Annotated in this window: 86 protein-coding genes, 2 tRNA genes and 3 pseudogenes (2 of these 91 running past the window's edge); 37 read left to right on the plus strand and 54 right to left on the minus strand. The window is 36.6% G+C overall.

Annotated features, from left to right (window positions below):
* The 5 genes from STA7437_RS01460 to trmD form a co-directional block, all read right to left on the minus strand.
* Window positions 1–1,028: the 5' portion of a glycoside hydrolase family 10 protein gene (locus STA7437_RS01460; protein ID WP_015191594.1), read on the minus strand. 454 nt of this gene lie to the left of the window's left edge; 1,028 of the gene's 1,482 nt are visible here — the first part of the coding sequence; the start codon lies at window positions 1,026–1,028; the stop codon falls past the left edge of the window.
* A gap of 348 nt (window positions 1,029–1,376) precedes the next feature.
* The gene (locus STA7437_RS01465; protein ID WP_015191595.1) at window positions 1,377–2,540 is read right to left on the minus strand and encodes a GuaB3 family IMP dehydrogenase-related protein; all 1,164 of its coding nucleotides are present in this window, start codon (window positions 2,538–2,540) and stop codon (window positions 1,377–1,379) included.
* Window positions 2,541–2,645: 105 nt separating this feature from the next.
* Window positions 2,646–4,400, minus strand: coding sequence for a R3H domain-containing nucleic acid-binding protein (locus tag STA7437_RS01470; RefSeq protein ID WP_015191596.1), 1,755 nt, complete (start codon window positions 4,398–4,400; stop codon window positions 2,646–2,648).
* A 78-nt stretch (window positions 4,401–4,478) separates the two neighbouring features.
* Window positions 4,479–5,654 (minus strand): circadian clock protein LdpA, encoded by a 1,176-nt coding sequence (gene ldpA / locus STA7437_RS01475; protein ID WP_015191597.1) that lies wholly within the window; start codon window positions 5,652–5,654, stop codon window positions 4,479–4,481.
* Window positions 5,655–5,865: 211 nt separating this feature from the next.
* Window positions 5,866–6,561, minus strand: a complete 696-nt coding sequence (gene trmD / locus STA7437_RS01480; protein ID WP_015191598.1) for a tRNA (guanosine(37)-N1)-methyltransferase TrmD — start codon at window positions 6,559–6,561, stop codon at window positions 5,866–5,868.
* A gap of 261 nt (window positions 6,562–6,822) precedes the next feature.
* Here trmD and STA7437_RS01485 point away from each other — a divergent pair, with 261 nt between their 5' ends.
* Entirely contained in the window at window positions 6,823–7,671 is an 849-nt protein-coding gene (locus tag STA7437_RS01485; RefSeq protein ID WP_041619667.1) for a cyanophycinase, read from the plus strand.
* 72 nt (window positions 7,672–7,743) lie between these two features.
* The gene (gene ccsB, locus STA7437_RS01490; protein ID WP_015191600.1) at window positions 7,744–8,745 is read left to right on the plus strand and encodes a c-type cytochrome biogenesis protein CcsB; all 1,002 of its coding nucleotides are present in this window, start codon (window positions 7,744–7,746) and stop codon (window positions 8,743–8,745) included.
* Window positions 8,746–8,754: 9 nt separating this feature from the next.
* On the opposite strand, the gene STA7437_RS01495 is transcribed toward ccsB, so the two are convergent.
* On the minus strand, window positions 8,755–10,230 hold the full coding sequence (locus STA7437_RS01495) for a sodium/glutamate symporter (protein ID WP_015191601.1): 1,476 nt from the start codon (window positions 10,228–10,230) through the stop codon (window positions 8,755–8,757).
* 136 nt (window positions 10,231–10,366) lie between these two features.
* Between STA7437_RS01495 and tilS the strand changes: the two genes are divergently transcribed.
* From tilS to STA7437_RS01520, 4 genes and pseudogenes are all read left to right on the plus strand, one after another.
* Complete coding sequence (gene tilS, locus STA7437_RS01500; protein WP_015191602.1) at window positions 10,367–11,350, plus strand: tRNA lysidine(34) synthetase TilS; 984 nt, start codon at window positions 10,367–10,369, stop codon at window positions 11,348–11,350.
* A gap of 218 nt (window positions 11,351–11,568) precedes the next feature.
* Window positions 11,569–13,395, plus strand: a complete 1,827-nt coding sequence (locus STA7437_RS01505; protein WP_015191603.1) for an ABC transporter ATP-binding protein — start codon at window positions 11,569–11,571, stop codon at window positions 13,393–13,395.
* A gap of 284 nt (window positions 13,396–13,679) precedes the next feature.
* Window positions 13,680–13,753, plus strand: a tRNA-Met gene (locus tag STA7437_RS01510).
* Between the two features lie 323 nt (window positions 13,754–14,076).
* Window positions 14,077–14,517, plus strand: a pseudogene (locus STA7437_RS01520) (ISAs1 family transposase); the annotation flags it as partial.
* A 154-nt stretch (window positions 14,518–14,671) separates the two neighbouring features.
* Here STA7437_RS01520 and STA7437_RS01525 read toward each other — a convergent pair.
* A tRNA-His gene (locus STA7437_RS01525) sits at window positions 14,672–14,744 on the minus strand.
* A gap of 276 nt (window positions 14,745–15,020) precedes the next feature.
* Here STA7437_RS01525 and STA7437_RS01530 point away from each other — a divergent pair.
* Together STA7437_RS01530 and STA7437_RS01535 are read left to right on the plus strand one after the other, a co-directional pair.
* Window positions 15,021–15,392: a DUF4359 domain-containing protein gene (locus tag STA7437_RS01530; protein ID WP_015191606.1), complete on the plus strand. Its 372-nt coding sequence runs from the start codon at window positions 15,021–15,023 to the stop codon at window positions 15,390–15,392.
* A 74-nt stretch (window positions 15,393–15,466) separates the two neighbouring features.
* The gene (locus STA7437_RS01535; protein WP_015191607.1) at window positions 15,467–15,856 is read left to right on the plus strand and encodes a phosphomannose isomerase type II C-terminal cupin domain; all 390 of its coding nucleotides are present in this window, start codon (window positions 15,467–15,469) and stop codon (window positions 15,854–15,856) included.
* Window positions 15,857–15,883: 27 nt separating this feature from the next.
* On the opposite strand, the gene cutA is transcribed toward STA7437_RS01535, so the two are convergent.
* From cutA to STA7437_RS01550, 3 genes are all read right to left on the minus strand, one after another.
* Complete coding sequence (gene cutA, locus STA7437_RS01540; protein ID WP_015191608.1) at window positions 15,884–16,210, minus strand: divalent-cation tolerance protein CutA; 327 nt, start codon at window positions 16,208–16,210, stop codon at window positions 15,884–15,886.
* A 5-nt stretch (window positions 16,211–16,215) separates the two neighbouring features.
* Window positions 16,216–17,082, minus strand: coding sequence for a pentapeptide repeat-containing protein (locus STA7437_RS01545; RefSeq protein ID WP_015191609.1), 867 nt, complete (start codon window positions 17,080–17,082; stop codon window positions 16,216–16,218).
* Window positions 17,083–17,224: 142 nt separating this feature from the next.
* Entirely contained in the window at window positions 17,225–18,157 is a 933-nt protein-coding gene (locus STA7437_RS01550) for a helix-turn-helix domain-containing protein (RefSeq protein WP_015191610.1), read from the minus strand.
* A gap of 209 nt (window positions 18,158–18,366) precedes the next feature.
* Between STA7437_RS01550 and carA the strand changes: the two genes are divergently transcribed.
* Window positions 18,367–19,500: a glutamine-hydrolyzing carbamoyl-phosphate synthase small subunit gene (carA, locus tag STA7437_RS01555; protein WP_015191611.1), complete on the plus strand. Its 1,134-nt coding sequence runs from the start codon at window positions 18,367–18,369 to the stop codon at window positions 19,498–19,500.
* A 371-nt stretch (window positions 19,501–19,871) separates the two neighbouring features.
* Window positions 19,872–20,570, plus strand: coding sequence for a response regulator transcription factor (locus STA7437_RS01560; protein WP_015191612.1), 699 nt, complete (start codon window positions 19,872–19,874; stop codon window positions 20,568–20,570).
* Between the two features lie 258 nt (window positions 20,571–20,828).
* Here the strand turns inward: STA7437_RS01560 and STA7437_RS01565 are convergent, their stop codons facing one another.
* Entirely contained in the window at window positions 20,829–21,104 is a 276-nt protein-coding gene (locus STA7437_RS01565) for a TatA/E family twin arginine-targeting protein translocase (RefSeq protein WP_015191613.1), read from the minus strand.
* 98 nt (window positions 21,105–21,202) lie between these two features.
* The gene (gene psbH / locus STA7437_RS01570) at window positions 21,203–21,406 is read right to left on the minus strand and encodes a photosystem II reaction center phosphoprotein PsbH (protein ID WP_015191614.1); all 204 of its coding nucleotides are present in this window, start codon (window positions 21,404–21,406) and stop codon (window positions 21,203–21,205) included.
* Between the two features lie 83 nt (window positions 21,407–21,489).
* Between psbH and psbN the strand changes: the two genes are divergently transcribed.
* Window positions 21,490–21,621, plus strand: coding sequence for a photosystem II reaction center protein PsbN (gene psbN / locus STA7437_RS01575; protein WP_015191615.1), 132 nt, complete (start codon window positions 21,490–21,492; stop codon window positions 21,619–21,621).
* 482 nt (window positions 21,622–22,103) lie between these two features.
* On the opposite strand, the gene STA7437_RS01580 is transcribed toward psbN, so the two are convergent.
* The 9 genes from STA7437_RS01580 to STA7437_RS01620 all read right to left on the minus strand — a co-directional run bounded on the left by STA7437_RS01580 (window position 22,104) and on the right by STA7437_RS01620 (window position 29,390).
* Window positions 22,104–22,439 carry a ribulose bisphosphate carboxylase small subunit gene (locus STA7437_RS01580; protein WP_015191616.1) on the minus strand — a complete coding sequence of 112 codons (336 nt, stop codon included), beginning with the start codon at window positions 22,437–22,439 and terminating at the stop codon, window positions 22,104–22,106.
* 19 nt (window positions 22,440–22,458) lie between these two features.
* On the minus strand, window positions 22,459–22,935 hold the full coding sequence (rcbX, locus tag STA7437_RS01585; protein ID WP_015191617.1) for a RuBisCO chaperone RbcX: 477 nt from the start codon (window positions 22,933–22,935) through the stop codon (window positions 22,459–22,461).
* Window positions 22,936–23,016: 81 nt separating this feature from the next.
* The gene (locus STA7437_RS01590) at window positions 23,017–24,435 is read right to left on the minus strand and encodes a form I ribulose bisphosphate carboxylase large subunit (RefSeq protein WP_015191618.1); all 1,419 of its coding nucleotides are present in this window, start codon (window positions 24,433–24,435) and stop codon (window positions 23,017–23,019) included.
* Between the two features lie 558 nt (window positions 24,436–24,993).
* Window positions 24,994–25,725: an LbetaH domain-containing protein gene (locus STA7437_RS01595; protein ID WP_015191619.1), complete on the minus strand. Its 732-nt coding sequence runs from the start codon at window positions 25,723–25,725 to the stop codon at window positions 24,994–24,996.
* A 143-nt stretch (window positions 25,726–25,868) separates the two neighbouring features.
* Window positions 25,869–27,911 carry a ribulose bisphosphate carboxylase small subunit gene (locus STA7437_RS01600; protein ID WP_015191620.1) on the minus strand — a complete coding sequence of 681 codons (2,043 nt, stop codon included), beginning with the start codon at window positions 27,909–27,911 and terminating at the stop codon, window positions 25,869–25,871.
* A 102-nt stretch (window positions 27,912–28,013) separates the two neighbouring features.
* Window positions 28,014–28,322 (minus strand): EutN/CcmL family microcompartment protein, encoded by a 309-nt coding sequence (locus STA7437_RS01605; RefSeq protein WP_015191621.1) that lies wholly within the window; start codon window positions 28,320–28,322, stop codon window positions 28,014–28,016.
* Between the two features lie 4 nt (window positions 28,323–28,326).
* Window positions 28,327–28,665: a carbon dioxide-concentrating mechanism protein CcmK gene (locus STA7437_RS01610; RefSeq protein ID WP_015191622.1), complete on the minus strand. Its 339-nt coding sequence runs from the start codon at window positions 28,663–28,665 to the stop codon at window positions 28,327–28,329.
* A gap of 48 nt (window positions 28,666–28,713) precedes the next feature.
* Window positions 28,714–29,025: a carbon dioxide-concentrating mechanism protein CcmK gene (locus tag STA7437_RS01615; RefSeq protein ID WP_015191623.1), complete on the minus strand. Its 312-nt coding sequence runs from the start codon at window positions 29,023–29,025 to the stop codon at window positions 28,714–28,716.
* Window positions 29,026–29,078: 53 nt separating this feature from the next.
* Window positions 29,079–29,390 carry a carbon dioxide-concentrating mechanism protein CcmK gene (locus tag STA7437_RS01620; protein WP_015191624.1) on the minus strand — a complete coding sequence of 104 codons (312 nt, stop codon included), beginning with the start codon at window positions 29,388–29,390 and terminating at the stop codon, window positions 29,079–29,081.
* A gap of 806 nt (window positions 29,391–30,196) precedes the next feature.
* Between STA7437_RS01620 and STA7437_RS01625 the strand changes: the two genes are divergently transcribed.
* Genes STA7437_RS01625 through STA7437_RS01635 form a run of 3 tightly spaced genes read left to right on the plus strand, consistent with a single transcriptional unit; the run spans window position 30,197 to window position 34,752 of the window.
* Complete coding sequence (locus STA7437_RS01625) at window positions 30,197–32,095, plus strand: NAD(P)H-quinone oxidoreductase subunit F (protein ID WP_015191625.1); 1,899 nt, start codon at window positions 30,197–30,199, stop codon at window positions 32,093–32,095.
* 33 nt (window positions 32,096–32,128) lie between these two features.
* A complete protein-coding gene (locus STA7437_RS01630; RefSeq protein WP_015191626.1) occupies window positions 32,129–33,586 on the plus strand; it encodes an NADH-quinone oxidoreductase subunit M in 1,458 nt (485 codons plus the stop codon).
* Between the two features lie 29 nt (window positions 33,587–33,615).
* Window positions 33,616–34,752 carry a CO2 hydration protein gene (locus STA7437_RS01635; RefSeq protein ID WP_015191627.1) on the plus strand — a complete coding sequence of 379 codons (1,137 nt, stop codon included), beginning with the start codon at window positions 33,616–33,618 and terminating at the stop codon, window positions 34,750–34,752.
* A gap of 170 nt (window positions 34,753–34,922) precedes the next feature.
* On the opposite strand, the gene priA is transcribed toward STA7437_RS01635, so the two are convergent.
* Window positions 34,923–37,454 (minus strand): primosomal protein N', encoded by a 2,532-nt coding sequence (priA, locus tag STA7437_RS01640; protein WP_083856841.1) that lies wholly within the window; start codon window positions 37,452–37,454, stop codon window positions 34,923–34,925.
* Between the two features lie 682 nt (window positions 37,455–38,136).
* Between priA and STA7437_RS01645 the strand changes: the two genes are divergently transcribed.
* Complete coding sequence (locus STA7437_RS01645; RefSeq protein ID WP_015191629.1) at window positions 38,137–39,243, plus strand: RNA polymerase sigma factor, RpoD/SigA family; 1,107 nt, start codon at window positions 38,137–38,139, stop codon at window positions 39,241–39,243.
* 183 nt (window positions 39,244–39,426) lie between these two features.
* Here the strand turns inward: STA7437_RS01645 and argB are convergent, their stop codons facing one another.
* From argB to STA7437_RS01660, 3 genes are all read right to left on the minus strand, one after another.
* A complete protein-coding gene (argB, locus tag STA7437_RS01650; protein WP_015191630.1) occupies window positions 39,427–40,323 on the minus strand; it encodes an acetylglutamate kinase in 897 nt (298 codons plus the stop codon).
* A gap of 75 nt (window positions 40,324–40,398) precedes the next feature.
* Window positions 40,399–40,947 carry a shikimate kinase gene (locus tag STA7437_RS01655; RefSeq protein ID WP_015191631.1) on the minus strand — a complete coding sequence of 183 codons (549 nt, stop codon included), beginning with the start codon at window positions 40,945–40,947 and terminating at the stop codon, window positions 40,399–40,401.
* Window position 40,948: 1 nt separating this feature from the next.
* Complete coding sequence (locus STA7437_RS01660) at window positions 40,949–42,418, minus strand: NB-ARC domain-containing protein (RefSeq protein ID WP_015191632.1); 1,470 nt, start codon at window positions 42,416–42,418, stop codon at window positions 40,949–40,951.
* Between the two features lie 294 nt (window positions 42,419–42,712).
* Here STA7437_RS01660 and STA7437_RS01665 point away from each other — a divergent pair, with 294 nt between their 5' ends.
* Window positions 42,713–42,991 (plus strand): hypothetical protein, encoded by a 279-nt coding sequence (locus STA7437_RS01665; RefSeq protein ID WP_015191633.1) that lies wholly within the window; start codon window positions 42,713–42,715, stop codon window positions 42,989–42,991.
* Between the two features lie 10 nt (window positions 42,992–43,001).
* Here the strand turns inward: STA7437_RS01665 and STA7437_RS01670 are convergent, their stop codons facing one another.
* From STA7437_RS01670 to STA7437_RS26405, 5 genes are all read right to left on the minus strand, one after another.
* Window positions 43,002–43,676, minus strand: coding sequence for a pro-sigmaK processing inhibitor BofA family protein (locus tag STA7437_RS01670; protein ID WP_015191634.1), 675 nt, complete (start codon window positions 43,674–43,676; stop codon window positions 43,002–43,004).
* A gap of 31 nt (window positions 43,677–43,707) precedes the next feature.
* Window positions 43,708–44,316 carry a flavin prenyltransferase UbiX gene (locus tag STA7437_RS01675; protein ID WP_015191635.1) on the minus strand — a complete coding sequence of 203 codons (609 nt, stop codon included), beginning with the start codon at window positions 44,314–44,316 and terminating at the stop codon, window positions 43,708–43,710.
* 3 nt (window positions 44,317–44,319) lie between these two features.
* Window positions 44,320–45,078, minus strand: coding sequence for a HEAT repeat domain-containing protein (locus tag STA7437_RS01680; RefSeq protein WP_015191636.1), 759 nt, complete (start codon window positions 45,076–45,078; stop codon window positions 44,320–44,322).
* A 164-nt stretch (window positions 45,079–45,242) separates the two neighbouring features.
* Entirely contained in the window at window positions 45,243–45,704 is a 462-nt protein-coding gene (locus STA7437_RS01685) for a GNAT family N-acetyltransferase (RefSeq protein ID WP_015191637.1), read from the minus strand.
* 153 nt (window positions 45,705–45,857) lie between these two features.
* Window positions 45,858–46,034 (minus strand): hypothetical protein, encoded by a 177-nt coding sequence (locus tag STA7437_RS26405; RefSeq protein WP_015191638.1) that lies wholly within the window; start codon window positions 46,032–46,034, stop codon window positions 45,858–45,860.
* 488 nt (window positions 46,035–46,522) lie between these two features.
* Here STA7437_RS26405 and STA7437_RS01690 point away from each other — a divergent pair, with 488 nt between their 5' ends.
* Complete coding sequence (locus STA7437_RS01690) at window positions 46,523–49,087, plus strand: protein kinase domain-containing protein (RefSeq protein WP_015191639.1); 2,565 nt, start codon at window positions 46,523–46,525, stop codon at window positions 49,085–49,087.
* A 15-nt stretch (window positions 49,088–49,102) separates the two neighbouring features.
* On the opposite strand, the pseudogene STA7437_RS01695 reads toward STA7437_RS01690, so the two are convergent.
* A pseudogene (locus STA7437_RS01695) lies at window positions 49,103–49,249 on the minus strand (cupin domain-containing protein); the annotation flags it as partial.
* 173 nt (window positions 49,250–49,422) lie between these two features.
* Between STA7437_RS01695 and clpB the strand changes: the two are divergent.
* On the plus strand, window positions 49,423–52,080 hold the full coding sequence (gene clpB, locus STA7437_RS01700; RefSeq protein WP_015191640.1) for an ATP-dependent chaperone ClpB: 2,658 nt from the start codon (window positions 49,423–49,425) through the stop codon (window positions 52,078–52,080).
* A gap of 73 nt (window positions 52,081–52,153) precedes the next feature.
* Here the strand turns inward: clpB and STA7437_RS24590 are convergent, their stop codons facing one another.
* A complete protein-coding gene (locus STA7437_RS24590; protein ID WP_015191641.1) occupies window positions 52,154–52,642 on the minus strand; it encodes an SPOR domain-containing protein in 489 nt (162 codons plus the stop codon).
* 71 nt (window positions 52,643–52,713) lie between these two features.
* Here STA7437_RS24590 and mnmA point away from each other — a divergent pair, with 71 nt between their 5' ends.
* From mnmA to STA7437_RS01720, 3 genes are all read left to right on the plus strand, one after another.
* Window positions 52,714–53,766, plus strand: coding sequence for a tRNA 2-thiouridine(34) synthase MnmA (gene mnmA, locus STA7437_RS01710; protein WP_015191642.1), 1,053 nt, complete (start codon window positions 52,714–52,716; stop codon window positions 53,764–53,766).
* Window positions 53,767–54,076: 310 nt separating this feature from the next.
* Window positions 54,077–55,879 carry an ArnT family glycosyltransferase gene (locus tag STA7437_RS01715; protein ID WP_015191643.1) on the plus strand — a complete coding sequence of 601 codons (1,803 nt, stop codon included), beginning with the start codon at window positions 54,077–54,079 and terminating at the stop codon, window positions 55,877–55,879.
* A gap of 228 nt (window positions 55,880–56,107) precedes the next feature.
* Window positions 56,108–59,764, plus strand: coding sequence for a PAS domain S-box protein (locus STA7437_RS01720; RefSeq protein ID WP_015191644.1), 3,657 nt, complete (start codon window positions 56,108–56,110; stop codon window positions 59,762–59,764).
* A 58-nt stretch (window positions 59,765–59,822) separates the two neighbouring features.
* On the opposite strand, the gene STA7437_RS24595 is transcribed toward STA7437_RS01720, so the two are convergent.
* The gene (locus STA7437_RS24595) at window positions 59,823–62,411 is read right to left on the minus strand and encodes an ATP-binding response regulator (RefSeq protein WP_015191645.1); all 2,589 of its coding nucleotides are present in this window, start codon (window positions 62,409–62,411) and stop codon (window positions 59,823–59,825) included.
* A gap of 274 nt (window positions 62,412–62,685) precedes the next feature.
* Here STA7437_RS24595 and STA7437_RS01730 point away from each other — a divergent pair, with 274 nt between their 5' ends.
* The 3 genes from STA7437_RS01730 (at window position 62,686) to kaiC (ending at window position 65,763) form a co-directional block, all read left to right on the plus strand.
* The gene (locus tag STA7437_RS01730; protein WP_015191646.1) at window positions 62,686–63,654 is read left to right on the plus strand and encodes a circadian clock protein KaiA; all 969 of its coding nucleotides are present in this window, start codon (window positions 62,686–62,688) and stop codon (window positions 63,652–63,654) included.
* 98 nt (window positions 63,655–63,752) lie between these two features.
* Complete coding sequence (gene kaiB / locus STA7437_RS01735) at window positions 63,753–64,115, plus strand: circadian clock protein KaiB (protein ID WP_015191647.1); 363 nt, start codon at window positions 63,753–63,755, stop codon at window positions 64,113–64,115.
* 85 nt (window positions 64,116–64,200) lie between these two features.
* On the plus strand, window positions 64,201–65,763 hold the full coding sequence (gene kaiC, locus STA7437_RS01740) for a circadian clock protein KaiC (protein WP_015191648.1): 1,563 nt from the start codon (window positions 64,201–64,203) through the stop codon (window positions 65,761–65,763).
* Window positions 65,764–65,766: 3 nt separating this feature from the next.
* Here kaiC and STA7437_RS01745 read toward each other — a convergent pair whose 3' ends face one another.
* Both STA7437_RS01745 and STA7437_RS27315 read right to left on the minus strand, forming a co-directional pair.
* A complete protein-coding gene (locus STA7437_RS01745) occupies window positions 65,767–66,003 on the minus strand; it encodes an RPC34 RNA polymerase subunit family protein (protein ID WP_015191649.1) in 237 nt (78 codons plus the stop codon).
* A gap of 240 nt (window positions 66,004–66,243) precedes the next feature.
* Window positions 66,244–66,372, minus strand: a complete 129-nt coding sequence (locus STA7437_RS27315; RefSeq protein ID WP_281169246.1) for a hypothetical protein — start codon at window positions 66,370–66,372, stop codon at window positions 66,244–66,246.
* A 57-nt stretch (window positions 66,373–66,429) separates the two neighbouring features.
* Between STA7437_RS27315 and pntA the strand changes: the two genes are divergently transcribed.
* A complete protein-coding gene (gene pntA / locus STA7437_RS01750; protein ID WP_015191650.1) occupies window positions 66,430–68,019 on the plus strand; it encodes a Re/Si-specific NAD(P)(+) transhydrogenase subunit alpha in 1,590 nt (529 codons plus the stop codon).
* A 60-nt stretch (window positions 68,020–68,079) separates the two neighbouring features.
* Window positions 68,080–69,513, plus strand: coding sequence for a Re/Si-specific NAD(P)(+) transhydrogenase subunit beta (gene pntB, locus STA7437_RS01755; RefSeq protein ID WP_015191651.1), 1,434 nt, complete (start codon window positions 68,080–68,082; stop codon window positions 69,511–69,513).
* Window positions 69,514–69,631: 118 nt separating this feature from the next.
* Here pntB and pflA read toward each other — a convergent pair whose 3' ends face one another.
* From pflA to STA7437_RS27840, 3 genes and pseudogenes are all read right to left on the minus strand, one after another.
* Entirely contained in the window at window positions 69,632–70,381 is a 750-nt protein-coding gene (pflA, locus tag STA7437_RS01760; RefSeq protein WP_015191652.1) for a pyruvate formate-lyase-activating protein, read from the minus strand.
* Between the two features lie 413 nt (window positions 70,382–70,794).
* Window positions 70,795–73,023 carry a formate C-acetyltransferase gene (pflB, locus tag STA7437_RS01765; protein ID WP_015191653.1) on the minus strand — a complete coding sequence of 743 codons (2,229 nt, stop codon included), beginning with the start codon at window positions 73,021–73,023 and terminating at the stop codon, window positions 70,795–70,797.
* 602 nt (window positions 73,024–73,625) lie between these two features.
* A pseudogene (locus tag STA7437_RS27840) lies at window positions 73,626–73,869 on the minus strand (hypothetical protein); the annotation flags it as partial.
* A 134-nt stretch (window positions 73,870–74,003) separates the two neighbouring features.
* On the opposite strand from STA7437_RS27840, the gene alaS reads away from it, so the two are divergent.
* A complete protein-coding gene (gene alaS, locus STA7437_RS01770) occupies window positions 74,004–76,637 on the plus strand; it encodes an alanine--tRNA ligase (RefSeq protein WP_015191654.1) in 2,634 nt (877 codons plus the stop codon).
* 163 nt (window positions 76,638–76,800) lie between these two features.
* On the opposite strand, the gene STA7437_RS01775 is transcribed toward alaS, so the two are convergent.
* The 3 genes from STA7437_RS01775 to STA7437_RS01785 all read right to left on the minus strand — a co-directional run bounded on the left by STA7437_RS01775 (window position 76,801) and on the right by STA7437_RS01785 (window position 79,504).
* Entirely contained in the window at window positions 76,801–77,472 is a 672-nt protein-coding gene (locus STA7437_RS01775) for a Fe2+-dependent dioxygenase (RefSeq protein ID WP_015191655.1), read from the minus strand.
* A 76-nt stretch (window positions 77,473–77,548) separates the two neighbouring features.
* Entirely contained in the window at window positions 77,549–78,412 is an 864-nt protein-coding gene (locus STA7437_RS01780) for a hypothetical protein (protein WP_015191656.1), read from the minus strand.
* Between the two features lie 90 nt (window positions 78,413–78,502).
* On the minus strand, window positions 78,503–79,504 hold the full coding sequence (locus STA7437_RS01785) for a multicopper oxidase domain-containing protein (RefSeq protein WP_015191657.1): 1,002 nt from the start codon (window positions 79,502–79,504) through the stop codon (window positions 78,503–78,505).
* Between the two features lie 191 nt (window positions 79,505–79,695).
* Between STA7437_RS01785 and STA7437_RS01790 the strand changes: the two genes are divergently transcribed.
* Complete coding sequence (locus STA7437_RS01790; protein ID WP_015191658.1) at window positions 79,696–80,901, plus strand: amino acid ABC transporter permease; 1,206 nt, start codon at window positions 79,696–79,698, stop codon at window positions 80,899–80,901.
* An 82-nt stretch (window positions 80,902–80,983) separates the two neighbouring features.
* On the opposite strand, the gene STA7437_RS01795 is transcribed toward STA7437_RS01790, so the two are convergent.
* From STA7437_RS01795 to STA7437_RS01810, 4 genes are all read right to left on the minus strand, one after another.
* On the minus strand, window positions 80,984–81,385 hold the full coding sequence (locus tag STA7437_RS01795) for a hypothetical protein (protein WP_015191659.1): 402 nt from the start codon (window positions 81,383–81,385) through the stop codon (window positions 80,984–80,986).
* Between the two features lie 172 nt (window positions 81,386–81,557).
* Window positions 81,558–81,803, minus strand: coding sequence for a hypothetical protein (locus STA7437_RS01800; RefSeq protein ID WP_041619086.1), 246 nt, complete (start codon window positions 81,801–81,803; stop codon window positions 81,558–81,560).
* Between the two features lie 414 nt (window positions 81,804–82,217).
* Window positions 82,218–82,916 (minus strand): pirin family protein, encoded by a 699-nt coding sequence (locus STA7437_RS01805; protein WP_015191660.1) that lies wholly within the window; start codon window positions 82,914–82,916, stop codon window positions 82,218–82,220.
* 58 nt (window positions 82,917–82,974) lie between these two features.
* Window positions 82,975–83,634 (minus strand): nitroreductase family protein, encoded by a 660-nt coding sequence (locus STA7437_RS01810; protein ID WP_015191661.1) that lies wholly within the window; start codon window positions 83,632–83,634, stop codon window positions 82,975–82,977.
* A gap of 376 nt (window positions 83,635–84,010) precedes the next feature.
* Here STA7437_RS01810 and STA7437_RS01815 point away from each other — a divergent pair, with 376 nt between their 5' ends.
* Together STA7437_RS01815 and STA7437_RS01820 are read left to right on the plus strand one after the other, a co-directional pair.
* Window positions 84,011–84,901, plus strand: coding sequence for a LysR substrate-binding domain-containing protein (locus tag STA7437_RS01815; protein ID WP_015191662.1), 891 nt, complete (start codon window positions 84,011–84,013; stop codon window positions 84,899–84,901).
* Between the two features lie 3 nt (window positions 84,902–84,904).
* Window positions 84,905–85,708 (plus strand): class I SAM-dependent methyltransferase, encoded by an 804-nt coding sequence (locus STA7437_RS01820; protein ID WP_015191663.1) that lies wholly within the window; start codon window positions 84,905–84,907, stop codon window positions 85,706–85,708.
* A 115-nt stretch (window positions 85,709–85,823) separates the two neighbouring features.
* Here STA7437_RS01820 and pyk read toward each other — a convergent pair whose 3' ends face one another.
* Window positions 85,824–87,242, minus strand: coding sequence for a pyruvate kinase (gene pyk / locus STA7437_RS01825; protein ID WP_015191664.1), 1,419 nt, complete (start codon window positions 87,240–87,242; stop codon window positions 85,824–85,826).
* A 517-nt stretch (window positions 87,243–87,759) separates the two neighbouring features.
* Here pyk and STA7437_RS01830 point away from each other — a divergent pair.
* Window positions 87,760–87,939: a hypothetical protein gene (locus STA7437_RS01830; protein WP_015191665.1), complete on the plus strand. Its 180-nt coding sequence runs from the start codon at window positions 87,760–87,762 to the stop codon at window positions 87,937–87,939.
* A 6-nt stretch (window positions 87,940–87,945) separates the two neighbouring features.
* On the opposite strand, the gene mltG is transcribed toward STA7437_RS01830, so the two are convergent.
* The 5 genes from mltG to rimI all read right to left on the minus strand — a co-directional run bounded on the left by mltG (window position 87,946) and on the right by rimI (window position 94,262).
* Window positions 87,946–88,998, minus strand: a complete 1,053-nt coding sequence (mltG, locus tag STA7437_RS01835) for an endolytic transglycosylase MltG (protein ID WP_041619088.1) — start codon at window positions 88,996–88,998, stop codon at window positions 87,946–87,948.
* A gap of 29 nt (window positions 88,999–89,027) precedes the next feature.
* Complete coding sequence (locus STA7437_RS01840) at window positions 89,028–89,606, minus strand: DUF3727 domain-containing protein (protein ID WP_015191667.1); 579 nt, start codon at window positions 89,604–89,606, stop codon at window positions 89,028–89,030.
* A 185-nt stretch (window positions 89,607–89,791) separates the two neighbouring features.
* Window positions 89,792–90,613 (minus strand): 5'/3'-nucleotidase SurE, encoded by an 822-nt coding sequence (surE, locus tag STA7437_RS01845; protein ID WP_015191668.1) that lies wholly within the window; start codon window positions 90,611–90,613, stop codon window positions 89,792–89,794.
* Between the two features lie 439 nt (window positions 90,614–91,052).
* A complete protein-coding gene (locus STA7437_RS01850; RefSeq protein WP_015191669.1) occupies window positions 91,053–93,521 on the minus strand; it encodes an ATP-dependent Clp protease ATP-binding subunit in 2,469 nt (822 codons plus the stop codon).
* A 117-nt stretch (window positions 93,522–93,638) separates the two neighbouring features.
* A complete protein-coding gene (gene rimI, locus STA7437_RS01855; protein WP_015191670.1) occupies window positions 93,639–94,262 on the minus strand; it encodes a ribosomal protein S18-alanine N-acetyltransferase in 624 nt (207 codons plus the stop codon).
* Between the two features lie 94 nt (window positions 94,263–94,356).
* On the opposite strand from rimI, the gene lysA reads away from it, so the two are divergent.
* The gene (lysA, locus tag STA7437_RS01860; protein WP_015191671.1) at window positions 94,357–95,775 is read left to right on the plus strand and encodes a diaminopimelate decarboxylase; all 1,419 of its coding nucleotides are present in this window, start codon (window positions 94,357–94,359) and stop codon (window positions 95,773–95,775) included.
* A 113-nt stretch (window positions 95,776–95,888) separates the two neighbouring features.
* Complete coding sequence (gene cdaA, locus STA7437_RS01865; protein WP_015191672.1) at window positions 95,889–96,806, plus strand: diadenylate cyclase CdaA; 918 nt, start codon at window positions 95,889–95,891, stop codon at window positions 96,804–96,806.
* A 16-nt stretch (window positions 96,807–96,822) separates the two neighbouring features.
* Here the strand turns inward: cdaA and STA7437_RS01870 are convergent, their stop codons facing one another.
* Together STA7437_RS01870 and STA7437_RS01875 are read right to left on the minus strand one after the other, a co-directional pair.
* Complete coding sequence (locus tag STA7437_RS01870) at window positions 96,823–97,095, minus strand: DUF3143 domain-containing protein (protein ID WP_015191673.1); 273 nt, start codon at window positions 97,093–97,095, stop codon at window positions 96,823–96,825.
* A 38-nt stretch (window positions 97,096–97,133) separates the two neighbouring features.
* Window positions 97,134–97,610 carry a J domain-containing protein gene (locus STA7437_RS01875; protein WP_015191674.1) on the minus strand — a complete coding sequence of 159 codons (477 nt, stop codon included), beginning with the start codon at window positions 97,608–97,610 and terminating at the stop codon, window positions 97,134–97,136.
* Between the two features lie 134 nt (window positions 97,611–97,744).
* Here STA7437_RS01875 and STA7437_RS01880 point away from each other — a divergent pair, with 134 nt between their 5' ends.
* Both STA7437_RS01880 and STA7437_RS26410 read left to right on the plus strand, forming a co-directional pair.
* A complete protein-coding gene (locus tag STA7437_RS01880; RefSeq protein ID WP_015191675.1) occupies window positions 97,745–98,347 on the plus strand; it encodes a thylakoid membrane photosystem I accumulation factor in 603 nt (200 codons plus the stop codon).
* A 51-nt stretch (window positions 98,348–98,398) separates the two neighbouring features.
* On the plus strand, window positions 98,399–98,539 hold the full coding sequence (locus tag STA7437_RS26410) for a hypothetical protein (RefSeq protein WP_171815430.1): 141 nt from the start codon (window positions 98,399–98,401) through the stop codon (window positions 98,537–98,539).
* A gap of 11 nt (window positions 98,540–98,550) precedes the next feature.
* Here STA7437_RS26410 and STA7437_RS01885 read toward each other — a convergent pair whose 3' ends face one another.
* Window positions 98,551–99,039: a GNAT family N-acetyltransferase gene (locus STA7437_RS01885; protein ID WP_015191676.1), complete on the minus strand. Its 489-nt coding sequence runs from the start codon at window positions 99,037–99,039 to the stop codon at window positions 98,551–98,553.
* Between the two features lie 105 nt (window positions 99,040–99,144).
* On the opposite strand from STA7437_RS01885, the gene STA7437_RS01890 reads away from it, so the two are divergent.
* Complete coding sequence (locus STA7437_RS01890) at window positions 99,145–100,416, plus strand: glycoside hydrolase family 10 protein (protein WP_015191677.1); 1,272 nt, start codon at window positions 99,145–99,147, stop codon at window positions 100,414–100,416.
* On the plus strand, window positions 100,409–101,472 hold the 5' portion of the coding sequence (locus tag STA7437_RS01895) for a cyclic nucleotide-binding domain-containing protein (protein ID WP_015191678.1). It continues 412 nt past the right edge of the window; the window shows 1,064 of its 1,476 coding nt (coding positions 1–1,064); its start codon is at window positions 100,409–100,411; its stop codon lies beyond the right edge, outside the window. The genes STA7437_RS01890 and STA7437_RS01895 overlap by 8 nt, the downstream gene beginning before the upstream one ends.

Consider the following 101,472-nt stretch of genomic DNA (forward strand, 5'->3'; position numbering starts at 1 on the left):
CACAATTCTGACTGTATTTGACCTAAACGATTTCGAGCAGACTCTTTGGTTTCTGAAGCAGAAATTTGACGACCTTGCCAATCTGGTATACCTTCCTTGGGATAAAGATAGTCAAGACTTACTAAATCATCTAAGCTAATTTTACCTTTGGTGATGTATCTTTCAATTAAAGCTTGTCCTTTTTTATTTTTAGCTCGGTTGTAAAGAGCCTGAAGTGAAGCGGGACTATAAATCCATAAATCTTGAACTCGTCCTACTGTAGATCTTGCTCCTGTACCACGAGGATAGCGAATATAGTCAAATAAAACTCCATCTGGTTTTCTGGCGAGTACTGCTTGAACTAATTGATAGTAATCAATTTGTGCTTGACGATTATAAGGGTCAATAAAAGCTTGAGAAGCGTCGTGTACTACAGCTAAACTGCTTTCACCTTGGGCATTACGAGCTAAAGCTTCTTGGCGATCGCTTCTTTGAGCATAAGTATAACCAAAATTCATGGTAAATAGCCAAGCGTAAACCTTTAGTCCTCGTTCGCGACCTTTTTTAATTGTTTGTTCAAGGAGATCCACGTTTTCGGCTCCAGGCGATCGCACTACAGGAATCCAGGGAGTAGGATTATCACCAGGAGGTAATAAAACCTGGCTGTCGTAAAATACTTCTAGATGAATGCGATTGTAACCAAGATTAACAATGCGATCAAGAATGTAATCAATTGAACCAGGGCTAACATCACAAGGATAGAGACGAAGCCAAATTGCTTGTGTCTGTGGCCAAGTTTGACGACGACATTGATTTAAAATTTGAGCGTGTTGTGCAATAAGCTCTTGATATTCTTGTTGATCTTGAACGTTTCCTTCTAATAAACCTTGAAGCAGTTGTTCTTTTTTCAGAACTTCTTCTTGGTCAAATTTACAATAAGTTCCAATTGCTGCTTGTGCTGGTTGATTAAATCCGCATTGACTAACCAAAATAGTGAAGCTTGCGATTATGATGCGAAAAATGTGCGAATTTCCTTGTTGTTTGAACACAATTGTTACTCCCAGCTTTAATTACCTTATTTATTAATAAATACGGAGTTATACAAATTACTTAGTTAATTTAATTATCGATATTTATCTATAGATATTAATGTCTTATTAATACTTGACATTACTTTGACTGATGGTTATGGTTCAATTTATTGATAGTTAAATAATATATTATTCTGTTTTAGCCTAAATTTTAGCCAAATAAAAATCCAAGTCTAGATTAAATTAATTTGAAACTCAATAAATCTAGTTATTCCTATTAATTTTTCTAGTAATTAACAATATAAAAAAGTGCGTTAGTTAAATTGAACAATTCTACCAACGCACCAAAATAAGTTTTGATTTTTTTTATTTACCCATACCCAACTGTTGAGCCTTTTGATAAACTTTTCCTTCAGTCAACAATGAAGGAGCAATCACTACTTCAACTTGCTGCATTTCTTTGAGGTTTTTCGCACCAAGTGTACCCATACTAGTTTTAATTGCACCCAATAAATTGTGAGTACCATCATCAAGTTTAGCTGGTCCAACCAGAATTTCTTTAATTGTTCCCGTTGTTCCCACTTTAATCCGAGTTCCGCGAGGTAATACTGGACTAGGAGTAGCCATTCCCCAGTGGTAATCGCTTCCTGGAGACTCAGCAGCACGGGCAATTGGAGAGCCAATCATAACTGCATCAGCACCACAAGCCAAACATTTACAAATATCTCCTCCAGTAATGATGCCACCATCTGCAATAACTGGAACATATCTACCTGTTTGTGTGTAATAATCTTCCCTTGCAGCAGCACAATCAGCCGTTGCTGTTGCTTGAGGTACGCCAACTCCCAAAACACCACGAGAAGTACAGGCTGCACCAGGACCAATTCCAACTAAGACCCCAGCAGCACCAGCCTTCATCAAATTTAAGGCGACCTCGTAAGTAACACAGTTACCCAAAATTACGGGCATGGGCATTTCCTGGCAAAAACTAGCCAAATCTAGAGGATTAACAGATTCAGGAGAAAGGTGAGCAGTAGAAACCACAGTTGCTTGCACGAACAATAGATCGGCAGCAGCTTCCGCTACAACTTCACCATATTTACTTGCTCCCAAAGGAGTTAGGCTAACGGCTGCAATTCCACCTTGAGCTTTAATATCCTTAATTCTCTGTTTGATTAATTCTGGTTTAATTGGTTCAGAATATAATTCTTGCATTAAACCAACAAACTCATCTTTACCGACAGAGGCAATTCGATTCAGTACTGGTTCGGGGTCTTCGTAACGAGTTTGAATTCCTTCCAAATTCAGCACTCCCATTGAGCCTAATTCTGACAGTAAGACAGCCATCCGCACATCAACTACGCCATCCATAGCACTAGCAATGATGGGGATTTCTCGCTTAATTGAGCCAATTTCCCAGGTGGTATCTGCCAAACTGGGGTCTAAAGTACGCACTCCAGGCACAAGTGCAATTTCGTCAATTCCATAGGCTCTACGAGCCGTTTTTGAGCGACCAATTGATATATCCACGCTTTCCCTTCTGTTCCCAAAGCTATTAGCTTAGGCTATCAAATTTTTTTACCATTTGAAAATGAAAAAATAAAATCAGATTGTATCATGTGTAACAAACTACTCTCAAGCAGGATAAATTCTTAGTCTGCGATTAGGTTCTTCACCAAAACTATCGGATTGGAGGCGATAATGCTCGACTAATTCATGTTGCATTTTACGGACTTTGGCAGAGCGTGGTAATAATTCTACTGGTTGTCCTTTGGGAATGACGATTTGTTCGACAGCTAGTCTCGCTTCTTCTAAAGCTTCAATTTCATCATCGCTTCCTGCTTGGGAAAACAAACGTAAATCTGTCGCCTCTGGAAGATTGGGGTCATCAAAATTGAGTAATTGCCTCAAGACCCTAGTTATTTGAGGAATGGTATTAGATTTAACTCCGTAAATAGGTATCTGACGATGTTTAACTAATTGTCGTAGTTTAGAATGATGTTTGATTTGCGATCGCAAAGCGACAACTACATCTGCGTTCTCCAGGTCTTTGGTCAAGACAATGGGTAGATTTAGTACGTCAATTACCTGTTCTAATTGAGAACGACCAACCCCATAGGGATAGAGATAAACAGGCCAATCTTCTCCATTAGGTCCTGGAGTCCGAACTTTGTTGCTGATTGGTTCTTGAGTTTGCCATGATTGCTCTAGCATTTGTTCAAAGTCGGAATTGACTTTCTGCTGTTTACTACTTAAAGAACTCACAGGAGTCATTCGACCAGAAGCACGCCATCCTCCAGAAGGTCGTAAAGGAGTTGCTAAAGAAACTGTTTTGGCTAAGTAATTGTTATTTGATTGAGTAGGTTCTTCATGAATGATGCTGATTTCACCGCTATCATCAACTGTTCTAATTTGGGTTGTTGGTTCAATTCCTCGAAGTAAGTTATCGACTGTTTGAGCTACATCTTCATGAACTACCCATCGCTGTCTTTCTAACATTTCAACAGCAACCGCAAATGTAGGAGGAGCTTTTCTTTCTAAAACAGTTTTTTGTGAACCTCTGCGTCTAGCTTCGTCATCTCCTAGGGTAACGGCTTGAATACCGCCAATTAAATCAGATAGAGTAGGATTTTTGATTAAATTCTCAATAGTATTACCGTGAGCCGTACCAACTAATTGTACTCCTCGCTCAGCAATTGTACGGGCAGCCAAAGATTCTAGTTCAGTACCAATTTCATCAATTACAATTACTTCAGGCATATGATTTTCTACTGCTTCAATCATAACCTGATGCTGTAATTCTGGTCGAGAAACTTGCATTCTCCGAGCGCGTCCAATAGCAGGATGAGGAATATCACCATCACCAGCAATTTCATTGGAAGTATCGATAATGACAACTCTTTTATTGAGGTCATCGGCTAAAACTCTAGCGATTTCTCGTAGAGCAGTAGTTTTACCTACACCTGGTCTTCCCAACAGCAGAACTGATTGACCAGTTTCAATCAATTCCCGAATCATAATAATTGTGCCAAACACAGCCCGTCCAATCCGACAGGTTAAGCCGATAATATCTCCTGCACGATTGCGAATGGCACTGATACGGTGTAAGGTTCTTTCTATTCCTGCTCGATTATCACTGCTGAAAATACCTACTCGTTCAATGCAGTGTTGTAAATCTTCTTTGGATACTGGTGTTTGTCCTAAATAGGAAGCTTCTGAAGCAAAACGCCCCTCTGGTAACCGACCTAAGTCCATTACTACTTCGATCAAATTATCTTTTTGAGGATGTTCAATTAATTTTAAACGAATTGGCTCTGGAAAAATTGATAATAATTCGTCTAAATTATCAGTAATTTGCATTCGGTGAGAAGGAATTTTTTCTTGTGGCATTAAAGATAAATTAATTTAATCTAAAAATATTTTTTGAGCTTTTCTTTGCTTTATTAATAGCTTAAACTAAATGATTATTTAATCTATCATTGGCTTTATTTTTTTTGAAGCTTGACAGTCATAAAAATAATCTGATTTGACATTAGTTTTAATTTGGGAAACCAAAGAACAAGCTTGATTTACTGCTTGCTTAAGGAATTCTGGTTGATTTTCTAATTGCTCAAAGGATACTTTCATGGTATTTAAACTATTTGAATTGCTCTTAAAATTTTGTTGGTTAATTATTTCTAATTGTTCTAAAATTGGCGATAATAAAGATCGAGCATAACTGCCATAGGCGATACCAGCGATAGCTTGGTTGTTTGCTTGATTGATTAATCCAGCAGTCCTTAACTTAGTTACAGTGTAACCATTTGTGCCACCTGCGAGTTGAACAAAACCTGGTAAATTTGCTGTTAAAACTTTTTGAGCTAGTTTGATTGCTGCATGGGTAGTTCCTATCCCAATGTCACCACTCATAGGACGACCATCGGTTTGCCAGATTAAAGGACAAGGTAAAGGACTAATTAAATTGTAGAGAGCTTGAAGATAATCAATTAAATCTGGATGATCTGGGCAACTAATTGCTAGTACTTTGAGATTACTAATTTGATTAGCGATCGCTCTCCACAGTCTTTGGAAATCATTGTAATGTCCCACTTGAGTATGAATTTCAATCGCATCTATTGCTACTTCTGGTAACCAATCCGCGATCGCATTAGGGGTAGACACATAAGCACGAGTGGAAATTATTTGAGGTGGACAAATGGGTAAACAACGACCACAACCGTAACAGAGGCGATCAATGACTCCTGAAAAACCTGTGGGAGTTTCTGCAAATGTAATTGCTTTAGCAGGACATACTACTTCACAGGGTCGCGGACATTCAGCAGGACAATTAGTTGACTCAAATTCTGCTTTCCGAAAATGAGGATCTTCTCCATCATTAAGACTAACCATTAACCAAGGTTTTCCTCGCCAAAAGCAGTCTGAAAAATTATTGGTTTGAGCTAAACTAGCTGCAACTTCAATTCCTTCTCGTGCAGCAGCAATTACGGCAGGATCCGCAGCAACATCGATACAATCAGCACCAGCTAGACTGTAAGCTAAAGCCAAACTTCGGATGGCAGGAAGGTGTTGAAAACTAGCTCCGCAAATTAGTTTGAACCAGTGACCTTCTTTTAAAGAATGTAAGGGATGGTATAGATTGCTCACTTCTACATCCTAATATTTTGTTGCTCATTAGTGTTAGTAATTTTTGGCTGAAATTGGGATGGGGTAGTTAGAAATAACCGACTTAAATCCTTAATGTATTATATTGTAATACAAAAAGTCAATTTTAAGTCAAGCCATTCAATTAACTATTAACAATCAACCATTAACAACAATCGAAGCGTTTCTGGCGAGCAAAGTTATACTGGGAGTTTTAATCTTGTTGTTGATGCCACCTACTCCAGAGATCAAAACGGCGATCGCGTGTTCGTTGAATTTGTTGTTCTTTACGCCATTGAGCAATTGCTTGATGATTGCCAGAACGTAAAACTTCAGGAACTTCCCAACCCCGAAAAACTGCTGGTCTAGTATATTGAGGATAATCGAGTAAATCTGTTTCAAAACTCTCAGCTTTCAGAGAGGCTTGTTTAGCTACTGTGCCTGGTAACAATCGTACTACACCGTTAATAATCGTTAAAGCAGGAATTTCACCACAAGTAAGGACAAAATCACCTAAAGATATTTCTCTAGTAACTAAATGCTGACAAACTCGTTCATCTACCCCTTCATAATGTCCACAAATTAAGATCAATTGATCGTAGTTGCTAGCCAATTCTTGTAGTAAGTTTTGATTAAGAGTTTCTCCTTGGGGACTCATATAAATAATTTCTTTTCTCGGTAACATCTCCAAAGATTCAACCGCAGCAAAAATTGGTTCTGGTTTAAGTAACATTCCTACCCCACCACCATAGGGTTCATCATCAACCTTATGATGTTTATCCGTAGTGAAGTCGCGGGGATTAATTAAATTGATTGTTGCGATCTCTTTAGCTAAAGCCTTGCCAATTAAACCAGAATTAAGCGGAGAAACAAAAAAATCGGGGAATAAAGTGATAATATCAAACCGCACTAATTTTTCTTCTCAATAATTTTGTTAAGACCACAAAATGTATATTTTGTTATGCAAAAATAACATAATTACCTTATCATATACAAATTGTTGCCAAGCTAATAGCTGAATCTGACTAATTTTTAACTGTATTTTAAACAGGTAAATAATATACTATTTCTTGAGCGAAAATTTGATATTAATCAATATTTAAGAATTAATACCGATCGGCACCGTCATTATCAATCCAGAGAATCGAGTTTAATGCTTCAAATGCCAACCATGCAGAATCGAGAAACCCAACTTCAATCTAGTTATACTCCTGCTTTAACAAAAACCGCTATTTTGGTCATTGGCGGTGCTGAAGACAAAGTACATGGTAGAGAAATTTTACATACCTTTTTTAATCGCTCAGGAGGCTCAGAAGCGGTTATTGGTATTATTCCTTCAGCTTCTCGCGAACCTACTATTATAGGCGATCGCTATGTGCAGATTTTTGAAGAAATGGGTACAAAATACACCAAAGTCTTAGATGTACGCGACCGCGATCAAGGTAACGATTCTGTTTATCTCGACTATGTGGAAGAATGTACGGGAATTTTTTTAACAGGCGGAGATCAGTTGCGGTTGTGTGGACTGTTGGCAGAAACTCCGTTGATGGATCGCATTATTACTAGGGCGCAAAATCATGAAATTACCGTTGGCGGAACTAGTGCAGGGGCTGCGGTAATGGGTTATCACATGATTGCTGGCGGAAGTAGTGGGGAATCTCCTAATCGATCTTTGGTTGATATGGCAATGGGATTGGGTATTATTCCAGAAATTTTAGTCGATCAACATTTTCATAATCGCAATCGTTTAGCTCGTCTGCTTAGTGCCATTGCTTCTCACTCCGAACTGTTGGGTATAGGAATTGATGAAGATACCTGTGCGATGTTTGAGTCGGATCGAACTATTCAAGTGTTAGGCAAAGGTACAGTTACGATTATTGACGCGCGATCAATGTCTTATACTAATCAATCACAAGTAAAAGGTAGTGAACCTCTTAGTATTCACAATCTTAAATTACACGTCCTTTGTCACGGAGAACGCTACGATCTCAATAGCCATCAAGCATTACCTCTCAAATAAACAATTGAACCCAGTGCAGGAAGAATTAATCCTCTCTAATTTAAATTAGATATAGTTACTTAAATAAAAAATATGGATTTAGTTAAATTCCAAAATTTACTGGATAATGCTTCGTTTGGCATTTTATTTGTAACCATGTTGATTTATTGGGCAGGGGCTGCATTTCCTGAACTTCCTTACTTATCAACTCTGGGAACTACAGGTATGGCGATCGCAAATTTGACGATGGCTGCTTTGTTAGGTTCGCGATGGTTGGAAGCGGGTTATTTTCCCCTTAGTAATCTCTATGAATCACTCTTTTTCCTAGCTTGGGGTGTGACGGCGATTCATTTGATTGCCGAAAATATGAGTAAGTCCAGGTTGGTTGGAGTAGCGACTAGCCCTGTGGCAATGGGTATTACTGCTTTTGCAGCTTTATCTTTACCACCCGAAATGCAAGCCTCTGCGCCTTTAGTTCCTGCTTTAAAATCTAATTGGTTAATGATGCACGTCAGTGTGATGATGCTTAGTTACGCTACGTTGATGGTAGGTGCGGTAATTGCGATCGCGTTTTTGATTGTGACTCGCGGTCAAAATGTTGAATTAAAAGGTAGTTCGGTTGGCACTGGTAGTTATCGCGACAGAATTAAACAGTTATCTTTAGCCAAAGCTCAAAGCAGTGATGATTCTAGTTCCGTAGCAGCTAATCATGGCAATGTTGCAGTTTTAAATTTACCTAAAACAACTACTCAACCTCCTCTATCTCCTGAACGTCTTAATCTTGCTGATACTCTAGACAATATTAGTTACCGTATTATTGGTTTAGGATTTCCTTTACTAACAATTGGAATTATTGCTGGTGCAGTATGGGCAAATGAAGCTTGGGGTTCTTATTGGAGTTGGGATCCTAAAGAAACTTGGGCGTTTATTACATGGTTGGTATTTGCTGCCTATCTTCACGCTAGAATCACTCGCGGTTGGCAAGGAAAAAAACCTGCTATGTTAGCTGCAACAGGTTTTGTAGTGGTTTGGATTTGTTATTTAGGAGTTAATTTGTTAGGCAAAGGATTGCATTCCTATGGTTGGTTTTTCTAGTAATTTGAACTACCTAACTATAGATGTTTCAGCATAACTAGATTGTGCTTCTCGAGCCATTTGTTTTTTAGTTCTTTGACAATTAATTAAACCAAAAACGAGCCAAAAAATTAGCAATCCCGTAGTTAATAATAAAATCGAACCCGAACCAAACTGAAGAATTAGTGCGGGGGCAGCAGCAGTAAATAAACCACCACCAACAATCGGTTCAAAGAAAAGCTGTTTGTAGGCAAAGCTTTCAAACGCCCCTGTACGATTTTCCGCATCAACCATGCGAATTAACAAAATTCCTGTGGCTGTAACTCCCATCGATTGACCCATATCACCTATACCTCTTTCAAACCAATAAACTGGTAAAATTCGAGGTGCAAGATAAATAAAAGCTAAAACATTCCAAACAATACCTGCGATCGATAGTATTAAGAAAACACCAAGATTAGCACCCAAAACAGTTAAATTGATTGAAGCTAAAGCAGTGATCACCACAACATCAAGAGCTACTCCAGCAATTCTTTCTTGAAGTCTGCGTTCGATTAGGCACTCAAGACCTAAACGTTTCATCACTAACTGAATAATAATACCGCCAATTAAGGTCATGGGAAAAAGCGGTACAGCACCAATTAATTCAAAACCTCCTCTTCCCCAAGAAATTGATTCAATCCAGGTTAAAACTTGTAAAATTAACCAACCAATTACTATTGCTAATCCTGTAAAACCAAAGTTGAGTGAAAGCGGATCGATTAATAAATTGCGCATCAATCTTGCTTTTCTTTGTAAAAAGCGGTGATCTTCTATCGGTGCAGTTTCTTGAAATTGAGCATCACCACTTCGTACAGGAGTTGGTTCAGTTTGAAGATAACCTTTTTGACGACCCCAATGAGCTAAAGCCGTACCAAACAGAATTCCTGAGACAATGCCGACAGTTGCTAAACCGAGGGCTAAGTCTCCTCCTTCAGCAAAATTTAATTGAGTAAGAGTTTCCGACATCCCTGCTGCTGTACCATGACCCCCTTCAAAAGCAATTTCAATTAAAGCACCACTAATCGGACTAACGTTGAAAAGAGGAACAAGTACCAAGATTGCTAAGGCAATCCCAATCACGTATTGTCCCCAAGCAAGAGTTTGCCCAAAGGCTACTTGAGGTGCAGTTTTACGCCAAATATCTTTGGGATTAGGAATCGTTTCGCCTAAAAATAGAGCAGCAAAAACAATATTGATAAAGACTCCAGGTGATTGTGACCAAACTTCTCTCATGGTTTCAGGAAATAAACCACCAGCTAGATAAGCATTTTCTGCTGTTCCTGTAGCCATGGCGATCGCACCAAACACCCCAGGCCCTAGTAATAAAGCGATCGCACCTGCAATAATTGATTCGGGAAGATAAAGTGTTTGAAAAAGTTTAACTTTATGTTTGATAAATCTTGCTATGAGGATTAAAATCCCCAACATGACGAACGCGAAAAAGACATCAAGCAGTTTAAACATTTTTAATTCATTTTTGATAATAATTTAGTTTGAGTATGTCGGCATTATATTAGTCTGTTTGTAACCAAGATTACTTGAATTAATAATGTTGAAGCAATTTCTATCTTTTGATAGATAACAATGTTAAGAAAAATATATGAAGAATCACTCTAGTTGGACTTTGGTTCATGCTAGGCTGCATCAAACTTTAAAAGGGCGCAAATTATTACCAAAAAAAGCCAAAATTTTGCTTGCTTTATCGGGTGGACAAGATTCTCTTTGTTTAAGTAAGCTTCTACTAGATTTACAACCAAAATGGCAGTGGCAAATTGCGATCGCTCATTGCGATCATCGTTGGTCATCTGATACTGGTATAGCCCAACACGTTCAACAGATCGTTCAAACTTGGAATGTGCCTTTTTATCTGCAAATCGCTCAATCTCTGCCAGAAACAGAAGCAGCAGCTAGAACTTGGCGTTATCAAGCATTGACAGAAATTGCTGAAACTGAAGGATTACAATATGTAGTCACAGGTCATACCAAAAGCGATCGCGCTGAGACTTTCCTTTACAATTTGGTTAGAGGTGCAGGTGCAGATGGTTTAAGTGCTTTGACTTGGCAACGTCCTTTAACTTCGACAATTACTTTAGTACGTCCGATTTTAAATTTTACTCGTCGAGAAACTTTTGATTTTTGCCAACAATTTCAGTTACCAATTTGGTTTGATGCAGCTAATCATAATACCAAATATGCTCGTAATCGCATTCGTGCCGATTTAATTCCTTACTTACAAACAAATTTTAATTCACAAGTAGAAAATTGTTTGGCACAAACAGCAGAATTATTACGTGCCGATGTAGAGTATTTGGAAGATACGGCAAGAGAATGGTTTAATCAGGCGATTTCCCCCACAGATAACCAACTTAATCGTATAATCCTTCAAAATCTACCCCTAGCTTTGCAACGCCGAGTTATTCGACAATTTCTTACCTCATTATTGGGTAAAGCTGCTAATTTTGAACAAATTGAAGCTGTTTGCGATTTAATCTCTGCACCAAATCGCAGTCGAACTTCCACTTTACCAGGAAATATAGTTGTAGAAGTAATAGAAGATTGGCTAGTCTTACAAAAAATTAATTAATCAGAATTGCCACTCTGAACCAAAGTGAAGAATCTTCAACCTCATATTCTCCTTTGATCCTGAAGCTTCTAAAGCTTTTGATTACTAAAGTACACAATTAATTTTGCCTAGATACTTATAACAATTTGATTAAAAGAGTGAGACAAGATTTTTTCGGAACTTTAGCACTAAAATCAAAAAGAAACTCAATTTCTGTCAAACTTATTACAAACTTCTTCATGGCCGTTTCCTCTCCTCCTTTAGTCAAACCTCGCGAAAACGACTGGCGACTGTTCCTCAAACTGATTCCTTACACCCGTAATAATCGTGGTATTTTAGTAATTTCGATGATTTTGCTCGTTCCTCTAGCGATCGCGGGAGCAGTTCAACCTCTGATTATCGGACAAGCAATTTCTTTACTAAGAGAGGAAGAAACTTGGTCTTTTCTGAATAATGTGTCTTTAGACCAAGGAATTAATATTTTAGCTGGTTTATTGTTATTAACGGTCATTATACGTCTGATTTTCTCTTCAATTCAGGGTTATTTAGTCCAAAAAATCGGACAAGAAATCACCGCAGCAGTAAGAGAAGACTTATTTACTCATGTTACCGCTCTAGCTGCCAGCTTTTTCGACCGTACTCCCGTTGGAAAATTGGTAACTCGGATCGCTAGTGATGTAGAAGCTTTAGGAGATGTCTTTGCTAGTGGTGCGATCGGTGTAATTAGTGATTTTATCTCAATTGTTGCCATTGTCGTGACTGTTTATATAGTTGACTGGCGATTAGCATCGATGTTGGTATTGATGTTGATTCCAGTGACTGCTTTAATTATTTATTTTCAAAGACAATATCGCAAAGCTAACTATCGCGCCAGAGAAGAATTATCTCAACTCAATTCAATGTTACAAGAAAACATTGTCGGGATAAACATCGTGCAATTGTTTAGAAGAGAAAGATACAATGCAGAGATGTTTAGGGCAATTAATGATCGCTATCGTAAAGAAGTAGACCGAACTATTTTCAATGATTCTGCTATTTCTGCAACTCTAGAATGGATTTCCTTAGTCGCGATCGCGGGTGTGCTTTGGTTGGGTGGTATTTTTGTTCTGAGAGAAAATATTACCTTTGGAACTTTATCTGCTTTTATTCTTTACGCTCAAAGATTATTTAATCCGATTCGTCAATTTGCTGATAAATTTACCATGTTTCAAGCAGGTTTTACGGCAATTGAAAGAATTAGTGAATTAATGAATGAACCTATTGCCATCAGAGATTCTCAAACAGCTTTATCAATTAATAATCAGTTAGATGTTAAAGGAATAAACAAAAAAAATAATCGAGGCGAAATTCGTTTTGAAAATGTTTGGTTTGGTTATAAACCAGATGAATATGTCCTTAAAAATTTAGACTTTACAATTAAACCAGGAGAAAAAGTTGCTCTAGTTGGCCCTACAGGAGCAGGAAAAAGTTCTATTATTAGACTATTATGTCGTCTTTATGAACCTAGTCAAGGCAGAATTTTAATAGATGGAATTGATATCAAAGATATTACTCAAGCAGAATTACGTCGTTATGTAGGAGTGATTTTACAAGAAAGTTTTCTCTTTGCTGGAGATATTAAACGCAACATTACATTAGGTGAAAATTATTCTTTAGCTGAAGTACAACAAGCAGCTAAACTAACTAATATTGATAGCTTTATTGAACAATTACCACAAGGATACAATACCCAATTAAGAGAAAGAGGAACAAATCTTTCTGGAGGACAAAAACAATTACTGGCTTTTGCTCGTGTTGCGATCCGCAATCCTCACGTTTTAGTATTAGATGAAGCTACTGCTAGTTTAGATGTCAAAACTGAAGCTTTAATTCAAGAAGCGTTAGAAGAATTACTAAAAGATAGAACGGCAATTATTATTGCTCACCGACTTTCTACTATTCGTAATGTCGATAAAATCTTAGTTCTCAAACGAGGAGAATTGATTGAATCTGGAAATCATGAAGAGTTATTAGAACAAGAAGGTTTATATGCCAGTTTATACAAACTACAGATGCTAGAAAGTTGATAGTTACTGAAAAAAGTTTAAGTATTGTAATTTAATTAGCTAATAACTATTTATAAAAATAATATTTAATTCGATTTAAAAGTACGCTGTTGCATACGCGAGAGGTTCGCCATCTTCGTTCGCGATCGCTTAAACTACCATTAAATAAACACGCTTTAAAGCTTGCTAAGACAAAGATTTTAGCAATAAATAGTATATTAATACTTAAATGACTCAATCCAAATTTTTAGATTTATCTTAGAAAAAACGAACTTTTGTTATATAATAATAAGGTTGAAAAAAACGGCTCGGTAGCTCAGTTGGTTAGAGCAGGGGACTCATAAGCCCAAGGTCGGCAGTTCAAATCTGCCCCGAGCCATTAAACAGACTGTCTTCTGTGCTTATTATTCATCCCCTCTATCCTCTTCGCTAACCTTTAAAGAGTGAAGCCTGAGAAGTGTACAACACCCATTTTGCACCCAAATACTGAGCTAAAACAACCATCTTCATCAACTCTTTAAATTCATGTCTGATCTGTAAAGCTGTGGAATTATACGGCCATTGGGCAATCTTGTCAAATCCGATGGAGGTATCATCAGGGCGAACGCACACACTTATTAACATTTAAGGAAAATTAGAAATAAGTCAAAGAGATTGATCTAGGATGCTGAAAAACCATGATTTTGAGCGTTCTAATTAAGCATGAACTCATCACCACTAACATCTATTGAAACTCACTTTCGTTCTCTACCTGACCCACGTGCCAAACATCGTATTGAGCATCGTCTGATTGATATTGTGATGATTACAATTTGTGCGGTGATTTGTGGTGCAGATAACTGGGTAGATATCGAAAACTACGGTCATGCTAAACAAGATTGGCTCAAGGAATTTTTAGAATTACCGTACGGTATTCCATCTCACGATACATTAATGCGAGTCTTTGCCCGCCTCAAACCAGAACATTTGCAACAATGTTTTCTTAACTGGATACAAGCCGTCAGTCAGATAACTAAAGGTCAAGTAATTGCGATTGATGGTAAAAGCTTACTGAGTGCCTTAGAACGGGGTCAAAACCGAGGAGCAATTCATATGGTAAGTGCATGGGCAACAGAAAATCGATTAGTCTTGGGACAGCAAACAGATTAGACATAAATTTAAAGAGTTGATGAAGACTCTTTTTTTTGTTTTTGGGTAGAAGTAGAGTGAGGGTAATTGAGGGAATTTTGAGGGTGTAACTCTACAGTGGTTCTATCACTTGTGGGTGAAAGTAACGTCAAATAAGCACTAAAACCAGGGCGAACGACGGGACTCGAACCCGCGAATGGTGGAACCACAATCCACTGCCTTAACCACTTGGCTACGCTCGCCATATTGCATAGGAAATTATAACATCTTTTGAACAATTAAGATAGATTTAATTTTATTTGACTGAAACATTGATGAATTAAATCCCAGCGCAAACTATTTTGAATCTCAACCCAATCATTTTTACATAAATCATAAATCAAAGTGCAGTAACCAGCACCAAATTTATAACAACCATGTAACTAGTCACTCATCACGATATTGTTTAAAACAACAAGAATGCTATTTTATGAATTAATTAAGCAGTTTTCTTCAACAGAGAATAACCATGGAGTCCGATGAATATCCTCAAGCTTATTTTTGGTACTACTTTAATTGGAATAAGCGTGATCATGGTAGCTACTAATCCCGATCATGATAGCTATCAAGAATTCGCTGCCGATACTCTTAATATTTATCTTAAAGAGCAAATTTGCACTCAAGTTTCTCAACAATTAGGCAATTTTTTACAAAGCCATTGTCTTTTGTTGGTTGATACAACTCGTCCTCATTTATCCAAAATTGTCGCTCAAAATACTCAAAGATACAATTTTATTTTGTTTAGTATTTATCAAACTGACTTATCAGTTTCTTCAACCTTGCCAGAGTATCACGTTAGTACTATTGGCATTTTAGAAAATTTTTATATTTATCAAGCAGAACAGATTTAAAAAATTACGATAATTTCGTTTGATTAAATTGGAATATTATAGGAATAAAATATTTTTTTTATAGGAGTCAATTAATGAGTGAAGTAGCTAACAATGATCAAACTTTATCTTCTGCATCTCAATTAGAAAATGAATCTGAATTAACTCGTACACCACCTTGGGGCAAAGTCATAGTTTTAGAAGAAGGAGAGCGTTATCGCATCAATCGGATTGAAGTAAAACCAGGACATCATATTAGTACTCAAATGCACTATCATCGTAGCGAACATTGGATTGTTGTGTCTGGGACAGCTAAGGTTATTTTTAATGGAGAAGAACAACTGTTGATGCAAAAACAATCTACTTATGTTCCGATGAATACTCCTCATCGGGTAGAAAACCCAGGAGTAATTCCTTTAGTGATGATTGAAGTTCAAAATGGAGAATATCTTGGCGATGATGACATTATTCGCTTTGCTGAATAAAAAATAGATAATAATCAAAAAAACATTTCAACTAAGATTACTATCAATCCAATTTAAATAAGATTGTAAACCATTAATAATAGGTAAAGCGATTATTTCAGGGACTTCGTAAGAATGAATTGCTTTAATTTTTTGTGCTAAAAGGTCAAATTGATTGACGTTAGTTTTAATCAATAATTGCCACTCGTAGTCTTGATTAAGCTTGCTTTGCCAAACGTACATAGAATTAACAGGAAAAATATTAACACAAGCTGCTAACTTTTTAGACAACAAAACTTGGGCAATTTCTTGAGCTTGTGCTTCAGTAGCAACAGTAACTAAAACTACACAGTATTCAATTGAATTAGTTGTCATAGAAATTAACTCGCTGTTTCCCAATAACACGAAGCAGAACAATTCACAGAAGTTGAAAAAATTGCCTCGGAAATTGATGCCTCTTGAAGCTTAGTATTCGTCAAGATTGCTTTTTGAAGATTAGCAAAACTTAAATCTGCTTTTGTCAAATTAGCTTCGGCTAAGTTGGCTTCAGCTAAATTAGCTTTAGATAGCTTTGCTCCAGTCAAATTTGCTCCTTGTAAATTAACTCTCAATAAACGAGCCTCTTCTAAATTAGCTTTAGTTAAATTAGCTCCTGCTAAATTTGAACCGTTTAATTTAGCTCTACTTAAATTAATTCCTTCCAAATTAATTCCACTCAAATCTACTTCTTTTAAAAAAGTTTGGCTTAAATTAACTTCATTAAATAAAGTTTGATCGAACTTAGCTCCAGTTAATCTACCTTCATACAAATTTGCCCAGTTAAAATTGACTCCATTTAAATTTGCTTCCCTCAAGTTAATTTTTTGCAGTTTCGCTCCACAGAGATTGGCATTACTTAGATTAGCTGCCCTCAAATTCGTATAAGAAAGATTAGCACCGCTTAATTGAGCTTGAATTAATTGAGATTTAACCATAAATGCTCCACTTAAATCAGCTTTAGTTAAATCTGTTTGATTAAATTGTGCCTCGCTAATTTTAGCGCAACTTAAATTTGCCCAATTTAAACTAGCTTGACTAAGATTAGACTTAGTTAAAAAAGTTTTACTAAGATTAACTCCCTTCAAATTTGCCCCTGTTAAATCAACAGATATCAGCATCACTCCACTTAAATCTTGTCCACTAAGATCAATTCCAGGAAAATCCCGATATCCTTGCTCGTAGAGTCTGAGAAAATGACTGGCTTTCATAAAAAAAACTAGAACGTGGAAAGATTTTTAATTTATTTAATTTTCAGCTTTAGTTCTAGCTTAAAGGGAAAAAAATGTTATTGCCTAGGAGTTTTCTTATTCTGTAACAATGTAATTTGTTATTTGTAATATTTGCTTTGATTTATGTAGTTGATAAAGAATAAATTTGCCCATCTATTAGCAGTCTAGTAATTCCTTTGGCTTGTAAATAATGAGAGGTTTTTTGTAACATTCGACCATCAGGAACTTTAATTACACGTTCTCTGCGATGAGAAAATCGTCTTGCCACACGGTGGTTATCAAATATAGGTAAAGTTTGTTGTTGAAATTCTTCTTTGGGAATTTTACCCAAATCTGCAAAATTTTCTAGAGGTCTAGCAATTAATTCTGCCGAGCGATCAACTACAATGTAGCAAATTTTAGGAAAAGAAGCTGCTGACAAAGGTAAGATTTTGATTTTAGCATTTCCAGAGTTGGCATAAGGATAGCTAATTTGTCTTTCTGTTTCTGTTTCGCTTTCCCAATCCTCTTCGTCATCTTCTAAGTCATCGTCTTCATCTTCCAAGTCGTCAAGGTCGGCAATATCATCTCCGAACATTTCACCTAAAGCTATCATGTTTGCATCATCAATTTCTTGTTCGAGTTCTGATACCTGATTGGTCGGTGTGGACAATTTTTCTACATCAAGATTATCAAACTTATCTTGCCGAGCAATTGAAAAATCTGTTTCCTCAGCAGTAGCTGAAATTTTAATGGGTGGCTTTTCTAGCTCAATTGTTTCAGAATGATTAATAATAGGTAAATTTTTTTGAGTCTGATCTGGTTTAGTTTGTTGATCTAGCTCGATTGGAATTTGCTCTTGAAGAAAATCAGTTTTGCCGGGAGTGCGAGCCAAACGTTTTTGTTGAATTAAATCTTCATACTCGGTAGCAGAAAGATTATTTTTGAGAAAACGGCTAATAGTTGAACTACTGACACCGTAACGAGTAGCTAAAGTTGAGGTTGTCGCTTCCGAATGGCGGTACAAATTTAAAATTTCTTGTTTATCTTCTTTGGTCAATTTTTTCGGACTCATACTACCTCAACCGATCCGTTTAACTCTTTGGGATTAAGCTCATCTTATAGTGTATCTTGCTAAATCTCCAATCGTAACAGGAACTACAATAAATATTTAATTGCTTTTGGCAATCAAAAAAAAGCTTATTTTTTCTGGAATAGTTTTTAGCCTTGAGTAAATAACTGATAAAGTATTTTTTGAAAAAGCAAAATACTAATAGTACCGCTATGCCAAGAGTTGATGCTCCCCCTGCCCTACTTGTACTAGCTGACGGTAGTTATTATCATGGTTTGTCGTTTGGTGCCAAAGGAACTACAGTAGGTGAAGTTGTCTTTAACACCGGAATGACTGGATATCAAGAAGTCTTGACAGATCCAAGTTACTGTGGTCAAATTGTTACCTTTACTTATCCTGAATTAGGAAATACTGGAGTTAATCCAGAAGATGAAGAATCGGATTATCCTCAAGTTAAAGGCGCGATCGCTCGTAATATAACTTATCGTCCTAGTAATTGGCGTTCTACCAAGTCTTTACCAGATTATCTTACAGAGCATAACATACCTGGTATTTATAGTATTGATACTCGTGCTTTAACTCGTAAACTTCGTTCTGTTGGTGCTATGAACGGTGGTATTTCAACAGAAATTCTCGACCCCGAAAAGTTATTACGTCTAGTCGAACAAGCACCCAGTATGGCGGGTTTAAATTTAGTCAAAGACGTTACAACTAAACAAGTATACGAATGGTCAGAGTCAACTACTCCCCACTGGGAATTTAGTCCAGCGAAAACTAAGCCAGATCAAGAACTTCTAACTGTAGTCGCCATAGATTTTGGGATTAAAAGAAATATTTTGCGTCGTTTAGCTAGCTATGGTTGTAGAGTTATTGTAGTCCCTGCTAATACTTCCCCAGAAGAGATTCTTGCTTACAATCCTGATGGTGTGTTTCTCTCTAATGGGCCTGGCGATCCTGCTGCTAATTTGGAAGGAATTGAGACTACTAAACAGTTATTAAAGGCAGGATTACCTACCTTTGGTATTTGTATGGGACATCAAATTCTCGGTTTGTCTCTAGGTGCAGAAACATTTAAACTTAAATTTGGTCATCGAGGATTAAATCAACCAGCAGGACTTAAACAGCAAGTAGAAATTACTAGTCAAAATCATGGTTTTGCTCTTGCTGTCGAATCACTTAATCCAGAAGTGGAAATTACTCACCTAAATCTTAATGACCAAACTATAGCAGGATTAAAACATAAATCTTTACCTTTCTTCTCAGTACAATATCATCCCGAAGCAAGTCCTGGTCCTCATGATGCAGATTATTTGTTTGAGGAGTTTGTTAAGTTGATGAGAAATTAAGTATTACTTAAGTATTAGATTAAGGGTGCATTCTGAGAGAATGCACCTGATTGAATTTTAATTCTTCTGCTGCTTATTGTTTCAGATTCAAGTAGTTGTAATTATTATTTTTTAAATTAATAAAAGTTTTTTTTAAGTGAATTTACTGAATAAAAATTTAACTTAAATATTTAAAATTTAAACTTTTCCAACAGTTAAAATCTTACTAATAACTACATAGAAACACTTTTAACTAAAGAATCAGTGATTTACGTTGTTGGCATTCTCAACTTCTAGGTTGATAATTATCTAAAAGGCTAATTTTTAAATTTATCATAAAGTCGATTTGTCATGGCTTCACTAAATCTTTAGTTTTTTATTGTCTTAAAATTATGAATATGGGCTCTGCCAAAATTCTTGTTGTAGACGACGATCCTGCAATCCGTAACTTAATCATACGTTTTCTTACTCAGAAAAACTATCAGGTTGAATCTGCCGACGATGGACAATCAGCATTGAAAATGTTTGAGCAGTTTAATCCAGATTTAGTTATTTTGGATGTTAACTTACCTGATGCTTTGGGCTACAATCTTTGTGAAGATATGCAGGGAAGAACAGATGTTTTTATTCTGATGCTCACTAGTCGTGCTGATGCTTCGGATAAAAAAGAAGGTTTTCTTAAAGGTGCAGATGATTATTTAACTAAACCTTTTGACCTACAAGAGTTGGAATATCGAGTTAAAGCAATTCTTAAACGTCAGCGTACTGTTACAACCTCAGAGAAACAACCAATAGTTTATAATAATCTTTTGATCGATCCTGTGCGTCGAGAAGTAAAAATCAATGACAGTTTAATTCTTTTAACGGCATTAGAATTTGATTTACTTCATTTTTTAGCTAGTCGTCCTGGTCGTGTATGGCGAAGAGAAGAACTAATTCAAAATGTTTGGGATTATGAATATGTTGGAGATCAACGAGTCGTTGATGTTCATATTGGTCAAATTCGCAAAAAAATCGAATTAGATCTTTCAGAACCTTGTTTTATTCAAACAGTAAGAGGAGTTGGCTATAAATTTGAAGTAGGGGCATAATTTGCCTAGTTAAAAGTTTAATTATTTCGCTAAACTTAGTTGGCTTTAGGATGCTTGTTTTGAAGTTTTACGTAGAAAAATTTAGCTTCTAAAACCTAAGAGTTTGAATACAGTTATTAATTAAAAAAAGTTAAAAACTCGGCGATCGCTTGATAATTTTGCCAAGCCGAGGTGTATTGTTATTTCTACTTGAATCAATTTAATTTAAAGGTAAGATTACCTTACTAATTTCAACCAATACTTTTTTAGAAATTTATTTTATTCGGATTCACTAGAAGATTTTTCAACTTCTCGTTCTACTGCCATTTCCGTTTTGCTACTACCCTCTAATTTTGCACTCATTTTAACGGAATCTTCTATTTGTTGAGCTTCTCGCTTAAATTCATTTTCAAATTCTTTTGATGCATCCTGAAAACCACGAATTGCTTTACCAAGACTACGACCAATCTCTGGTAATTTTTTGGGACCAAAAACTAATAAAGCTACTACTAAAATTAAAGCCATTTCTGGTAAACCAATGCCAAAAATATTCATAATAATCGTCTCTGTTACGCTTCAATTTTTATTATTACCGAAAAAAAACCCCGAATTACGGGGATTACTTGTTTGTTCATGAATTAGTTGAATGGAAACTATCTACCTAAACTAGTCCAATCTACATCTATTCCTTCTAATAATAATGAAGAGTTATAAAGTTGCAAAATAATTAAAAGAAAAACGAAAAATAAGAGCATAAAAACTCCCATTAAAGGAGTTGTACCCCAACCGGGAGCAACTTTACCATATTCTGAGTTTAAAGGTTTGAGAATATCTCCCAAACGAGTACGTTGTGCCATAGTTCACCAGTAGTATGTCTTAGATAATTTTTGTAATCTTCTGTAATATTATAAAGGAAGAGTTATCATAATTTATCTAGCTTATGGAACCCGCAATAGTTCTTAGCATCAGTATTGGTGCAATCTTAATTATCATTACTGGTTTTTCTATTTATACTGCTTTTGGGCCACCTTCAGCAGAGTTAAACGATCCTTTTGAGGATCATGAAGATTAAAATTAGCTATAAGTAAAACTAATAATCAAACTGGAGCTTTAGGAGATTAATCTTTTTGTCCTAATTGGTTATTAGTTAGATCAAGCTTGCTTGGAAAGCAAAAGTTTTACAGATGGTTGATTAGCAAATATATTAATTAGAGTTTACGAGCGATCGCGATCATTGTTATGGTGTCTACCAATCCTTACAATTATATTTTTTGATTTGTAAGTATTAGTTTGGAATAATCTAATCAAATCAGCCAGACACAATATTGAGGTAGACAATAGAATGATCTTGTATTTTATACAAATTGCTCGCGTTAAAATTCTAAACTAACAATCTCTTTTGCTAGTTGATGACAAACAGGTATGTTACTTAAAGGCAATTTGTCACCGCCACACCATTAGTAACGGTTAATTTGAAGCAAGCAAAATATAAAACGGCGTGTAAATCTAATCAGATTATCACGCCATTTCAGAAATATTTAGACTATTTCCAATTTAGTAACGACTAGAATTTGGTTTGTAAACAATAAAGCTAACAGTCTGACATTGCTTAATGTTGTCAAAACCAACTACGCGGATGTAGCAATCAGAATATTCAGAGCGACATTCTCTAACTTCATTAAGTACATCTTGAGCGTTTCTAGCATCAAACAAAGGTAATTTCCACAAAGTCCAGTGGTGAAGTTCAGGAGTAGGCTCTTTTTCAAACTCAACTCCAGGAATAAAACCTTGCTCGAGCATATAATCGATTTGTTTGGCGATTTGCTGATCGGTTAAAGGAGGTAAATAAGAAAGGGTTTCGTAACGACGCTCTTTTGGTAATGTTTTCATCTGCTTATTTTCCTATATGTCAAATATTTGTTTGATTAGAAGAATCATCCACATTAAACTCTGACGAGATTTCACTATCTGAGTTTGGCTCAGGATAAGCTTCCTGAGAGGTTGGTTCTGAATCAGTGCTTTCTGGATGAGTTGTAGAACTTGAGGTTTGGGACTTAGTAAGGCGTTCCAACAATTTACGACGGTGTTCTACATTAGCTTGCACAATTCCTGTACGCACCATTTCAGGAAGAAAATCTAACACTTGTTGCGCTATTTCTTCTCTCACTATGAGAATTCGCAGTAATAACTCCTTATTCTCTGACATTAACCCATCGAGATAAGCTTCCCCATCTTGAAGTTTGGTGCGATCGCTATAGTGACTTAACCAAATTGCTTGATTAGGATTTGTTTCTGAGAGTTGGCTGATAATTGTACGTACTGCTTGATAAGTGAGGTAACTTTGAAGAACTTTAGCCGTATCTTTCGCAATTTGTTTGGGATACATTAATACTTACCTGTCCCGATTCAGTTATTGAGAGAACAGCTACCAAGTTTTTTTATTTGTAACTGTTCGCTATTAACTGAATTAAAGAGTATCCATAGCCTCAAATTCAAATTTGATTTCTTTCCACAATTCGCAAGCAGCAGCTAATTCAGGACTCCAACGGCAAGCTTCACGAATAACATCGTTACCTTCACGAGCTAAAGAACGACCTTCATTACGAGCTTGAACACAAGCTTCTAAAGCTACACGGTTAGCTGTTGCACCAGGAGCATTACCCCAGGGGTGTCCGAGAGTACCACCACCGAACTGTAAGCAGGAATCATCACCAAAGATTTCTACTAAAGCAGGCATATGCCATACGTGAATACCACCAGAAGCTACAGGCATAGTTCCAGGCATAGAAGCATAATCTTGAGTGAAGAAAATACCGCGAGAACGATCTTCTTCTACATAGTCTTCGCGCATTAAGTCAACGAAGCCCATCGTGATACCACGTTCACCTTCTAATTTACCAACTACAGTACCAGAGTGTAAGTGGTCACCACCAGATAAACGTAAGCACTTAGCCAAAACGCGGAAGTGAATACCATGATTCTTTTGACGGTCGATTACTGCGTGCATTGCACGGTGAATGTGAAGTAATAAACCGTTGTCACGACAGTATTTAGCCAGAGTAGTGTTAGCAGTAAAACCACCAGTTAAAAAGTCATGCATGATGATAGGTGTGCCGATTTCTTTAGCGAATTCAGCGCGTTTCATCATTTCTTCACAAGTACCAGCAGTAACGTTGAGGTAATGACCTTTAATTTCGTTAGTTTCTGCTTGAGATTTTTCAATCGCTTCTTGAACGAAGAGGAAGCGATCGCGCCAACGCATAAAAGGCTGAGAGTTAATGTTTTCGTCGTCTTTAGTGAAGTCTAAACCGCCACGAAGACATTCGTAAACTGCACGACCGTAGTTTTTAGCAGACAAACCTAATTTAGGTTTAATGGTACAACCCAACAGAGGACGACCGTATTTGTTTAATTTATCTCTCTCAACAGTAATACCGTGAGGAGGTCCTTGGAAAGTTTTAATTAAAGCAACAGGAAAACGAATATCCTCTAAACGTAAAGCACGTAGAGCTTTAAATCCAAAAACGTTACCTACTAAAGAGGTCAAAACGTTAGTAACAGAACCTTCTTCAAACAAATCAAGAGGATAAGCGATGAAAGCAAAATATTGATTATCTTCGCCTGGAACTGGCTCTAGATCGTAGCAGCGACCTTTATAGCGGTCTAGATCAGTTAATCCGTCAGTCCAAACGGTTGTCCAAGTACCAGTAGAAGATTCAGCAGCTACCGCAGCACCAGCTTCTTCTGGAGGAACACCAGGCTGAGGGGTCATACGGAAACAAGCTAGCAGATCGGTATCCTTGGGTGTGTAGTCTGGGGTGTAGTAGGTTAGGCGATAATCTTGTACACCAGCTTTAAACCCACTAGATGATTTGGTTTGTACCATTGGGTCATTCCTCCATAAAAAAAATGCTTATTTTGCCCTCTGTTAGAGTCAATTTACTTGAACTCTTAAAAATAATTAGGGGAGAAAAATCTTTAAAAAGATATCTCGCTTGAAGAAAAATGTTGTTTGATAGTCAGTTTGACTATTTATCTTTTTCAAGTTTTAATCTTAACACAAATTTTAGCTTTGAAAATCAAATTTAACTCTATTTCTTAGCGATTTTGATTGTTATTTTTTTTAAGACATATTAGTTTGGCTGATGATTACTAATTGCCTTTTCTTTTTAATTAAGAAATATTAATTGACACACTTACCTTCTTCTGTCTCAGCAAGAGTGATTCTGTCGTTATTTTAAGTATAAATACTTAATTTAGATCAAGTTTAAAATAATTATTTTTATTGGGTAAAAAACAAAAAAAGAGCTTTTTTCGTCTAAAAAGAATAGACAAAGTCATAAAAAGCTCAATATCTAATTTTAATTCTTAATACAAATTACCCAAATTACTTTGATTATTTAGCTAAATATTTGGACAACTCTCATAATAATTTTTTCAGAAATTATTCAAGTTTTTTTGGTAAATTTTTTTTCCAAGCTTGTCCTTGAGGGAAAAGAGTTAATAACAATTGATTGATATAAACTTGCCCCACCACTGAACTTTGATTAGGCTGAGTTTCTATCTGATGATTCTCTAAATCAATTTTTTCAAAACCATTTAATTCTGAAATTGAAACAGATGAGGATTCCTCAACTTGTTTTTCCTCTAATCCATTATTATTAACTATTGAGATTGAGGGCTGAGATTCTAAAGAAGTTTCTGCCCAAAAATCATCGGTTTCTAAAACAGTTGTATTTTCTTCAGTCGATAAATTCTGAGAATTTTCAGTTTCATCGAGTTGAGATAAATTTGTTGGCTCGGTTGCTTGATTTTCTTTGATTTGGCGGGATGTATCTCCAACTATAGAACCTGGAGTGATAACTGTCAGAGGTGCTACAGAAGTATTAAAAATAGTTGTTGCCGAACCGATACAAGCGTTATTACCAATTATTCCAGTACCAATTATTAAAACTCCAGAGCCTAAAATTGCACCGCTTTTTATTTTCATTGAGCCTTGATAAGCATTGATAATTGCCCCCATGCCAATACAAACTTCAGCTTCTATGACAATACTGCTATTTGGACCAGCTTGTAAAATGACTCCCGGAGCTATACTTGCAGTGGGATGAATTGTGACATCGCCACAAACACGAATATCTGAGTTACTGACAGGTTGCAGAGGTGGTAGGTACATCTTTTTTCAATTACAAGAACTGGAAAATAGGAACAGCCCTGATAGTTATTGAGTTGTTAATTTTTAGTAAGTTACTATTAGTAGCTGTTCCTTGTTCTACAGGTACAATCGCAACCTGAATCCTAACTTTAATCTACAATCTACTAAGGACGCTGAATAATAGTTTCGGAAACTCGTCGTTTTGCATTAGGGTCAATTCCAATCAAACGAACATATTCGCCTGAGTGTTCTGCTAAACAAACTTCTAAGGCAGCAACTACGTCTAACTCGTGACGACTTTCGATAGGAGAACAACTTTGCCATGACTTAGTTTTAAAACGACGTTGGTCAGCGTGTTCTGTCCCGATTTTGTAGCCTCCAGCTAAAAGAGAACGAATTTGTTCTAAAGCTTCTGGAGTGAGGTGACGATTGCTGAATTCATTGCTATAACGAAAACCGTTGCCATTGCCGTTGCTCTGACTAGAGGTAGAGGATGTGGTATTTGCTTTTACTGTTTTGGGAGTATCGCCAGGACGCTGAATGATCGTTTCGGAAACTCGGCGTTTAGCATTGGAGTCAATGCCAATCATACGAACGTATTCGCCTGCGTGTTCAGCTAGACAAGCTTCTAAGGCTGCTACTACTTCAGCTTCTCGTTTACTATCAATTGGAGAACAGCTTTGCCACGACTTAGTTTTAAAACGACGTTGGTCGGCGTGTTCTGTACCGATTTTATAGCCACTAGCTAATAAAGAACGTACTTCTTGCAATATTTCTGAACTTAGGCTGTTACTGCCAACCTTGTTACTGCTATAGCTTTTACTACGACCATTGCTATAACTAGAAGCACCATTTGATTTAGAAGAGTGATTGGAACTATCTCCAGGTCTTTGGATAATAATTTCTGCTAATCTGCTTTTAGCATTAGAGTCTACGCCAATTAAGCGGACATATTCTCCAGCATACTCATTTAAAGCAGATTCAACTTGACTGATAACCTGATTCGTATTGCCACTAAATTGTCCTGCTGTTAACCAAGATTTAGTTTTGAAGCGACGTTGATTAGCGTGTTCAATCCCAATATCACATCCTTGATTGAGCAAAGAACGGACTTGTTGTGCTATTGCATCACTTAAATGTCCATTACCATTACCGTTACTATGACCGTTACTACTGCCGTTACCATTAGAGTGACGGTTGCTAGTGTATGATTTAGCTTTGCTAGTAGTTGTTTTGGTTGTAGTTAAACTATCTCCAGGTCGTTGGATAATAATTTCTGCTACTCTTCGTTTCGCTTGTGGATCTACTCCAATTAACTGGACATATTCTCCTTGATGTTGACTGAGAATATTTTCTAGTTCACTGAGGACTTGGCTTTCTTTTGTGCTATTGATTTGTCCTCCAGTTAGCCAAGATTTAGTTTTGAAACGACGTTGATTGGCATACTCAATACTAAGAGAACAACCTTGGTTCAATAGCGATCGCACTTGGGCTTTAATATCTGAATTTAAACTCATATTTCCTACTGAATTTATATAGTTATTACCATTAGTTTCTTCAGTTCTGCTTGGTTGAGAAAAACCACGTTCTTCGCGGAGGGGAGTAATACAAGCAGCATTTTCCGCACAATGATATCCCGCTAAAAGTGCTTCGTTGATTTCAACGACATGATGCGCAAAAGCGCGATCGCTATCTTGAATATCCGATAAGCGATCGGCTTGTTGTTGATTAGTAATCACTGCCCCTGAAGGAACATATTTTCCCGGAGGTATTTCTACATCTTGAATCAAGGCGTGCATCATCACGATACAACCTTTACCGACTTTGGCATTAAATACTGTAGATCTAAAACCAATAAAGCACTCATCTCCTACATATGCAGGTCCATGAATTAGTGCCATATGGGTGATACAAGAATTTTTGCCAATCCAGACAGAATAATCTTTGCCGTCGTCGCCCCTCACCCGACCTTGTTCTAAGCCGTGAATCACGACTCCATCTTGGATATTAGTATTGTCCCCAATATAAAACGGAGTACCTTCATCAGCCCTAATAGAAGTGCCAGGAGCAACTAAAACGTTTGCACCAATTTGGACATCACCAATCAAATTGGAAAACGAATGGACATAAGCACTTTCATCTATTTGGGGTTCAGCTAAATCTTTCGACCAAGGAGTCGGGGGAGCCGCTTTGGTGCGGACTACCATTGTCTCAAATCCTCCTAATAATAATTAAGCCATTTGTTACCCGCTTAACTTAAACTTCCAATGTAATCAACACTTCAATTTAAGTTTTTTTGTAAAAATGCTTCACAAAAAACGTTCTGCTTCTTTTTTACTGTAAAGCGGTCGATTATCTACACTTACTGTATCTATAATTCCCACTACTATCGCATCTAGCGGTCGATGTTCGTGTCCAGTTTCGGTACGAGCAGCACTACCTCTACTCACTAGAACCCACTCATTAACACCAGCACCAACTGGATCGCCAGCAACTTCATATTTTGGTAAAAGTTGTCCCTGCTCATCAATATATTGAACCAGCAACAACTTAACTCCTGTCATGCTAGAGGATTTGTGGGTGCTTACCACTGTGCCACGAACTTTAGCGATTTTCATCTGCTTATGGTCTTCTTAAAGGCTGAGGATTGACACTTTCCCTAAATTGTTCGACAGCTTCGGTATAACGAATTGGTAGAACATATTCGAGGTTTTCGTGAGGACGAGCGATAATGTGATGAGACAAAACACTACCACCGTTAACTCTTCTGACGTTTTCAATTCCCGCCGAAACAGAAGCCTGTACTTCAGAAACATCTCCTCGCACAATGACGGTTACTCGTCCTGTACCGATTTTTTCGTAGCCGACTAAAGTAACACGAGCTGCTTTTACCATCGCGTCAGCAGCTTCTACTACTGCTGGGAAACCCAAGGTTTCAATCATTCCTACTGCAATGGACATATAACTCTACTCCTTAAATATTAATAAATTTGATTTTGATTGATTGGGCTAGTAGGATCTAAACTGCTCTACTTCTTCGGTGTAGCGTATTGGCAGAACGTATTCTAGGTTTTCGTGAGGACGAGCGATAATGTGAGTAGACAATACTTTTCCACCGTTAACTCTGCTGACGTTTTCAATTCCCGCTGCAACTGAAGCTTGTACTTCAGAAACATCTCCTCGCACAATGACAGTTACTCGTCCTGTACCGATTTTTTCGTAGCCGACTAAAGTAACACGAGCTGCTTTTACCATTGCGTCAGCAGCTTCTACTACTGCTGGGAAACCCAAGGTTTCAATCATTCCTACTGCAATGGACATATAACTCTACTCCTTAAATATTAATAAATTTGATTTTGATTGAATTGATTGAATTAATAAGTTCGGAACTGCTCTACTTCTTCGGTGTAGCGTATTGGCAGAACGTATTCTAGGTTTTCATGAGGACGTGCAATAATGTGAGTAGACAATACTTCTCCACCATTAACTCTGTTAGCAGCTTCAATTCCGGCCGAAACAGAAGCTTGTACTTCAGAAACATCTCCTCGTACGATGACGGTTACTCGTCCTGTACCGATTTTTTCGTAGCCGACTAAAGTAACACGAGCTGCTTTTACCATAGCATCAGCAGCTTCTACTACTGCTGGAAAACCTAAAGTTTCGATCATTCCTACTGCAATTGGCATCTAATTATTCCTCCGCGCTCAAGCCAAAATTTTTGAAATTTTAAATAAAAAGTAGAGTCATTTGATAAATTACATCAAACAAAATTTCTCCATTGTTACTATCAATCATAAATGAAAGACCAGGCTTTTATTTGTTTTTGTGCTGGTAATTTTGATTGCTAGTGAACGCCATTAATCTAAAACAATTATTTTTTTTAGAAATAGGCTGGCAAAATTTTGACGGTCTTGGGTAATTTACCACTCTATAGTCAAGCATAAATAACCTTGTACCCTTTGACAATATAAACTATGATTATATTTTTTAATTTGATTGTTAATAAGAATTAATACCTAATTATTTTAGGCTGATTGACACAAGTTTAGTAATGTGCGTTTGTCGAAGTATTAAACTGTTTTATAATTTTTTTATTGTGTCTGGATAGAACGGTAAAACTGAAGGCCTGATTCAATGAGTTCTGTTTGGAATGATGTGAGTAGATGTTTTGTGCTGAAAGCGATCCCTATCTTCGATAAAATAACTTGGACTGAAGCTATTTTTCAGTAACAAGGATGGAGCATTAGCTCAAAAAATCAATAATAACCTGTATGATAATAAAAAAAATAACAACTTTTGGTAGTTAAAAATATTTATATGACAGGTATTTATAAAAGGTAAACAACCTAGTTCAACAAAAGCTTAATTTCAATATACAAGATTTTAGAGTTGAAATTAGAGATAGTAATTATCTAAAAAAAATCGGCTTTAAAATAAAAAAATTAAGATAAAAATTTTAGATAAATGTTGTTAACTAATCAGGGGAGTTTTGATGACTGACTTTTTTTTACAAACTACTTGGATTGTGCCTTTATACGGTCTTTTGGGGTCTATTTTGACTTTACCTTGGTCTTTGGGTATTATTCGCAAAACAGGACCTAGACCTGCAACTTATCTCAATTTATTGATGACTATAGTAGCTTTAATTCATGGCTCGATTGTCTTCAATTTAATTTGGATTCAACCAACTCAACAGATAGTTTTTCATTGGCTTAAAGTAGCAGATTTGGACTTGACCTTAGCAATTGAACTTTCTCCTGTAAGTGTTGGAGCATTAGAGTTAGTTACAGGCATCAGTTTGCTAGCTCAAATTTATGCTCTTGGTTATATGGAAAAAGATTGGTCTTTGGCTCGTTTCTTTGGTTTGATGGGCGTTTTTGAAGGAGCTTTAGGGGGAATTGCTTTGAGTGATTCTTTACTCTTGAGTTATGCCTTATTAGAGTTGTTAACTTTATCTACTTATCTCTTGGTAGGTTTTTGGTATGCTCAACCTTTAGTAGTTACAGCAGCTAGAGATGCATTTTTAACCAAGCGAGTTGGAGATATCATCCTACTGATGGGTTTAGTAGCTCTTTCTGCCTATGGTGCAGGATTGAATTTTTCTCAGTTAGAAAAATGGGCTAATACTTTTCCTTTAACACCATTAGCTTCGGCTTTGTTGGGATTATCTTTAATTGCAGGACCTACTGGAAAATGCGCTCAATTTCCTCTGAATTTGTGGTTAGATGAAGCGATGGAAGGTCCTAACCCTGCCGGAATTATGAGAAATTCTATTGTTGTCTCGGCGGGTGCTTATGTGCTGATTAAATTGCAGCCTGTTTTTACTCTCTCGCCTGTTTCTTCTGATGTTTTAATTATTTTGGGAACAGTAACGGCGATTGGGACTTCTTTAATGGCGATCGCGCAAATTGATATTAAACGAGCTTTATCCCACTCTACTAGTGCTTACTTAGGATTAGTCTTTATTGCGGTAGGACTAGGACAAGTAGATATTGCATTTTTACTGTTATTTACTCATGCGGTTGCCAAAGCCTTACTCTTTATGAGTGCGGGGTCGATTATTTTGACGACTAGTAATCAAAATATCACCGAGATGGGGGGATTGTGGTCACGGATGCCTGCTACGACTATGGCTTTTGTAGTTGGTAGTACAGGATTGGTTGCTTTGATGCCAATGGGTATGTTCTGGACTTTCCAGCGATGGTTTAATGGTTCGTGGGAAGTTGATTGGTGGTTACTGGGAGTTTTATTGTTTGTTAATACTCTATCTGCCTTAAATTTGACCAGAGTATTTCGGTTAGTATTTTTGGGCGAACCACAAATGAAAACCCGTCGTGCGCCTGAAGTACCTTGGCCGATGGCATTGCCAATGGTATCTTTAACAATTTTAGTTTTGTTAGCACCAGCAGCACCAATTAAATGGCCTTTGTGGTTGAGTCCAACTACTCCATTGGCTTTGGGAGAGGAAACTCTTATTCAATTAGCTACACCCCTTTTGATAGTTTCTGGGTTAGTCGGTTGTGCAATAGGAGCAACACTTCATTTACACAAAGCTTGGGCTAGACCAACTCAAGTTGTTTGGAGATTTTTCCAAGATTTGTTTGCTTACGATTTTTATATTGACCGTTTCTATCAACTCACTGTAGTGGCAGCCGTGACTGGATTGTCTAAATTAACTGCTTGGATTGATCGCTATGTAGTAGATGGTGCAGTCAATTTGGTGAGTCTGTTTACAATTTTTAGTGGTAATGCTCTCAAATACAATGTTTCTGGGCAGTCTCAATTCTATATCCTGACAATTCTGGTGGGTGTTAGTTTGCTGCTTTGGTCGGTACTTAGTGGTCAATGGTCAATTGTTACCAATTATTGGTCATCTCTAATCAATCAATAATTTAATTTTGTTTAAAAGCGACTATCACAAATTATGCTCAGTGCTTTAATCGTAATTCCTTTGCTTGGTGCAGCGTTAATTGGCTTTTGGCCTCAACAAATTGAAGGAAAAACTACTCGTTCAATTGCTTTAGTTATCGCAATCAGCACAATTGTTGTCAATTTGATTTTGGGATTGAAATTCGATCCTAGTATTGCTCAATTTCAATTTTCGGAAGATATTGCTTGGATAGAGTGGCTGGGATTAAATTATCATTTGGGCATTGATGGATTATCTTTCCCTTTGATATTTTTAAATAGTTTATTGACTTTCATTGCCGTAGTTAATAGCAAGAAGCTGATTGAAAGACCCCGATTGTATTACTCAATGTTGTTATTTTTGAGTGCGGGGGCTGCGGGAGCTTTTTTAGCACAAGATTTATTGCTGTTTTTTCTCTTTTATGAGTTAGAAATTATTCCTCTTTATTTCTTAATTGCGATTTGGGGAGGAAAAAGAAGAGGTTATGCAGCAATGAAGTTTTTGCTATATACAGCAGTATCGGGAATTTTGGTGTTGGCTTCTTTCTTAGGATTGGTATGGCTGACAGGTTCTCATAGCTTTGATTATCAAGCATTGCGATCGCATAATTTATCACTCAATAGTCAACTGTTATTGCTAGCACCATTGTTAATTGGTGTTTTTATCAAAATTCCGATTTTTCCTTTTCATACTTGGTTACCAGATGCTCACGTCGAAGCTTCGACTCCAATTTCTGTATTACTAGCAGGAGTGTTATTAAAACTCGGTACTTATGCCTTACTTCGTTTTGCAGTAGGGTTATTCTTAGATGGATGGGTAGTGTTAGCTCCTTGGATGGCAATTTTAGCTGCAATTAGTGCCTTATATGGAGCGTCTTGCGCGATCGCTCAAAAAGATATGAAAAAGGTTGTTGCTTATTCTTCGATTGCTCACATGGCTTATATTCTGTTGGGTGCATCTGCTACTACAAGATTAAGTATTACTGCTTCCGTGTTTCAAATGGTTAGTCACGGTTTAATTTCTGCCCTATTATTTTTATTAGTAGGAGTAGTTTATGAAAAAACTGGAACTCGCGATGTTGATGCGCTCAGAGGTTTATTAAATCCAGAAAAAGGTTTACCTGTAACTGGTAGTCTAATGATCTTAGGAGTAATGGCAAGTTCGGGAATACCAGGAATGGTAGGTTTTATTGCTGAATTTTTGGTTTTTAGAGGAAGTTTTCCAATCTTTCCCATTCCAACTCTTCTTTGTTTAGTTGGGACAGGATTAACTGCTGTTTATTTTCTTTTGGTAATCAACCGAGTTTTCTTTGGTCGTTTGACAGATAATTTAGCTCAATTACCTCCAGTAAAATGGGCTGAACTCGCTCCTGCTTTTGTTTTGATTACTTTAATTTTTGCTTTTGGCATTCAACCAAGCTGGGTAGTTCATTGGAGTGAAGTACAAGCAGTTGCTTTATTGACTGCTGGTTAATTGAGTTATTAAGGACTAACAAATTACTTATGGTTACTACAACTAAAAATAAATTTTCTCAATCGCGTTTAATCGAAGAATATATTCAAAAATTGGAATTGGGAGAAGCATTACTTCAAGATTCTCCTACTAATTTAATTGAAGTTGTTGGCATTTTAAAAAGTTATGGCGTGGTTTTAGATGCTTATTCTAATAATCTTTGCTATATTGCCAACCATCAATTTTTAGTTTTATTTCCTTTTTTTAAATACTTTAATGGAAAAATTAATTCCGAAAAATTATTACACCATTGGTGGCATGACAGAATTAACTATGAATATGCTGAATATTGTATGAAAGCAATGTTTTGGCATGGTGGCGGTGGTTTGGATGCCTACGTTGATTCACCAGAATTTTTGCAAGTAGTTGAAGAAGTAATTCAAGCTAGATTTAAATACAATCCTTTATTATTGGGGTTACATAAAATCTTTAAGGATTTTCTCCCTGAACAGATGCGCCAAATGGCTTACTATAGCGGATTGGGTCAATTTTGGCGAGTCATGGCAGATATGTTTCTCAGTTTATCAGACCGATATGATCGCGGAGAAATCAAATCTATTCCTGATGTTGTTCAACATATCCTTGATGGTTTAGTAGCTGATGCTGCACGTCCGATTACCTACAAAGTACAAATTCGAGGTAAAGAATACGAATTAATTCCCCAATCTGCTGGCTTAACTTTTCTTCCTGATACAGCAGTACCATATGTAGAGGCTGTATTTTTCAGAGGAACTCCTTTTCCTGGCACAGTTTCTTATAATGCTCAAGCTTATCAAATTCCTTACGATCAGGGTATGTTTAATTATGGGGCTTTGTATGCAGATCCTCTACCCGTTGGTAGTGCAGGTATTCCGCCCACATTGTTGATGCAGGATATGCGGCACTTTTTACCTGATTATCTACTAGATTTTTATCATCAAGGAATTAGAGGCGAAGGCGATTTGCGGGTCAAAATTTGCCAAAGTTTCCAAAAATCGATGTTTTGTGTAACTACAGCAGCTATTAGGGGATTAGCTCCTCATCCACTTAATACTAATGATCCTAAAGAACAACAGGCAAATCGAGTTTATCTAACAGGATGGTTAAAACGTTTACAAGATTCTCGTTTAATTACAGTTAATAGTTAAGTAGGTAGGCATCATTAGTTATAGATGAAGTTCGGTTGAATAGTTAAACCTTAGTGAGAAGAAAGTAAAAAGTAACAAGAAGGAGGACGGGGCGTTGCTATATATAGCCAGAATTCATTAAGCGACAGTTTCTCCAGAAGAATTTCACAGAATAAAATTGATTTGAGTCGTCAATCAATATTCATCGGATCGACATCAATAACCATACTTACCGATTGAGGGCAAAGAGAACGTAATTGATTTAAATCTGGTAGTTGTTCTTTTTCTTCAGTAGCGAACTTAATTAAGATTTGCCAGCGATAACGACGCGCAATCCTCATAATACTAGCAGGTGCAGGCCCTAAAATCTGAGTTTGAGAACTTAATAAATTAATACATCGCTCGGCTACAATTTCTGCGGTTTGTTGTACTTGCTTTTCTTCCACTCCACTGAATTTGATTAAAATTAAATTGCCATAAGGAGGATAATTTAATTCTGCTCTTTGTTGCAGTTCAGTATTACTAAAACTAACATAATCATGCTCTTGAACTGCTTTAATCACTGGGTGTTCAGGTGAATAAGTTTGAATAATAACTCTACCTGTTTCTTCTCCTCTGCCTGCCCTTCCTGCTACTTGAGTTAGGGTTTGAAAAGCTCTTTCTCCTGCCCGATAATCTGAACGATGCAATAAACCATCCGCAGCAACTACCCCCACAACAGTTACTCCTGCCACATCTAATCCTTTAGTCAGCATTTGGGTACCAACCAAAATATCTGCTTCACCCGCAGCAAAACGCGCTAACAGTTGACGGTGTGCGCCTTTAGTTCTGGTGGTATCGCTATCAAAACGAATACATTTGAGATTGGGAAAAAGTTTATTTAATTCTTGAGTAACTTTTTGAGTACCACTACCAAAAAATTTGAGATAGGGAGACTCGCATTCAGGACATTGTTTGGGTTGCAGGGCAACATAATTACAGTAGTGACAACGTAGTAGGGGAGTTGCGCCTTCATGCGTGTAGTGATAGGAAAGGGAAACATCGCAATGGGGACATTCGACGACATAACCACAACTGCGACAAGAAACAAAAGTACTGTGTCCCCTTCTAGGAATAAATAAAATGCCCTGTTGTCCTCGCTCTTTCATTTGTACCAAAGCTGATTGAAGGGATTTACTAAAAATCGAACGATTACCCCGATTTAACTCCTCTCGCAAATCAACTATTTCGATGGATGGTAAAGAGCGTGCTTGAATTCTTTCTGGTAGAGATAAATAATAAAATTCAGAATTTTCAACTGGTAAGTGATTAATTTGCTCCCAACTTTCTAGGGAAGGAGTTGCCGAACCTAAAATAAGGGGACAATTTTCTAATTGCGATCGCACTTGGGCTACTTTTCTAGCATGATAAGTAGGAATGGGAGAGGTTTGTTTGAAACTGGAGTCGTGTTCTTCATCAAGTACAATCAATCCTAAATTAGGTAATGGTGCAAATATGGCTGAACGAGTACCAATGACTACCTGGGGTTCTCCTTGAATCATTTGTCGCCAGGTATCATAACGTTCTCCATCGGACAAAGCACTGTGATAAACACAAACTTGTTCGCCAAAACGAGCGCGAAAACGATCTGTAAGTTGGGGAGTTAAACCAATTTCAGGAACTAACACTAACGCAGATTTACCTGCTGCTAAAATTGGTGCGATCGCTTGTAAGTAAACTTCTGTTTTTCCCGAACCTGTTACCCCATGCAATAATATTTGGGCAGTTCCTGTTAAATTTTGGATACTAGCTAAAGCTTTGGCTTGAGCTTGATTAAGTTTTTTAGGAATGTCTTGTGGTTGAGCAATTCCTTGTTCTTTTCTCAGTATTTCTCGTTCTGATAAAGTTACATAGCCTTTTTGAGCTAATTTCTTAACTGTCGCTGGGGTAGTACGACACAGTTGGATTAATTCCGTCAGCCAGATTTCCCCTCCATTGTTTTTGAGGATTTGTAAAACTTCCCCTTGGCGAGAAGTCAAATCGAGCAGGAAATTATCATTAATCAGCGTAACCGCAGTTTTTAATTTAGCTTGAATCGGTCGAGGTGGTTCAAGATAACTTTCGATCCAACCGCGCTTATTCAATTCTCTGATACCTCTAATTGCACCTTTAATTTGATTTTTTAAATAGTTAACGCTGTAATCTCCCTCTGCTTGATTTTGCAGTAATCGTAAAATCTTTCCTGCAACTACACTACAAAAGGTTTCTGCACCAGGGGGAATTGATTCTAGTTTAAGACGAATTCTGCGCTGCGATCGCCCTAATAAACCAGGAGGAAGTGCTACCCGAATCACACTCATCAAATCACTACAGTAATATTGAGCTATTTGCTGAAGTAATTGCCAATAAGATTGAGGAAAAAAACCTGAAGTAATTACGTCTTCTATTGGACGAATACGACTTAATTCTAAATCTACTGGTGGTGTATAACAAAGCCTAATCGCAATACCTCCAATAATTTGCGCCCCAAAAGGCACGCTGACAATATCGCCTGGGTTGACTATTAAATCGGTTGGTAAGTAATAAGTGTACAAACCTTGAATACCTGGACAATCTACTAAAACTTCAACCCATTGTTGCTGATTCGATTCGGTCTGGTAAAGTTTAGTCTCTTCCGCTACGCACATTACTGCTTTTGTTGGTGAGGAGGTAAAAGCAGTATTTGGTTCGACTCGATCAACCATCTGTGCCGAATAGCAGCTTAGTGCTTCAGAATACACCTCGTGAAAGCGAGAAAATTGATTACTTTCCACCGTAAATTAAGACGCTCAAGCTTAACTAAAGATATTATCTTACCTTATTAATTATTTTTCTGTCTTTTTCTTAGAAATCAATTCCAAGTTTTGTTATTTATAAAACAATTTTCTTTTGATAAATTATTAAGTTTTTTTACTATGTGCATAAAAAAGACTTAATTCCTTGGAGTAGTTAATGGTTGCTCAATTAATTCAATCGGTCATTCCTAATAAAACCATAGAAAATTATCTATTCCCTTTTCATAAATTATTCCTGCTTTTTTTAAATCTCAAGATTATAAATTGTAAAATGTCAGTTTAATTATCATTTTGTAACCATCTAAACAAAAGCATAAGTTACTTTTGGTACTCTGAAGATGTACTTAGTAAATTAGACTGCTTTACCCTAAATAAACATAAAAATACCAATAAGAATCTTAAGAAAAAATTTATTTTAGGGGAAAACTTCACTAATAACTAGATAGTATTCTTAATCATCAAAATTTTTTCCCAAAAATCTGCCAGTAATTAAATATAACAACTATCTCAATTAAAATAGCCTTTTTTGAAAATCAGTTCGCTTAATTAACTTTACTGTTAATTAGCAATAGCTAAAATTACTAACACAATTATGAACGTAACAAAATTAACAGAATACGAGTTTAATACTGATACTAGCCTAGATACTAGTCAATTAGATGCAGATTTTAAACAAGTTGAAGTCGAATTTTCTAGTGAACCAGAGGAATTTGGAGAAAGTCCAACTTCTAGTTATCGCAAAAGTTATATAGATGATAATATTGGCGCGTTCTTTAAAGAAATGGCTCGTTATCCACTGCTTAAACCCGAAGAAGAAGTAGAGTTAGCCAATTGCGTTAAAGTGATGGTACAAGCAGAAGAAATACGACAACAATTAAAAGAACAATTAAACAGACAACCAACTAAAGAAGAGTGGACAAAGGCACTTCAATTAGAATCTATCCGTCAATTAGAAAATCGATTATATCGTGGTCGAGTTGCTAAAAGAAAAATGATTCGCTCTAATCTAAGGTTAGTAGTTTCGATCGCAAAAAGATATTTAAATCGGGGAGTTCCTTTTTTAGATTTAATTCAAGAAGGAGCGATTGGATTAAACAGAGCTACAGAAAAATTTGATCCAAATAAAGGTTATAAATTTTCTACTTATGCTTATTGGTGGATTCGTCAAGCAATTACGAGAACAATTGCCAATGATGCGCGCACAATTCGTTTACCAATTCATATTGTTGAAAAGCTCAACAAACTTAAAAAAGCTCAACGTAATCTCAAACAGCAATTGCAAAGAAATCCAAATGAACAAGAATTAGCTAACGAATTAAATGTTTCTTTATCTCAATTGCATCAGTTGTTAGAATTACGCCGTCAATCTTTATCTCTAAATCATCGGGTAGGTAAAGCAGAAGATACAGAGTTAGTAGATTTACTTGAAGATAGTGAATTGCAACTACCAGAAGAGCGTATGAGTGAGGCGATGATGCGTCAAGAAATTTTTACTGTCTTGAGTGATGTTTTGACAGAAAGAGAAAAAGATGTAATTTCTTTACGTTATGGATTGGCAACTAATCAACCCTATACTTTAGAAGAAGTAGGGGGAATGTTTAATCTCTCGCGGGAACGAGTTCGTCAGATTCAAAGTAAAGCAATGCGAAAATTGCGTCGTCCCCAAGTAGCTCGTCGTTTGAAAGGATGGTTAAATTAACAGTTAGTTTTGATTAAAAATCAATCAAATCATATAGTACATCCACTCTGCTAATCCTAATGATGTGGAGGAAATTTGTGCGTTGATTCAAGCTTTAGAAAAATACAGAAAGTAAAGACGTAATATGTTACGTCTCTACACCAGTTACCAATCAACAATCAACCATTAACCATTAACTCTAAATTATATATTTAGATATTCAGAAGCAACGATCATTGAACCAATTCCTTCATCAGTCAAAATTTCCAATAACAAGGCATGAGGAATACGACCATCAATGATATGGGCAGCGCGGACTCCTTGTGCTAGAGAACGAACACAACAATTAACTTTGGGAATCATTCCCCCAGAAACAATTCCTTTTTCAATTAATTCCCTTGCTTTTTGAATATCTAGTTTGGTTAGCAGAGTACTAGGGTCATGATAATCTTCCAAAATGCCTGGAGTATCAGTTAATAAAATCAATTTTTCTGCATCTAAGGCAGCAGCAATTTCTCCAGCTACAGTATCGGCATTAATATTGTAAGCTTGCCCTTCTTCATCAGCAGCTACACTAGAAATGACAGGAACATAACCATTACTAACCAAAGATTTAATCAGTCGAGTATCAACACTGGTAACTTCGCCAACAAATCCAATTCCTTCTTGACCGACGGGACGAGCTTTAATAAAATTACCATCTTTACCACACAACCCAACTGCTACTGCACCAGCTTGACTAATTAAAGACACCAATTCTTTGTTAACTCGACCGACTAAAACCATTTCGACTACATCCATCGTCGCTGCATCGGTAACACGCAAACCGTCTTTGAATTGAGGTTCAATTCCCAATTTATCCAACCAACTGTTGATTTCTGGTCCTCCTCCATGAACAACTACAGGGCGAACTCCGACACAAGAAAGAAAAACAATATCTCGAATTACTTTATCTTTAAGGGTGCTATCTTTCATTGCTGCACCACCGTATTTAATTACAACGGTACGATTAGCAAATTTTTGGATGTAAGGCAGTGCTTCACTTAAAACTCGAACTCGGTTAGCTTCTGTTTCTTTGATGTATTCGCGATCGCTTGACATATTGAATTTAATTAGGAGTTACCAGTTATTGATTATTCAAGATGGAGTACTTACTCGATTGTTCACTACTAACAGTTAGGAATGAGAAAATTCAGATTCAGATTTAATTACTGTAGGAATAAGTTCTAAAATTTGCTCAACAATAGCTTCTGGAGTTTGATTTGCTGCAATTTTAAGTCGTAAGTCAGCTTGAGCATATAAAGAAGAACGTTTTTGAAGCAATAATTCTAGTTTGTCAGCTAGAGGTCTATTTTGATCTTCTGCTAAACGTTGTTTTAATACTTCTACTTCTACATCCAACCAGATAATTAAACCTTGTTGCAGATAACTCCAATTGATTTGCCTCTCGACAATCCCACCGCCTGTAGCAATTACACTTTTGGTTTCGACGGAGATTTCTTGTAATACTTGATGTTCTAATTCTCGAAAATTATCCTCTCCCGACTCGGCAAAAATTTCAGGAATGCTTTGCTGGGTAACTCTTTCTATTAGAACATCTGTATCAAAAAAACGATAATTTAATTGATGAGCTAATAGTTTCCCAATCGTAGTTTTACCTACACCCATCATCCCAATTAGGTAAATACTAATTCCGTGTAATGATTGTTCAATTGAAGTTGACATTCTAAGTGCGATGCAAATTATGATTTCTTAATAAAGCTTCAGCGAGAATATGTTGGACTAAAAGAAATAATTCTCGGTCTAACAAATTTGATTCTACCCTCTCTATTAATTTTTCCAGAAGATAGGGTCGAAGCAGAGATTCTTGACAGAATTGTAGAGAATTTAACTTAATTAGCGATCGCCTTTGTAAAGATTCGACTACTTCTAATTGTTTACTCATCGAAAAATTAAAATTAATTTCCTTACCAATTCCACGTAATTGTTTTAATTGTTCGTTAACTGCGATCGCATCAACTAGCTTTTTTTCTTCTTCACACAAACGATTGAGATGTTCTTCCAGTAAGTCGCGAATGTTACTAACTAAACGCACATTAGTTGCTAAAAATTCCGTAAGATTACCTTGAAATAAATTTTTAATTGTTAACGCAACTGAATTTATCGCTAACGGATTATTAGCGTAAAGATTAACAAAATATTCTTTTTCTAAGTAAGACCCGCTCACATCTTGTAAACTAACTAACTTAAGAGCAGATTGGGTATTTAAACCCGATAAATATAGACTTTGCACTCTACCGTTTTCTGCTTCCCAGCAAGTAATTTCTTGAGGTTTTTCACGACTAACAATCAAACAACAACTGGGATGATTTTCAGTCGCTAAACGATGCAGTAATTCCCCATAAATTGTTTCTTGGCAGTCGTACAATCCTGCTAATTTTCCATGGAGAAACGCCGATTCAAATTGATCTAAAATTAATAGACAACGATAAGAATGTAAGAATTCTAGTATAAAAGAGATTGGATCGCTAGGCTGTGATTTTAATTCTTGATCAACCCGATTTAATAAAGATTTAATCAAACCTTCCAAAAAATCAGCAGTTGAAACATTTGTTGCTAGAGAAAACCAAATAATATGTTCAAAATTACTTTGAAGCTGTTCAACTAATTTAGCAGCCAACCAAGTTTTTCCTAAACCCCCCATTCCCAAAACCGCTACCAGTCTGCAATGACGAGTAACAATCCAAGATTTTAGTTGATTTAATTCAAATTCTCGACCAACAAAATTCGTTAAATCAATTCGAGCAGAAACATTTTCTTGAATTGAGGTGAATCGCTCTCTACAATTTGTTGCCGAGGTTGTTTTTTTATATCCAGCTTGCTCCAATAAATTAGTAATATTACTCCAGTTGAAAATTTTTATTTCTTTGCCATTATGAGCAAACAATCCTTGTATATATTTATATAAGCCGTTAGATAAATATACCCTCACCGAAGAACTGCTACGATTTTGATAAACTTGCTCGGCAATTTCTGCTGGAGAATAGCCACACAGTAAACCTTGAAGAAATTTTTTTTCAAGAGGTGTCAGTCCTCTTCCTTTAATATCCGCTAAATCAAGATAAAGTTTTTCTAGTTGCCAATAATCGGCTGCTGCAATAAACTCGGGTTCTTCAGATTTGCGCTCGGATGTCATAACTAATAGTGCTGAAAATATAAGATTAATTGGCAATTTTGGCTTAACGATATCTTATGTAAACACTCTAAGCAATTAAAAATACAAACTAAATTAATCAGAGGTTAATTATTTTTATTAACACTGTTAACATATAGGCTAATTTAACTAAGCCTTTGTGAAGATCTTCACAAGAAATAGTTGTTTAGATTACAGAAAGTTCACCCAGAGTTTATTAAAATTTAATAAAATCAGAATAAAACTGGATAAAAATTATCAATCAATCGTACAAAATCACACCAGTCAGACAAAGTAGTGGATACACTTATAAAATCTTATACTTTAATTATTGGTTTATACTTAGGTGTAGGTAATATGGGAGGGAAGTTTGTGGAGTTAATTAGAGAAGTAGTACAACACGCAATCAAGACTGGCTATTTGACTGTTGAAGCGGAAGAGAAACTAAGAAGTATGCTCAAAAAAAAATATGAAGTTGAAGATTTTGAAGCCTTTATCTTGTTACAACAGGCTGCCATGCTTGGTAAAGTCAAACAAGAATCTCGCGAACTACTAATTTCTTCTCGAAGCTATTAATTTAACGAGTTCAAACCCAATCTTCGTCGTCGTCATTGGGAATTGATTCATTAGTTTGTGTTTGACTAGGCGGTTTGATTGTTCTGTAGTTGGCATCATAAACGTTTTCTTCTACTTGGTCTGACTGTTTTGCTCCTGCTTCCCGATATGTATAGGAATAAGTTGAGCCAGAATGTTTAACACTAGTGGGCTGCTGCTGAACTTCATAATTAGTTTTTGGTTGGGTATAAGAGGGGTCTGTTTCAGGATATTCACTGGTAAAGGCACGAGAGGTGGGTTCTTGGCGATCGCGAGTAGTAGTTTCTGAAGGTGCTTCTTCAATATTCCACTCATCTTGACCTCCTTGTTCCCAATCAGGAGGAGCATTTCTATAATTCAAGCGTTCATTAATTCCCGAGGGATTTTCTCTAACGGTAGTATAAGGTTGAGAGCGAATTCTTTCTGATTGAGGATTAGAAATCAAACTATTGAAAAATTGCCAAATTAGACTTGTAATCACTCCAGCAAAGATAAATATTCCCAGCCATGCTGCCAAGGGTAAATTAATCGAACGATACAGACAAGCTTGATTGAGACCGCCACAAAAAAATTTGAGTGCAATTAACTCCTGATTCTGCACAAATAAAATACCCAAAACTCCTGCAATGATCAGGACTAGCAACAGCTTCAAACGAATAGAAAACATAATCTTGGTTGAACAGTATTTATTTTATATCTTAGTGTCCTTGCCAACGATTGAGGGGGACACAATCTAGGTCTAACTGATCCAAAGTCCGAGCCACTACAAAATCAACCAAATCCTCCACTGTTTGAGGAGCATGATACCAGGCAGGGATAGCAGGGACAATTTTGACTCCTGCTTCAGCTAAAGTGGTTAAATTACGCAGATGAATCAAACTCAAAGGAGTTTCTCTCGGTACAACCACCAAAGGACGACTTTCTTTAATTTGAACATCGGCTGCTCGCTCCAGTAAATCTGAACTTAAACCAGCAGCTATTTTGGCAACTGTACTCATGCTACAAGGTATGATAATCATGCCTAGAGTCCGAAATGAACCACTAGCAATATTCGCCCCTACATCGCCCCAATGATGACAAATTAGTTTTCCGCGACCGCTCACTTCTGCTTGTTCTCGCCAAAACTCCTCTTGTCGCTCTGGTTCAGTGGGCATTCGGATATTTTGTTCTGCTTGCCATACCATATAAGTAGCGCGTGAAGCCACTAATTCGATCTGATGATCTGCTTGCAGAAGAAACTTAAGGGTACGAACAGCATAAATCAGTCCTGAAGCCCCACTAATGCCTAGTATTAAAGGTTTGGTCATTGGTTAAATTAGACCTTCAAATTCTAAATCTTCAATCATTTGTAGTCCTCTGGGATCTCCGACTTTGAGTAGAGCAGTTTTGGCATCTTCTTTGACTCCGAGATCTTCATCTTCTACTAACGCTTCAATCAAAGCATCAATTGCTGTGGCATAAACCACATTAGACGGTAATTCACGACATAACTGTCCTAATGCCCAAGCACAATTACTTCTAACTGCTGCGGTTGGATCTTTTCTTAACCCTGCAATTAAAGGAGGGATTGCTGCGATCGCATCTTCATATTTTAGTTTACCAATTTGTGCCAAACCACTAGCAGACCAAAGACGAACCGCAGAAATATCAGTTTTAAGAGCATGAATGAGGGGCTGTAAAGCACGGCGATCGCTACTATTACCTAAAGCCCAAACAATTCCTTTGCGAACATAACCATTCCAATCTTGAGCGAGCAATTCAATTAAAGGTGGAACAGCTTCTGGACTAGTATTTCTGCCTAAAGCATAAGCTGCACTAACTCTAACTAAAGGACAAATATCTTGAAGTAACTCAATCAAGTAAGGAATTGAACGTTGTTCGTGAATTTCGCAAAAAGCTCGTGCTGCCAACATCCGTTGGGACGCTTCTGGATGAGACAACAGCGTCAACATTTCTTCTGGATCTGGCGGAGGAAGTTCTGGCTCTGTACCAACTGGCTCAATTTCATCCAGAGGACTAAGCAGTTCTTCATCAGTATCTAAGAGACTCAATTCATCATTATTGTACATAATTGATTAAATTATCTTATCTTTGGTAATTTCTCAAATGCGAACGAAAAATACTGTCAGAGCAAAACAATTACTGACCAATGAAATAGAAAGAATGAGGTCATATGAACTCAAAAGCAATTACTGATTACCACAATCTAGTTAGAGTGATCAATTGATCCTTCTTAAAGATATTTAATCATTGATAATGACTGAGTTTGAAATCCAAGCTGGTGATAGAGTTTTAAAGCGGATTGGTTATGAGAAAATACTTGTAACCCAATTCGATTAATTCCTCTAGCTTTTGCCCAGTTTTCTGCTGTAGCGATCAATCTCGTACCAATGCCTTGACGACGATACTGCTTTAAAACCATTAATAGAAAAATATAACCATAAGATTTTCCACTAGCTTGATCAATCGCTGTTCCCATCCATAAACAGGCTACAGGCTGTTGAGATAAATTTTCTACCCACCATAAGGGAGTTTCTACAGAAAAATATTTTTTAACTGTGTCGGTCAAATGATTAAAGGAAGATTGGCTAGGAAATAACTCTTGATAAGTCAAAGTCATAAACTTAACCAACAAAGCGCGGTCTTTGCCTGTTCCTATCCTTAGTTGATAGCCTGGGGGAAAGTCCGCATTCATGAAATATTGACCTAAATAATATTTATCAAGAAATAATTTGGTTGTTGAGCAGCAATATGCTAAGATTCATCACTAATTCAGCTATCAGTACCTCAAAATTAGGAACTGCTTAGAGTCATTATGGCAAAAAATCACCGAAGCCATTGCTTATCCTTAAGAAAAAGTGTAATTAATTAATTCTGGTACAAAAGAATTTAATTCTTCAGGAGTAACGGGAGCAGGAGCAGCTAAATCTGATGGTAAAAAGATTCGCGCACTTACTGCGACTAAAGCTACTAGAAAAATTAAAATTGTTAACAAAGGAGTAAGGTATTGTCTAAAAAAATTCATTGTTTGATTAATTACGTAGGTTAAAAGAATTTATTTGCTTAATTTAATTTTATATATTGTTTGCTATATTTACCTAATTTTAGCTTTAATTTAGACATTTTTGTAAACTCCTAAACAAAATTTCCAAGACAGAAATAAATTGGAAATTTTAGCTTTCTCAACTAAAAAAAGTGAGTGTTAGAAAAAAATTAACCGAGAGTTCCAATTTAGTAGTAAAAAATTTTTTAGTTATTAAGAAATATTACTTAGTTATTATTAACCACGTAAGGGAAAGGATATTTAATTTTATTCTAACCAAGGAACTTGTACACTCGGTGGGGAATCCAATTCGCTCTCTTGTTTCCCCTTCGAGATGGTCGATCAATCGAAGCAATGTTTATGTCTTAAATTCTGTTGAGGTTTTATTTTTTTGCAGGAAATTTTTTTCAGACAAGTATGTGAAGCTTAAGCTTCGCTAGAATTTAAACACCTCGTGTTTATCGCACGCTATGTCAGATCCAGACTACACTATACCAGTTTCTCAATCAAAGGAGTCTCATCCTAATCTAGCCAAAATTGAGTATGGCTATAAAATTCTTAATGCCGGAGATGTAATCGGCAAACGCTATCGTATTGTTAAAGAACTAGGTAGTGGAGGATTTGCTACAACCTATCTCGCCATAGATGAACAATCGCAATCTCCCCTTAAATGTGTTGTCAAACAATTACAGCCTAGGTTTAATAGTCCAGCAATATGGGAGAGTGCTAAAGAAAGATTTGCTACCGAAGCAGTTGTTTTACAATGGCTGGGTAATCATGACCGAATCCCCCAACTTCTAGCTCATTTTGAAGAAAATCAACAATTTTATTTAATTCAAGAATTTATTGAAGGGGAAGAATTTGAACAAGAAATTCATCGGTTACAATTATCAGAATTTGAATTAATTCGCTTTCTATGTGATGTTTTAGAAATTCTTAATTTTGTTCATCATCAAGGGGTAATTCATCGCGATATTAAACCCTCTAATTTAATTCGGCGACGTAGCGATCAAAAAATAGTTTTAATTGATTTTGGTGCAGTCAAAGAAATTGGTACTTTAGTATTTGATCTGGAAAAAGAGACTATTCAGACTCAGATTATTGGTACTCCAGGCTATATGCCTCCAGAACAACACAATGGTAAGCCAGTTTATGCTAGTGATATTTATGCTTTAGGAAAAACAGCTATTTTTGCTTTAACAGGGCGATCGCCTTTAGAATGGGAAGATACTGAAGTAGACGATCTAGAAAGTTGGCAACAACGATTAAATGTAAGTCCGCAGTTAATTGCTATCCTCAATCGTATGACTCGTTCTAAAGTTAGTGAACGTTATCAAACTGTGAGCGAGTTATTAGCAGAATTGAAGCCTCTTTTATTAGTAGAAACAATTATTGAAGATAAATATCAAGTTATTAATTATTTAGGTGGCAAAAGAGGAATTTATAGTTATGTAGTTAAAGATTTGCAGCAATCGGCACAACCTTTATATATTTTAAATCTATTAAAACTCCAAAAAATTGAATCACAAACTTTAGAAAATGTCTTTCACCGCCTTAGACAAGAATTAATTCATTTAGCTAAATTAAATCATCTTGATCGTATTCCGAAAACTCAAGAATATTTTATCAGTCAAAATCATATATATTTAATCCAAGAATATATTGAAGGAGAAAGTCTCAAAACAATTATTAATCGAGAATTTAATCTCGATGAAGAAGAAGTAATCGATTTATTAGAAAATACTGGCGAAATTTTAAGAGAGATTCATAAACATAAAATTATTCATGCTAATATTCAACCTTCTAGTTTAATTAAAAGAAGCTCTGATGGGAAAATAGTGTTAATTAATTTTGGAGCAATTCAAGAAATTACTAATGTATTTCCTGATAGCAAAACTGGCTATTTACCTCCCGAACAAATCGCTGGAAGACCCATAACTAGTAGTGATATTTATGCTCTAGGAATGACAGCAATTTATGCTTTGACAGGAATTCGACCAGAAAGATTAGCTAAAAATCCCAACACTGGGGAAGTAATTTGGCAACAAAAAGCAAGAGTAAGTTCGGAGTTAAGTAAAATTTTAAATAAAATGGTACGTCTGGATAAACAACAGCGTTACCAGTCAATAGAACAAGTTTTAAAAGCTTTAAAAAAATTTAAATTTAAGTCAAAAATTAAACCTTGGCATAAATATGTAATTATTTTTCTTTCTTTATCTATGCTGCTATTCTTTAGTAGATATTTTTGGTTGCAATACCAAGCAATTCTTTTGTTTAAACAAGCTGATTTAGAATTGCAATATCAACGTTATGAAACAGCAATTGAATATTATGACCGAGGTATTCAAAAAGTAAGTGGTAAAGTCAATCTATTTCAAGGTGCATGGTTACGTAAAGCTCAAGCCTTGGGTAATTTAAAACGCTACGATGAAATGTTGCAAACTTGTCAAGAAGGATTGCAAAAAACTAACAATGTTTATTTTTGGAATTGTCAAGGTTTAGCTTTAGAAGGATTAAAACGCTACGATCAAGCGATCGCGTCTTATAATGAAGCAATTAAACTGAAACCAGATTTTTTTGTTCCTTTTAACAATCGAGGAGAAGTTTATACTAAACTCGGAAGAATTGATAGTGCGGTCGCAGATTTTCAAGCTGCTGTTAAACTAAGTCAAGCAGAAAGTTATGTTCCTTGGAATAACCTCGGGAAAATTTATTTTCGGCAACAAAAATACGAGGAGGCGATTAATGCTTATCAACAAGCTATTGCAGTTAAAGAAGATTATTTACCTGCTTTAATAGGTTTAGGAAATACGCAAAAAGCATTAAAACAATATTCACAAGCTCTTGTGGCTTATAATAAAGCAATTGAAGTTAATAGCGATTCTTATGAAGCTTGGTTTGGCAAAGGGTTAGTTGAAGAAGCTTTACAACAATATCGTGAAGCAATCAAAGCTTACGAAAAAGCAATTGTTTTGAAACCTAATTGGCAAACAGGTATTGATGCTTTAAAACGAGCAGAACAAAAATTAAACTAAATTATTGATTAGTAATTAACCAAAATTATAATGTTTGCGAACATTACTGTTAATTTGCCAAGTGCAAGAGATACCCGCAGAAAAAGTTACTAAATCTCTTTTACCCATAGCGACTGGAGTAACAATAACATCGCCTTCAAGAAAATAACAGGTTTCTGCTTCGACTTCGTAAAATCTAAGAAAAATTATCAAAGCTTTAAATATATTTGTGATAAGTTAAAAAAAAGATAAATTAACTTATTTTGCTAGGTTCAACTACCTCTTCGGATGCGTCTAGCTTGCTATACTAAGCACTAAAACTACAGATAATAAAGGGTCTTTATCATAAATTAAGAATGCAGCCTACCGATTCTAGTAAATTTACCGAACAAGCTTGGGATGCGATCGTCAAATCACAAGAATTTGCCAAATTATTTCAAAATCAAAATTTAGAAGTAGAACACGTAATTTTAGCGCTAGTGGAACAAGAAGGATTAGCTCAAACTATTTTTAGTAAAGCTAATATTGATGTTGCTCGCCTCAAACAACAGCTAGAAGTATTTACCCATCGCCAACCTAAAACTGGTGCCACTCAACTGTATCTCGGTCGTGCTTTAGATGAAATGTTAGATCGTGCCGAGTCTTGTCGTGCGAGTTGGCAAGATAAGTTTATTTCTATCGAACACTTGTTGATGGGTTTTGCCGAAGATAATCGGATTGGTAAGCGTACGCTACGAAATTTCAGTTTAGACCCCCAAGACTTAGAAAAAGTGATTAAATCGATTCGGGGTAGTCAAAAAGTAACTCAACAAAATCAAGAAGAAAGATATCAGGCGTTAGAAAAATATGGTAGAGATTTAACTCAACAAGCTAAAAATGGCAAGCTAGACCCCGTTATCGGTAGAGATGAAGAGATTCGTCGAGTAATACAGGTGCTTTCGCGTCGTTCTAAGAATAATCCTGTTTTAATTGGTGAACCTGGAGTCGGAAAAACTGCGATCGCGGAAGGATTGGCACAACGAATTGTCAATGGAGATGTACCCGAATCGCTCAAAAACCGTCAGTTAATTTCTCTAGATATGGGTAGTTTAATTGCTGGGGCGAAATATCGTGGGGAATTTGAAGACAGATTGCGTTCGGTACTAAAAGAGGTAACTCAATCAGAAGGACAGATTGTTTTATTTATTGATGAAGTTCATACCGTAGTTGGTGCAGGTTCTCGTGAAGGTTCGATGGATGCAGGAAATCTGCTCAAACCAATGCTAGCTAGAGGCGAACTACGTTGTATTGGGGCGACTACTTTAGATGAGTATCGTAAACATATTGAAAAAGATCCTGCTTTAGAAAGGCGCTTTCAACAGGTTTATGTCAAACAACCAACGGTAGAAGATACTGTTTCTATTTTACGGGGATTAAAAGAACGTTATGAAGTTCATCATGGAGTTAAAATTACCGACTCTGCTTTAGTTGCAGCAGCTACTCTTTCCCATCGTTATATTACAGATAGATTTTTGCCTGATAAAGCGATCGATCTAGTAGACGAAGCAGCAGCAAAATTAAAGATGGAAATCACTTCTAAACCTGTAGAATTAGAAGCGATCGACCGTCGGTTGATGCAGCTACAGATGGAAAAACTTTCCTTAGAAGGAGAAAGTCAACGTCCTGGTATTCTAGTAGTTGATCGTGCTTCCAAAGAAAGATTAGAAAGGATTCAAGAAGAAATTAAGGAACTCGAAAGTAAACAAACCGAACTTTCTTCTCAATGGCAATCAGAAAAACAACTTTTGGATGAAATTAACGCTCTTAAAGAAGAAGAAGAACAACTACGTTTACAAGTAGAACAGGCAGAAAGGGCTTACGATCTCAATAAGGCTGCTCAATTGAAATACGGAAAACTGGAAATCTTGCAGCGAGATTTAGAAGCTAAAGAAACTCAACTGCTAGAAATTCAATCCGAAGGTGCAGCTTTACTGAGAGAACAAGTAAGCGAATCTGATATTGCGGAAATTGTCGCGAATTGGACAGGAATACCTGTTAATCGGCTGTTAGAGTCAGAAAAGCAAAAACTTTTACAACTAGAACAACATCTGGCAAAAAGAGTCATTGGACAAAAAGAAGCTGTCGAAGCTGTAGCAGCAGCAATTCGTCGTGCTAGGGCTGGAATGAAAGACCCCAGTAGACCGATTGGTTCATTTTTGTTTATGGGTTCAACAGGGGTAGGTAAAACTGAATTAGCTAGGGCGTTAGCTGCTTTCCTCTTTGATAGCGAAGATGCCATGGTGCGGATTGATATGTCCGAGTACATGGAAAAACACGCCGTTTCTCGTTTGGTAGGTGCGCCTCCTGGATATGTCGGTTATGAAGAAGGAGGACAATTATCAGAAGCGGTACGCCGTCGTCCTTATTCGGTAGTTTTATTAGATGAAGTAGAAAAGGCACACAAAGATGTTTTTAATATTTTGCTGCAAGTTCTTGATGATGGCAGAATTACTGACTCTCAAGGCAGAATAGTTGATTTCCGCAATACTATTATTGTCATGACTAGCAATATTGGTAGTGAATCTATTCTTAGTGGGATGGAAGAAAAAACTGACTACTATACGATTGAAAAACAAGTAACTCAGGCTTTAAGAAAACATTTTCGTCCAGAATTTCTCAACCGAATTGATGATTTAATCTTTTTCCATACGCTTGGGCGAGAACAATTACGTCAGATCGTTCGGATTCAAATTAAACGCATTCAAAATTTATTAGCTGAACAAAAAATTAGACTGGAATTATCAACTTCGGCTCAAGATTATATTGTCGATATTGGTTACGATCCTGCTTATGGTGCGCGTCCTTTAAAACGAGCAATTCAGCGAGAATTAGAAAATCCGATCGCAACTAAAATTTTAGACAATACCTTTACAGAAGGAGATACCATCTTTGTCGATTGTAGCGATCATCATCTTACTTTTGCCGACTCGGAAAAACTTTTACCAATAGTCCCAGAAGTACTTAATTCTAATTAAGATGATGCCTTGATTAAAATTGGTGATCAAATCTATTAACCCGTGGTAACTAAGAGTTATAACCAGAGCGGGTTTATTGAATTTTAATTCGCGCCCATAATCCCTGTAAAGCTAGTTTACGCACCATGTCTTCCGCATTCTTCTGATCGCTAAAAATACCAACTTGAATAATATCTCCTTTGCGAAAAGCTTTTGGTTCTATATCTCTAACTTGACTTAATAAAATATCACTATCACCAAAAACCTCTACTCGATAACCTTGTGCTTTTTCAGAAGAGGAAGAAACTGGCGCGCTAAAAGTATATTCTCGTTTATTTTGATTACGATTGGAAATGATAGGTTTAGATTGAGTGTCTTGATTTTCCCAAATTGAACTGCGAGGAGATTGAACCAATGGTGGAGGTGGTAAAGTTTCTGCGATCGCAGAGTTAACTTCAACTAATGTAGTAGGAATCAAAGTTAGTAGGAAATATCCACTAAGCGAAAAAGCTCTAATGAGTTTGAGCAACAAAGATAATTCAGAATTCAGAAATTGATTGAGAAATAAGAGCTTAGTTGTCATAATAAATAGAGCGAACTTACGATAAAAAAAGCCTTACATTATATAGAAGTTAGTATTCCCATTTTAGTTTCATGAAAAAGGTCGTTGTCGGCTTATCAGGTGGTGTTGATAGTTCTGTTGCTGCTGCCACCTTACAAGATCAAGGTTATCACGTAGTTGGTCTTACTCTCTGGTTAATGAAGGGTAAGGGTCAATGCTGTTCGGAAGGAATGGTTGATGCAGCGCGAATTTGTGAGCAATTGGGAATAGAACATCAAATTGTTGATATAAGAGACGTATTTCAAGAGAATATTATCGATTACTTAGTTTCAGGTTATGAAGCGGGTGTAACTCCTTTGCCTTGTTCGCAGTGTAACCGCACGGTGAAATTTGCACCGATGCTGCAATATGCCAAGGAAAAGTTAGGTATTGATCAAATTGCTACTGGTCATTATGCCCGAATTCGGTATGATGAGCATAGCGATCGCTTTCAGTTATTACGGGCTGTTGATCCCAAAAAAGACCAATCTTATTTTTTATATGATCTGACTCAAGATTTGTTGGCAGGGTCATTATTTCCTCTTGGTAATCAAACAAAAGAAGAAACCAGAAGATTTGCTAACCAATTGAACTTAAAAACGGCTAATAAGCCTGAAAGTCAGGATTTATGTTTGATCGAAGCCCACGGTTCGATGCAAAAGTTTTTGGATAAATATATTAATCAGCACGAAGGCGATATTGTTGACTTAGAAGGTAAAGTCTTAGGGAAACACCAAGGCATTCATCACTATACCATTGGACAAAGAAAAGGTTTAGGTATTGCTGCTGCCGAACCTTTGTATGTGGTAAAAATCGATCCTGTGATGAATCGAGTCATTGTTGGTAATCGTGCTGCGGGTGGTCGTAGTGAATGTACTGTGAGTAGAATGAATTGGGTTTCTATTGCCGAAACGACTACACCTATTCGTAGTGAAGTACAAGTTCGCTATCGTTCTCAACCTGTTCCTGTTAATGTAATTCCTTTAGATAATTTTCGCGTCAAATTAATATTTGAGCAACCAATTTTTGGTGTTACTCCTGGTCAAGCTGCGGTTTTATATGATGGAGAAATACTGTTAGGTGGTGGTATTATCGAACCAGATTGACGCTCCCTTCACGCCTAGGTGAGGGATTCTTGGACTCACCATAGCCCGTTCTGGTTTCCCTTACTACAGAAAAACTAATATTAATTTTTAAACATCAAGAGTTAACTTGAACAAAATATTTGACTTTTGAGCTAATGTTTTTAAATTTTATATAATATTAATTTTTGATAATATAGCGATATCAATCAAGATTAAGATAAACCATAAAGGACAATTTATAAATCGTCCCTACAGAGTTATGTTATCAAAATTGCTATCATAAAATATTCTTTTTTAACTACAACATAAGCTTGTTGGTGTAGTCTAATTTATGAATTTAACAATGAAGCGGAAAGGAACTAAAAATATTGTTCGATGGTGGCAATATTTTGAACAGTATCCTCAATTATACTGGCTAATCTCTGCGATTTGGTTAATATTTATTAGTTGGTTCGCTTTTTTATGGCATTTAGGAGATGTAGGCTTAGTTGATGAAACTGAACCTTTATTTGCTGAAGCAGCCCGTCAAATGGACGTAACAGGAAATTGGATTACACCTTATTTTAATAGAGAAACTCGTTTTGATAAACCGCCTCTAGTTTATTGGTTAATGGCGATTGGTTATCAACTAATTGGAGTTAATGAATGGGCGGTACGTCTGCCTTCTGCTTTAACTGCGATCGCTTTAGTGATATCAGTTTTTTTTACTTTAAAATATTTTGGTTTTAGTAATATTTTAAATAATCAAAGTAACCAAGCAAAAATTAAGCGTCAACTCTGGTTTTCTGCTTGGATTGCTTCAGCTTTAACTGCTTTTAATGTTCAAACAATTATTTGGGCGCGTACAGGAGTTTCTGATATGTTGCTTAGTGGTTGTATGGGAACTGCTTTATTATGTTTTTTTTGGGGTTATGTAACTTCAGAACAAAAACCTCAAGCTTTTAATTATTGGTATTTTGCTTTTTATATTTTAATATCTTTAGCTGTTTTAACTAAAGGGCCAGTTGGGATAGTTTTACCTGGATTAATTATTTTAAGTTTTTTAGTTTATGTTGGTAATGTTTGGTCGGTTGTTAAAAGTATGAATTTACTGGAAGGAGGATTAATTTTTTTGTGTATTACTCTTCCTTGGTATATTTTAGTATATTTAGAAAATGGTCAAATCTATCTTGATTCTTTCTTTGGTTATCATAACTTTCAACGTTTTACTGATGTAGTCAATGGTCATGATGCGCCTTGGTATTTTTATTTTTTGATTGTATTAGGTTTGTTTGCTCCTTGGTCGGTTTATTTGCCTTTATCAATATTCAGAATTCGTTTTTGGCAACGCAACTTTTGGCAGCAACAACCTCGAAATAATCAGCTTGGTTTATTTGCTTTTGTATGGTTTGTTTGTATTTTTGCATTTTTTACAATCTCTGTAACTAAATTACCTAGTTATGTTTTACCTTTAATTCCTGCTGCTAGTATTTTAGTGGCTTTAACTTGGAGTAATATTTTAACTAACAAACTTCCTGCTCAAAAAAAATCAGGTTTATTAATTACTATTATTAGTAATTTAATTTTAGTTACAGTTATGGCGATCGCTTTTTTAACTGCTCCTCAATTTATTGGTAACGACCCAGCTATTTTAAATTTTAAAGAGTCATTATTAAGTTCTGGATTAAATTGGCGTGGTGGAATTATTTGGGGAATTGCAGCAGTTTTTATTGCTATTTGTTTGAGTTATCGAAAATGGTGGTATGCAATTTTTAGTATTAATTTAATTACTTTTATTTGTTTAATTATTTTTGTTTTGATTCCCGCTTCTTTTTTTATCGATCAAAATCGTCAATTACCTTTAAGAGAAATCGCTCAAACTATTATTCAAGAGCAACAACCTCAAGAAGAATTAATTATGGTGGGCTTTAAAAAACCTTCGTTGGTGTTTTATACGCAACGTCCTGTTAACTTTATCAAACATCCCAAAAAGGCTAATAATTATTTAAATCAACAACAAAATGAGCAAAACAATTCCAATTCAAGTTTATTAGTTTTACGTACCAAAGAAATGAAAGAAATGAATTTACAACCTCAAAACTATCGACAATTGAACCGCCAAGGAGTTTATCGCTTAATTCGGATTATTCAATAAAATTATTTTCATACTTTAAAGGGAATTGAGCAATTTTTTTACCAATCAAATCTATATAATTAGTAATTACTAACTGGTCCCTGGTAACTGATAACTGATAATGCTCATGAGTCTAAGAATTGCTATATCTTGAGATTGAAGTTTGTTGAGTCAAAAGCAAAAACATTTTAAACTACTAACTATTAGCATAAAAGTATGAAGACTTTTTGTAATTTGTAAAGATTTCCTATGAGCCAGACACAGCGCACAGTTTTAATGATTGATGATAGCCAAGAAGACTGTGAGCTTATCAAGCGTTATTTACAACAGCAAGAAGATTATCTTTACAATTTTATTCAAACTGAAACAGGAGAAGAAGGATTAAAACTTTATGGTCGTTATCAACCAGATGTCTTGTTGCTTGACTATCAACTAGCTGACTTAACAGGATTAGAATTTCTCAAACAACTACAAACTCAGACTCGGCAGTTATGTTTGCCAGTAATTATTGTCACGGCTTTGGGAAATGAAGCGATCGCAGTACAATGTCTTAAAGCAGGCGCACAAGACTATTTAGTAAAAGAACAAATTTCTGCCCAGAAGCTTTTACTCGCAATTGATAGCACCATTGAACGAGTAAAACTACAACTACATTTAAACCAGCGCATACAGAGTGAGCGAGTTATGGCTCACATTACTCAACAAATATATCAATCATTGGACTTAGATCAGGTTCTTCAGACTACAGTCGATCAAGTAAGGCAGTTTCTTAAAACTGATCGCGTGGTGATCTTTCGGTTTGAATCAGATCATAATGGTAGAGTTTTGACAGAATCTTTAGATTCTAAATATCAATCGCTTCTGAATGCTGAAATTGAAGATATTGGGTTAGTTGAGGCAGAAATCAAGTTATATCACCAAGGACAAATTAGTTCTCTGTCCAATCTTGAAAATAAGGCAATTGATTCTCAAATTCAGGTACAAGCAGAACTAGTAGTACCGATTTTACACGAAAAGCAGTTGTGGGGATTATTGATTGCTCATTCTTGTCAAAAATCTCGTTGGTGGCAACCGTTAGAAATTGAATTACTGCAACAATTAACCACTCAAGTTGCGATCGCTATTCGCCAAGCAGAATTATATCAACAAACACAAGCTGAACTTCAACAACGCAGAGAAGCAGAGACAATTCAAAAAGAAAGTGAAACTCGATTTCGCATCATGGCAAACAATGCCCCCGTGATGATTTGGATGTCAGGAGTTGATAAACTATGTAACTTTTTTAACCAACCTTGGTTAGATTTTACTGGTAGAACCTTGAAACAAGAATTAGGCAATGGTTGGACTCAAGGAATTCATCCCGAAGATCTTGAACGTTGCTGGAATACTTATTCATCTTCTTTCGATCTTCGTCGAGAGTTTAAGATGGAATATCGTCTCAGAAGGGCTGATGGAAAATATCTTTGGGTTTTAGATCATGGTGTGCCACGTTTTTGTGAGGAGGTCAATTTTGCTGGCTACATTGGTTCTTGTATCGAAATTAATGACCGCAAGCGTGTAGAAGAAGAACGTCAAGAAACAGCAGAAGCTTTACGAACCAGCGAAGAATTTAAACAGCGTATCTTAGAAAGTAGTAGCGATTGCATCAAATTACTAGATCTTAATGGTCGTCTCCTCTATATGAATGCAGGAGGAATATGTTTGATGGAAATTGAAGATTTCACCTGTTTTCTCAACGCCGAGTGGGTTAATTTTTGGCAAGGTGAAAGCCAAGCAGCAGCCCGCAAAGCGATCGCTACAGCTAAAGCAGGTAAGATAGGAAAATTTCAAGGTTTGTGTTCTACTGCCAAAGGTACATCTAAATGGTGGGATGTTGTGGTTACTCCGATCCACGATGCTACTGGGCAAGTAATTCAACTTTTATCGGTATCACGAGATATTACCGACCGCAAACAAACTGAAGAAGCATTACGACAAAGCGAAGTACAATTTCGCACTCTGGCAGACAATATGTCTCAGTTTGCCTGGATGACAGATCAAAACGGCTGGATTTTTTGGTACAACCGTCGTTGGTTTGAGTATACTGGTACTACTTTGGAGTCAATGCAGGGTTGGGGATGGCAAAAAGTTCATCACCCAGAACATCTGGATCGTGTAGTCAGATATTTTAGCCACTGCATTAAAACAGGTCAATTATGGGAAGATACCTTTCCCCTAAGAGGAAAAGATGGCATTTATCGTTGGTTTCTCTCTCGTGCTACACCCATTCGCGATGAGCAAGGACAAATTATTTGTTGGTTTGGTACAAATACTGATATCGACGACCAAAAACAAATAGAAGAAGCATTACGACAAAGTGAAGAAAGATATCGCTGTTTGGCAGAATTGATTCCTCAATTGATCTGGACAACAGATACAGAAGGAGTTGTCCTCGATGTTAATCAACGCTGGACAGAATATACCGGTTTAACTCTAGCCCAAGCACAAAGCCAAGGCTGGGAAAACCTCGTTTATCCTGAAGATTTACCTTCTCTGACTCAGCATTGGGCAGCAGCTTTACAAGCTGGAACTTACTACCAAGCGGAAGGTAGAATGCGAAGAGCAGATGGTTCTTATCGTTGGCATTTGCATCAAGCTGTACCACAGAAAAATGAACAGGGACAGATTATCAAATGGTTTGGCACAGCTACAGATATTGAACTTCAAAAACAACTCGAAAGAGAACGCGATCGCTTGCTACAACTAGAACAATCGGCACGGGCAGCAGCCGAACAAGCCAACCGCGTTAAAGATGAATTTCTGGCAATTCTTTCCCACGAGTTGCGATCGCCTTTGAACCCGATTCTCGGTTGGACACAACTGATGCAATCAAATAAATTCGATTCGACTCGCATCAGTGAAGGTTTAGCAATTATTGAACGCAATGCCAAATTACAAACTCAACTAATTGACGATTTACTCGATGTTGCTAAAATTCTTCGGGGTAAATTAAATCTCAATCTTGCTCCTGTCAATTTAGAAGTAGCGATCCGTCAGGCAATTGAAACTGTAAACGCAGCAGCAGTTGCTAAATCAATTGTTATTGAGCCGTTAATAGCAAAAACTCGGTTAATTTCTGGTGATTATGCTCGTATTCAGCAAATAATTTGGAATTTACTTTCTAATGCAATTAAATTTACTCCCAACGGGGGAAAAGTAGAAATCCGCTTACAACAAGTAGGAAATCAAGCTCAAATTATCGTGATCGATACTGGAAAAGGAATTAAACCCGACTTTTTACCATATATTTTTGAGTCTTTTCGTCAAGAAGATCTTTCCATCTCCCGCAAACACGGTGGTTTAGGGTTGGGGCTTTCTATCGTTCGGTATTTAGTCGAAGCTCACGGAGGAAAAGTTTCAGCCGATAGTTTAGGCGAAAATCAAGGAGCTACTTTTACAGTTGAATTACCACTGATCGAGATTGAGCCAGCTACAAATCAAACAGAAAGGTTACTTGAACACAAAATCGATCTAACTGGCATTCGCATCCTAACTATTGACGATCATCCCGATGCCCGTTTGATTCAGACTTTATTACTCAATCAATACGGTGCAGAAGTAATGAGTGTCGCTTCTGTGGCTGAATTTTGGCAGGCTTTATCATCATTTCAACCTCATATTTTGATCAGTGATATTGGTATGCCAGAGGTGGATGGTTACACTTTACTTCGGCAGTTGCGTTCTTTACCCGCCGAACAAGGCGGTCAAATTCCTGCGATCGCTTTAACAGCCTATGCAGGAGAAACAGAACGACAAAAAGCGATCGCAGTTGGGTTTCAGCAACATTTAGCCAAGCCGATCAATTCCCATCAGTTAGTTCAAGCTGTAGTCAAACTTGTTTCTAAACCAACGAAAGAAAAACATTAGCTATTAATAATTACTAAACACTTTATTTAGATTGAATATTTAGCTAAGAGTCAATAGCTTAATTAATTCCAGCAGCGATTTGAATCACTTGTGCTAAATCTAAAATAGTTCTTTCTTCAGCAGGCACTAAACAAGGAAATACCGATAACCCTTCAATCTGATTAGCTGCTGCGGTAGTTTGAGCATCTAAAGTTACTAACGGTAAAGCAGCCAACACTGACAAGCTTTTTAGCGATCGCAAAAAACTCACAGGCTCAACCAAAAGACTACCATCAAGTAAAATAGCATCGATCTGCCAAATCCGAGCTAATAATTCTCCTTGCTCTAAACAATCGGCTTCAATAATACGATGATCGAGATGATCTAATCCAGCTTTCAACGAAAAGTCTAACTCCCAATTAACAGAAGTGATCGACTTATCACTAAGATTAGAATTGGGATGTAAACTCAGAATTGTTAAGCGTTTTTTCGGAAGAACTTCTGATTTAACAGGTGTAAACATCTGAAGCAAAGTTGATCTTTCTAAGGGAAATTTTAAACAACCATCTAATAACTGAATGTTATTAATACCTAACTCATCGCAATCACTTTTGAGTAGAAAAACAGGAATTTTTTGAGTACGAACATCAGCTTTTAATAAAGTTAAAATATCGTCCGTAGTCAGCAAAGGTAAAGAAGCATTAATTAAAATTTTACTAGGTTGTAATTGACGTGCTTTTTCAAGTATTTCTATACCTGTTGAAGCCATCACTGGCTGATAACCAAACTCAAGCAATTGAGTAGTTAGCTCATTAATCTGGTTAGGATTGGTTACTCCTATTAAAATTTTTAAATTACGCTCTGTCACAATCGGAATATCATTAGATTCTAAATTCAAATTGCAATTAAAATTCTGGTTTGGTATCAACAAAGTATATTCAATGCCATAATCTTCTTGAAATAAACAAGCAATATTTCCACCATAAGATTTAGCTATTTGTTGAGCAAGCATCAAGTCTAATTCCAAATCTTTTTGCGGATGAGCTAGATTTTGTTGCGATTGAAGAGAAAGTTCCCAGGCTAAATCTTGAGAGTTTTCAGAGAAAGTTGATTTTGAATTTCCAATTGTAATAGCAATCCAATTTTTCCACTGTTTTACCGAAACAATAATCTCTGATTGAGTTGGAATTAGTTTTAAAACAGCTTTTAATAAACGAGACAAAATTTGATGTAAACGAACTTGGTTTCCAGCAATAGTTTCTAGTTCAATTTCAAACTTTAATTGAGGATAATTAACTAAAGAGTTTTTTAAGGTAGTGTTATCTTCTAATTTATTAAGCAGTTGTTGATATATTTCTTGACAAAAACTTTTGATTTCAATCTGTTCTAAATTTAGTGAAGTTTGATCGGTAGTTAAGCGAGTTAAGTCTAATAAATCATTAACTATATTGATTAATTTACGTCCACCACTATAAATTAACTCTGCATAGCGAGTTTGACGTTGATTTAATTGTCCCAATTTTTGTTCTTTTAAGAGACTTGATAATCCCACAATTGCTGTCAGGGGTGACTTTAGTTCGTGACTTATATGGCTTAAAAATTCATCTTTAAATTGATTGAATTGTTTTGATTCAGAAACAGATTGAGGCTTGGTTAAATCCTTTGTTTTGGTTAAAGATTGAACTGCTAAGACTAACCAATAACTAACTCCTGAATCATTAAAAGGTAAACGATAATAATGCCATAGCGGTTGAAGATTCGCATTTTTCTGAGAATTTATACCTAATTTATTACAACTCAACTTAGAATTAACTTCTTGCATTAATTCTAAGAATTGACCATTTTTAATAGGCAACAAGGAAGAAGGAGATTTGAATAAATAAGAATTGCTTTTTAAACAATAAGGGTCGAGTTTAATTGACTTAATTTCAGCTTTTTCAGAAGTTTCTTGACTAAAGTTGGGACTTGAATTGAATGAATTTTTGTCAGGAAAATAACAATGTATTTCTTGAGAAAAATGTATTTGCTTCCGCCAAACTTGATTGCGATATACAATCTTTCCTTGCTGAGTTTGAATACTTAAAGGTAGAGGAATTTGCTCAATTAAATTAAAATAATATTTTGGTAAAACTGTGGTTAAATTATAATTGTTACTATTAGCCTTAGCCTGCTCTAGAACTAGATATTTCATCAATTTTTGACTGTCCAACCATCCTAAAAGTTTTCCTTCTCGATCAACTACTAAATAGTTGACTTGGTTACTAATAAAATGAGTTTCCGACTGAAGCTGAGACAAAAAACTTTCTCTGCTCATCTCAGATGTCAAAATAATAGTAGGCTTAATGACAGACTGTAAATCACAAATAGAAGAAAATAACCCAATACTTTTACTGACAGTAGCAACTGATAGTGAAGATGACTTTTGTACTACAGTCGAAGCTACTCCACCTGTAAAAGGGGAAAAGCTATTGAGCAACTCATTGCTTAACCACGAAAGTAAACTCTCCGAGTTAATTATCCCGATAGGGTACTCTCGATCATTTAATACTGCGATCGCGTTAGATTGACTAGAGTTGAGTAAATTAAGTATTGTCGGCAAATTGGCTGTTTGCCTACAAGTAGGAATCGGATCTACAAATTCTTTGAGCGTAAAACGAGAATTAGACATAAATTTTTATTAGTCAAATTTCTCCTAAGCAGCCTAGAGTTACTAAATTTTCGTTAGGCTGTTGTTGTTAAATTTGGTTTGCTGTTTAAGCTGAAATTAAACAATCTGAGAAGAAGCTACTGCTTAATTATTACTTGAAATGAACAAGAGAATGCACTCTATACTTACAATTAATTACAATTCTCATAATCATTCAATAAATGTTAAGTTTTTATAAGATTCTTGTCTAAATTAATTACAGGAGGATGGCAATCCTACTATCACGACTGTGCCGATGTCAAACCAGCAACATTACCCAGATTCATCCAAATATTCTGCCTCTGAACGACTTTTCCTTTGTCTGTTTCCTTCTAACCGACAATTAGCTTCTTCGTTAAGTGATTTCCTTAGTCGCGATCGCTATAAACTAAAACTGATTGAACTAGCTAGTGATTTACAAGAGTTTATTGAACAACACAAAGAACAAATTGATTGTTTAATTTTTATTAAAGATAGTTCCTTTGAACCCATACTGACTCAATTAGTTCAACAAGGCATTTTATTACCAATTGTGATCATTGATTCTACAAAAATTGCTAATCATAACGAACATGATTCTTTTGTTAGTTCGTTTTCGGAAGGATTTAATTGTTTAAAAAACAAAATTTATCACAACGCTGAAGTATGTCTAGCAAACAATCAGGTTGAGCAAATCGCTTCTGTGATCAATATAGCTATTACTAAGTTTCTCAATCTTGCGCCTAACTGTATTTTAGAAAAATCTGCCTCAGAAACTCAATTAACTCAAAATTATCAAAGTTTCTTGCTACTTCAACAACGTCGATTAGCAGAAAAACTTAAGGAAAGATTAGGTTATTTAGGGATTTATTATAAACGTAATTCTCAAGATTTTTATCGGAATCTTTCTCAAGCAAAAAAACAAGAATTATTTCGTCAATTAAGCTCAGAATATCGTCAAATTATTTTGAGTTATTTTAATGAAGAACAAGATATTAATAAACTAATTGATCAGTTTGTCAATCAAGCCTTTTTTGCTGATTTATCTGTTTCCCAGATTCTGGAAATGCACATGGAACTAATGGATGAATTTGCTCAACAACTTAAATTAGAAGGGAGAAATGAAGAAATTCTCTTAGATTATCGTTTGGCACTGATTGATATTATTGCCCATTTGTGTGAAATGTATCGTCGTTCTATTCCCAGAGAAGATTTACCTTTAGATTTATTCTTTAGATTAGATTGACAATATTCTAAATAAATTAGCAGAGATAATTTTCTCTTTTTCAATGCTAAGTTTATCTTTGGTACTTTTTTGAATATTATATTTTATTATTTTTTCTTATGACTAAATTTAGAAAAACCTATGTATTAAAGTTGTACGTTGCAGGAAATACACCAAGCTCAGTCAAAGCCTTAAAAACTTTAAAAAATATTTTAGAAAAAGATTTTCAAGGAGTGTATGCCTTGAAAGTGATTGATGTACTAAAAAATCCTCAATTAGCAGAAGAAGATAAAATTTTAGCCACACCAACCTTATCTAAAGTTTTACCTCCGCCTGTAAGAAAAATCATCGGTGATCTTTCAGACCGAGAAAAAGTGTTGATCGGTTTAGATTTACTATACGAAGAAATTCGCGACCGCGAAAGCGACTACCAAAAATCTCGCGAAGGCACCAGTGAAGATGACCGCGAGTTAGAAATTTAACAATCTTATCCGTATCATTATTAGTTATTGTAGTTTTTACCTGTTTAAATAATCACTTAAAAAATTCCAAATTTAAACTCTCAAGATGAACCAAGCAAATCCGAATAGTCCCCAACCAGAAGCGCAGTCTATTCCAGGAGTCAAAAAAATCCGAACCCTGATTGAAGGATTTGATGAGATCACTCACGGAGGAATGCCAGAAAATAGAACAACTCTGGTTAGCGGTACATCTGGCACAGGAAAAACTTTACTCGCTATTCAGTTCCTTTATCACGGCATCAAACATTTTGATTATCCAGGCATATTTATCACTTTTGAAGAATCTCCTCAAGATATTATTCAAAATGCCCATAGTTTTGGCTGGGAACTACAAAGTTTAGTCGAAGGAGGGAAATTATTTATTCTTGATGCCTCTCCCGATCCCGAAGGGCAAGAAGTAGTTGGTAATTTCGATCTTTCTGCTCTAATTGAGCGAATTCAGTACGCAATTCGCAAATATAAAGCCAAATTAGTTTCAATTGATTCAGTTACAGCAGTATTTCAACAATACGATGCTGCCCCAGTTGTCCGCAGAGAAATTTTTCGTCTAATAGCACGTCTCAAACAATTACAAGTCACTTGTATTATGACTACCGAACGAGTAGAAGAATACGGACCAATTGCTCGATTTGGAGTTGAAGAATTTGTCTCGGATAACGTAATTGTGATTCGGAATGTTTTAGAAGGAGAACGTCGTCGCCGTACGATTGAAATTCTCAAACTACGCGGAACAACTCACATGAAAGGAGAATATCCTTTTACGATTACCAACGACGGGATCAATATTTTTCCTCTCGGCGCAATGCGACTTACTCAGCGTTCTTCCAACACGCGGATTTCTTCGGGGATCAAAATTTTGGACGAAATGTGTGGTGGAGGTTTTTTCAAAGATTCAATTATTTTGGCAACAGGGGCAACTGGTACTGGTAAAACCTTGTTAGTGAGTAAGTTTTTGGAAGAAGGTTGTCGTCGCGGAGAAAGAGCAATTTTATTTGCCTATGAAGAATCGAGGGCGCAGTTATCCCGTAATGCTTCTTCTTGGGGCATTAACTTTGAAGAGATGGAACAAAAAGGCTTGCTAAAACTGTTTTGTAATTATCCAGAATCAGCAGGTTTAGAAGATCATCTCCAAATGATCAAATCAGAAATTACTCAGTTTAAACCCTCACGCATTGCCATTGATTCTCTTTCTGCCTTAGCTAGGGGAGTTACCAATAATGCTTTCCGTCAATTTGTGATTGGTGTAACAGGTTATGCCAAGCAGGAAGAAATTACTGGCTTTTTTACGAATACTACCGATCAGTTTATGGGAACTCATTCGATTACTGAATCCCATATTTCGACTATTACTGATACAATTCTACTACTGCAATATGTAGAAATTCGCGGTGAAATGTCTCGGGCAATTAACGTCTTTAAAATGCGTGGTTCTTGGCATGACAAAGGTATTCGCGAATATGTTATCAGTCATGGTGGTGCGGATATCAAAGATTCTTTCCGTAATTATGAACGAATTATTAGTGGTTCTCCGACCAAAATTGCGATCGATGAAAAAAGTGAGCTTTCTCGAATTGTTCGTGGTGTCAAAGATAAAACTATGGACGAGTAAGCTTTAATTGGGAGCAAAGCGAGGATAATACTTAATTTGTCTAGCATTTGCGTCAGCTTGAGCATAAATTTGTTGAGATGATTTAAGGTTTTTTAGACAAATCTGCACCATCGAAACTGGACGATTTAATGCTCGGCAAATTTCTTTGGCTGTAATTCCTTGTGGTGAAGCAACAATTAGTTGAAAAACTTCTTCTGTCGTAGTTGGGCCCGATGAACCTTTGATAATACGGATAGACAAAATGTACCTTTGAAAGTCTACCGCTATAGAGTTCCCTATTTATCACTGAAAGTAACAGTTTTTAGCTATAATTGAACGAAATTTTGGCTCGGTCAAATAAAATAAATTAACTAATTGATAAGATAAGTTAAAGATTGAAAGATAATTTTGGGGATCGTCATAGGATCGCAATACACAAATTCAAGATTTTATTTTCGCCTTTACCAGTAGCAAATATTTTGTTAAGTGACAGCATTACTACTAATCAATTAAATTAAAAGGAATTACCCTAAAACTTTCTAATTCTGAAAGAGCAAAATCGAGGAAGTTCAAACTGCGATCGCTCACTTCAGGATGCTCAAAGTAATAGTTGGTAAATAAGTTCCTCAAAAGCAACTGTCATCAAATGCTGGAAAGGCTATTTTTGTGTCTGATCAAGGAGAGTTCATGACAGCAACTGCAACAAGAATTGAAACTGACCAACAGCTACCACAACATTCATATAAAATTGGCGTTTTAAAAGAAATATATCCTGATGAATGCCGAGTGGCTGCTACACCTGATACAGTGAAAAAATTACAAAAAATAGGGTTTGACGTTTTAGTTCAGTCAGGTGCAGGAGTAGCTGCTAATTTTACCGACGAAGCTTATCGAAAAGCAGGATGTCAAATTATTGAGCAAGCTCAAGCTCTTTTAGAGCAAGCTGATATTATTCTAAAAGTTCGTCCTCCTCAAGATGAGGAAACAGAAACTTTTCCGAAGGGAAAAACTTTAATTAGTTTTATTTGGCCTGCGCAAAATTCAGAGTTATTAGATAAATTAGCAGCCCGTCAAGCGACAGTTTTGGCAATGGATGCAGTACCTAGAATTAGTCGCGCTCAGAAAATGGACGCTCTTAGTTCGATGGCGAATATTGCTGGTTATCGTGCGGTGATTGAAGCTGCTAATAATTTTGGTCGTTTCTTTACAGGACAAATTACGGCTGCGGGTAAAGTTCCTCCTGCTAAAGTCTTGGTTATTGGTGCTGGAGTAGCTGGCTTGGCTGCTATTGGGGCTGCTAGAAGCTTGGGCGCAATTGTAAGAGCGTTTGATACTCGTCCTGTAGTAAAAGAACAAGTTGAAAGTTTGGGAGCAGAATTTTTAGAGCTTGATTTTGAAGAAGACGGTACAGGGCAAGGTGGTTACGCCAAAGTAATGAGTAAAGAATTTATCGAGGCGGAAATGGCTTTATTTGCCGAGCAAGCGCAAGATGTAGATATTATCATTACCACAGCCTTGATCCCTGGTAAACCTGCTCCCAAATTAATTACTATAGACATGGTGGAATCGATGAAGGAAGGTTCTGTCATTGTCGATTTGGCAGCCGAACAAGGAGGTAATTGTGCGGTAACCAAACCAGGCGAAATTTATCAATACAACGGGGTTACTATTGTTGGTTTGACAGATTTACCTAGTCGTATGGCAGCCCAGTCTAGTCAGCTTTATGGGACTAATCTATGGCATCTACTCAAAGATATGGGTGGTGGAGAAAATTATAAAGTAGATTATGACGATGAAGTGGTTCGAGGTGCATTAGTACTGCATGAAGGTAAAATAACTTGGCCACCACCAAAGATTAATAATCCATCCCCGACACCGAATCAAATTGCGACTACAGAAGCTAAAACTGTTGTAAATAAAGAAGAAAAACAGTCTTCAGCTAAGGGTTTACTGTGGATTGCGATCGCATCTTTAGCTTTGATTGGCATTGGTGTTGGTGCGCCTGCTTCTTTTTTGTCTCATTTCACAGTGTTTGTTTTGGCTTGTTTTGTCGGTTGGCAAGTAATTTGGAATGTTTCCCCTGCTCTACATACTCCTTTGATGAGTGTCACAAATGCCATCAGCGGGATCATTATTATTGGTGGGATGTTGCAGATTTCTGGCGAATTGAGTTCCCCTACTACTATTTTAGGTGCGATCGCAATTTTAGTCGGTACGATCAATATTTCTGGTGGCTTCCTGGTTACTCAAAGAATGTTGAAAATGTTTCAGAAGTAGAGACGTAACCTGTTACGCCTGTACCTCAGTTATCAATCTACTATCAATCATTAACAAACCATGTCAAATAATCTAGTTACAGTTGCATATATTGCAGCGAGTGCCTTGTTTATTCTCAGTCTGGGAGGTTTATCCAATCAGGAATCAGCCCGCAGAGGAAATTTGTATGGGATTGCAGGAATGGCGATCGCATTTGTAGCTACTGCTTTGAGTTCTCAAGTTACAAGTTACACTACTTTAATTGGCGCGATCGTTCCTGGTGCAATTATTGGTTCAGTTTTGGCTGCTAGAGTAGCCATGACTTCCATGCCTGAATTGGTAGCAATTCTCCATAGTTTTGTGGGTTTAGCTGCTGTCTTGGTTGGAGTTGCTAATTATTTACAACCAGAGTCTTCTTTAATAGGTGTAGAAGCTACTATTCATCAAATCGAAATTTATCTGGGTGTGTTTATTGGGGCGGTTACTTTTACTGGTTCAATTATTGCCTTTGGTAAGTTAAGAGGTTTAATTGGTTCTAAACCCTTATTATTACCAGCCCGTCATCTGCTCAACATTGCCATGCTAGTTGGTTGTATTGTTTTGGGCGTACAGTTTATGACTGTGGCTAATGGCTTACAACCACTATTAATTATGACGCTCATTGCCTGTGTTTTAGGAATTCACCTGGTTATGGCAATTGGCGGTGCCGATATGCCCGTAGTTATTTCGATGCTGAATAGCTATTCTGGTTGGGCTGCTGCTGCTGCTGGTTTTATGCTTTCTAACGATTTACTAATTATTACTGGTGCTTTAGTTGGTAGTAGTGGCGCAATCCTTAGCTACATTATGTGTAAAGCCATGAATCGTTCTTTTATCAGCGTTATTTTAGGCGGTTTCGGTGAAGGTACAGGTACACCTACTCAAGCTAGTCAAACACCTCAAGGCGAAGCTACTGCTACAACCGTCGAAGAAACGGCTGAATTACTCAACAATGCTAAAAGTGTAATTATTGTTCCTGGTTATGGGATGGCAGTAGCCCAAGCTCAACACGCTGTATCAGATATTACTAACATCTTACGCAAGCGCGGTACTAAAGTTCGGTTTGGAATTCATCCTGTAGCTGGAAGAATGCCTGGACATATGAATGTACTTTTAGCCGAGGCAAAAGTTCCTTATGATATCGTTTTAGAAATGGACGAGATCAACGAAGATTTTCCCGATACAGATGTAGTTTTGGTTATTGGTGCTAACGATACAGTTAATCCTAGCGCAATGGAAGACCCCAATAGTCCAATTGCAGGAATGCCTGTGATGGAAGTTTGGAAATCTGAAACAGTGATAGTAATGAAACGGAGTTTGGCTAGTGGTTATGCGGGGGTAGACAATCCCTTATTTTACAAAGAAAATAGTTTGATGCTCTTTGGTGATGCCAAACAAAACGTTAGTGCAATTTTGAGTAAATTATCAGAAAGTAATAATCAAGAAAAAGTTACCAAAGAGTTAGTTGTTGTTTAAACCAGTAAGGGCGAAGGTTGGTTCGCCCCTACAAAAATGATGTGTCGCATTCTTGTTTCAAATTGATATAAGAAAAAACTTCCTAGAGATTAATTAGTAATAAATACAAAAGACAAAATTAATCTGCTTTAATTCCGTATCGAGCAAAAATTTCTTTGGCTTGAACAACTAATTCTGGGGATGCTGCTGGTGTGTCTTTGAGTTCGTATTGATAACCTAGTTGTTCCCATTTGTATTCCCCCATTTTATGAAAAGGTAAAATTTCTACTCGTTCGACATTGCTTAAACTAGAGATAAACTGAGCGAGTCCTTTAATATTTTGAGGAGGATCGGTAAGATCAGGTACTAGAACGAATCTAATCCAAGTAGGTTTAGCGATTTGGCTTAAATAACAAGCAAAATTTAGAGTTGGTTCGAGAGAAACGCTAGTAACTCGATGATAAATTTTGGGATCGAAGGATTTAATATCTAACAAAACTAAATCTACATATTTGAGGATTGGTTTAGCTACTTCTAATTGCACATATCCCGAAGTATCTAGTGCGGTATGAATTCCTAACTCCTGACAACGACGAAAAATTTCTCCGACAAACTCTGGTTGCATCAGAGGTTCACCTCCAGATACTGTTACTCCTCCGCCAGAAGATTTCATATAGGAGCGGTATTTTTGGATATCTGCAATCAATTCTTCTACCGTTACTTCTTTTCCTTCATGGGGTTGACGACAATCGGGATTATGACAGTAAAGACATCTGAGGGGACATCCTTGAGTAAAGATTACATAGCGAATCCCAGGACCATCAACAGTTCCGCAAGTTTCTATTGAATGAATTCTACCTTTATTGGTTGATTGAGGAGTTAAGATCATAAGATCGCGGTTGATTTAGTTCATCAAGGTAGTAAAAAGCTGTAACTTATATCGAGTGATGATCGCAAACTAAAGAACAATTTCCGCACTTTAAAAACGAAGATCGTAAAAATTTCATCTGTCTAATTCTTAATGCGATCGCATTTTGTCCGACGTATTATTTCTATCTTGGTGACAAAAAATAAATAAATTAACCAATAGTATAATCATCAAGTTTTTTACTACATAATCTATTTATTTTATTAGTTTCGACTTAAGTTTATCTTGATTTTTACTTTATTATAAGACTTAAGGGCGATCTCGCTCAGGAGCGAGGCGCTGGGCGATCGCAGCATATATAAAAAAAGTAAGGCGAGGCAATCACCCCACCATACTAATAACAAAGAACAAATGACTAATGACCAATAATAAACCTATACCCTTTCGTGGAAGGTGCGATTAATCACATCCAACTGTTGTTCGCGAGTCAGTTTGATAAAGTTGACCGCATAACCCGATACCCGAATAGTCAATTGAGGATACAATTCTGGACGATCCATCGCATCGATCAGGGTTTCGCGATTTAGGACGTTAACGTTGATATGGTGTCCTCGATCGTGGAAATAACCATCTAACATTCCTGCTAGGTTATTGATCTTACTATCTTCAGTTTTCCCCAAAGCTTCGGGGACGATGGAGAAAGTATAAGAAATACCATCTTGGGCGTGTTCGTAAGGTAGTTTAGCAACAGATTCTAAAGCTGCGATCGCGCCTTTGGTATCTCGTCCGTGCATTGGGTTAGCACCAGGGGCAAAGGGTTGTCCTGCTTTGCGTCCATCAGGGGTGTTACCTGTTTTCTTCCCATAAACCACGTTAGAAGTGATAGTAAGGATGGATTGGGTAGGTACGGCGTTGCGATAGGTTTTGTGTTGGCGGACTTTATTCATAAAGTCTTCTACCAATTGGGCAGCAATAGTATCGACGCGATCGTCATTGTTACCGAATTTGGGATAATCTCCTTTTATTTCGTAATCTACTGCCAAACCATCTTGGTTACGAATCACTTTAACTTTGGCGTATTTAATTGCCGATAGGGCATCTGCGACTACCGATAAACCAGCCACTCCACAAGCCATTGTCCGATAAACATCGCGGTCGTGTAATGCCATTTCCAGCCTTTCGTAGCAGTATTTATCGTGCATATAGTGGATGACGTTGAGAGTATTGACGTAGAGTTTTGCCAGCCAACCCATCATTAGATCGAATTTAGCGCTAACTTCTTCATAATTTAAATATTCGGAAGTTATCGGTGCAAACATCGGGGCGATTTGTTCTCCTGCTTGTTCATCTTTACCGCCATTGATAGCATAGAGTAAGGCTTTGGCTAAATTGACCCTCGCCCCAAAAAATTGCATCTGTTTGCCAATTCGCATTCCCGAAACACAACAAGCGATCGCGTAATCGTCGCCGTAGTAACTCCGCATTAAGTCATCGTTTTCGTATTGGATCGAACTGGTATCGATCGAGATTTTAGCGCAGAAGTTTTTAAATTCTTTAGGCAATCTTTCCGACCATAATACAGTTAAATTGGGTTCGGGGGCAGACCCTAGGTTATATAAGGTATTTAAGAAACGGAAGCTGTTTTTAGTAACTAAAGTTCTACCATCTTCACCCATACCACCAATCGATTCAGTTACCCAGGTAGGATCGCCAGAAAATAATTCGTTATAAGCAGGATGACGCAAAAAACGCACCATCCGCAATTTCATGACAAAATGATCGATTAATTCTTGAATTTGGGCTTCGGTAACGTCACCATTATCTAAATCTCTTTGGCAATAAATATCGAGGAAAGTCGCTACCCTACCTAAAGACATGGCTGCACCGTTTTGTTCTTTAACTGCACCTAAATATGCAAAATAAGTCCACTGTAGGGCTTCCTTGGTATTACTGGCAGGTTGAGAGATATCGTAACCATAACTAGCTGCCATTTCTTTTAATTCATTGAGGGCGCGTATTTGTTCGGAAATTTCTTCTCTGAGACGAATTACCGATTCATCAATGGTATCTACTTCTAAAGAAATTAACTGTTGTTGCTTGTCTTCAATTAAGCGATCGCAACCATACAAAGCTACCCTACGATAATCGCCAATAATTCTACCTCTACCGTAAGCATCGGGCAAACCTGTAATAATTCCCGAATGCCTTGCCAGTTTCATTTCGCGAGTATAGGCATCAAAGACACCATCGTTATGAGTTTTACGGTATTTGGTAAAAATTTCTTCGGTTTGTGGATCTAACTGATAACCATAGGCTTCTAAAGAATTTTTCACTACCTTAATGCCACCATAAGGCATAATTGCCCGTTTTAAAGGTTTATCTGTTTGTAAGCCGACGATCTTTTCTAAATTGCGATCAATATAACCTGGTGCATGAGAGGTAATCGAAGAAGGCACTTTGGTATCTGTATCTAAAATACCTTTTTCTCTTTCAAATGCCATTAAACCTTTAACTTTTGACCAGAGTTGATGGGTGATTTCGGTAGGGCTTGCTAAAAACGAACCATCTCCTTCGTAAGGGGTATAATTTTTTTGAATAAAGTCGCGGACGTTAATTTCTTTCGTCCATGTTCCTGAAACGAAACCTTTCCATTGTTGTAACATTCTCTTAACCTCCATTAGTTCTATTTTTTGAGGTTGGCGATCTCGCCTTCGGCGAGGCACTGCGTGGTCAGGCTTTGTCTGGCGCGTACGCGGTCTCAGCGAAGCTGAGGCACTTCGTGATCGCTTAATTTCCTTTATTCCAAACTTATAGCTAATTAATTCAAAGTTTAGTGTTGTTAGTAACTAAGTAAGTTTAGAAATTATCTATTATTTTAAGTACATCTAAATAAACTCTTTTCACTTTATTAATAGAGTCTGTTAGTCCTTAATCCAACTATTAGTTATTGTTAACTTGATTGCTTGGCTTTTCTGAGCTTAACTCACTTACTCTTCTAAACTAACAAGAAAAATCCTATTTTAAATGATTGCTTCACAAAAGATTAAAATATTTTATTTTCTCAAATAAACAACCTCAAGATTGTTTTAGTCTGAATTTGTGTAGTTGCTAACCACTGATTTTTTTCTAAAAATATTAATTAAAAGCCAAATTAACAACATTTAACAAAAAATTATTTGTTTATAATCAAAAAAATCGATTAAAAAAAAAATTCAGCCCAATTAATTTAAGAAAAAACTAATTATTCATTTTATTTATGACTATTCTAAGTACAGGACAAAAACTGTAGAAAATGAAGAAAATCGTCTTCACGTTCGTCTAAATTCAAGAAGATAGAGCGTAAACAGTCGAAACCATAACGGAAGATGCTTTTAGCTTTCTTACGTGATTGCACAAGCTGGGGTTTTCTCAAGGTGCCTCACGCGCTTTCGACCATGTTTTTTAATCAGAATCGGTTTTGTTAACGAGAGCCACTGAAATAGGCGACTCAACCGTTCCGAATCAACCAATAGCAAGCCTTTTTGATTTAAATAAATTTTCTCTCTTTGCGCCTTTGCGACTCTGCGCGAGACTCATACAACCCCAAAAATGCAAGAATAAATAAATATCATCGCATACAACAACTTGCATTAGACAAACTACTATGGCTGACTCCCTCCAGTACTTTAGCGGTAGCGACATCCGCGATAAATTTCTGAAATTCTTTGAAGAAAAACAACACAAAATCTTACCCAGTGCATCCTTAGTACCAGAAGATCCCACAGTACTATTAACTATAGCAGGGATGTTACCTTTTAAACCTATCTTTCTCGGACAACAAAAAGCACCCCAACCCCGCGCTACTACTTCCCAAAAATGTATCCGCACCAATGATATCGAAAATGTGGGACGTACTGCCAGACATCATACTTTCTTTGAGATGTTGGGTAATTTTAGCTTTGGGGATTATTTTAAAGAACAAGCTATACAATGGGCGTGGGAACTTTCTACAGAAGTATTTGGTTTGCCACCAGAAAGAATAGTTGTCAGCGTTTTTGAAGAAGATGATGAAGCCTTTGCTATTTGGCGAGATCGAATAGGAATTCCTGCACACCGCATTCAACGCATGGGAGAAGATGATAACTTCTGGGTTTCTGGCCCTACAGGCCCTTGTGGTCCTTGTTCAGAATTATATTATGATTTTCATCCAGAATTAGGGGATAAGAAAATTGATTTGGAAGATGATACCAGGTTTATCGAGTTTTATAACTTGGTATTTATGCAATACAATCGCGATGTGGATGGCAATTTAACACCTCTACAAAATAAAAACATTGATACGGGGATGGGTTTAGAGAGAATGGCGCAAATTCTCCAGAAAGTCCCAAATAATTACGAAACTGATTTAATTTTGCCGATTATTAAAACTGCTGCGGAGATTGCAGGAGTTGATTACACTAAAGCTGATCAAACAACTAAAACATCTTTTAAAGTAATTGGCGATCATGTCCGTGCTGTAGTTCATATGATCGCAGATGGCATTACTGCGTCGAATACAGATAGAGGATATGTCTTGCGTCGTTTGATTCGACGAGTGATTCGTCATGGTAGATTGATTGGGATAGAAGGAAACTTTATTAATCAGGTAGCAGAAACAGCTATTTCTCTCTCGGAGTCTGCCTATCCTAATGTTAGAAAAAGAGAACAATCAATTAAAAACGAATTACAAAGAGAAGAAAATCAATTCCTCAAGACGTTGGAGAGAGGAGAAAAACTTCTTGCAGAAATATTAGCGAAAAAACCGCAACAGATTTCTGGTGTTGATGCGTTTACTCTTTATGACACCTATGGTTTTCCTTTGGAATTAACTCAAGAAATCGCAGAAGAACAAGGTTTGACTGTTGATGTAGAGGGATTTAATGCAGAGATGGAGCAACAGCGCGATCGCGCCAGAGAAGCACATCAAACGATCGATCTTACTGTTCAAGGTAGCATAGATCAGCTGGCAGAACATATTCATTCAACTCAATTTTTGGGTTATAAACAACTACAAGTAACAGCTAAGGTAGAAGCTTTGTTAGTTGAAGGAAAATCGGTTGAAAAGGCAGAAGCTGGCACAGAAGTACAAATAATTTTGGATCAAACTCCTTTTTATGCTGAGTCTGGAGGACAAATTGGTGATAAGGGTTATCTATCTGGGGATAATCTCTTAATTCGGATCGAAGATGTGCAAAAAGAGTCTGGTTTCTTTGTTCATTATGGCAAGATTGAACGAGGTACTCTTGCTGTAAATGATACAGTTAATGCAACTATCGATCGCGCTTGTCGTCGTCGTCTTCAGGCAAATCATACCGCAACTCATTTATTACAAGCTGCTTTAAGGAAAGTTGTAGATGATTCTATTTCTCAAGCAGGTTCGTTAGTAGACTTTGATCGCCTTCGTTTCGATTTTCACTGTCCCCGTGCATTAAAAGCAGAAGAAATTCAGCAGGTAGAAGATTTAGTTAATAGTTGGATTTCTGAGGCACACGAAGCGGATGTAAATATTATGCCTTTAGAAGAAGCCAAAGCTAAAGGCGCGATCGCTATGTTTGGAGAAAAATACGATTCGGAGGTTAGAGTAATCGATTTTCCTGGCGTTTCGATGGAACTTTGTGGTGGTACTCACGTACACAACACTGCCGAAATTGGCATTTTTAAAATCATTTCCGAAACAGGTATTTCTTCAGGAATTAGAAGGATCGAAGCGGTAGCTGGTGCATCGGTTTTAGACTACTTAAATGTTAGAGATAAAGTAGTTAAAGAATTGAGCGATCGCTTTAAAGCCAAACCCGAAGAAATTAGCGATCGAGTTAACAATTTACAAGCAGAATTAAAGGCAACTCAAAAAGAATTGGAAGCAGCAAAACAAGAATTAGCTGTTGCTAAATCAGATGGTTTATTATCTCAAGCAGAATCTGTTGGTGAGTTCAAAATCTTAGTAGCAAATATGGGTGATATGGATGCTAAATCTTTACAAGCTGCTGCGGAAAGATTGCAACAAAAATTAGGAGAATCCGCCGTAGTTTTAGCTTCAATTCCTGAAGCAGGAAAAGTAAGTTTAGTTGCTGCTTTTAGTCAGAAAATAATTAAAGAAAAACAATTACAAGCTGGTAAATTTATCGGTGTAATTGCTAAAATTTGTGGTGGTGGAGGTGGTGGCAGACCAAATCTGGCACAAGCTGGCGGAAGAGATGCGAGTAAGTTAGGTGAAGCTTTGGATACAGCGAAGCAGCAATTAATTGAAGGTTTGAAGTAAGTTTTTGGGTGGGTTAATTCCCACCTTTTTTATATTTAAAAATGAAAATATTAACTCATCTTTTAAATTATCCTGAACTTACTAATACGGAGGATGCTATCTAGAAACATTACCAACTCCCGAACAAGTTTAAAATTTCAAAAATACAGATTTGAACTTGAGATTAAATATCTCCCCACTTCCGCAAAAGATTAGCAATACTTTTGGAAAGTAAATCAAACTCTGAAGTTTTTCCTTCTCTGGCAAAAATACTACGTCTAGCTGTCTCTAAATCAAACAGAATTTCTCTTTCACTTGCTTCTCTAATTAAACTTTGTACCCAACCTACTACTACTAAACGAGTTCCTTTTGTTACTTTTTCAACTCGATGCAAAGTAGTCGAAGGATAGACAATTGCTGCACCAGCATCCAATTTATAAGCTTTTTCATCGTCGGCACTTTCAATAATTAATTCTCCCCCCTCATAAGTCGCAGAAGATTGTAAAAATAAGGTAAAAGAAACATCCGAACGATAAATAGTCGAACTTCCCATGAAGGCATTATCTACATGGCGATCATAAGACATTCCTACTTGATAGCGACTAAAAAGCAGAGAATGAATTGCTTTGGGATGAATAGCAGTTTGAAATAAAGCATTTCGATTTAATGCGCTAACGACTTTTTCTTTTAATTTTTTAACTTGAGTAGTTCCTTGTTTTAACTGCTGATTGTTTTTAACTAATTTGGCGTGCCATCCTGCGGTTAGTTTACCATCCACAAATTCGGCTTCTGCCAGAGTAGTAGTAATTTCTGTTAATTCTTCTGGAGTGAGCAAGTTAGGAATTGAAAAAATCATTGAATTTAACCAAAATAAGCAAATAATATGAAAAATACAAGATTAATAAACTGCTTTTACCCCAGAAGCACAATATTTATTTATTTAATTCAATTACCGAAACTAATCCATAAACTTCTGAACTAGATTTAATCGGAGTTTCAGGAGGTGTTACCGAAGGCCAAGCAGTTTTGAGATCTGCTAAAGTATCGAGAATAACTTGATGATTGTCAGGTTTTTCTTGACTCATTTGATCGCTAATATTTTGATAAAGTTGTTCGCTATAAAGAACAAATCCTCTAGAGTCTTGATATTCTTCTACTTCAACAAATTTATTATCCGCGATCGCTGCTTTGTATTCATCTGCTGCAGTTTTTAATAGTTCTGAGATCACATCCATGACAAATTCAGGAGATTGTAATTGCTCTTGAGGTATAGCAGCAATAGCCTGATCGATTGAGTCCATCGATTTGTTAAACGATTCTTTCATCTGAGGAGAATCTGGTGCTGATTTTGATAAATCTTGCATTTCTGTTAAAGTAGCTCTAAAATCAGGTACGTTACGCTCTGGTAATTCTGTTTCAATTGCACTATATAATTCTTCAACAGGATGTGCGATGTGAACTTCTGCTTCGGTATAGTTACCTGCTGCAAGTAATTCTTCGGCGACGATTAAATGACCTTTCATTAATCCTAATGTAGTTACATAATCAACATCAGGGTTACCACTGCTTGTAGCAGCTTCACCACCTTCACCGCCTTCACCACCTTCACCGCCTTCACCGCCTTCACCACCTTCACCCCCATGAGTGCCTTGAGCTAAAAAGGGTAAAGTTTCAGAAGTTGATTGATTAAATATTTCGCGATCGCTAGTATTAGTAGCCAAAGCACTACTAACACCGATACTAGTTGCAAAACTTACCGCTAAAAATAATTCTACGGGTTTTAATTGCTTGGTCATAATAATTGATAATTTATATCAGTGCTGAAGTGATAGAGTACTGGTAATGCTATTCCTTGTCAATTATTAGGAAATAATTCTTTGTGAGAGTTAACTAGAAATAACCTCAAACCAACCCATACAACCGTTTTCAGCAATGTAATCTTGATGGGGATGAAACATATATCGACCAGGATAAGTATAAGTAAACTCTATAATATGCCGTTCTGCTGTACCAAGAGTAATTACATCGCTTTCTTCACAAGGTTTTAAAGTTCTACCTGTGCGATAAACTTGAAACATATTGGCATGAATATGAAAGGTGATGGCTGGATCGAACTCAATCATATTCAATAGATAAATTCGGATTAATTGATTTTGATAAATAGCGATCGGATTATCTCGGTAGAAATTAGGAATGCCATTAAAAGCATAAAGTTCATTTTGTTCGTTATCATCTAAGTCATAACCACTCATCACCAAAACCATCTCATCAGCAGGTGGACGACCTTGAGGTGGATCTACAATTAGTAAACCATATAACCCCTTGCTGATATGACGAGTAATCGGCGCCACATGGCAGTGATAAGGATGAACACCATAAGGTTTAGCCTCAAATTCATAAACTGTTGTCTCACCACGACGAATTGGTTCAATACCATCCATTTCAGATCGATGGACTCCATGAAAGTGAATACTATGGGAACTCCCATCTTCGTTATGGAAAATCACCCGAATTATTTCACCTTCTTTAGCTCTAAAAGTAGGACCCGGTACGCGATTATTTAAACTCCAACTAACAAAAGAAATAGCACTATTGAGTTGAATTGGAGAGCTATTGGCAGTTACTTCAAATTCTCTGATCGTACGTCCATTTTCTCGTTTAACTTTGCCATAATCAAAGTCTCGCAAGACAGACATGGGATTAAACCCTAGATTAGAAGTAGAAGTAGTTTCTTTGATGGGTGGAATTTTGACAGCAGCTAAAGAACGATTATTTTGTAGAGCGATCGCTGTTCCTAGTGCCGAAGCTCCTAATACTGTAACCCCTCGCACCAATAACTGACGACGTGTCCAGGAGTTTTGATTAATAAGTTTATATGAAGGTAGCATTAATGAATGAATGTTATACAAGTCACCTAAATAATTTAGGTTTTATTGCAAATTATTTTAAATAAAGTTCAATTTAACTAATACCATATTTGGTTGGAAAAGATAACTTGTTGAGAGTTGTCATTAAATAATTAGTTTATTGATTAAAATTTTGGGATATAAAATTTGCCAAATATCTCAAATAATCTATTATGAGCGCAACCAATCTTAAACCAGTCGAGCCTGTCAATTTAGGAAGATGGTTAAAGAACAATCTGTTTAGTAGTTGGCACAATACTCTTCTGACTCTTGTTAGTTTATCTCTTATTTATTGGCTGGGATTAGGGTTGATTCGTTGGGCATTTTTTCAAGCTCAATGGCAAGTAATAGATGCTAATTTGCGCTTATTTTTTATTGGTCGTTATCCTGTTAAAGATATCTGGCGAACTTGGGCAACATTAGGTGTAATTGTTGGTTTGGGAGGTATTTCCTGGGGTGTTTTGGCTCAAGCAACTGCTAATTTATTTAATCGCCGAATTTTAATTATTTTAGGCATTATTACTGCTACTTGTATTGCCGTTGCTATACCTGCGGGACAACAATCTAGTTTAATCCTAGTAGGGATGGTAATTGAATTTGCGATCGCAGCAGTTCTTGGTAAGCAATTAAATAAAACAATACCTCAATTAAGAAGTTGGTTACCTTTACTTTGGTTACTGGCTTTTTTTCTCAATCTTTGGCTACTTTTGGGGGTAAGTAACGTTAAATTAGATAATCTGAGCGGACTGATTTTAACTATTCTTGTAGCAGTGGTTAGTATTGTTCTTTGTTTTCCGCTAGGAGTTTTGTTAGCTTTGGGAAGACAAAGCAATTTACCAATCATTAGATGGCTATCAATTGCTTATATTGAAGTAATTCGGGGTTTACCTTTAATCGGAATTTTGTTCATGGCACAGGTAATGTTACCTTTAGTATTACCTAGTTATATTAGACCAGACCGAGTTGTTAGAGCGATCGCAGGATTTACAATTTTTAGTTCTGCTTATTTGGCAGAAAATGTTCGTGGTGGTTTGCAATCAATTCCTCGCGGACAAACCGAAGCAGCTAAAGCTTTAGGTTTAAATCCTGTTTTAACTTTAGTATTTATTATTTTGCCTCAAGCTCTCAAGGCAGTCATTCCCAGTATTGTGGGACAATTTATCAGTTTGTTTAAAGATACATCTTTACTAGCAATTGTCGGATTAGTGGATTTACTCGGTATTTCCCAAGCAATTTTGGCTAATCCTAAGTTTTTGGGACGTTATGGAGAAGTATATCTATTTATTGCTACTATTTATTGGATTTGTTGTTATTCAATGTCCATTGCTTCTAGAAAATTAGAACAACAATTAGGTACTTCTAGCCATCAGGGAAGATGAGTAAAAGGCAATTGTAGAGACGTTCCATGGAACGTTTCTACTGATAACTGGTATGTGTTTTACTAACCTGAAAATTGCTGGATTAAAATTTGAAGCCAATTTTTCCATTAATACCACGAATCGAATGATAACCACCGCCAAAGAAAAAATTACCAGGAGGATTAATATGTACGCCTCCAGAATAAGCCACAGTATCATCACCAGAATAAATACCTAAACCAACGTAAGGAGAAACAACAGGCAAAGGAAAGAAAGTTAAAATATCTCCTCCTGTTGCACCTTCTTCTCCTGTACCTACTTCCACACCGAAATTGAGTAATCTAACTCCAGCACCATAACTAATATCATCATCCTTAGTACCCACTGTTCCCCAAACTTGAGGTAACAACTGACTAGCAGCAGGTTTGGGAAGAATAACGGTAAAGTTTGCGATCGCAAGACTTAAAAGACCAACTTTGGTGAGATTTTTGAAGAGTTTAGGCATTTTAAATTGGTGTTTATAACTGATCAGCTTTTTAAGATACACCAAAATAGCAAAAAAATAGATTGCTGCGATTTAATGATCAACAGCAATTATATTTTTTATAACTAGTCACAACAAGAGCAATGAGATTTAAAGCGATCGCTCGATGAGGAGTAGAACATTAAATCAATTGTTAGATTTTGACTCGTTTCGGAGTTGTTACAGCAGATGAGATTGTCAGTGATTCTTCTACCTGATCTTTTTCGTTGTCGGCAGGTTTTTTATTCAACAACGCGTTGGCAACTACATAATCTTTATTACACTCAAAAATGTATTCGCTGTAATCTGCTATATTATCAAGCCCTACGAAATTAAGCCAAATTTCCGCCAATAACCAAAAAGTTATTTTGATGAGAAACTTGTTGTTTTGCTTGTTCACCCAATAGTCTGCCAGTTCTGTCTAATACAGTGCAATTGGGATCATTTCTTGAACTCCGTTAAATTACCTAACTTTTCGTAGTCACTTCCACTTTACCCGTAGAATTGCGTAAATAATTGCTGAAGAGGTCGGATTGCCTATAATTTCCTAAATATTCTTACTTATAGTTTTCTCTATATTTTCTTAAGACTATAGCGTTTCTTAATTAAATGAGACACACTCTAAAATACTGGTTTTTGTTGATGGTTGATAGTTGATGGTTAGTCGCGCAGCGCACCTTCGGCTGATGATGACGCGTCATCATCGGGGTTGATTGTTTGTCCCTAATAATTAGTAATTAGTAATTAGTAACTGTTTTAGTAACACTAGAAAAAAGTAGAGGAAATTAATTAACTCCCCCTACTATTAATTAAATTATGCCAAGTCAAACAATAACACTTCTGTATCAGTGACTGCTTGTAGAACTAGTTCTGATTCTTGACTTACTGCTAAACCATCTCCTGCTTCTACAGAATGACCATTAATTGTTAATTTACCTTCAGTTACTTGTAGCCAAGCAAATCGATTTGGTAAAAGAGAATAATTAATTGTTTCACCTGATGATAAGCGTGTTGCTAGTAAATCAACGTCTTGATGAATCAACAAAGAACCTTCTCTACTGTCACGACTAGCTAAAAGTTGCCATTTTCCTTCCCTTTCGGTTACTGAAAATTGTTTTTGTTCGTAACCTGGTTCTAAACCTTGTTGTTCTGGGAAAATCCAAATTTGCAATAAATGAACGGCTTGATCTGAGGAAAGATTGTATTCACTATGTTGAATTCCTGTACCTGCCGTCATCCGTTGTAATTCCCCTGCGGTAATGGCAGCTTGATTACCAATACTGTCTCGGTGAGTTAACTCTCCACTCATGACATAGGTAATGATTTCCATATCTTGATGTCCGTGAGTGCCAAAACCAGTACCAGCTTTGATAATGTCTTCATTGATGACTCTTAATTCACGAAAATGAACGTGACGAGGATCGTAATAGCTACCAAAAGAGAAAGTGTGGTGACTATCTAACCAGCTTAATTGAACATGACCTCTTTCTTGTCCTGGGCGAATAGTAATCATGATTTGACCTCTGCTATGTTGTAGAGATTGGGAAAAATGTAATTAAATTTGATGGGATTTAAAGATTCAAGCGATCGCCATAAGTTTCGCTGTAACAAACTTGTTCGATCTCAAATCTGCCTCCGTAGGTTTTGAAGGGTTCGTCAGCATATCCCATCGGTACTAAACAACAAACATCAACTTCTTCAGGAATGTTAAATGCTTCTTTTACTTGTGCGGTGATAAATCCTTCCATCGGACAACTATCAACACCAAAGCTTTTAGCTACAATCATTAAATGAGCTACAGCTAACATAGTATGTCGGTTGGTCCATGCTTCTAGAGAACCAAACGAAGTATGATTATCAAATAGTTGAGGAATTGCCGAACGCAAGTAGTTAGCATAATTGTCGTTCATTGCACCTGCATCGATTCCCAATTGAATAATAGATTCGATGTATTCTAAACGGTTCATCCTGCGATCTCCGCAACAAATTAACACAACGGGTGCTTCACTAACTTGACGTTGATCGAAAGCACAAGCACGAAGTTTATCTTTATTAGCTTGTTCTTGAACCACAATAAAACGCCAAGGTTGTAGATTAAAACCTGAAGGGGAACGAGTTCCTAAACGTAAAATTTCTTGTAATATTTCTGTGGGAATAGGATCGCTTTTAAATGAACGAGCAGCGCGTCTTTGTTCGATTGCTTCTGTTAAAGTTAATGTTGGTTTAGGCATAATTTTTTAGTGGTTAATAGTTAATAAGTAATGGTTAATAATTGATTATCTATCAAACCCAAAATAAGATACTTCTTGAATTAACCAAGCAAATTTTTATTAAGACTTCTCAAAAGCTATTTCAGAACTGCATAAATAAAGCCACTATTTGAAAAGATCAAAAGCTGACAAAATAAATATTTTTCTTTTGATTTTTGACACATTCACTTGCGCTCAGTGCAAGCTTTTAACTTTTGTACAGACGTTCCATGGAACGTCTCTAATGTTGCTTTTTGACTTTTTATTTTCCATATTTAAAGCATAATTAATTAGCATCATACTTTGCAACACTAGTTTTAACGTCATCCGATACCTTTAGAGGTATCAGTATTCAGATATGTTTTCTAATCTCGATTTACAGCATCTTCAAACCTTTTTAGTAGTGGCAGAAGAAATGAATTTTGGACGTGCAGCAGAAAGACTGCATATTGCTCAACCGCCTTTATCTCGTCAAATACAGCGTTTAGAAAAAAACTTGGGAGTAGAACTTTTTAATCGCAGTAAACCGCAAATTCAGTTGACTTCGGCAGGAAAAGTTTTTGTTAGAGAAGCAAAAAAGATTTTGAAACAGGTAGACTTAGGTGTACAGTTGACCCAAAGAGCAAGTCGCGGAGAAATTGGTAAAATAGCGATCGCTTTTGAAGGGAGTTCTCTATCTGATTTAGTTCCTCGCTCAATTCAAACGTTTCGTCAACAATTTCCTGAAGTAGAAATTTTAATTCAAGAAATGCCTACTAAACAACAAATTCAGGCGTTACTAGAAGAAAGAATCGATCTGGGTTTTATTGTTCCGCAACAGCAGTTGGATAATTTAATGAGTGAAATTATTCTGGAAGAATCTTTAGTAGTTGCGATCGCACAAGCTCATCCTTTAGCTAGTCAGGAAAAAATCGAGATTGAACAACTTCAACAGGAATATTTTTTAGTTGGTTTTAATGATGGTAGTTGTGGTTTGGATCGAACTGTAGTTAAGGTTTGTCAACAGGCAGGTTTTGAACCGAAATTAATGTCTGTTACTAATGAGATGCAATTAATTTTAGGTTTTATCTCCACAGGAATGGGAGTAGCTTTATTACCCAATTCGATTAGAAATATTCAAAGAAAAGGAGTTGTTTATCTTTCCCTTCAATCTTCAACGGTAACTAGTTCCTTAGCTATTGCTTGGCGAGAAGATACTCCTTGTTCGACTCTCGATAATTTTTTAAATATCGTTAGAACTAAACCATAAATTATGAATGAATACAAACAACAGGTAATCGATTTCTTTAATCGTCGGACAAACTATGATGATGAAGGAATACGACATCCTCGTGAAGCTAAACGTTTACTAGCATCTATTCCAATTCAACCAGGACAAAAAATACTCGATCTCGCGACAGGAACTGGTTTATTAGCAATTGCAGCAGCACGACAAGTAGGTAAAACAGGAACAGTAATTGGAGTTGATTTTTCTCCAGAAATGTTACAACAAGCTAGACAAAAAATTTTAGCTTTGGGAATAGATAATCTGAAATTAATTGAAGCAGATATCGAGTCAATTCAGTTTAATCCTAACAGTTTCGATGCGATTTTCTGTTGTTCTGCTATTACTTACCTAGTTGATATCCCTACCGCCTTACAAAACTGGTATCAGTGGCTTAAACCAAAAGGTTATCTTGCTTTTACTACTCCTGCCAAAACCGCTTATTTGGCATCAATTCAAGTAAAAGTATGCGAAAAGATTTTAGGTATTTCTTTACCTCATATCAACGAACCACTTTGGACTCCTGAAAAATGTCACAATCTCCTTCAACAAGCAGGTTTTAGTGAGATCGAAGTTGAAATTGAGGAATCGGGAGAATATCTTCCTTTTAATAATCGTTGGGTGAATTGGAGTGGAAATGGTTTTTATCCAAGAGGTAATCCTTTGGTAAATTTATCATCTCAACAATTAGAACAACTTAAGGCTGAATATCAGCGTGAAATTGAAAAATTGGCAACAGATCGAGGAATTTGGTACGATCGCACTACTTTTTTCGTTCAGGCTCGTAAATAATCCTCGTTGATATCAAGTACCGAATAATTGGTTGAAATAACAAAATTTGTTGCATTCGTCTTACTAGTCATAAGGCAGGAGGCAGAAAATTTAAAATTTTATTACCTATTAGTAATTATTTAATAGTATGAATCTTGAGAAAATTAGTACCTCCAGCAATCTGGGTTGGAATACCACCCATAATCAAAATGTGATCGCCTGTTACAACTAAATTCCGTTGCAGCAACAGAGTTTCAGCTTGGGTAACCAATTCTTCAAACGTAATCACTTCGCGATCTAATAAAATTGGTTTCACTCCCCAAATTAAATTGAGACGATGATAAACCTCAAGATTAGGAGTAAAAGCAACTACGGGTGATTGGGGTCGTTCTCCAGAAGCAAGTAAAGCTGTATAACCACTACTGGTAAAAGTTACAATACAACGTAAATTTAAAATAGAATCGATCGCATTTAGTGCTTCACTTAAAGCATGAGTTTCATCATTACCAGCAGGAGGATTGTTAACAAAGTTAATTTCTGGTTCAACATCGGTTGCAATTCGCGCTAACATTTGTACTGCTTTAATCGGATAATTGCCTACTGCCGACTCTCCAGACAACATGACTGCATCTGTACCATCAATAATCGCATTGGCCACATCACTAGCTTCAGCGCGAGTAGGATAGGGATTGTTAATCATGCTTTCCAGCATCTGAGTAGCAGTAATAACAGGAATATTTCTTAAATTACATTGACGAATAATTTCTTTTTGCAGCATCGGTACTCTTTCAGGACGCATTTCTACGCCTAAGTCTCCTCGCGCTACCATTAAACCATCGCATTGATCGAGAATTTCTTTTAAGTTGGCAATGGCTTGAGGTTTTTCTATTTTGGCAATGACTGGAAGATCTGACCCTTTTGCTGTTAATAATTGTTTGAGAGTTTTAAGATCTTCTGCACGACGCACAAAACTTAAAGCAACAATATCTATTCCTTGAGAAATTCCAAATTCTAAATCTTGTTCGTCTTTTTCTGTCAAAGATGGTAACTTAAGGGTAAGATTGGGCAGATTTACCCCTTTACGACTTTTAAGTTGACCTCCTTCTACTACCTGACATTTAACTATACTTCCTTCAATAGATACGATAGTTAATTCCAATAAACCGTCATCGAGTAAAATTTTTGCGCCTATTTCTGCTTCTTCTGCTAAATAAGGATAATCTATCGGAACAGTATCAGGTTGAGAATTAAATGCAAAAAGAGGAACTAAATCTATCGTAGCTCCTTTTTCTAAAGCGATCGCGTTATTGGGTAAATAACCAACTCGAATTTTTGGTCCTTGTAAATCCTGTAATAAAGTAATTGGCGTATCTAAATCTTCTGCTACCGAACGCAATAAATGAACTGTTTTGGCATGATCCTCATAAGTACCGTGAGAAAAGTTTAATCTTGCTACACTCATCCCAGCTTCAATCATTTGTTTGATTATTTCTGGAGAGTTACTAGCTGGCCCAATGGTCGCAACAATTTTAGTACGATGATTGAGAGAAATCATAGTTTAATAGCAATTTGATTGATAATACAGTAGTAAAAATTTCTTAATCTGAAATAAAATATTAACTGGGTTAGAACAATAGGAAAATTTTTTGTTCTCGCATTGTAATTATTCAATTTGTCATTTTATATACATCTTTCAGCAATTTTGCTTTAACTGTGAGTATATACTTAATTTTCCTAAGATTTGATATATTTTAGCTTTTAATAATAAGTTCCTATCTAAAATTAATTGTTCTTTGATTAAAATTTTAGAACCGAGAAGAGGTAACAAAAAGTTATCTAGCTCAGTAGTAAATATATATACAAATAATTTTGTTTTACCTACTTAACTAAATTATTCATTATTTAAAAAATTACCTTGTCAAAAAAATATTAAATTATCTAAAAAAGTAATGAATTAGATTGAAGATTTTTTTATATTTAGTTTATAAACTGGTTAATTGCTAACTAAAAAATTGCCAATTAAAAATGTTTCTTAAGGTCAAAATTTACAAGTTTTTTTAACTAAGCAACCAATGAATAACTCTTCTACTTCTTGTTTGACTGACGAAGAATGGTTTAACCAAGGTAAAGCAGATGCCTGGGCGAAAAAACCCAAACAACCACCCGAACACGATCCGCAAGCTGCCAGTATGTATGATTTAGGATATAGCGAGGGAGAAATTGAGCGATCGCCTTATGAGCGAGGAGTTTAATTAATCCTAAAGTTGATTTTGTCTTTGACGACGAATTTGTTTAGTAGCAGCCTCATGTTCGGCTAAAGTTTTACTAAAAACATGAGTACCATCGTAACGAGCTACAAAATATAAATACTCAGTACTTTCAGGTTTCAGAGTAGCTTCCAAACTAGCAATTCCTGGACTAGCAATCGGGGTTGGCGGTAAACCAGCATTAATATAAGTATTATAAGGAGAAGGAGTTGCTACTTCGGCAAAGGTAAGGGGACGATCCGCAGTTTGTTTAATTCCCAAACCATATTCAACTGTAGGATCTGAACCCAATGTCATGCCACGTTTTAGCCTTTGAGTAAACACACCAGCAATTAAACCACGTTCGTCTTTGACTACTGCTTCTTTTTCCACAATACTGGCAAGAGTGACCCACTCTAATAAACTAAGATTGGTTTGTTTTTTATTTTCTTGATAGACAGGCAGGGCAATTTGTTGAAATTGATTTAACATTACCTCAATAATATCTTGAGGATTACCAATGCGATCGCTACTAATTTTATAAGTATCGGGATACAAAAATCCTTCTAGATGAGGTAAATTTGGAGGTAACCAAGGATATTTATCTGTCGGAATTTTACTAGCAGCAGCGACAAAATCTTCCGCACTAAAATAACCAACCGATTCAAAATATTGAGCCATTTGTTGAATTGACCAACCTTCAGGAATGGTAAACTTAGTTTGCATCAATTCGCCACGCCAGATTTTTTCTGCGATCGCAGGTAGGTTATCTTGAGGAGAAAGTAAATAAGTACCTGCTTTAAAACCACCAGTCGGATCTTGTTTTTGTTGCCACCACACCCATAATTTCCAAGCTTCTGACGATTTAATCAAACCAGCTTGTATTAACTGTTGACCGATTTGTTGTCCAGCAGTACCTGGAGAAACAGTAAACTGAATTGGTTCAAGAGAAGAATTATTTTGTTGTTGGGTTGCGCTTGGAGCAATCTGCGATCGCCACCACAACCATCCTAGTCCAATTCCAATCCCAGTTACTAAAATTAATAACCCAAGGATTGAAGAAATTTTAGTTTTTTTTTAGGATATTTCATCATTTACTCTGGTTCATCTGCTAATAATTCTTCCAGAATTGGTTGAAACTCTTCGGCATCTGGAGAAACTAATTCTAATTCATTGTCCAGATTGTATCTTGCAAAAAACAATAAAGGTGTTAAGGGAGTATAAATAGAATATTTTTGCTCGGCATGATAAAAGCTCGCTAAAAACTGTAACTCCTCTGGTTCTAGCTGACTATCTTCTTCTTCAAGATTCAAAGTTAAAATTTGTTCTTCATCAATAGGAGGTAATTCTCCCGTCGCAGTAAGAGTATAGGCTGTATGTTTAAGAGTAAGATTTTGTTCAGCTAGCACTGCTTTGGCATCAGCAAAAATGGCTTCAATTTCTTCTCCATCTTCGATCATCTCTGCTTCGACTAAATCTTCTTCTTCCTCTTCTTCATCCCAACTCATCATAACAATTGGAATATCTACAGGCATTAAAAGTAAATAAGTCATGCCCTCGTATTCAAGATATTGTTCAATATAACAAAGCAAAGTACGTCCGTCTGAATCAATCAGAGTGACTAATTCTTCTTCATACTGCTCGTGTTCTTTTTCAAATTTAGACGAAGACATGATTTAAAGATTTAATAGGTTCTAATCGAGATTGGTTAAACTAACAACTCTTCAATGAGAGTCTAAATATTTTTACCACAGAAAGTGATCATCCCAGGCACTTCCTTTCTAGGTAATGTATTGATGACTGTAAACAACAGAATATCATTTTACGGCTTCACGACGTTGAAGCAGATCTCTTTGTTTCAGTATGGTTCGGAAAACCAATTAAGATTGTAAAGATGTTGAACAATCATGCTATCGGTGAGGTTATATCGCAGAGGAGTGATGGTGATATAGCGATCGCGAATTGCTTGAACATCAGTCATAATATGAGGAGGTAAACTGCTATCTTCTGGCTGTTCAATATCTTCAATAATTTCTCCTACTAACCAATAATAATTTTTGCCACGAGGATCGAGTCTTTTTTCAAATTTCTCAATATAACGACGTAAACCTTGACGAGTCACCATAACTCCCGCCAACTCTGTTTCTGCTACAGCAGGAATATTAATACTAAGTAAAGTAGCTTGAGGTAATCGATCTATTGCTAGTCGTTGAAGCAACTTTAGAGCAAAGTTTGCTGCTGGTTGAAATTGATGACTAGTAAAACTAACTAAACTGAATGCAAGACTAGGAATACCTTCCAATGTTCCTTCCATCGCTGCTGAAACAGTTCCCGAATATAATACATCAGTACCTAAATTAGGCCCGTGATTAATTCCAGAAAGAACAAAATCGGGACGACTATCCAACACAGCACTAAGAGCAAATTTAACACAATCAGCAGGAGTACCCGAACAAGACCAAGCAATTACGTTTTCATGAAAGATTGAATTAACTGGTTCTGCACGAATTGGTTGATGTAAAGTAAGTCCGTGTCCCGTCGCCGAACGTTCTCTATCTGGACAAACTACCGTAATTTTATGACCTGCTGCTGCTAAAGTATTGGCAAGAGTACGAACACCAAGGGCAAATATTCCATCATCATTACTAATTAATATTTTTAAAGGTTGATTGAGCGTCATTAGATAAATTTTATGATTGATTCAAAAATAACAATTAGCAAATAACCAATAATGAATAACTAATTATTAATGTTTATTTTAATTCGTCAAGTTAAATTATCAAATTTATATATAGAACCGATTCTTACAACAAAAATTATTTTACTCAAACTTCCCAACCATCCGCGATCGCATTTTAGCTAACGTTTCTCACATTAATATCAGTTACCAGTTATAAAGTAGCAAGTTACCAATTAAAACAATTAACAATTAACATTTATTTGAGTTATTTAATAAAAACAACTTTTCACTAAGTCTCTTGTTAAAGAATAAGAAATGGTATTATTTATGTTTATTAAACTGAACATTTTTCAAATAATAAAAAAGGTAGAGAATTTGAGCTTCCCTACCATTAAATTTTTAACTTGTTTTGGTGAATTTACAAGCGTAGCTTAATTACCTAAGAAGAAGGTAATAATTCCTGTTCTTTTGCTTGAGGAATAATTTTAACCTTGCCTTCTGAGTCAATATCTACTTGTGCCGTATCACCTTCTCCTAAACGACCAGAAAGAATTTCTTCAGCAAGTACATCTTCCAACAGGCGCATAATAGCTCGACGAAGAGGACGCGCACCATAAGAAGGATTGTAACCTTCTTCTACTAAACGCTCCTTGAATTTCTCCGTCACTTCCAAAGTAATATCTTGTTCTGTTAGACGAGTAAATACTTCCTTGAGTAGAAGCTCGGAAATTTCTTTGACTTCATCCTTACTCAATTGACGGAAGACAATGATTTCATCCAAGCGGTTAAGGAATTCTGGACGGAAGTAGTTCTTCAATTCCTCATTAACTAAAGAACGAATACGATTGTATTGAGATTCGGCTTGGTCATCGGCAAACTCAAATCCTAAACCACCACCACCTTTCTCAATTACTTTAGAACCGATGTTGGAAGTCAGAATAATCAGTGTATTCTTGAAATCTACCGTTCTGCCCTTAGCATCAGTCAGGCGACCATCTTCTAGAATTTGTAACAGCATATTGAAGATGTCTGGGTGTGCTTTCTCAATCTCATCAAATAGCACGACTGTATAAGGACGACGGCGAACAGCTTCAGTTAACTGACCGCCTTCGTTGTAACCTACATATCCAGGAGGAGAACCAATCAGCTTAGAAACAGTATGACGTTCCATATACTCCGACATATCCAGTCGGATCATGGCTTCTTCCGAACCAAAGAAATAGGTAGCTAAGGCTTTAGTTAACTCTGTTTTACCAACGCCTGTAGGACCAGAGAAGACAAAGCTCGCAATCGGACGGTTGGGATTTTTTAGACCAACTCTAGCCCGACGAATGGCTCTCGAAATAGCTTTCACCGCATCTTCTTGACCAATAATACGCTGATGCAAAGTATCTTCCATGTGCAACAGCTTTTCAGATTCCGATTCGGTAATCTTGTTAACTGGTACACCAGTCCAAGAAGCGACAATGTGAGCGATTTCTTCCGCATCAACTACAGGAGAATCATCCCCCCCATCTTCTTCAGTTTTCTTATTCGAGGCGATCGAACGAATTTCTTCTTTGATTTCCATTTCGCGATCGCGTAATTCCCCTGCCCGGTCAAAATCTTGCGCTCGAACTGCATCGTCTTTTTGTTTGAGAACTTCGCGCAATTCCTTATCCAGTTCCTTAGCAGCCGGGGGAAGTTGAGAATTAATCAAACGAACACGAGAACCAGCCTCATCAATCAAATCAATCGCTTTATCAGGTAAATAGCGATCGCTGATGTAACGGTCAGATAGTTTAGCTGCTGCTTCTAAAGCCTCATCTAAAATTTTCAATTTATGGTGTTGTTCGTAACGTTCGCGCAAACCGTACAGAATTTCAATTGTTTCATCTACGGTTGGTTCACCTACCATCACAGGTTGAAAACGACGTTCCAGGGCTGCATCTCGTTCGATATGCTTACGGTATTCATCAAGGGTCGTTGCACCAATACACTGCAACTCACCTCTAGCCAAAGCTGGTTTCAAGATATTAGCTGCGTCGATTGCTCCTTCGGCTGCACCAGCACCAATTAAAGTATGAACCTCGTCGATTACCAGAATCACATTTCCAGCCTGACGAATTTCATCCATAATCTTCTTGAGTCGTTCCTCAAACTCACCTCGATATTTAGTACCTGCTACCAACAAGCCAATATCGAGAGTAACCACACGTTTGTCTTCGAGAATATCTGGAACATCTTTGTTTGCAATCCGTTGGGCTAAACCTTCCGCGATCGCAGTTTTACCTACTCCAGGTTCACCGATTAAAACAGGATTATTTTTGGTTCGACGACCCAAAATCTGGATCACTCGCTCGATTTCCTTTTGTCTACCAACTACAGGATCGAGTTTACCTTCCGATGCCATTTGAGTCAGATTAGAACCAAATTCATCGAGGGTCGGAGTTTTATTTCTTCCCTGAGTACCAGAACCTGCTGCTACCTCGGCAGTTTCGCCAAGCATTCTAATCACCTGAGTGCGAACCTTCGATAAATCCACACCCAGATTTTCCAATACCCTAGCAGCCACACCTTCCCCTTCCCGAATCAAACCGAGTAGAAGGTGTTCTGTACCGATGTAATTGTGTCCTAATTGACGAGCTTCTTCTAGAGAAAGTTCAAGAACTCTTTTGGCTCTGGGAGTGAAAGGAATTTCCACCGCCACAAAACCCGAACCGCGACCAATAATTTTTTCAACTTCAATCCGAGCGTCTTTCAGGTTAACGCCCATAGATTTAAGAACTTTGGCAGCGACTCCAGTTCCTTCACCGATTAAACCGAGAAGAATCTGCTCTGTGCCTACGAAATTATGTCCCAGACGGCGTGCTTCCTCCTGGGCTAACATAATCACTTTAATAGCTTTTTCTGTGAAGCGTTCAAACATGACCTATATCCATCACCTGCTGCTTGCCCGTGTATGCTGATTTTAGCACAGCAGAAAGATATGGCTGTTTTATCTAAGACAGCTTTAGCAAAAAATTTATAGTTTATTTTCTTAACTTTAATTTTTCTGCTCAATTAATACATATTCACCAGCTAAACGATTAGATATTTCTGTTTTCCAGTTAGCTAAATCATTTTTAAATTGTTGTTCAGCTAGTCCTCCACGCCAAAAGATTAGAGCATCTTCTCCAGTTTTTGCATAATATTTTTTACGTCTACCAGCAAGACGGAAGCCAAACTTTTCATATAAGTTAATCGCAGCTTGATTACTAGCTCTAACTTCCAAAGTTGCCCTTTCTAGTTTACGCTCAATTGCCTGTTGAAGCAAAGCATAAAGTAATAATTTTCCTAGTCCTTGCCTTTGATAATTTGGCTTAACACCAAGAAGAGTAATATGAGCTTCTTCTAGAATTGCCCAAAAACAACCGATGCCAATCAGTTGGGGATTGTTGTTTGGCTTAATTAAGTTTAATGAATGATTGCTTGGTGCAATAACCTGAGTTGAATCACCGTTAGATTCTTGTAGTTCTTTGACCACAAGAGTTAATAAACTGCTATTGGGGCTATCTATTTCTCTTTGATAACCTTCTTTACTCCACAACCCCCCAAAGCATAATTGGTCAATTTCAATAATTTCTGTTAATTGTTGCTCTTTTGCTGAATTAATTATCAAAAATTTCACAATATCTAATTGTAAACTAATTAAAGACAGACTTTTTATGTCTCAAGATTGACCTTAAATAAATTAAATCAGTCGACTAAAAACAAATTAGATTATGCTATCAACCGATTCCAGCTTACAAAATTCTGGACACAAATATTTACCAAATATCACAGACTTCAATCATCCACCTTCTCCTAATCAAGAATTATTACCTCTAACTGCTAAAGTTAATAGCAATGACTGTCTAGAAATTGGTGGTTGCGATCTAACTGAGTTAGTCAAGCAATATGGCTCTCCACTTTATGTTGTCGACGAATTTACTCTTAGAACAGCGTGTCGTCAGTATCGAAATAGTTTTCTTAAATATTATTCTGGAGAATCTCAAGTTATCTATGCTTCTAAAGCCTGGAGTTGTCTAGCTATTTGTCGTATTGTTGACAGCGAAGGTTTAGGTTTTGATGTTGTTTCTGGTGGCGAACTATTTACTACTTTAAAAGCTGGGGTAAAAGGCAATAAAATTTACTTTCACGGTAATAATAAGTCAATTGAAGAATTAAAATTTGCAATTGAAAGTGATTGTACAATTATTATTGATAATTGGTTAGAATTGACTCATTTAGCCGAAATATCTGCTCAAAACTCCCAAAAATCAGTTAGAGTCATGCTTCGTTTGACCCCTGGGATTGAATGTCATACCCATGAATATATTCGTACTGGTCATTTGGATAGTAAATTTGGTTTTGACCCCAATCAAATTCCTGAAGTATTGAGCTATGTAAGTCAAAAACCGAGTTTAAACTGTGTTGGTTTGCACGCTCATATTGGCTCTCAGATTTTTGAGCGTCAACCTCATCAAGATTTGGCAGAAGTTTTAGTAGAATGGCTGCAAAAGGCCCAAGAATATGGTTTACCAATCCAAGAATTAAATGTCGGTGGTGGTTTAGGAATTTGTTATACCGAAGCTGATGATCCACCAACCATTGCTGAATGGGTTCAAGCTGTTGCAAGTGCTATAGAATCAGCTTGTCATAATCGTCAACTACCTTTACCAAAATTAATTGCTGAACCAGGGCGATCGCTGGTAGGTTCGGCTTGTGTTACTGCCTACACCGTTGGTAGTCGCAAAGAAATCCCAGAAATTCGCACTTATATTGCCGTCGATGGTGGAATGTCTGACAATCCTCGTCCCATTACTTATCAATCTGTTTATCGAGCAGTAATTGCTAATCGAATGTCTGCTAAGTTAACAGAAACAGTCACAGTAGCAGGAAAACATTGCGAATCTGGAGACATAGTAATTAAAGACGCTTTACTGCCAAAAACAGAATCAGGAGATATCTTGGTAGTAACCAGTACTGGGGCATACAATTACAGCATGGCTTCCAATTACAATCGTATTGGTAGACCTGCAGCAATTTTAGTTAATCAAGGAGAAGCTAATCTAATTATTCAACGAGAATCTTATCAAAACTTAATTGCGCAAGATTGTTTGCCTGCTAGATTGATAGATTCCGACAAAAACAAAGATTAGTAGTCAACTAGGCTATCTCCGCTTGAAGTGAACAGAGAAGTGTTATCATTGTTGCCTCTTAATTAATCAACCTTCTTTTCCGCCCACCTTTCGTAGCTAAGTAAATAAAAATAATGCAGTCGTCGGGTTTTTTTCCTGACTTTAATTGGATACCTTCCTGGTTACCCAACAGTATAGACATTGCCCTAGTTCTCGCTCTCAGTTATGCCCTTCTGTTAGTCATTGGCGAGGGAGAGCGTCGTAGTCTCTGGATGGTCAGAGGATTTATTGTACTAATGTTAGCTACAGTAATCAGCAAGAAACTAGGGTTAAGCTTACTGGGTTTTCTTCTAGAAAAGTTAGTTCTAGGGGCTGCCGTAGCTATGGCAGTCATTTTCCAGTCTCAATTCCGCCGTTTCCTCGAACAAATTGGACGAGGGGAATTTTTGGAACTGTTTAAAACTTCGGTCAGACCAATTCCTCAACCAGATAGTGTGATTGACCGAATTGTCGATGCAGTTAAAGACCTCTCTCAAAATCGAACTGGGGCCTTAATTTTGATTGAAACAAGTGGTTCATTGGAAAATGAAGATTTTGTTTCCCCAGGAGTAAATTTGAATGCAGAGGTTTCTAAAGAATTGCTGCAAACTATTTTTCAAACTACGACTTTGTTACACGATGGAGCGGTTTTAATTCGTGGTTCTCGACTCATTGCTGCTGCTGTAATTTTACCTTTGTCAGAAAGAACTGCTTCGAGACAATTGGGAACTCGTCATCGGGCAGCAATGGGAATGACGGAAAGGTCGGAAAACTGTATTTGTGTAGTGGTTTCTGAAGAAACTGGTTCAATTTCTTTAGCAGAAAAGGGAGTTCTCAATCGACCCTTGACGAGTAATAAATTAAAAGAACTATTACAGGCAAAATTTGCTCCTACGGTAGAACGAGATGCAGTTCGTTTGAGTCGTAAACTAGGTTTTCAAAGTCGAATTTTATTAAAGCGTTTGTTTCGTTTATCCTCATCAACTTCTCAAGATAAAAATAAATTAGAATAATTGTTTGATTAGAAGATTAAGGTCCAGAAAAGACTGCCGATTCAATATCTTCACGAGAGAGAGAATATTTGAAAGAGCGAATCAAGTCTTTGCCTCGTTCTCCTTTATCTAGATAGCGCACTATTAATTCTTCGGTTTCTAAACAAATCTCTGCTGTCCAAGTTGCCCGCTCTACATACCAACAATGGAGATTAACATCGTCTTGTTGGCAACCAAGATTACTGAGCCATTGTTCTATTTTTGGTAAAGGATGATTGTATAAAGGGGTATCAGATGAAGGAAGTTCCATTGATAGTTAAAGATACTACTTCTAAACATCAATATAAACTAGAATGCTTCTCCTCGGAGATAGGCGATCGCAATTACTAAGACCAGACAACCAACAAAAGTTAATCCTAGAATAAATAACACAAATATTTCTCCCGAAGATAGGGGACGATCTGTGGGGTCTAAATAGGCGGTTTGTGACCATTTGTTTTCAGGGGATTGTTCCCATTGGGTTGGTGCTTGAATGACATTGATTCGAGAATAACCAATTTTTAAATCATAAAGCGATCGCTTTTCAGGACTACTCAGGGTTGCATAAGCTTCGTTGAGTTGCTGAAATTTGGCTTTGGCTATTTCTGGAGGCAGAATTGTTGTGTCTGGATGATAGGTTTTACTTAGTTTTCGGTAACTTCGTCTGATTTCCAGCATTGAAGCTGAAGGATGCAAATCCAAAAGACTATAGTAAGTGTTAGCTAGCTTGGATTTTAAGGGAATTGATTGAGTTTTGGTTTGGCTAGTTTTACTATTTTGTCTCACCCTGTTTCTGAACAATACTAAAGTTATTGGTTTATTTTATTAATAGTTAGCTAATTTTGATGGTCAGATCAACTAACTTACAGGGGATAATAAACATCTGATCACTAAAATAACTATCGTTAGCTGACTTGAGCATGATTTTTGTTAAATTAAACAATCACTTAAAAGCTTTATTTAAGATCAACTGGAAACAACTATGTCTGTCTAGCTTGATTTGTCTGTTGCTGATTACGAGTAACCTGATTGGCTGGATTTCTCCTGCGATCGCAAGTATTAATGATGATAAATACGAGGGCAATATTTTTGTTTTATTTGCTGGTAATGGTTCTATCGTTCCTCCCCGCTTCGATTTAGCAGAATCTTTGCAAAGAAAAACGCCAACTTTTTTGGTCTATTATCTCGATGACAGTCGTGATTGTAAAGAATTTTCAATTGTAGTGACTCGTTTACACGATTTTTATGGACGTGCAGCTAGTTTTATTCCAGTTAGCGTTGATTCTCTACCTCTAAACTCTCATCCTACTCCCGAAGAGCCTGCTTATTATTATGAAGGAGTAGTTCCTCAAACTGTTTTGCTTGATGGTGATGGCAAAATAGTTTTTAATGGCAAAGGACAAGTGAAGTTTGAAGAAGTGGATGATGTTTTTCGTGACTTATTTGATTTATTACCTCGTTCAGAATCAGTTGAATTAAAACGTCGTTCTTTCAATGAATTTAATTCTGAATTGGTTAATTAATCTGAGTTCGAGTTAAACATTTTGAGATCAAGCTCAATAATATAAAAATGATTGGCTGATGTTTGGCAATTAATTATTCAGTTGCGATCGCTTGATTACGGAATGAACTTGGCTTTTTGCCTGTTTTGTTTTCTGTTTCCAACTATTTTGGGTGACGACATGGCTTTTCGTGATTATTTAACAGATTTTTAAGAGTTAGTTAATTAAATAACATAACGTCCCAAAATAACTAGATCTCTCTCAATCTGATCTATGGTTGCTACTCCAGGAAGATAACCCCATTGTTGAAACTGAAGCTTAGTAAATAAATTTAAACTTGGTTGATTATGAGCAAAAATAAACGCAAGCAGCCTTTTAAGCTTTAATTGAGGACTATGCGCGATCGCTTTTTGTAATAAACTTTGAGCAATTCCTTGGCGTTGATCACAAGGGCTAACATAAATACTAATTTCTGCGGTTGCATGGTAAGCAGGACGACCATAAAATGACTGAAAACTTAGCCAAGCAACCACAATTTGCTCTTTTTCTACTACCCAAATAGGACGATTAGCGTCACGATTGTGAAACCATGCTATGCGACTTTCACTAGTCACAGGCTCAAGATCTGCGGTAGCTAATCGACCAGAAATAGAATCATTATAAATAGTCACAATAGTTGATAAATCAGTTTCGACAGCATCACGAATTAACATAGCGACCAAAATGCATCACAAAATTTACTTTAAACTAACTACTTTCTGCGCAAAGTTATAGTTATAATCGCGGTGTTTAAAATTACCGAGATTGGTGTAAGCAACATGAAATATTCTGTCGGCTGGGTAATTAGTTTCCATGCAGACAAAATCTTAAGGTTAAAGAGAAAATTAATTCATCAGTATTGGTTATTACCTCTCTTTACTTTAAGTTTACTGCTGACGACATTTTTCCCTCTTAGTTCAACTCAAGCTTGTAATTTTAATCAAGCTGCCAGAGAATTAAGAGGAGTTTGGCTAACCAATATAGATAGTGATGTTCTCTTTTCTCCTCAAACCACTACTAAAGCGATCGCTCGTTTAGCTCAATCAAATTTTAATACTCTTTATCCTACCGTTTGGAATTGGGGTTATACTCTTTATCCTTCAGAAGTTGCCCACAAGATAACTGGAGTTTCTCTAGATACTACAGAAGGGTTACAAGGAAGAGACGTACTACAAGAAATCATTCAACAGGGACATCAACAAAAAATGTCCGTTATTCCTTGGTTTGAATTTGGTTTTATGGCACCGGCTGATTCAGAGTTAGCCAAACAACATCCTCAATGGCTTACTCAACGGCATGATGGTAGTACAATTTGGTGGGAAGGCAAAGTTCATCAACGAGTTTGGCTCAATCCTTTAAATCCAGAAGTACAAAAATTTATTACCGATTTAATCGTTGAAATTGTTAGTAATTATGATGTAGATGGTATTCAACTAGATGATCATTTTGGCTATCCTGCCGAGTTTGGCTATGATCCGCTTACTATAAAACTATATCAACAGGAACACGAAGGCAAATCTCCGCCAAACGACCCTACCGATGCAGAATGGATTCGTTGGCGAGCAGATCAAATCACTGCTTATATGAAACAACTGTTTCAAGCAATTAAACAAGCTAATCCTCAGGCAATTGTATCTTTATCTCCTAATCCACAAAAATTTTCTCTTGAATCCTTTTTGTTAGATTGGCATCAATGGGAACAAGCGGGATTAATTGAGGAATTAATCATTCAAGTATATCGTCAAGATTTAGATAGTTTCGTTCGTGAATTAGAACAACCAGAAGTAATTACTGCTAGTAATCATATTCCCGTAAGCATTGGTATTTTATCTGGTTTAAAAGGTCGTTGGGTAAGTCTAGCTCAAATTAAACAACAAGTAGAAGCTACACGCGATCGCAATTTAGCTGGAGTATCCTTTTTCTTTTACGAAAGTCTTTGGAATATGGCTTTAGAAGCACCTGAAACTCGACAAACCCTCTTAAAATCCCTTTTTACCCCTAAACTCGAACGTCCCAGTCTTTTAGATTGTCAGAGCGCAACCAATGGATAGCAAATTAAAATTTCTTACAGATGATGATTATCAGCTATTACTAGAAAAAGCTCAAATCACTACTTATCAAAAAAACACTAACATCTTGGAAGAAGGACATCTTTCTACCGCCATATATATTCTTCGTAAAGGAAGCGCGAGAGTAGAACATTCTTCTTTAGGCAAAGGAGTCGCCATCTCTTTTTTATTTCCTGGAGATATTTTTGGCGAAATGTCTTTCATTGAAGATACTCCTACCAGTGCCACAATTATTGCAGAAGAAGAAGTTGAAGTATTTGTGCTTGAAAATACTACTCTTTATTCTTTACTCGTTTCTATTCCTGGTTTATCGGCTCGTTTTTATCAATCTCTGGCGAACAATTTATCTCATCGTTTGCGAGAAACTTCTTTACTAGTTTCATCTCTTCTGAACAAATTTAACTTTGAAATCGAATCTCAGACTAAAAGAACTGGTTATCCAGGACAAAATAATATTCCAGCAGAATTAATTAGCGAAATAGAATTATTCAAAGATAATTTAGTAGAAATTGAACAATCTTTACGCGCCAAAAAAATAAATTTGGAAGAAGCACAACACTCAATTTCTCATGGTTGTAATCTAATTTTTAGCTCTTTAAGAGAATATATTATTCAAAATCAAGAAATAGAACAAGCGATCGGTACTTATTTTTTTCGAGAAACTTTTTCGATTTTTATGCTTAGTAGTTTAATTGATTCTGGATTTCGTAAACCTCAAAGTTACGCTGGTAATTCTTATATTGATTTTTATTTGATTGAGCTATTATCTCAGAATGAACCAGAAGGAGATGGACATCTAGGAATTTACATAGACCGATGGATTCGTTCGATTCCTTCCTGCCTCGCTTTAAAAAATAGAGGTGCAATTATTTCAGCAACTATTAAAAAACTAGCTTTCAATTGGACTTCTGAAGCTTTGATGCCAATTACCAACCTTGCTAGTGGCTCTGCTAGTGAAATCTTAGATATCTATCTAAACAACGAATCGCCCAATGTCCATGTTACTTGCATCGATATGAATCATCGGTATTTATCATC

Origin of the sequence: Stanieria cyanosphaera PCC 7437 (genome assembly GCF_000317575.1) — a bacterium.
Classification (GTDB): Bacteria; Cyanobacteriota; Cyanobacteriia; order Cyanobacteriales; family Xenococcaceae; genus Stanieria; species Stanieria cyanosphaera.

Bases quoted from the DNA above. Each gene is read 5' to 3' on its own strand.
- lysA (WP_015191671.1), top strand. From the start codon at position 94,357: ATGCTATCAACCGATTCCAGCTTACAAAATTCTGGACACAAATATTTA.
- cutA (WP_015191608.1), bottom strand. From the start codon at position 16,210: ATGACAACTAATTCAATTGAATACTGTGTAGTTTTAGTTACTGTTGCT.
- cdaA (WP_015191672.1), top strand. From the start codon at position 95,889: ATGCAGTCGTCGGGTTTTTTTCCTGACTTTAATTGGATACCTTCCTGG.
- psbN (WP_015191615.1), top strand. From the start codon at position 21,490: ATGGAACCCGCAATAGTTCTTAGCATCAGTATTGGTGCAATCTTAATT.
- STA7437_RS01590 (WP_015191618.1), bottom strand. From the start codon at position 24,435: ATGGTACAAACCAAATCATCTAGTGGGTTTAAAGCTGGTGTACAAGAT.
- STA7437_RS01850 (WP_015191669.1), bottom strand. From the start codon at position 93,521: ATGTTTGAACGCTTCACAGAAAAAGCTATTAAAGTGATTATGTTAGCC.
- STA7437_RS24595 (WP_015191645.1), bottom strand. From the start codon at position 62,411: ATGTCTAATTCTCGTTTTACGCTCAAAGAATTTGTAGATCCGATTCCT.
- psbH (WP_015191614.1), bottom strand. From the start codon at position 21,406: ATGGCACAACGTACTCGTTTGGGAGATATTCTCAAACCTTTAAACTCA.
- rcbX (WP_015191617.1), bottom strand. From the start codon at position 22,935: ATGTATCCCAAACAAATTGCGAAAGATACGGCTAAAGTTCTTCAAAGT.
- STA7437_RS01485 (WP_041619667.1), top strand. From the start codon at position 6,823: ATGCAGAATCGAGAAACCCAACTTCAATCTAGTTATACTCCTGCTTTA.
- STA7437_RS01810 (WP_015191661.1), bottom strand. From the start codon at position 83,634: ATGCCTAAACCAACATTAACTTTAACAGAAGCAATCGAACAAAGACGC.
- STA7437_RS01635 (WP_015191627.1), top strand. From the start codon at position 33,616: ATGGTTACTACAACTAAAAATAAATTTTCTCAATCGCGTTTAATCGAA.
- STA7437_RS01535 (WP_015191607.1), top strand. From the start codon at position 15,467: ATGAGTGAAGTAGCTAACAATGATCAAACTTTATCTTCTGCATCTCAA.
- clpB (WP_015191640.1), top strand. From the start codon at position 49,423: ATGCAGCCTACCGATTCTAGTAAATTTACCGAACAAGCTTGGGATGCG.
- STA7437_RS01620 (WP_015191624.1), bottom strand. From the start codon at position 29,390: ATGCCAATTGCAGTAGGAATGATCGAAACTTTAGGTTTTCCAGCAGTA.
- STA7437_RS01715 (WP_015191643.1), top strand. From the start codon at position 54,077: ATGAATTTAACAATGAAGCGGAAAGGAACTAAAAATATTGTTCGATGG.
- STA7437_RS01885 (WP_015191676.1), bottom strand. From the start codon at position 99,039: ATGTTAATTCGTGATGCTGTCGAAACTGATTTATCAACTATTGTGACT.
- kaiB (WP_015191647.1), top strand. From the start codon at position 63,753: ATGACTAAATTTAGAAAAACCTATGTATTAAAGTTGTACGTTGCAGGA.
- STA7437_RS01645 (WP_015191629.1), top strand. From the start codon at position 38,137: ATGAACGTAACAAAATTAACAGAATACGAGTTTAATACTGATACTAGC.
- kaiC (WP_015191648.1), top strand. From the start codon at position 64,201: ATGAACCAAGCAAATCCGAATAGTCCCCAACCAGAAGCGCAGTCTATT.
- STA7437_RS01605 (WP_015191621.1), bottom strand. From the start codon at position 28,322: ATGAAAATCGCTAAAGTTCGTGGCACAGTGGTAAGCACCCACAAATCC.
- STA7437_RS01580 (WP_015191616.1), bottom strand. From the start codon at position 22,439: ATGAAAACATTACCAAAAGAGCGTCGTTACGAAACCCTTTCTTATTTA.
- STA7437_RS01775 (WP_015191655.1), bottom strand. From the start codon at position 77,472: ATGATTTTTTCAATTCCTAACTTGCTCACTCCAGAAGAATTAACAGAA.
- STA7437_RS01470 (WP_015191596.1), bottom strand. From the start codon at position 4,400: ATGCCACAAGAAAAAATTCCTTCTCACCGAATGCAAATTACTGATAAT.
- STA7437_RS01720 (WP_015191644.1), top strand. From the start codon at position 56,108: ATGAGCCAGACACAGCGCACAGTTTTAATGATTGATGATAGCCAAGAA.
- STA7437_RS01840 (WP_015191667.1), bottom strand. From the start codon at position 89,606: ATGTCTTCGTCTAAATTTGAAAAAGAACACGAGCAGTATGAAGAAGAA.
- STA7437_RS01615 (WP_015191623.1), bottom strand. From the start codon at position 29,025: ATGTCCATTGCAGTAGGAATGATTGAAACCTTGGGTTTCCCAGCAGTA.
- priA (WP_083856841.1), bottom strand. From the start codon at position 37,454: ATGGTTGATCGAGTCGAACCAAATACTGCTTTTACCTCCTCACCAACA.
- STA7437_RS01790 (WP_015191658.1), top strand. From the start codon at position 79,696: ATGAGCGCAACCAATCTTAAACCAGTCGAGCCTGTCAATTTAGGAAGA.
- STA7437_RS01560 (WP_015191612.1), top strand. From the start codon at position 19,872: ATGAATATGGGCTCTGCCAAAATTCTTGTTGTAGACGACGATCCTGCA.
- pyk (WP_015191664.1), bottom strand. From the start codon at position 87,242: ATGATTTCTCTCAATCATCGTACTAAAATTGTTGCGACCATTGGGCCA.
- STA7437_RS01625 (WP_015191625.1), top strand. From the start codon at position 30,197: ATGACTGACTTTTTTTTACAAACTACTTGGATTGTGCCTTTATACGGT.
- STA7437_RS01600 (WP_015191620.1), bottom strand. From the start codon at position 27,911: ATGGTAGTCCGCACCAAAGCGGCTCCCCCGACTCCTTGGTCGAAAGAT.
- ccsB (WP_015191600.1), top strand. From the start codon at position 7,744: ATGGATTTAGTTAAATTCCAAAATTTACTGGATAATGCTTCGTTTGGC.
- STA7437_RS01550 (WP_015191610.1), bottom strand. From the start codon at position 18,157: ATGAGTCCGAAAAAATTGACCAAAGAAGATAAACAAGAAATTTTAAAT.
- mnmA (WP_015191642.1), top strand. From the start codon at position 52,714: ATGAAAAAGGTCGTTGTCGGCTTATCAGGTGGTGTTGATAGTTCTGTT.
- STA7437_RS01505 (WP_015191603.1), top strand. From the start codon at position 11,569: ATGGCCGTTTCCTCTCCTCCTTTAGTCAAACCTCGCGAAAACGACTGG.
- STA7437_RS01690 (WP_015191639.1), top strand. From the start codon at position 46,523: ATGTCAGATCCAGACTACACTATACCAGTTTCTCAATCAAAGGAGTCT.
- STA7437_RS01730 (WP_015191646.1), top strand. From the start codon at position 62,686: ATGTCAAACCAGCAACATTACCCAGATTCATCCAAATATTCTGCCTCT.
- STA7437_RS01670 (WP_015191634.1), bottom strand. From the start codon at position 43,676: ATGTTTTCTATTCGTTTGAAGCTGTTGCTAGTCCTGATCATTGCAGGA.
- surE (WP_015191668.1), bottom strand. From the start codon at position 90,613: ATGACGCTCAATCAACCTTTAAAAATATTAATTAGTAATGATGATGGA.
- STA7437_RS01890 (WP_015191677.1), top strand. From the start codon at position 99,145: ATGAAATATTCTGTCGGCTGGGTAATTAGTTTCCATGCAGACAAAATC.
- STA7437_RS01680 (WP_015191636.1), bottom strand. From the start codon at position 45,078: ATGTACAATAATGATGAATTGAGTCTCTTAGATACTGATGAAGAACTG.
- argB (WP_015191630.1), bottom strand. From the start codon at position 40,323: ATGTCAAGCGATCGCGAATACATCAAAGAAACAGAAGCTAACCGAGTT.
- tilS (WP_015191602.1), top strand. From the start codon at position 10,367: ATGAAGAATCACTCTAGTTGGACTTTGGTTCATGCTAGGCTGCATCAA.
- STA7437_RS01805 (WP_015191660.1), bottom strand. From the start codon at position 82,916: ATGATTACTATTCGCCCAGGACAAGAAAGAGGTCATGTTCAATTAAGC.
- STA7437_RS01495 (WP_015191601.1), bottom strand. From the start codon at position 10,230: ATGTTTAAACTGCTTGATGTCTTTTTCGCGTTCGTCATGTTGGGGATT.
- STA7437_RS01530 (WP_015191606.1), top strand. From the start codon at position 15,021: ATGAATATCCTCAAGCTTATTTTTGGTACTACTTTAATTGGAATAAGC.
- STA7437_RS01795 (WP_015191659.1), bottom strand. From the start codon at position 81,385: ATGCCTAAACTCTTCAAAAATCTCACCAAAGTTGGTCTTTTAAGTCTT.
- STA7437_RS01870 (WP_015191673.1), bottom strand. From the start codon at position 97,095: ATGGAACTTCCTTCATCTGATACCCCTTTATACAATCATCCTTTACCA.
- STA7437_RS01675 (WP_015191635.1), bottom strand. From the start codon at position 44,316: ATGACCAAACCTTTAATACTAGGCATTAGTGGGGCTTCAGGACTGATT.
- STA7437_RS01685 (WP_015191637.1), bottom strand. From the start codon at position 45,704: ATGAATGCGGACTTTCCCCCAGGCTATCAACTAAGGATAGGAACAGGC.
- STA7437_RS01630 (WP_015191626.1), top strand. From the start codon at position 32,129: ATGCTCAGTGCTTTAATCGTAATTCCTTTGCTTGGTGCAGCGTTAATT.
- STA7437_RS01785 (WP_015191657.1), bottom strand. From the start codon at position 79,504: ATGCTACCTTCATATAAACTTATTAATCAAAACTCCTGGACACGTCGT.
- STA7437_RS01830 (WP_015191665.1), top strand. From the start codon at position 87,760: ATGAATAACTCTTCTACTTCTTGTTTGACTGACGAAGAATGGTTTAAC.
- pntA (WP_015191650.1), top strand. From the start codon at position 66,430: ATGACAGCAACTGCAACAAGAATTGAAACTGACCAACAGCTACCACAA.
- STA7437_RS01595 (WP_015191619.1), bottom strand. From the start codon at position 25,725: ATGTACCTACCACCTCTGCAACCTGTCAGTAACTCAGATATTCGTGTT.
- STA7437_RS01780 (WP_015191656.1), bottom strand. From the start codon at position 78,412: ATGACCAAGCAATTAAAACCCGTAGAATTATTTTTAGCGGTAAGTTTT.
- STA7437_RS01610 (WP_015191622.1), bottom strand. From the start codon at position 28,665: ATGTCCATTGCAGTAGGAATGATTGAAACCTTGGGTTTCCCAGCAGTA.
- STA7437_RS01815 (WP_015191662.1), top strand. From the start codon at position 84,011: ATGTTTTCTAATCTCGATTTACAGCATCTTCAAACCTTTTTAGTAGTG.
- alaS (WP_015191654.1), top strand. From the start codon at position 74,004: ATGGCTGACTCCCTCCAGTACTTTAGCGGTAGCGACATCCGCGATAAA.
- pntB (WP_015191651.1), top strand. From the start codon at position 68,080: ATGTCAAATAATCTAGTTACAGTTGCATATATTGCAGCGAGTGCCTTG.
- carA (WP_015191611.1), top strand. From the start codon at position 18,367: ATGCCAAGAGTTGATGCTCCCCCTGCCCTACTTGTACTAGCTGACGGT.
- STA7437_RS01880 (WP_015191675.1), top strand. From the start codon at position 97,745: ATGATTTTTGTTAAATTAAACAATCACTTAAAAGCTTTATTTAAGATC.
- STA7437_RS01660 (WP_015191632.1), bottom strand. From the start codon at position 42,418: ATGACATCCGAGCGCAAATCTGAAGAACCCGAGTTTATTGCAGCAGCC.
- STA7437_RS01565 (WP_015191613.1), bottom strand. From the start codon at position 21,104: ATGAATATTTTTGGCATTGGTTTACCAGAAATGGCTTTAATTTTAGTA.
- STA7437_RS24590 (WP_015191641.1), bottom strand. From the start codon at position 52,642: ATGACAACTAAGCTCTTATTTCTCAATCAATTTCTGAATTCTGAATTA.
- STA7437_RS26405 (WP_015191638.1), bottom strand. From the start codon at position 46,034: ATGAATTTTTTTAGACAATACCTTACTCCTTTGTTAACAATTTTAATT.
- pflA (WP_015191652.1), bottom strand. From the start codon at position 70,381: ATGATCTTAACTCCTCAATCAACCAATAAAGGTAGAATTCATTCAATA.
- pflB (WP_015191653.1), bottom strand. From the start codon at position 73,023: ATGTTACAACAATGGAAAGGTTTCGTTTCAGGAACATGGACGAAAGAA.
- STA7437_RS01820 (WP_015191663.1), top strand. From the start codon at position 84,905: ATGAATGAATACAAACAACAGGTAATCGATTTCTTTAATCGTCGGACA.
- STA7437_RS01545 (WP_015191609.1), bottom strand. From the start codon at position 17,082: ATGAAAGCCAGTCATTTTCTCAGACTCTACGAGCAAGGATATCGGGAT.
- STA7437_RS01655 (WP_015191631.1), bottom strand. From the start codon at position 40,947: ATGTCAACTTCAATTGAACAATCATTACACGGAATTAGTATTTACCTA.